Consider the following 113,670-nt stretch of genomic DNA (forward strand, 5'->3'; position numbering starts at 1 on the left):
CCCCGGGCCCGGGCCCGGGGGGCCCACCATCCCGGTGCGCCTTACCATTTCCGGGGTGGCGGCGTTCACCCCGCGGGGCGCCCCCGGGCCCCCGGGGGCCCGCCTCGGTGCTTCAGCGCTACTTGGCCGGGCCGTCCGGCGCCACCGGGTCGGGGCCGATGTGGGGGTCGCCCTCCAGCGGCACCTCCTGGCCGCTCGTCCGGTCCACCACCGTCCGCCCGGTCAGCGGCGAGCGCAGGTCGGCGGAGACCGCCTGCCGCTTGGCCAGCGCGGTGCAGACGTGGCCCGGCTGGACGGTCGGCGGGCCCGGCACGACCTCGACGGCTACCGTGCCCGCCTGCGACTCGTCCGCCTTCAACGCGTACGTGGTGCAGACCCCGCCGAAGAAGTAGACGGTCAGCTTGTTGCCGTCCGCCCGGTAGGCGACCGGCGGCCGCACCGCCGTACCGGCCCCGGTGCCGGCCGGGTTCGGCTCACCCGGGGCGATCCCGTTGGCCGGGGGAGTGGCCGCCCCCGACGGCTGCCCGGGGGGCGAGGCCGGGGTGGGCGCTCCGGTCGGCGGCTGCGCCGGCCCGCCGGACGTGCCCGGTGCCGTCCCGGACGGCGTGCCGGAGGCCGACGGGGCTCCGGGGGAGCCGCTCACGGAGTCCGAGGCGGTCGGGCTCGCGGGGGCGGACGGGCGTGCCGAGTCCGCCGAACCCTTGCCGCCCCCGTCGCACCCGGCCACCGTCACCACCGCCGCCAGCACCACGGCCGCCAGGGCCGCCGTCCGTCGACCACGCCGGGGCATCGTCTCCAGATCCATCTGCACATCCTCCCGAGGACTCAGCGGCGCCGCCCCTCGGCCGCTCCGCGCGGATGTGACGTGCCCCGGTCGGATCCGGTTCCGCTTGCGCCCGGGTCGGATCACATGCCGTACTCGGCCATCGCGGCGACCAGCCGCTGCGCCCCGGACGGGACCCGGACGCCGGCGGGCGCCGGAGCGGCCGGCTCCGGGCCCGCCGCGAGCAGCGGCCAGAACCGGCGCAGCCGCCGGGAGGAGGTCACCAGCGCGTCGAGGGTCTCGGCGTCGGCCTCGGTTCCGAGAGCGGACGGCGGGTAGTGCTCGGACATCATCGGGCATCGCTCCGATCCACAGCCGCGGCGGCACTGCCGCGGTCGACGACGGGGGTCCGCCCGGTCCGGCCGGGCCCCTGAGGCCGACCCTAGGCCCGGTCTCCGCACACCCACCAGTGCTACCCGGAGGTAGTACACCTTCGAGCGCAACGGGTGCCACGCTGGCAGGAGGGCGACAGCTCGAGCGCCACTCTTGCTGGCGCACGGTCCCGGCCCGGTACCGTAGGTGGGTTCGTTCGCCCCCGCCCGCTGGCCTTGCTGCCACCCTGAGGAGACCCCGTGCGTATCGCCGTCGCCGGCTCGATCGCCACCGACCACCTGATGACGTTCCCCGGCCGGTTCGCCGACCAGCTCGTCGCCGAGCAGCTCCACACCGTGTCGCTGTCGTTCCTGGTCGACGCCCTGGACATCCGCCGCGGCGGTGTCGCGCCGAACATCGCGTTCGGCATGGGCGTGCTCGGGCTCCGGCCCATCCTGGTCGGCGCCGCCGGTGCGGACTTCGCCGAGTACCGCAGCTGGCTGGAGCGCAACAACGTGGACTGCGACTCGGTCCACATCTCCGAGACCCGGCACACCGCCCGCTTCATGTGCACCACGGACGAGGACCACAACCAGATCGCCTCGTTCTACACCGGCGCCATGGCCGAGGCCCGCAACATCGAGCTCAAGCCGATCGCCGACCGCGTGGGCGGCCTGGACCTCGTCCTGGTCGGCGCCGACGACCCGCAGGGCATGGTCCGCCACACCCAGGAGTGCCGTACCCGCGGCTACGCCTTCGCCGCCGACCCCTCCCAGCAGCTGGCCCGCCTGGAGGGCGACGACATCCGCGAGCTGGTGGACGGCGCCGCGTACCTGTTCACCAACGAGTACGAGGCCGCGCTGATCGAGAACAAGACCGGCTGGGGCGCCGACGAACTGCTCACCCGGGTCGGCACCCGGATCACCACCCTGGGCAGCAAGGGCGTCCGGATCGACCGCAAGGGCGAGGCCCCGATCACCGTCGGCTGTGCGCGCGAGGAGGCCAAGGTCGACCCGACCGGCGTCGGCGACGCCTTCCGGGCCGGTTTCCTCACCGGCCTGTCCTGGCAGCTCGACCTCGAGCGCTCCGCCCAGCTCGGCTGCATGCTCGCCACCCTGGTGATCGAGACCGTCGGCACCCAGGAGTACGAGCTGCGCCCGGCCGCCTTCACCCGGCGCTTCGAGGAGAACTACGGCGCCGCGGCCGCCGCGGACATCCGCGCCCACCTGGTCAAGTAGTCCGCCCGGTCAGGAGCGGCGCACCACCAGGTAGGCCGAGCCCCGGTCGCCGCCGTACTCGGCGGCCGGGGCCTCGCCCGCGTACTCCTGCCCGCGCATCCCGCACCAGGCGGGGATGTCCAGCCGGGCCGCCTCGTCGTCCGCCAGGACGGCGACCGTCCCGCCCACGGGCACCTCCCCGATGCGCTTCGCCAGCTCGATGACCGGCAGCGGGCACCGCTGTCCCAGGGCGTCGAGGACGAGGGTCTGCGCCGCCGGTTCCGGCCGCGGCTCCCGGTGCGGCGCCGGCAGGTCCAGCCCGAGCGGCGCCCGGACCCCCGCCACCAGGTCCGGCAGCACGGCGAGGAAGCGCTCCACGTCCGCCTCGGCCGTCCCGTACGGCAGGGACACCCGGACGTTGCCCTCGGTGAGCACCCCCATCGCGGCGAGCACATGGCTCGGCGTCAGCGTGGAGGAGGTGCAGGAGGAGCCCGAGGAGACCGCGAAGCCGGCCCGGTCCAGCTCGGTGAGCAGCACTTCGCCGTCCACGTAGAGGCAGGAGAAGGTGACGATGTGCGGCAGCCGCCGCACCGGGTCGCCGACCACCTCGACCTCGGGCACCAGCTGCGGCACCCGGGCCCGGATCCGCTCCACCAGGGCGTGCAGCCGGGCGTTCTCGCCGTCCGCCTCGGCCCGGACGGCGCGCAGCGAGGCGGCGGCGGCCACGATCGCCGGGACGTTGACGTAGCCGGGCACCCGGCCGCCCTCGCGCTCGTCGGCCGGCAGCGGCGAGGAGTACCGGACCCCCTTGCGGACGGCGAGGACCCCGACGCCGGACGGGCCGCCCCACTTGTGGGCGCTCGCGGTGAGCAGCGACCAGCCCGCGGGGACGTCCATCCGGCCGACGCTCTGCGCCGCGTCCACCAGCAGCGGCACCCCGGCGTCGGCGCACAGCGCGGCGACCTCGCCGACCGGTTGGACGGTCCCGACCTCGTGGTTGGCGCTCTGCAGCACGGCCAGCGCGGTGTCCGGGCGCAGCAGGGCGCCGAAGGCCGCCGGGTCGACCCGCCCGGTGCGGTCCACCGGGGCCACCGAGACCTCGCCGCCCTCGGTCTCCCGGCGCTCGGCGACGTGCAGCACGCTGGAGTGCTCCACCGCGGAGTGCACCAGGTGCCCGCCGCGCCGCCGGTTCCCGGTCAGCGCGCCCAGCATCCCGAGCTGCACGGCCTGGGTCCCGCTGGCGGTGAAGGCGATCTCGTCGGTCCGGGCGCCCAGGACGGCGGCCACCGTCTCGCGGGCGGCGTCCAGCAGCATCCGGGCCTGCCGGCCGGAGCGGTACAGCCGGGCCGGATCGGCCCAGCCCTCGTCCAGGGCGGCGGTCAGGGCCTGCCGCGCGACGGGGTGCAGGGGGGCCGTCGAAGCCACGTCGAAGTACACGGTCTCATTTAACGCCACACCCGCGGGCCCGTCCGCGGCCGCCGTACCGCTCACCGGCCGTCAGTCGATCACCCCGAATGTCCGCTTCGTCCGCGACCGACGGGCCGTCAGCCGCGTTGTCCGAAGTCATCCCCCGATCGGGCGTAACGACCTCGAATGCCTACGATGACCTGCGGCGCAGCCACCGCCGGGCCTGATCGGGCGACCGGGCGGCGCGTTACCGGGGGCTGCCCGTCAGGAGCGCATAAGGCTGGAGTAGGGTTTGGCCCGCATAAGCATTCAAACCGTGCCCGTGGACGGGTCGCCGGGGAGGCTCACTGACCTCCTTCGGTGCGACGCGAAGGCGGGCGAGACTTCGGGAAGGCGCTACGTGAGTCCCAACGGCTCCGACCGCTCGCCGCGGCGCACGATGCGGCGGAAGCTGCCTCAGGCGCTGGCACTGGGCCTCGTCATCGCGACCGCCACCGGCTGCTCGGCCAACGACCTCCCCAGGCTTGGCCTCCCGAGCCCCGTCACCAAGGAAGGGCCCATGGTCCTCCAGATGTGGCAGGGCTCCTGGATCGCGGCGCTGGTGGTCGGCGTACTGATGTGGGGTCTGATCATCTGGAGCGTGATCTTCCACCGGCGCAAGCGCACCGGTGTGGAGATCCCTCCGCAGACCCGGTACAACGTGCCCATCGAGGCGCTCTACACCGCGGTCCCCATCATCATCGTCTCGGTCCTCTTCTACTTCGTCGCCCGCGACGAGGCGAAGCTGACGCAGGTCTCCGCGAAGCCGCAGCACTACGTCAACGTGGTGGGCTTCCAGTGGAGCTGGGCGTTCAACTACGAGAACACCGAGACGCCCGACCCGGCCAACAAGGACGCCGCGTACGACGTCGGTACGCCCAAGGACGCTCCGACGCTCTGGCTGCCGGTCAACGAGACGGTGCAGTTCCGGCTCACCTCTCGTGACGTCATCCACGACTTCTGGCCCGTCAACTTCATGATGAAGATGGACGTCGTGCCGGGCGTGGTGAACAAGTTCGAGGTCACCCCCACCGTCAAGGGCGAGTACAGGGGCAAGTGCGCCGAACTCTGCGGCGAGGACCACTCGCGCATGCTGTTCAACGTCAAGGTCGTCGATCGCGCCGACTACGACAAGCACCTGGCCGACCTGCGTGCCAAGGGCCAGAACGGCGCGGTGCCGTCCGGCCTCATCACCATGGGAAGTGAAGCGAAGTGACCATCCTCAACGAGCCCGCCGCGGCCGGCGGGGGCGCCGAGGCCGTCACGGTCGGGGCGCAGCGGACCCGCAAGCCGGGTTCGACCATCATCAAGTGGTTGACCACCACTGACCACAAGACGATCGGCACCCTGTACCTGGGCACGTCGTTCGCCTTCTTCCTGATCGGCGGCATCCTCGCCCTGGTCATGCGTGCCGAGCTGGCTCGTCCCGGGACCCAGATCCTGTCGAACGAGCAGTTCAACCAGGCGTTCACGATGCACGGCACGATCATGCTGCTGATGTTCGCGACGCCGCTGTTCGCGGGCTTCGCGAACTGGATCATGCCGCTGCAGATCGGCTCCCCGGACGTGGCGTTCCCGCGTCTGAACATGTTCGCGTACTGGCTGTACCTCTTCGGTTCGACCATCGCGGTCTGCGGCTTCCTGACCCCGAACGGCGCCGCCGACTTCGGCTGGTTCGCCTACTCCCCGCTGTCGGACGCGGTGCACTCGCCCGGCGTCGGCGGCGACATGTGGATCATGGGTCTGGCCTTCTCCGGCTTCGGCACGATCCTCGGTGCGGTCAACTTCATCACCACGATCATCTGCATGCGCGCTCCGGGCATGACGATGTTCCGGATGTCGATCTTCGTCTGGAACGTCCTGCTGACCTCGGTGCTGGTCCTGCTGGCCTTCCCGGTCCTGGCCGCCGCGCTGTTCGCCCTGGAGGCCGACCGCAAGTTCGGGGCCCACGTCTTCGACCCGGCCAACGGCGGGGCGTTGCTGTGGCAGCACCTGTTCTGGTTCTTCGGCCACCCCGAGGTGTACATCATCGCGCTGCCGTTCTTCGGCATCGTGTCCGAGATCGTCCCGGTCTTCAGCCGCAAGCCGATGTTCGGCTACTCCGGCCTGATCGCGGCCACCATCGCGATCGCCGGTCTGTCCGTGACGGTGTGGGCGCACCACATGTACGTCACCGGGCAAGTGCTGCTGCCGTTCTTCTCGTTCATGACCTTCCTGATCGCGGTCCCGACCGGTGTGAAGTTCTTCAACTGGGTCGGCACCATGTGGAAGGGCTCGCTGAGCTTCGAGACGCCGATGCTGTGGACGGTCGGCTTCCTGGTCACCTTCCTCTTCGGTGGTCTGACCGGTGTCCTGCTGGCCTCGCCGCCGATCGACTTCCACGTCTCGGACTCGTACTTCGTCGTCGCCCACTTCCACTACGTGGTCTTCGGCACCGTCGTCTTCGCGATGTTCGCCGGCTTCCACTTCTGGTGGCCGAAGATGACCGGCAAGATGCTGGACGAGCGCCTCGGAAAGATCACCTTCTGGACGCTGTTCGTCGGCTTCCACACCACCTTCCTGGTGCAGCACTGGCTCGGCGCGGAGGGCATGCCCCGCCGCTACGCCGACTACCTGGCCTCGGACGGCTTCACCACCCTGAACACCGTCTCGACCATCGGCTCCTTCGTGCTCGGCCTGTCGATCCTGCCGTTCCTCTACAACGTCTGGAAGACCGCCAAGTACGGCGAGAAGGTCACCGTGGACGACCCGTGGGGCTTCGGCCGCTCGCTGGAGTGGGCGACCTCCTGCCCGCCGCCGCGGCACAACTTCCTCACCCTGCCCCGGATCCGCTCCGAATCCCCGGCCTTCGACCTCCACCACCCGGAGATCGCCGCGCTGGACTACCTCGAGAACCACGGTGAGGCGGCCAAGCACTTCGCCGGTGTGACCCCGGCGAAGTACGACGCCCCCAAGCTGGGCAAGGGCGAGAAGGAGGGCGACGCCTGATGAAGGAACAGGGAAAGATCTTCCTCGGTCTGGCCGTCTTCGTGCTGGCCATGGCCATCACCTACGGGCTGTGGACCAACAACTCGGGCCCCGGCCTGGAGGCCGCCGGCACCACGGCGCTGTTCCTGGCCTTCGCCCTCTGCGCCTTCATCGGGTACTACCTCGCCTTCACCGCCCGCCGGGTGGACAGCGGCGCGGGTGACAACCCCGAGGCCGAGGTCGCGGACGACTCCGGCGAGCTGGGCTTCTTCGCCCCGCACAGCTGGCAGCCGCTCTCGCTGGCGCTCGGTGGCGCGCTCGCCTTCCTGGGCGTGATCTTCGGCTGGTGGCTGATGTTCTGGGCCGCCCCGATCATCATGATCGGCATCTTCGGATGGGTTTTCGAGTTCTACCGCGGCGAGAACCAGAACCAGTAGGTTCCGCTTCCGCCGACAGGGCCGGTTCCCCGCAAGGGGGGACCGGCCCTGCTGCGTCCGGGGAGTGACGACCTCACTCGCGCGGGCCAACGGTGGATCGCTCGGATGTCGCTCGAACCAGGGTGTTCCTACGATCTGATCAATCGTGCGAATACCTGGGAGGCGGCCATGGCCGACAGGCGCGGAATCGCAGGAATCGGCGGCATCTCGCTGACCCTCGCAGTGCTGGCCCCGCTGGCCGCCTGCTCCTCCGGCGACGAGGAGTCCCGGCCCCACCGGATCGACGCGGCCCGGCTCGTCCGCCTCTCCGCCGAGGACAAGGCCGACCCCTCGAAGCCGGTCACGGTGACGGCGGTCGACGGCAGCCGGCTCACCGACGTGACGGTGGTCGGCCCGGACGGGCGGGTGGTGGCCGGCAAGCTCGCCGACGACCAGCGCAGCTGGCAGACCACCGGCCGGTTGAAGGCCGGCACCACGTACGCCGTGCGGGTCTCCGCCGACGACGGCAGGAACGGCCGCGGCGACGGCACCGTCAACTTCAGCACGCTGGCCGCCCAGCGCCTGCTCACCGCCAAGCTGGGCCCGGACTCCTCCGGCAGCGGCGTCTACGGCGTCGGCCAGCCGCTCACCGTCCAGCTCTCCGAGGCGGTGAAGGACCCGCAGGCCCGCCAGGAGGTCGAGCGGGCCCTGACGGTGACCTCCCAGCCCGCCGTCACCGGCGCCTGGTACTGGGTGGACGACAAGAACCTGCACTTCCGGCCGGAGGACTACTGGCCCGCCGGGACGGCCGTCACCCTGGCCTTCGACGGCACCGGCACCCGGATCTCGGACGGGCTCTACGGCGGCGACCGCAGCTCCCTGCGGCTGCGGATCGGCGAGCGGGTCGAGTCGGTGGTCGACGCGGCCGCCCACGAACTCACCCTCAAGCGTGACGGCCAGGTCGTCCGGAGCATCCCGGTCACCACCGGCAAGCCCGGCTTCGACACCCGCAACGGCATCAAGGTGGTGCTCGGCCAGGAGCGTTCCGTCCGGATGAGCGGCGAGACGATCGGCATAGCCGCCGGCAGCTCGGAGTCCTACGACCTCGACGTCAAGTGGGCCACCCGGGTGACCTGGAGCGGCGAGTACGTGCACGCGGCACCCTGGTCGGTCGGCTCGCAGGGCGTGGAGAACGTCAGCCACGGCTGCACCGGCATGAGCACCGACAACGCCAAGTGGTTCTACGACAACACCCGGGTCGGGGACCTGGTGACGGTGGTGAACAGCCTCGGCTCCACCATGGAGCCCTTCGGCAACGGCTTCGGCGACTGGAACGTGACCTGGACGGACTGGGTCAAGCACAGCGCCCTCGGACAGGCCGTCAGCACCACCCCGCCGGCCGCCCAGGCCCCGGCCTCGGGCATGGTGCGCCCGGAGGTCTAGGCCGCCGGACGCTCCCCGCAGGAGGCCCCCGGCTCAGGCCCCGGGGTAGGCCAGCCCCAGCGCGGTGACCACCGCCGCCAGGGCGTCCTCACGGGACAGGCCCAGCCGGCTCGCCCGCTCGGCGTACTCACCGGCGGCCTCCGCGGCCAGCCGGTGGGCGGCGTCCCCGGTGGCGGCGATCAGGGTCCCGCGCCGGCCGTGGGTCTCCACCACGCCGTCCGCCTCCAGCTCCCGGTAGGCCCGCGCCACCGTCCCGGCGGCGAGCCCCAGCTCCTCGGCCAGCGCCCGGACGGTCGGCAGCCGCAGCCCGGTCGGCAGCTCGCCGGAGCGGGCCCGTTCGGCGATCTGGGCGCGGATCTGCTCGTACGGGGGAGTGGCGGCGGCGGGGTCGACGGACAGCTGCACGGGGGCTCCTGGAGGCGGTGCGGTCGGGGAGAGCGGGACGGGAACGCGGTACGGGAAAGCCCGAGGGCCGCCGACCAGATGAACTCTGGTGGGCGGCCCTCGGGGTGACGCGGGGTGCGTACGGGATCAGTGGTGGCCGTGGCCGCTGGTGATCTCGTGGTGCTCCTCGGCGGTCGGCTTGGGGATCTGGCTGCCCTCGCCGTAGAAGCCGCGGGAGAGCTTGGCCCGGGTCCGGGTGACGACGCCGGCCTTGCGGGCCACGCCGTTCTCGTCCGTCTGGGCCGGCAGCTGGACCGGCTGGTGCTGCTCGTGCGCCGTGAGCTTGTACAGGTCCTTCTGCGGCAGCTGGGCGTGGACCTCGACGAACTCACCGTGCGGCAGGCGCTTGATGACGCCCGTCTCGCGGCCGTGCAGCACCTTGTCCTTGTCACGGCGCTGGAGGCCGAGGCACCAGCGCTTGGTGACGATGAAGGTGAGGACCGGCACGACGAAGAAGCCGACGCGCACGAAGTAGGTGATCGAGTTGATCGACAGGTGCAGGTGGGTGGCGAACAGGTCGTTGCCACCACCGACCAGCAGCACCAGGTACAGGCTGATCCAGGCGGCACCCAGGGCGGTGCGGACCGGGGCGTTGCGCGGGCGGTCCAGGATGTGGTGCTCGCGCTTGTCGCCGGTGATCCAGCCCTCGATGAACGGGTAGACCGCGATCGCGACCAGGACCAGCGGGAAGATCATCAGCGGGACGAAGACACCCAGGTTCAGGGTGTGGCCCCACAGGTTGATCTCCCAGCCCGGCATGACGCGGATCAGGCCCTCGGAGAAGCCCATGTACCAGTCGGGCTGGGCGTCGGTCGACACCTGGTCCGGGCGGTACGGTCCGTAGGCCCAGATCGGGTTGATCGTGGCGATCGCCGAGATGGCCGCGATGAGGCCGAACACCAGGAAGAAGAAGCCACCGGCCTTGGCCATGTAGACCGGCATCAGCGGCATGCCGACGACGTTCTTCTCGGTCTTGCCCGGGCCCGCCCACTGGGTGTGCTTGTGGTAGAAGACCAGGATCAGGTGCGCCACCAGCAGGCCGAGCATGATGCCCGGGATCAGCAGCACGTGGATGGTGAAGAACCGCGGCACGATGTCGTGGCCGGGGAACTCGCCCCCGAACAGGAACATCTGGATGTAGGTGCCGACCAGCGGGACCGCGAGGATCGCGCCTTCCATGAAGCGGATGCCGGTGCCCGACAGCAGGTCGTCCGGCAGCGAGTAGCCGAAGAAGCCGTCGAACATGCCCAGGACCAGCAGCAGGAAGCCGAAGACCCAGTTGATCTCACGCGGCTTGCGGAACGCGCCGGTGAAGAACACGCGCATCATGTGGACGAGCATCGCGGCCACGAAGACCAGGGCGGCCCAGTGGTGGATCTGGCGGATCAGCAGACCGCCGCGCACCTCGAAGCTGATGTCCACCGTGGAGGCGTAGGCCTCCGACATCCCGATGCCCTTGAGCGGCACGTACGAGCCGTTGTAGACGACCTCGGCCATCGACGGCTTGAAGAACAGCGTCAGGTAGACACCGGTCAGGATGATGATGATGAACGTGTAGAGGCAGATCTCGCCCAGCATGAAGGACCAGTGGTCCGGGAAGATCTTGCGCAGGTTGGCCTTGGCGAGGGAGTAGATCCCCAGCCGGCCGTCCGTCCAGTCAGCCGCGGCCTCCCACTTGTTGGCGGGCTTGGCGCGCGTGCTGGAGGGCTTGGCGGCACCGGTCGTGGTGCTGCTCGCGCTACTCATCGAGCACGCTCCCAGTAGCTCGGGCCGACAGGCTTCTCGAAGTCGCCGGTGGCGACCAGGTTGCCCTTTTCGTCAGTGGTGATCTTCAGCTGCGGCAGCGGGTGGCCGGCCGGGCCGAAGATGACGCGCGCGCCGTCCGCCAGGTCGAAGGTCGACTGGTGGCAGGGGCAGAGCGCGTGGTGGGTCTGCTGCTCGTAGAGGCTGATCGGGCAGCCGACGTGGGTGCAGATCTTCGAGTAGGCGAGGATGCCCTCGAAGCCGAGGTCGCGGGACTTGTCGTCCTTGATGTCCTCCGGCGCGATGCGCACCAGCATCAGGGCGTCCTTGGCGATCCGCTGCTGGAAGTCCTCGCTGTGGGTGGTCAGACCCTCCGGCATGGCGAAGGTCAGCGAGCCGACGGCGATGTCCTCGGGCTTCATCGGCTGCATCGTGTTCATGTTGATGAGCGGCAGCGGCTTGGCCGGGGTCGCCTCCTTCCAGCCCGTCTCCTTGAGCTTCTTCTCCGGGAGGGGACCCAGGTCGCGGAGCAGGACCACGCCGGAGAGCGGGACCAGCGCCATCGAACCGATGAGGGTGTTGCGGATCATCTTGCGGCGACCGAAGCCGGACTCGGCGGCACCGGTCTTGAACTGCTCGATGACGTCGGCGCGAACCTCGTCGGAGGCCTCGATCGGGTGGCGCTCGGACGGCATCTCGACGTCCGACATCAGGGTGCGGGCCCAGTGGACCGCGCCCGCGCCGATCATGAAGAGGGCGACGCCCAGGGTCAGGCCGAGCGCGAAGTTCAGCGCGCTGACCGTGCCCAGCGGGAAGATGTAGACGAGCTTGTCCGGGTCGATGGCCACGTACGAGGCGATGAAGCCGATGGTGGCGAGCATCGAGACCACGAACATCAGCGAGACCTGGCGCTCCGCGCGCTTGGCGGCCCGCTCGTCGATGTCGGTACGACGGGGCTCGTGGGCCGGCAGGCCCGGGTCGGCGAAGGGGTTGCCGTGCTCGGCGACCTCGCCGGCGGAGCCGTGGGGCTCCGGGAGCTTCTCTTCTGACATGTCGTGGCTCATGACTTCTTGGCCTTGGTGGTGTGGGCGGCGACCCAGATCGCGACCGCGATGAGCGTGCCGAGGCCGAAGATCCAGCCGAACAGGCCCTCGGTCACCGGACCGAGGCTGCCCAGGGTGAGACCGCCGGGGTTGGGCTCATCGTTGGTGGTGTGGCGGACGAAGGCCACGATCTGCTTCTTCTGCTCCTCGGGCATGGTGGTGTCCGGGAACGACGGCATGTTCTGCGGGCCGGTCTGCATGGCCTCGTAGATGTGCTTGGCGTCCACGCCCTCCAGCGACGGGGCGTACTTGCCCTTGGTCAGGGCACCACCCTGGCCGGCGAAGTTGTGGCACTGGGCGCAGTTGGTGCGGAACAGCTCGCCACCCTTGGAGATGTCCTCGGGGTCGGTCGAGGTGTACTGCTTCTGGTCCGGAGTGACCGGGCCGGGGCCGAGGGAGGCGACGAAGGCGGCGAGCTGGTCGATCTCCGCCTGCGTGTAGATGTTCTTCTTGCGCGGAACCTGGGCGCCGGGCTGCTGGGCCGGCATGCGGCCGGTGCCGACCTGGAAGTCGACGGCGGCGGAGCCCACGCCGACCAGGCTCGGACCGTCGCTGCCGCCCTGGCCGTTCAGGCCGTGGCAGGAGGAGCAGCCCACGGCGAAGAGCTTCTTGCCCTCATCGATCGCGAGCGACTGCGCGGCGACGTCGGCCTGCGCCTTGTCGGCGGGCGCGAACGCGGCGTACAGCCCCCCGGTTGCCGCCAGGGCGAGAAGTAGGACGACCAGCGCCGCCAATGGGTGGCGCCGTCGTGCGGAGAGCTTTTTCACGGAATAACCCCGGTGTCAGGATCTGGTCGACTGGTGGGTGCACCCGGCGGCCGGTCTGGCCGGCACGAGGCTGCCTGTCCAAGGCTGCGCGCGCGGTCGGTCGGTGGGAGCGTCGGCACCGGCAGAAGCGGCCCGTCGCCGGTGAGGGCGGGGGCCGCAGCCGGTGGCCAGCGACCTGATCAGCTGGTTACTTGATCAGGTAGATGGTCGCGAACAGGCCGATCCACACGACGTCGACGAAGTGCCAGTAGTACGACACGACGATCGCGGCGGTGGCCTGCTCGTGCGTGAAGCGCTTGGCTGCGTACGTCCGTCCCAGGACCAGCAGGAAGGCGATCAGACCACCCGTCACGTGCAGCCCGTGGAAGCCGGTGGTCAGGTAGAACACCGTGCCGTACGGGTCGGAGGACAGCGACAGGCCGTCCTTCTTGACCAGCTCGGTGTACTCGTAGACCTGGCCGCCGATGAAGATCGCGCCCATCATGAACGTGATGACGAACCACATGCGGAGCTTCTTCACGTCCCCGCGCTCGGCGGCGAACACGCCGAGCTGGCAGGTGAGCGAGGAGAGCACCAGGATGGTCGTGTTGACCGAGGAGAAGCCCACGTTCAGGGCGTGCGCCTTCTCGGTCCAGAACTCGGCTCCCTTGACGGAGCGGAGCGTGAAGTACATCGCGAAGAGGGCCGCGAAGAACATCAACTCGGAACTGAGCCAGACGATCGTTCCGACGCTGACCATGTTCGGTCGGTTGACCGATCCGTGCGCGTGCCCGGTTTCTACTGCTGTTGCTGTCGCCACGACGGACATTATGTCGGTCCCTTATTCCGTCTTCACGCCGGGGGGTGTCCCTCGGAGTGTCCGGTGCGTGCGGTATGCCCGCTTGGCGGTCGGCCGGGAGTCCGGACGGGGGCCGAGCTGCGGCGTGTCCCTTTTCTGACGGTTCCTCGACGGGCCCGCGACCCCTCTGCGCGGCGGGTCGCTGCACGGTCGGCGGAGCGTCCTGTTGTAGGGGACGGGGGCCGCATCGGCCGTCCGGGTGGTCTGGCCGCGCCAGGGTGACGGGCCGTCCTCCGGGCGGGTGAGCCGCGGGCGCGGCGGCTTGAGCAGGAACGTGCGCGAGGGGGGCCCGGAACCGGGGGGAACGGGGGTAGCATCCGGATCAGGTGAACGTGGTCCGGATCACACTTGAGGGAGCAGGGCCCATGGCGTACACGACCGACGAGACGCTCACCGTCCTCGTCTACAGCGACGACCGCAACACCCGCGAGGAGGTGCTGACGGCGCTCGGCCGCAGGCCCGCCGACGATCTTCCGGAGCTGTCCTACCTGGAGTGCGCGACCACCCCCGCGGTGCTCAAGGCGCTCGAGAAGGGCGGTGTCGACCTCTGCATCCTGGACGGCGAGGCGGTGCCGGCCGGCGGGCTCGGCCTCGGGCGCCAGCTCAAGGACGAGATCTACGGGTGCCCGCCGGTCCTGGTGCTGATCGGCCGGCCGCAGGACTCCTGGCTCGCCGCCTGGAGCCGGGCCGACGCCGCGATCTCCCGCCCGGTGGACCCGGTCGCCCTGGCCGCGGCGGTCGCCACCCTGCTGCGGGCGCGACTGGCCAAGCGGGCACCGGCCGCCCGCTGAGCGGTGCCGTCTCAGTAGTAGAGAAGACACCGCCGTGGGCACCCCGCCGGTCGATAGGCTGGCTCCATCCGTACGGACGTCCCCCGGTGCGGGGGAACCGACAACAGCTGGAGTCAGCCATGGTGAACGTGAACCCTGCGAACGGCGGTAGCGACCCCGCGCAGGTGGTTCGCACCTGGCCGGACCTCCTGGCGGCGCTGTTGAACGGGGAGGACCTCGACCGCTCGTCCACCGCGTGGGCGATGGACCGGATCATGAGCGGCGAGGCGTCCCCCGTCCAGGTGGCGGGGTTCATGGTGGCGCTGCGGGCCAAGGGCGAGTCGGTCGACGAGATCGCCGGGCTGGTCGACGCGATGTACCAGCACGCCGAGCCCCTGGACATCCCCGGGCCCGCGGTGGACATCGTCGGCACCGGCGGCGACCGTGCGAAGACCGTCAACATCTCCACCATGTCGGCGATCGTCGCGGCGGCCGCCGGGGCCAAGGTGGTCAAGCACGGCAACCGGTCGGCCTCCTCCGCCAGCGGCTCCTCCGACGTGCTGGAGAAGCTCGGCGTCGCGCTGGACCTGTCCGCCCGGCGGGTCGCGGAGGTGGCCGAGGAGGTCGGGCTCACCTTCTGCTTCGCGGCGAAGTTCCACCCCTCGATGCGGCACGCCGCCACCGCCCGGCGCGACCTCGGCGTGCCGACGGCCTTCAACATCCTGGGGCCGCTGACCAACCCGGCCAAGGTCACCGCGCACGCGATCGGCTGCTTCGACACCCGGCTGTCCGGGCTGATCGCCGGGGTGCTCGCCCGGCGCGGGGCGACGGCTCTGGTGTTCCGCGGCGACGACGGACTGGACGAACTGACCATCACCACCACCTCGCGGGTGTGGCTGGTGCGCGACGGGGTGGTCACCGAGACCACCTTCGACCCGCGGGACGTCGGCATCGAGCTGGTCGGCATCGAGGCGCTGCGCGGCGCCGACGCCGCCCACAACGCCGAGGTGGCCCGCAGGCTGCTGGCCGGGGAGCGCGGGCCGGTGCGGGACGCCGTGCTGCTGAACACCGCGGCGGCGCTGGTGGCGCTCGACCTGGGCGACGCGCCGCTGGCGGAGCAGCTCGCGGCGGGCATGGCGCGGGCGGCGGAGGCGATCGACTCCGGCGCCGCGCAGGACCTGCTGCGGCGCTGGGCGGACGCCACCAGCCATAGCTGAGGCGCCTCCTGGGCCCGTGCCGGTTCGCCGGTACGGGCCTACCGGTGTTCCCCGGGCCGCCCGGCACGGACGCTCCGGAGGCGGCGGGCGACACCGCTGTCCGGATGCTGGATGCCCGTTTGACCACCCGACGGGCCCGACCTACAGTCTTGGCCAGGTCATGAGCGACAGCGCCAAGCCCCAGCTTGCTGTCCGGCAACCCTCCGTCCGTGGCGGGGTGCCCTGGGTGAGGACCGGGTCGCCGGCGAACCGTCCGTGCGACAAGCGCGGACGCCCGACGACTGGCACTCCCGGGGTCCCCAACCCCGAAGGAGTGCGTCCCCATGTCCCTCTCCACCGAAATCTGCGCCCCGCTCGCCGTCCTCGGCCACGACGTCCAGGTCCCGCTGGCCAGCGGGGAGAAGGTCGGCTACGCGGCGCTCGACTACGCGGCCTCCGCACCCGCGCTCCAGCGGGTCTGGGACGACGTCGCCGCCTACGCGCCGTACTACGGCAGCGTCCACCGCGGCGCCGGGTACCTGTCGCAGCTCTCCACGGACCTCTTCGAGCAGAGCCGCCGGACCGTCGCCGACTTCCTGGACCTGCGCGACGGCGACCAGGTGGTCTTCACCCGGGCCACCACCGACTCGCTGAACCTGCTGGCCTCCGCCGTTCCGGCCGGCACCCGGGTGTTCGCCTTCGAGACCGAGCACCACGCCTCGCTGCTGCCCTGGGCGCACGCCGGGCTGGAGGTCGACTACCTGCGGGCGCCGCGCTCCCGGGCCGAGGCGGTGGTCGCGCTCGACGCCGCGCTGGCCGCCGCGCCGGAGGGGCCGAAGCTGCTGTGCGTCACCGGCGCCTCCAACGTGACCGGCGAGCTGTGGCCGGTCGCCGAGCTGACCGCGACGGCGCACCGGCACGGTGCCCGGGTGGTGCTGGACGCCGCCCAGCTGGCTCCCCACCACCGGGTCTCGGTCCGTGAGCTGGGTGTCGACTGGATCGCCTTCTCCGGCCACAAGCTGTACGCGCCGTTCGGCGCCGGTGTGCTGGCCGGCCGCTCGGACTGGCTGGACGCGGCCGAGCCGTACCTGGCCGGCGGCGGGGCGACCCGGACGGTGGCGCGCGAGGCCGACGGCTCGGTGGTCGTCCAGTGGCACACCGGCCCGGCCCGGCACGAGGCCGGCTCGCCGAACGTCATCGGCGCCTACGCGATCGCCTCGGCCTGCCGGGCGCTGACCGAGGCCGGCTTCGACGCGCTGGAGGCCCGGGAGCGGCTGCTGGTCGAGCGGCTGACGGCGGGGCTGGCGGAGATCCCGCAGGTCAAGGTGCTCAGCCTGTTCGGTCCGGACTCGGCCCGGGTGGGCGTGCTGTCCTTCGTCGTCCAGGGCTGGAACAGCTCGCACTTCTCGGCCGCGCTGTCCGCCGAGTACGGCATCGGGGTGCGCGACGGGCTGTTCTGCGCCCACCCGCTGGTGCGGACCCTGCTCGGGGACGAGGAGGTGGCGCCCTCCGAGTGCGGGGCGCCCGAGCCCTCGCTGCCCGGTGAGCGCAGCCTGAACGCGATCCGGGTGAGCTTCGGCGCCGGGACGCCGGACGAGCACGTCGAGCGCTTCCTGACCGCGGTCCGCGAGCTGGTCACGGACGGCGCCGCCTGGAACTACCGCAACGAGGGCGGCCGTTGCGTCCCCACCGTGGAGGTCGACCGCAGCCGCCGCGAGGGCTGAGCGGGGCGCTACTCGTCCAGGCCGAGGGCGAAGGCCGCTTCCAGGTCGTGCTGGGAGTAGGTGCGGAAGGCGATCTGGGTCTCGGTGTGGGCCACGCCCGGGACCTTGTTGAGCCGGCCCGGGATGACCTCGGCCAGGTCGTCGTGGCGGCGCACCCGGACCATCGCCACCAGGTCGTAGCCGCCCGTCACCGAGTAGACCTCGCTGACGCCCTCGATGGCCGCGATGGCCTCGGCGATCTCCGGGATGCGGTCGACGCTGGTCTTGATCAGGACGATGGCGGTGATCACTGTTCCGGCTCCTTCGTGGGGTGCGGCCAGCGTATCGGGCCCCGGCCGGGGCGTCTCGGGGGGTGGCGGACGACCGTGCAGGCGTAGAGGAATCCGGCGGAGAACCCGATCACGTGCACCAGATAGGCCACCCCGGGCCCGGCCGAGTGCACCGACCACCACTGGAGGGCGAACCAGAGGCCGAGCACCAGCCAGGCCGGGAAGCGCAGCGGAAGGAAGAGGAGCAGCGGAACCAGGGTGGTCACCCGAGCGCGGGGGTGGAGGCGCAGGTAGGCACCGAGCACGGCGGAGATCGCGCCCGAGGCGCCGATCAGGACCCGGGTGGAGTCCGCCGAGTGCGCCTCGGCGAGCGCGAAGCCGTACGAGGCCAGGCTGCCCGCCGCCAGGTAGAAGAGGAGGAACCTGGCGCGGCCGAGCCGGCGCTCGACGGTGGGGCCGAAGACGTAGAGGAAGAGCAGGTTGCCCAGCAGGTGCAGCCAGCCGGCGTGCAGGAAGAGGCCGGTGAGGGCGGACACCGCGGGGTGCTTGCCCGGGGTGGGGGAGGCCGGGCAGCCGGGGACGGGGTCGGGGGCCTCGGCGAGCTGCTCGGCGGTCAGCGGGTGCCCGGTGAGCAGTTCGGCGGGGACGGCGCCCCAGCGCTGCTCGTACCGCTGCTCGGCGCAGACCCGGGCCTGGTCCCGGCCGTACAGCGGGTTGAGCCCGGCGGCCGGGCCGAGCAGGAAGACCAGGGTGTTGACGGCGATCAGGGCATAGGTGACCGCCGGGGCGGGCACCGTCGGGCGGCCGTCCCGCGCGTCGGTGTGGTCGGTGGCCGCGAGCGCCATGGGGCCAAGCATCCCTGGGGACGGCGCCGGTGACACGGCGGTTTACGGCAGGTGGGCTAGCCCCCGTGTTCGAGAACCGGTGGTCCTGGCGGTTGCCCCAGGCAATAGGCTGGGAGCGGGCATTCCCGCCTCCCGCCGCCGACGCCGGGCCCCGGGGGGAGCGCCTAGCCCACCCAGGGACCAGCCGAGAGGATCCCCCGATGACCGTCCCCGCCCTGACCGCCGAGACGCGCTGGCGCTGCACCCTGTGCGGCAACCTCACCCGCTTCGACGTGACCCGCACCGCGCGGGTGACGGAGTTCCTGCACTTCGACCTGGCCGGCGACTCCGAGGTCGAGGAGACCGAGGTGCTCAGCGAGACCGTCGAGTCGGTGCGCTGCCGCTGGTGCAACGCGGTGGACCAGGTCGAACTGGTGGCGCGTCCGGGCGCCGGGGCCGCGGAGGGCGTTGCCGAGCAGGGCTGATTCCCGCCGGTGCGGCGGACGGAGCGCGACGCGCCCGTCCGCCGCACGGGACAATACAGAACAAGACGCACGGAGCGTGACGACCGGGGCGGCCGCGGCCGCCCCCGCTGGACCAGGATCGGAGCCGAGGACGTGGTGGACGCAGCGAGGGAGCCCGCGGACGCGCAGGGACTTCAGCCCGCTGCGCCGGCACCGGGGCGGGGCGCCGGGGCGGTCCCGCCCGAGGCACCTCTGCCGGATGCCGGTTCGCCGGAGCAGGCTTCGGCTGACACCAGCGAGTCCGCCGACCGGTCCGGTGGGTCCGCAGCCGAGACCAGCGGGTCCGGTGCCGGGTCCGGTGCCGCCGCGGAGCGGTCCGTCGAGAAGCTGGACCGGCCGCTGCCCGAGGGAGTGCGCCGGCGTGTGGTCGGCCTGGCCTCGGACGCGCTCGGCGGGCTGCCGCCCGCGGAGCTGCCGCAGAGCCTGCGTCAGTACGTCAAGTTCACCCCCGCCCGGCGGGCCAAGTACGCGGCCACCGCGCTGGCGGCGGCGCTGGAGTCGGAGCCGGCCTTCCGGCTGCGGATAGCGGAGCGGCTGCGGCTGGGCCAGCCGGACCTGGTGAAGGCGCTGGAGTCGGGCACCGTTCCCGGCGCCGCCGATCCGATGGACGTCGCCGCCGCCGCCTACCTGGTGAGGTCGGCCGGTTGGAGCCGGCTGGTCGCCGAGGCCGGCGAGGAGGTCGAGCGGGCCGGGGCCGAGGACGCGGCGGCGGAGGCCGGCCGGCTGGTGGAGAAGCTCCAGGCGGAACTGGCCGAGGTGCGGGCGGCCGCGCGGGCCGACCTGGACCGCCAGCGCGCGGAGTTCGAGGGCGTCCGGCGGGAGGTCGAGTCGCTGCGCAAGAAGGTGCGCTCGCTGGAGAGCGACACCCGCCGGGCGCAGGCCGAGACCCGGCGGGTGACCGGGGAGCTGGAGGCCGCGAAGGCGCAGGCCGCGGCCGAGCGCAGCGCGGCCGAGAGCGAGGCGCGGCGGCTGCGGCACCGGGTGTCCGAGCTGGAGAACGCCGCCGAGCAGGGCCGCCGTTCGGCCCGCGAGGGGCGCAGCGTCGAGGACATGCGGCTGCGGCTGCTGCTGGACACCGTGCTGCAGTCGGCGCAGGGACTGCAGCGGGAGCTGGCGCTGCCGGTCTCCCAGATCCGCCCGGCGGACCTGGTGGAGGCGGTGGTGCCGGGAGCGGCCTCGCCGCACGACGTGGCCCGGCGGGGCCTGGCCGAGGACGATCCGGCGCTGCTGGACCAGCTGCTGGCGATCCCGCAGGTGCACCTGGTGGTGGACGGCTACAACGTGACCAAGACCGGCTATCCGACGCTGCCGCTGGAGCAGCAGCGGATCCGGCTGCTGGGCGGACTGGCGATGCTGGCCCAGCGCACCCAGGCGGAGGTCACCTGTGTGTTCGACGGGCAGGACCTGGACGTTCCGGTGATCATGGCGCCGCCGCGCGGGGTTCGGGTACGGTTCAGCCGGACCGGAGAGACGGCGGACGAGCTGATCCGCCGTCTGGTGCGCGCCGAGCCGCAGGGCCGTCCGGTGGTGGTGGTGTCCACCGACCGGGAGGTTGCGGAGGGCGTGCGGAAGGCGGGCGCGCGCCCGGTGGCTTCGGTCCTGCTGCTGAACCGGCTGGCCCGGCCCTGACCTCGGGCGGTGCCGTTCGGTCCGGCGTGACGCCTGGTCAGTGCCCGTTTTGCGAGGGTGTGCGGATCCCGTGAAGTCAGCGTGGGAACCGGAGTTCACGCCTTCGGGGGAGTGGCAAAACGGATAGATCTTCACTAGGGTCTGGCGTCAAACCTATTTTCCGGAATCTCACTCGATCGGGTGAGTCCCATGGAAGAAGGAGCCGCTCCCTTGGCCTCCCACCGCCGTCCCAAGCAGCCGAGCCGCGCGCGGGTCTCCGTGCTCACCGCTGCCGCTGCGACCGCGGTCGCCCTCTCCGCCCAGGTCGCCGCGCACGCCGCGCCGCAGCCGAACAAGGCCGACGTCAAGGCGCAGATCGACCAGCTCCAGCAGGAGCAGGAGCAGGCGGCGGAGAAGTACAACGGCGCCAAGGAGCGGGCCGACCAGCTCCGCAAGCAGGCCGACCAGCTGCAGGACCAGGTGGCCCGCAGCCAGGACCAGATGACCCAGCTGCAGACCGGCCTGGCCGAGGTGGCGGGCGAGCAGTACCGCACCGGCGGCATCGACCCGTCCGTCCAGCTGATGCTGTCCTCCGACCCGTCCGGGTACCTGGAGAAGGCCTCCAGCGTCCAGCAGGCCAGCACCAGCCAGACCGAGGCGCTCAAGGGCCTGCTCGACCAGCAGCGCCGGCTGGACCAGGAGAAGGCCGAGGCCGCCGCCGTGCTGGCCTCGCTGGACTCCACCACCAAGGACCTCAACCAGGCCAAGGCGGACGTCAACCAGAAGCTGAAGGCCGCCCAGGACCTGCTGAACTCGCTCAGCGCCGCCGACCGCGCCGCGCTGAGGGCCCAGCAGCAGCAGGACGACCGCGCCTCGCGCGGCAGTGCCCGGGTCGACCTCAGCAGCCTGCCGCCGGCCAGCGGCTACGCGGCCGTGGCCGTGGCCAAGGCGATGAGCAAGCAGGGCTCGCCGTACGTCTGGGGCTCCACCGGCCCGAACACCTTCGACTGCTCGGGCCTGATGGTCTGGTCGTACGCCCAGGCCGGCGTCTCGCTGCCGCGCACCTCGCAGGAGCAGGGCAACGTCGGCACCCGGGTGCCCTCGCTGGACCAGGCCCAGCCGGGCGACCTGGTGATCTACGGCAGCGACCGGCACCACGTCGGGATGTACATCGGCAACGGCATGGTGGTCCACGCGCCGCACACCGGTGACGTGGTGAAGGTGATGAAGGCCGACGCGATGCCGATCAACACGATCCGCCGGGTCTGACGGCCCGACACGCCCGAGGGGCCGCGCTCCGGCCCTGTGATCCGCGCCACCCCCGACCGGGGTGGCGCTTCGGGTTCACCCGCCCTTCGGCCGCTTGTTTGAGGTTTGATCAGCTTTCCGTGCGGCGGCGATCACCAACGGTCATTTTCACAAGGGGACATGGGTCATCTTCTGGATTTTTTCTGACAAGGATTTGAACGGATCACGGTTCAGTTACTAGGGTCGTGCCCCGAACCACCGCACTGTCGATCACCCAGCCCGGGTGGCGGCGGTGGTTACCGCCGAGTTCGCGAAGCAGCGGGGCAGCTCGAAACGACTGTCCGACAGGGGAGCCCAGCAGTCCGGGGCGCTGTGGAGCGGAGCCGGGGAACCACGTTCCTCCGGGGTGAATCGGCGCCAGGTCGGCCGGTACCGCGGCCGTGAGGCGTCGTAGGGCATGCTTCCGGCCCGAACCCGTCAGCTCACCCGGTAGGCGGACGTAGGAAGAAGGAGTCCGCCTTCGTGGCGTCCCATCGCCGTCCCAAGCCCGCCAGCCGCGCCCGGGTCTCGATCATGACCGGTGTCGCCGCGGCGGCCGTCGCCCTCTCCGCGCAGTCCGGCGCGCACGCCGACCCGCAGCCGACCAAGGACCAGGTCAAGGAGCAGGTCGACCAGCTCAACGAGCAGGCCGAGCAGGCGACCGAGAAGTACAACGCCGCGCAGGAGAAGCAGCAGGCGCTGGAGAAGCAGGTCTCCGGCCTGCAGGACCAGGTGGCCCGGCAGCAGGCCCAGGTGACCGACCTCCAGGGCGGCCTCGCCGAGATCGCCGGGGAGCAGTACCGCAACGGCGGCATATCCCCGACCGTCCAGCTGATGCTCTCCTCCAGCCCGGACAACTTCCTCAACCAGGCCGGCGCGCTGAACCAGGCCGGGGACACCCAGAAGAACCAGCTGAAGGAACTCCAGGCGCAGCAGCGCAAGCTCGACCAGGACCGCAGCGAGGCCCAGAGCAAGCTCACCGAGCTGGAGTCCACCACCCAGCAGCTGAAGGCCTCCAAGGACGAGGTCCAGAACAAGCTGAAGGCCGCACAGGACCTGCTCAACACCCTGACCGAGCAGGAGCGCCAGGCGATCCGCCAGGCCGAGGAGAAGGCCGCCGCCGACGCCAAGGCCCAGGCCGACGCCGCCGCGAAGGCCGCCCAGCAGCAGGCCGCCTCCGACCGCGCCTCGCGCGACAGCGGCCGCACCGACATCGGCTCCGGGAGTTCCTCCTCGCCGGTCGTCAAGCCGGCCGCGCCCGGTAGCTCGCACGGTGCCGCCGCGCTGTCCGCCGCCGCCTCCAAGGTCGGCAGCCCGTACGTCTGGGGCGCCACCGGCCCGAGCTCCTTCGACTGCTCCGGTCTGATGGTCTGGGCGTTCAACCAGGTCGGCGTGTCGCTGCCGCGCACCTCGCAGGAGCAGGCCGGCGCCGGCACCCGGATCGGCTCCGACATCTCCCAGGCCCAGCCCGGCGACCTGCTGATCTTCTACAGCGACGCCCACCACGTCGGCATCTACGCGGGCAACGGCCAGGTGCTGCACGCGCCGAAGCCGGGCGCCTCGGTCCGCTACGAGGCGGTCTCCAACATGCCGCTGGCCTCCATCGTGCGGGTCTGATCCGTCCGAAGGCCTCCGCAGGCCCGGTCCTCCCACTCGGAGGGCCGGGCCTGCGGCTTTGCGGGCGGCTCGGGCTGATGTCCGATTAGGGGGCGAATATTCGGGTCCGGAGGGGTTTGGACTCGCTTGCCCGGACTCGCTAACGTCTGCCACCGGACTCCCGCTCGACGGCCGCCCACCGGGGTGCGGCCGCGGGGCCGCGCTGCAGATCGGAGCCGCCGCCGCCATGTCCGTGCACCGCCGTTCCCACCTGCTCGCCCGCGCCCTGGTGCTCACCGCGGCCGCCACCACGGCCCTGGGTGTGGCGACCGGCGGCAGCGCCCAGGCTGCTCCCGGTGCGCCGGACGCGCCCGACCGCAAGGACGTCAAGGCCCAGGTCGAGCAGCTGTACGACGAGGCCGAGCAGGCATCCGAGAAGTACAACGCCGCGCAGGAGGCCCAGAAGCGGCTGCAGAGCGAGACCACGGCCCTCCAGGCGGAGGTCGCCGCCGCCCAGGACCAGCTCAACGAGCTGCGCGGGGACCTCGCGACGGTGGCCGGGGCCGAGTACCGCGGCGGCGGGATGAGCCAGACCGCCCAGCTGATGCTCTCCAGCGACCCGGAGTCCTACCTCGCCCGCGCCCGCACCCTCGGCCAGGCCGCCGAGCGGCAGCAGGAGACCCTCCACGAGCTGGTCACCCGTCAGCGCCGGCTCGACCAGCGCCGCGCCGAGACCGCGGGCAAGCTCGCCGAGCTGGACCAGGCCCGGCGCTCCCTGGCCGAGAACAAGCAGCAGATCCAGCAGCGGCTGGCCGCGGCGCAGAAGCTGCTCAACGGCCTCGGCGCCGCCGAGCGGGCCCGGATGGTCGTCCAGGACGCCAAGGACGCCGAGCAGCGCGCCACCCGCGGCACCGACCGGCTGGACCTCGGCGCCACCCCGCCGGCCTCCGAGCGCGGGGCGGCCGCACTGGCCGCCGCGGTGCGGATGATCGGCTCGCCGTACGTCTACGGATCCACCGGGCCCCGCGCCTTCGACTGCTCCGGTCTGATGTACTACAGCTGGCGGCAGGCCGGAGTGACCCTGCCGCGCACCTCGCAGGCCCAGGCGTACGCCGGGCAGCGGATCAGCCTCTCCGAGGCGCGACCGGGAGACCTGGTGATCTTCTACCGGGACATGCACCACGTCGGGATGTACGCCGGCGGCGGGGTGATGGTGCACGCCCCGTACCCGGGGGCCAAGGTGCGGTACGAGAGCGTCACCACGATGCCGGTCTCCGGGGTGGTACGGCTCTGAGCACGACCCCCTCCGGCCCGGACGACCACCCTCCGATAGGCCCGGCCCGCTGCGTCCTGTCCCGGCGCGCTGCGCTGCTGCTGGCGGCCGGCGGGCTGGCCCAGCTGTCGCTGCCGCCCGCCGCGCCGGCGGCCCCGGCCGGGCGGCCGGCGGACCGGGAGGCCGAGGTGGCCGGCCTGCTGGCCGAGCGGGCGGGTTCGCTGCCCGCCCGGTCCGGGCTCGCGGGGGCCGAGGCGGTCTACCGCGACCTGGTCCTCTCCCCGGGCGACGGGCCGGACCGATCGACCGCCACCGCCGAGCTGGCGGTGCGGATCGCCGGGTACGACGAGTACCCGGTGGTGTACCCGCGCCGGATCGAGCTGGTCCGCGCCGCGGGCCGCTGGCGGGTCGAGCGGGAGGAAGCCGCGGGCGGGCCCCCGGCGCCGTGGGACCTCGGCGAGGTCCGCACCGCCCCCGGAGAGCGCTGCCTGGTGCTCGGCCTGGCCGGCGGACCCGATCCGACCGGGCTGGTCGCCGTGGCGGACCGCGCGGTGCCGGCCGTCAGCGCCGTCTGGGGCAGCGCCTGGCCGGGCCGGCTGCTGCTCGAACTGCCCGCCGAGGAAGCCCAGTTCGCCCGGCTGCTGGGCGGCGACCCGGCGGACTGGGCGGGCATGGCGGCCGTCACCGTGGCCGCTCCCGGCGCGCCCCGGCACACTCCGGCGGACCGGGTGGTGGTCAACCCGGAGGCCTTCGGGCGGCTCAGCGCCTTCGGCCGGCAGGTGGTCGTCACCCATGAGGCGACCCACGTCGCGACCAGGGCCGACACCCGGGCCTGGACCCCGCTGTGGCTCTCCGAGGGCGTCGCCGACTGGACCGCCTACCGGGACTCCGGGCGCAGCCCCCGGCAGATCGCCCCCGAGCTGGCCCGGGACGTCGCCGCCGGGAAGCCGCCCACCGCGCTGCCCGCCGACCGGGACTTCACCGCCGGGGCCGCCGGCATCGCCCAGGCCTACGAGCAGGCCTGGCTGGCCTGCGAGCTGATCGCCCGCCGCTGGGGCCCCGACCGGCTGGTCGCCCTCTACCGGGCGGTCGGCGCGGGTGACGGGCAGGGCGAGGACCGGGAGCAGCGGATCGACCGGCTGCTGCGCGCCGGGCTGGGCGTCGGGTCGGCCGGGTTCACCGCGCTCTGGCTGGCCGAGGTCGCGGCGCTGAAGGGCTGACGGCACCCCTGGCGCGAACCCGGACCGGGGCGTGGCCTCAGCGCCCGGCCGGGGTGTTCGACTGGCGCGCCCTCAGCGCCCGGCCGGCGTGTTCGGCTGGTCGATGCCGTCCAGCAGGTCCTGCTCGTACGCGATGCCCGGGCGGACCGGGTAGGCGGACGCGGGCGGCAGCGCCGGGGCCTTGTCCAGCACCACCGTGGCCGGCAGGGCCGCCTGGGCGCGGGTGGAGCGCCAGAGCCGGATGCCGGAGAGCACCGCGGCGGTCAGCAGCAGCAGGTTGCGCAGCGTCAGGACGGCGATCGCCCACGGGTCGCTGGCGAGGACCTGGGTGAACATGGTCGGGAACTCGACCAGGGTCAGCGGGCAGGCGAGCAGGATCAGCAGGGCCACCGGCCGCTGGCTGGTGCCGCGCACGGTCAGGCAGACCGCGGCGACGCCGATCAGCCAGACCAGGTACTGCGGGCTGATCACCCGGCTGGTCACCACGAAGACCAGCAGCGCGCACAGCGCGGCGTCGTACATGGTGGCCGCGTTCCGGCGGCGGGCGGTGAAGCGCCACAGCAGCAGCCAGAGGAAGCCCAGCACGGTGCCGGCCATCATCACCTTGCTGATCACGCTGACCCACGGCCCGAGCATCTCGGGGGAGCCGTAGTTCATGGTGACCCGGCCGCTCCAGCCCCCGGCGATCCGGGCGAAGTGCAGCGGCAGCGCGCCGACCGACTCGACCTCGATGCCGCGGTCCGCCTGGAAGGTCAGGAAGTCGAAGGCACCGTTCATCCCGGCCGCGAGCAGGAAGCCCACCGAGACGGTGGTGGCCGCGGCGAGCGTCCAGGAGCGGCGGGTGCGGCGGCCGGAGGGGGTGCCGATCAGACCGAGCAGCGGCCAGATCTTGACGATGCCGCCCAGGCCCAGCAGCAGCCCGCCGACCGCCGGACGGCGGATCAGTGCCAGCAGACCGGCCAACGCCAGGGCGGTGACCAGGATGTCGAAGCGGTTGTAGATCATCGGGCCGAGCAGCGGGACGCCGACCACCCACATCCAGGCGCCGGTGAGCGCCCGGCCCCGGCGCAGGCCGGTGCGGACCAGCAGCGCCGCCGCGGCGGCGTCGGCGATCCCGCAGATCACCCAGAAGGAGACCAGGTACGACCAGGGCAGCAGCCCCGGCAGCAGGATCACCAGGGCGGCGCCCGGCGGGTACTGCCAGGTCACGTCGTCGAACGGGAAGGTGCCGGTCTGCAGCACCCCGTACCAGGCGTGATAGATCATCCAGACGTCGGCGGTGATGTCACCGCCGGGCGCCCGCAGGACGCCGGTCATCAGCAGCACCAGCACGGTGCGGGTGGCCACCCAGGTCGCCCCGAGGGCGGCGAGCGCCCCGAGCGGGCGGCCGAGTCGGCCGCGTGAAGAACCGGACTCGGTGGCCGGGGCCAATTCCACTGCGCTCCCTCGTTCGTCTCGGACGTCCCCACCGGAGGCGTCGTACTGACGGACGCCCGGGCCGCGATCCGCTGCGGCCTAGGTACTAGGACTGACCCGGGGGTCAAACGGTTGCCGTGAGCGGTTCCGTTCCCGGCGGGTCATGGTGTTGACCTATCGTACGGATCACCCAGCGGTACACCGAGCACCCCCCGACCGAGCGAGCCGTGGCCTGATGCACAGAACCTTGATCGTCACCAATGACTTCCCGCCCCGCCCCGGGGGCATCCAGGCGTTCGTGCACAACATGGCCGTCCGTCAGCCCGCCGGGAGCGTCGTGGTCTACGCCTCCACCTGGCGGGACGGCAGCGAGGTGCGGCGCTTCGACGCCGAGCAGCCGTTCCCGGTGATCCGGGACCGCACGAAGGTGATGGTTCCCACACCGCGGGTCGCCCGGCGGGCCGCCGAGATCCTCCGCGCGGAGAAGTGCGATTCGGTCTGGTTCGGCGCCGCCGCGCCGCTCGGGCTGATGGCGCCCGCGCTTCGCCGGGCCGGGGCGGGGCGGCTGCTGGGCATGACCCACGGCCACGAGGCCGCGTGGGCCCAGCTGCCGGTCTCCCGGCAGCTGCTGGGACGGATCGGCGCCGGCACCGACGTGCTCACCTACCTGGGCGAGTACACCCGCTCGCGGATCGCCGCCGCCGTGGGTCCGCAGGCCGCGGCGCGGATGGTGCAACTGCCGCCCGGCGTGGACGAGACGACGTTCAACCCGGATTCCGGTGGTGCGGAGGTCCGCCGCCGGCTGGGGCTGGCGGACCGTCCGGTGGTGGTGTGCGTCTCCCGGCTGGTGCCGCGCAAGGGGCAGGACACCCTGATCGAGGCGATGCCGCAGATCCTGGCGGACGTGCCGGACGCGGTGCTGCTGATCGTCGGCGGCGGCCCGTACCGGGCGGACCTGGAGAAGCTCGCGGACGCCCGGGGCGTACGGGCCTCGGTGCGGTTCACCGGTTCGGTGCCGTGGGAGGAGCTGCCCGCCCACTACGGGGCCGGGGACGTCTTCGCGATGCCCTGCCGGACCAGGCGGGGCGGGCTGGACGTCGAGGGCCTGGGGATCGTCTACCTGGAGGCCTCGGCGACCGGGCTGCCGGTGGTCGCGGGGGACTCCGGCGGCGCCCCGGACGCGGTGCTGGAGGGCGAGACCGGGTACGTGGTGCCGGGCGGCTCGGCCACGGCGGCCGCGGAGCGGATCGTCCGGCTGCTGCGGGACGAGGAGCTGCGGCGGCGGATGGGCGAGGCCGGGCGGCGCTGGGTGGAGCGCTCCTGGCGCTGGGACCTGCTGGCCGGGCGGCTGACCTCGCTGCTGGCGGTCTAGCGCGTCCGCACGCGTCCGCGCGGGCACAGCCCGTGGCGTGGGCGGGCGCGACGTGGCCCGCGTGACATGAGCGGGCGTGACGCGAGCGGGCGTGACGCGAGCGGGAGCGATGTGAGCGGGAGCGATGTGAGCGGGCCCCGCCTCCGGGGTAGGAGGCGGGGCCCGCTCAGGTCACCGGTCCGGTGCGACTACTTCCGGTAGAGCGCCTCGATCTCGGCGGCGTAGTCCTTCAGCACGACGTTGCGCTTGAGCTTGAGCGAGGGCGTCAGGTGCCCGCTCTCCTCGGAGAACTCGGTGTCCAGCAGGCGGAACTTCTTGACCGCCTCGGCGTGCGAGACGGCCGCGTTGCCGTCGTCCACGGCGGACTGCAGGGCGGCCAGCAGGTCCGGGTCGTCGGCGAGCTCGGTGACGGTGGCGGTGGCCGGCTTGCCGTTGAGCTCCTTCCACTTGGGGAAGAAGTCCGGGTCGACGGTGATCAGGCAGGCGACGAAGGGCTTGCGGTCGCCGACCACCATGACCTCGCCGACCAGGGCGTGCGCCCGGATCCGGTCCTCGATCACGGCCGGGGCGACGTTCTTGCCGCCCGCGGTGACGATGATCTCCTTCTTGCGGCCGGTGATGGTCAGGTAGCCCTCGGAGTCCAGCGAGCCGATGTCGCCGGTGGCGATCCAGCCGTCCTTGAGGGTGTCGGCGGTGGCCTGGGGGTTGTTCCAGTAGCCGGTGAACACGTGCGGGCCCTTGAAGAAGACCTCGCCGTCCTCGGCGATGCGGACGGAGGCACCGGGGACCGGCTGGCCGACCGTGCCGATCTTCGGCTTGTCCCACGGGTTGAAGGCGGTGGCCGCACAGGTCTCCGTCAGGCCGTAGCCCTCCAGGACGGTGAAGCCGATGCCCCGGTAGAAGTGGCCCAGCCGCTCGCCGAGCGGGGCGCCGCCGGAGATGGCGTGGGTGGCCCGGCCGCCGAGGGCGGCCCGCAGCTTGTTGTAGACCAGCTTGTCGAAGACCGCGTGCTTGATCCGCAGCACCAGGCCGGCGCCGCCGGCGTCCAGCGCCCGGCTGTAGGCGATCGCGGTCTCGGCGGCCTTGTCGAAGATCTTGCCCTTGCCGTCGGCCTGGGCCTTGGCGCGGGCGGTGTTGTAGACCTTCTCGAACACTCTGGGGACGCCCAGGATCAGGCTCGGCCTGAACGCGGCCAGCTCGGCGGTGACGTCCTTGATGTCGGAGACGTGGCCCAGCTTGATCGGGGCCATCGCCGGCGCGATCTCGGCGATCCGGCCGAGCACGTGGGCCAGCGGCAGGAAGAGCAGGACGGAGCTGTCACCGGTGCGGAACAGCGGGGCCAGGCGCTCGACCACGTTGCCGCACTCGGCGAGGAAGTTGCCGTGCGTCAGCTGGCAGCCCTTGGGACGGCCGGTGGTGCCCGAGGTGTAGACGATGGTGGCGATCGAGTCGGGGCCGGCGATCGAGCGGCGCTGCTGCACCGTCTCGTCCGGGACGCCCTCGCCGGCCCGGGCGAGCGCCGCGATCGCACCGCCCTCGATCTGCCACAGGTGCTTCAGCCCCGGCAGCCGGTCGCGGACCTCCTCGACCACCTTGAGGTGCTGGTCGGTCTCGGCGAGGACGGCGACCGCGCCGGAGTCGCCGAGGATCCACTCGACCTGCTCGGCGGAGGAGGTCTCGTACACCGGCACGGTGATCGCGCCGGCCGTCCAGATCGCGAAGTCCAGCAGCGTCCACTCGTACCGGGTGCGCGACATGATGCCCACCCGGTCGCCCGGCTCGATGCCCGAGGCGATCAGGCCCTTCGCCGCGGCGTGCACCTCGGCCAGGAACTGGACCGCGGTCAACTCCTGCCAGTGGCCGTCCACCTTCCGGCTGAGCACCGCGACGTCCGGGTGCTCCTCGGCGTTCCGGTGCACAGGGTCGGAGAGGTTACCGCCGCTCGGTACCTGGTAGAGGGCCGGAAGGCTGAAGTCGAGCAAGACTGCTCCTCGTTCGCGACGCTGCGGGACGGCAGGACGTTACTGCCCGGTAGGCAGCTTCGACCAGAGGGGTCGGCCCCGGTGTTCGAAGTGTCACACCCGGCCGGGTCGGACCAGGTGGTGACCGGGTCGTTCGACTGGCACCCTACGGCAGCGCCCAGGTGACCGGCCGGTAGCATGCCCCGCCGCCCGGCTCGCACCGCCCGCCGCCGGTGCCCGCGCGGACGAGTCGTTCGCCGGTCGCGGTAGCCTGCTCCGGGCGAACCCGGGTCGAGCGCGCGTCGATCCGCACCGGCAGGCAGAGCGACGAGGCGGAGGGCCATTCCATGGCGGAGCACACCAGGTCGAGCATCACCATCGACGCGACCCCGGCCACGGTCATGGCCGTGATCGCCGACTTCGCCGCCTACCCGGAGTGGACCGGCGAGGTCAAGGAGGTCGAGGTCCTGGAGACCGGCGAGGACGGCCGCGCCGCACAGGTGCGACTGCTGCTGGACGCCGGCGCGATCCGCGACGAGCACGTCCTCGCCTACACCTGGGACGGCGACCGCGAGGTCGGGTGGACGCTCGTCCGCAGCCAGATGCTCCGCTCGCTGGACGGCTCCTACACCCTCGCCCCGCTGGCCGGCGGCGACCGCACCGAGGTCACCTACCAGCTCGCCGTGGACGTCAAGATCCCGATGCTCGGCATGATCAAGCGCAAGGCCGAGAAGGTCATCATCGACCGCGCCCTCGCCGGACTGAAGAAGCGCGTCGAGGGCTGACGGCGGCGGATCGGGGCTGACGGAATGACGGCGACACGCACCATCCTGGTCAGCGGCGACGCCGGCGCGCCCACCGTGGCCGCCGCCACCGCCCTGCACGCCGCCCGGCGCGGCCACCGCACCTGGCTGCTGGCCGCCGACGACCCCCACCGCACCCTGGACTCCGTCCTCGGCACCCGGCTGGAACCCGAACCGCTCGACCTCGCCCCCGGTCTGACCGTCTCCCGGATCGACGAGCAGGCCGCCTTCCGCTACGCCGCCGGCGAACTGACCGGCCGGCTCAAGCCCGCCCTCGACCTGCTCGGCGCCGAACAGCTCGACCCGGAGGAGCTCACCGCCCTCCCCGGCATCGCCCGGCTCGCCCTGCTGCGCGCCCTGCCCGCCGCCGACCAGGACGTCCTGGTCGTGCTCGCACCGCCGCCCGCCGAGCTGATCGCCACGCTCGCCCTGCCCGAGCAGCTGACCCGCTACCTGGACCGGCTGGTCCCCGAGCAGCGGCAGGCCGCCCGGGCGCTGCGCCCGCTGCTGGCCGGACTGGCCGGGGTCCCGATGCCCGCGGAGTGGCTGTACGAGAGCCGGACCAGGGCCGCCGCGGTGCTCGCCGAGTCCCGCGCCGCGGTCGAGGACCCCGGCACCAGCGTGCGCCTGGTCGTCCCGGCCGACGGCCACCCGTACGAGCAGCTGCGCCGGACCCGGGCCGGGCTCGCGCTGTACGGGCACCGGCCGGACGCCGTGGTGGTGCACGGGGCGCTGCCGCCGGCCGCCCTCGCCTCGCCCGACCCGTGGCTGGCCGCGCTGGCCCGCCGCCGCCAGGAGGAGCTGGACCGGCTGACCGCCGTCACCGACGCCCCGGTGCTGGTCTCCGGGCAGCCCGAGGCCACCCTGGAGGCGGTCGCCGACCACCTCTACGGGGACGGCCCCGGCCCGGAGCGGCTCGCCCCCGAGCCCTGGACGGTCGAGGACCGGCTCGCCGAGGACGGCCTGCTGGTCTGGCACCTCGACCTGCCCGGCGCCGACCGCGCCGAACTGGACCTCGTCCGCCGGGGCGACGACCTGGTGGTCGGCCTGGGCGCCCACCGCCGGGTGCTCGCCCTGCCCGCCGCGCTGCGCCGCTGCACGGTGGCCGGTGCGGGCCTGCACGAGGGCGTGCTCTCGGTGCGCTTCGCACCCGATCCTTCGCTCTGGCCGCAGGGCTGACGGGCCCTCGGGCCCGCCGCGGGCTTTTCCGGCGCCCACGCCCGGTCGGGTAGCGTCGGGCCCCGGGGCCGCGCGGTGCGGCCACGGCTGAGGAGGCGCCCGCGATGACCACCGACGACCGCACCGAGCCCGGGGCCGACCGCACCGAGCCCGAGCCCGGGGCCGACCGCACCGAGCCCGGGGCCGACCGCACCGACGGCCGCACCGGCGGCTTCTCGGCGCCCGGCGCCGACCGGACCGACGACCGTACGGCGCCCGGAGCGGACCGCACCGCCTCGGGCGAGGGGCAGGCCCACCCGTTCGGGCCGGAGCTGGGCCCACTGGTCGAGGAGGTGCGCCGGTTCGCCACCGCCCTCGGCGAGAAGGCGCAGGAGACCAGCGCCACCACCCTGATCACCCTGTCCGGACTGGCCGACCGCCTGCGCACCCAGCAGCCGGAGGTCTACTCCCACCTCTCCGCGGCCGGTTCCGGCCTCGCCGCCGCCGGCGCCGAGCTGCTGGCCGCCTACCGCGCCGCGGTGGCCGGCCACGAGCGGCGCTGGACGGCGGGGGAGGGGGCGTCGGTGGAGAAGATCGACCTCGATGCGCCGGGCGCGGGCGGGGACCGGGGTGACGGGCCGTCCGCCAAGCAGTGAATCCGTAACGTTCGGAGCGTGACCGGACTACTTCCCTACGTCACGAAGAAGGAGATTAGATACGACTTTTGAAGCGTCGCGGCCCGGCTTTCCCAAAAATGTCTTCGGATAATGTATGCGAGGCTGTGTACGGGGGCTGGGTTGGGCGGTAGCGTTCCGTCCAGCGGGAACGAGTGAATAGCTGAGGGACACATGGCTCTGACCATCGGCGTCGATGTCGGCGGGACCAAGATCGCGGCAGGCGTGGTCGACGACGAGGGTGCGATCCTCGCCCGGACCAGGGTGCCCACCCCGGCTGACCCGCAGTGGGCGGTCGACGCCATCGCGCAGGCCGTCCGCGAGCTCAAGGAGCAGCACCCCGACGTCGCCGCCGTCGGCGTCGGAGCCCCCGGCTTCGTCGACAGCAACCGCTCCACGGTGATCTTCGCGCCCAACATCGACTGGGAGAACGAGCCGCTGCGCGGCCGGATCGAGGAGCTCACCGGCCTGCCCACGGTGGTCGAGAACGACGCCAACTGCGCCGCCTGGGCCGAGTTCCGCTTCGGGGCGGCCGCCGACCACCAGGACATGGTGCTGATCACCGTCGGCACCGGCATCGGCGGCGGCATCGTCCTGGACGGCCGGCTGCACCGCGGCCGCTTCGGCGTGGCCGGCGAGATCGGCCACCTCAACATGGTCCCGGACGGCCTCCAGTGCGGCTGCGGCGGCAAGGGCTGCTGGGAGCAGTACGGTTCCGGACGCGCGCTGCGCCGCTACGGCCGGGAGAAGGCGGCGGCCGACCCGGTGCGCGGCAGGCGGATGCTGGAGCTCAACGACGGCGTCGCCGAGACCATCCGCGGCATCCACATCACCGAGGCCGCCGAGGCGGGCGACCCGCTCGCCCTGGAGTGCTACGCCGAGCTGGCCGACTGGCTGGGCCGCGGCATGGCCGACCTCGCCGCGCTGTTCGACCCGGGCGTCTTCGTCCTCGGCGGCGGCGTCTCGGACTCCGGGCGCCTGCTGCTCGACCCGGTCGCCAAGGCCTTCGAGCACTACCTGACCGGCGGCGTGCACCGCCCGCGCGCCGAGGTCGTGCTCGCCTCGATGGGCTCGGCCGCCGGCATCGTCGGCGCCGCGGACCTCGCCCGCACCGCCTGACCGCACCACCGCGGTCCCCCGCCACACCCCCCTCCAGCCCGCCGGCGGCGGTGCGACCGGGCCCCGACCAATCCCGGACGCACCGCCGCCGTCGCACTACGGTCGGACCCGGTGGCACCGCCCGGGTGGCACCGCACCCGGGGAGGACCATGACCGCCGCACACGTCGAACCGCCGCCGTCCGGCCCGCGTCGACTGCGCCTGCTCAGCTACAACATCCGCTCGCTGCGCGACGACCGGCGGGCCCTCGTGCGGGTGATCCGGGCCTGCGCGCCCGACCTGGTGTGCGTCCAGGAGTCGCCGCGCTACTGGCGGCCCGAGGGGCAGGCCGCCTGGCTGGCCCGCAGCACCGGGACGACGGTGCTGGCCGGGGGCGGGCGCACCGCCGCCGGTCCGCTGCTGCTCGGCCGCCCCGGCGCGGTTGAGCTGCTGGCCGTCCACGACCGGCTGCTGCCCAAGACCCGCGGACTGCACGCGCGCGGCTTCGCCACCGCCCTGCTGCGGCTGCCGGGGGCGGCACCGTTCACCGTGACCAGCTGCCACCTCAGCCTGGACGCCACCGAGCGGTACGGGCAGTTCGAGCTCCTGCTCGAACAGCTCGCCCTCGCCGAACAGGGCATCGTGGCCGGGGACTTCAACGAGCACCCGGACGGGCCCGGCTGGCGGATGCTGGCCTCCCGGCTGTCGGACGGACACCCGACCGCGCCCTGGGGAGGGGAGTTCACCTCCGTCCCCGAGAACCCCTACCAGCGGATCGACGCCGTCTTCACCACGCCCGGGATCACCGTCCTCGGCTGCGGAGTGCCGCACGGGCTGCCCGGCGTCACCGAGGCGGACCTGCGGGCCGCGACCGACCACCTGCCGGTGCTGGCCTTCCTGGAGCTGCCCGCGGACCAGCCGTCCGCCGGCCCCACGGCCCCCTAGACGACCGCGCCGTGGTCCGGGTCCTCCGGTTCGTCCTCGTCGCGGTCCTTCATCCGGGCGACCAGGGTGACGAAGCCGCCGAGGAAGGCGGTGATCCCGACCCAGGCGGGCCAGCCGGAGATCTCCCGCCAGACCACCGCGTCGATCAGCAGCAGCGCCGGGCCGCCGAGCACGGCCAGCCAGGCGAACTTGGCGGTCACGTCGGGGGTGGGGAGCGGCGGCGGCTCCGGCGGGACGTAGTGGCCCTCGTCGGTCTCCTCGGCCAGTTCGAAGTCCCGGGGGCCGGCCGCGGAGGCCGGCAGGACGGGCCGGCCGGAGCGCGGGCGGGGCTGCGGGGCGAGGTCGGAGAGGTCGTCCGGATCGGCCTCGGAGCCGGGGGCGTTCTTGTAGCCGCCCTTGAGCTCGTTCTGCGCCCGGAGGTTCTCGACCTCCGGCCAGTTGGGGCTGGTGAGGTCCACCGGGTCGTCGAACTGGGCGACCAGCGCGGCGAAGATCGCGTCCTGCTCGGCCTGGCTGCGCTCCGGGGCGCGCCGCGTCCGCGGCTCCGCCGGGGTGTCCGGCTCGGCGGAGCCGCCGGCTCCCGCGGCTCCCCCGCCTCCCGCGGCTCCTGCGGCGGGAACGGCCGGTGCGACCGTGCCCGCCTCGGTACCGTCCGCCACCGCGCCGCTCAGAGTGCCGTCCCCCTGGACGGTGCTGTCGCTGGGCGTGCCGTCCGCCCGTGCGTCGTCCGCCCGTGCGCCGTCCTCGCGGGGCTTCTCGTCCCCGCCGCCCGCCGTGCTGCTCTCGTGCACTTCCGGCCCTTCAGCCCTGGTGATCGTCGGATTCGGCCCCGCCCGCCCCCGCCGCGTGCGCGGGGGCCAGCCGTCGGATGAAGTCCAGGCTCGCCGAGAATATTTCCGCCGCGTCGTGGTCCAGCGTCGCGACGTGGAAGCTCTGTCGGCACAGCCGCTCCGTCACGTCGGTCGAGGATATCCGGGCCAGCACCAGTTCCGAGTTGGCCGGAGAGACGACGTGGTCCTGCGGGCTGTGCAGCAGCAGCACCGGCTGGGTCACCTGCGGCAGCCGCCGCTGGACGTCCTGCCACAGCCGGGTCAGTGACCACGCGGCGTGCAGCGGGGTGCGGTCGTAGCCGACCTCCCGCGCGCCCGGCTTCCGGATGTCGTTGGCGACACCGGCCAGGCTCGGGACGAGGTGGCGCAGCACCGGAAGCAGCACACTCGCGGGGTTGTCGGAGCGCACCGACGGGTTGACCAGCACCAGTCCGGACACCTTCGGGCCGTGCAGCGCGGCCAGCCGCAGCGCCAGCGCGCCGCCCATCGACAGCGCGCAGACGAAGACCTGCTCGCACCTCTCGGACAGCGCCAGCAGCTCCCGCTCGACCGCGGCGTACCAGTCCTCCCACCGGGTGAGCTGCATGTCCTGCCAGCGCGTGCCGTGCCCCGGCAGCAGCGGCAGCGAGACGGTGCACCCGGCCGCCGCCAGTTCCTCGGCCCACGGCCGCAGCGACTGCGGGGACCCGGTGAAGCCGTGGCAGAGCAGCACTCCCACCGGTCCGCCGTCGTGGCGGTACGGTTCGGCACCGGGCAGCAGCGGCATGGCGGACTCCTTCGCGGGCGGGTGGCGCTGGGGGAGGGACGCTGGAAGGGGAGCTGCGGGAATCCGCATCGTCCCACGCCCCGCGCCGGGACGTACACCCCCTCCGGCGGGGCCGGGCACAGCGGACGGCCGCGGGGCATTAGGATCGACCGGTCCGCATAACGGGAGGCCCGGGTTGTTCTACCGACTGATGAAGATGATCGTCGCGCCACTGCTTCGGATCTTCTTCCGGCCGTGGATCGAGGGCGAGGAGAACATCCCCGCCGAGGGCGCGGCCATCATCGCGAGCAACCACCTGTCCTTCTCGGACTCCTTCTTCTTCCCTGCGCTGATCAAGCGCCGGGTCACCTTCATCGCGAAGGCCGAGTACTTCAACACCCCTGGCCTCAAGGGCCGGTTGACCGCCGCCTTCTTCAAGGGCGTCGGCCAGCTGCCGGTGGACCGCTCGGGCGTGCGCGGCGCCGGCGAGGCCGCGATCCGCAGCGCCATCGCGGTGCTGGACCGCGGCGAGCTGTTCGGGGTCTACCCCGAGGGCACCCGCTCGCCCGACGGCAAGCTGTACCGGGGCAAGGTCGGCGGGCTGGCCCGCGTCGCGCTGGCCACCGGCGCCCCGGTCATCCCGGTCGCCATGATCGACACCGAGAAGGTGCAGCCGCCCGGCCAGGTGATCCCGAACTTCGGCATCCGCCCGGGCATCCGGATCGGCCGCCCGCTGGACTTCTCCCGCTACCACGGCATGGAGAACGACCGCTTCATCCTCCGTTCGGTGACGGACGAGGTGATGTACGAGATCATGCGGCTCTCCGGCCAGGAGTACGTGGACATCTACGCGACCGCCGCCAAGCGGCAGATCGCGGAGGAGAAGAAGAAGGCCGACGCCGAGCGCCGGGCGGCCGCCAAGGCGGAGAAGGCCGCAGAGGCGGAGAAGGCCGAGAAGGCCACCGGGACGGCGCAGGACGCCGGGACGTCGGAGCAGTAGGAGCCCGGGTCGGCCTGACCGGCCCGGCGGGCCAGCGGGCAGGGGAGGGACGGGGGATGGCGGAGGGCGCGAGAGCGGCCGGGGTCGGCGGCACCCTGGCGGCCGCCGGCATGTCCGTCGAACTCCCGCTGTGGAAGGCGATCTCCTACTTCCGGGTGCTGGCCCTGTGCTACGCCCTGCTCCGGTACTTCAACTCCTACCTGCACTTCCTGCACCCGGTCGCCGGCTGGATCTTCCTCGGCGCGCTCACCCTCTGGACGCTCGCCAGCACCCGGGCCTTCGCCAACCCGCAGCGCTGCACCTGGTTCGTCCTCGGCTTCGACCTCACCCTGGCCGTGACCGGCATCGTGCTGAGCGGGATGACCGACGCCCCGGCCCGGATCAGCCACGGCGCGCCCACCCTGCCGACCATCTGGGCGGCGGGCACGGTGCTCGGCTTCGCGGCCAAGGGCGGCTGGCGCCCCGCGGCGGCGTCCGGCTCGGTGATCGGCGTCGCCAACATCCTCGGCCACGGCGGCCCGACCGGCGACAACATCCACAACATCGTGCTGCTGCTGGTCGCCGGGATCGCCATCGGGTACGTGATCGAGCTGGCCCGGGCCAGCGAGGCCACCCTGACCAGGGCGCTCCAGGTCGAGGCGGCCACCCGGGAGCGCGAGCGGCTCTCCCGGGACATCCACGACGGCGTGCTCCAGGTGCTCGCGCTCGTCCAGCGCTGGGGCGCGGAGCTGGGCGGGGCCGCCGCACCGGCCGGCGGCACCGGAACGGGCGGGGCCGCGGAGGGAGCGGACTTCGCGGAACTCGGCCGCCTCGCCGGGGAGCAGGAGCGCGCGCTGCGGGCGCTGATGACCGGCGGCCCGCTGCCGGCCCAGCGCACCGCCGACCTGCCGGAGGCCGCCGCCGGGCCGCGCGACCTGACCGCCCTGCTGCGCCCGTACGCCGACGACCGGATCACGCTCTCCGCCCCCGGCAGCCCGGTGGTGCTGCCGGACCGGGCGGCGGCCGAGCTGGCCGCGGCGGTCGGCGCGGCCGTCGACAACGTCCGCAAGCACGCGGGCGAGGGGGCCCGGGCCTGGATCCTGGTGGAGGACGAGCCGGAGGCCGTCACCGTCAGCATCCGCGACGACGGGCCCGGCTTCGCCCCCGGGCGGCTCGGCGAGGCGGAGCGGGCCGGGCGGCTCGGCGTCTCCCAGTCCATCCGCGGCCGGCTGCTGGACCTCGGCGGCACCGCCGAGCTGTACTCGGCGCCCGGGGAGGGCGTCGAGGTCGAACTGCGCGTCCCGAGGGAGGGGTTCTGATGACCGATCAGCCGACGGCTGAGCGGCCGGTGCGGGTGATGGTGGTGGACGACCACCCGATGTGGCGGGACGCCGTCTCGCGCGACCTGGCCGAGGCGGGGCTGGACGTGGTGGCCACGGCGGGCGACGGCGAGGAGGCCGTGCGCCGGGCCCGCGCCTGCTCGCCGCAGGTCGTCGTGCTGGACCTCAACCTGCCCGGCCTGCCCGGGGCCGAGGTGTGCCGCCAGGTGATCGCGCACGACCCCGCGGTGCGGGTGCTGGTGCTGTCGGCCAGCGGTGAGCACCAGGACGTGCTGGAGGCGGTGAAGTCCGGGGCGACCGGCTACCTGGTGAAGTCCGCCGGGCGGGACGAGCTGCTGGACGCGGTGCGCCGGACGGCCGTCGGCGACGCGGTGTTCACCCCGGGCCTGGCCGGGCTGGTGCTCGGGGAGTTCCGCCGACTGGCCGCCGAGCCGGCCCCGGCCTCGGCGGCCGCCGTGCCCAAGCTGACCGCCCGGGAGACGGAGGTGCTGCGGCTGGTGGCCAAGGGGCTGTCCTACCGGCAGATCGCCGATCGGCTGGTGCTGTCGCACCGGACGGTGCAGAACCACGTCCAGAACACCCTGGGCAAGCTCCAGTTGCACAACCGGGTGGAGCTGGTGCGGTACGCGATCCAGCAGGGGCTGGACGAGGGGCTGTGAGGCGGTCCCGGACGCGCCCGCGCCCGGGACCGCTGCGACGGCGGCCGTGACCGGCCCTAGCGCCGGACGGCCGTCGCCCGCTCCAGGAGGTCCGCCACGATGTCCACGCCGTCCCGGGTGAGCACCGACTCCGGGTGGAACTGCAGCCCGGCGAAGCCGGGGCCGCGCAGGGCGTGGACGTCGCCGGTGGCGGTGTCCCGGGCGACCTCGATGTCCTCGGCGGCCAGCCGGGCCGCGTCGGCGTCCGAGCAGCGCGCGGTGAAGGTGTTGTAGAAGCCGACCGTCCTCTTGCGGCCGAACAGGTCGACGTTCTCCTGCGCCCCCTGGTAAGGGACGGTCTTGCGGCCCAGCGCGAGCCCGAGTTCGGCGCAGAGCAGCTGGTGGCTGAGGCAGACCGCGAGCAGCGGCGCGGTGCGGGCGCCGGAGCGGACCGCGGCCAGCGCGTCCGCGACGACCGGGCGCAGCACCGCCATCTTGGGGTCGTCGGTGAGCGCCGGGTCGCCCGGGCCGGGGCCGAGCACCAGTGGGCCCTGGTGCCCCGCGACCAGTGCGCGCAGGCCGGGCTCGTCGTAGCGGACCACGGTGACCCGGTGGCCGAGCGAGGTCAGCAGGTGGGCGAGCATCGAGGTGAAGGTGTCCTCGCCGTCCACGACCAGGGTCGGCCGGGCCTCGGTCGCCTCGGCCGGCGACTGCATCCGCAGCCAGAACGGCGCGAGGTCGGCGCGGCGGGAGTCGAGCGCGGCCTGGACCCGGTGGTCGTCGGCGAGCCGGGGCCCGGTCGGGCCGGGCAGCCGGGCGGGGGCGGGCCGGGCGCCGATCGCGGTGAGCACGCCGGCGGCCTTGGCGTGGGTCTCGGCCACCTCGGACTCCGGGACGGAGTGGCGCACCAGGGTGGCGCCGACCCGGACGACCAGGCGCCCGGTCGCCGGGTCGATGTCGGCGGTGCGGATGCAGATCGGCGAGTCCAGCAGCTGCCCGCCGCTCGCGGAGCGCCCGATCAGGGCGAGCGCGCCGGAGTAGTAGCCGCGGCCGGCGGGCTCGTAGCGCTTGATCACCCGGGTGGCGTTCTGCACCGGGCTGCCGGTGACGGTGGCGGCGAACATCGTCTCGCGCAGCACCTCGCGGACGTCCATCGAGGTGCGGCCGCGCAGTTCGTACTCGGTGTGGGCGAGGTGGGACATCTCCTTGAGCCGCGGCCCGAGCACCTGGCCGCCGCGGTCGCCGACCGTGCACATCATCTTGAGCTCTTCGTCGACCACCATGGTGAGCTCCTCCAACTCCTTCGGGTCGTGCAGGAACCGGAGCAGCGAGTCGAGGTCGGCGCCGCCGGCCGGGTAGCGGTAGGTGCCGGAGATCGGGTTCATCACGACGGTGCCGCCGCTCTGCCGGACGTGCACCTCGGGGGAGGCGCCGACCAGCACCCGCTCCCCGGTGTGGACCAGGAAGGTCCAGTACGCACCCCGTTCCTGCTCCAGCAGGCGGCGGAAGAGCGCGAGAGCGAGCTCGGGCGAGTAGTCGTCCAGCGTGGCGTGGAAGTCGCGCCGGATCACGAAGTTGGCGCCCTCGCCGTTGCCGATCTCGTCCTCGATCACCCGGCGCACGACCGCCGCGTACGCGTCGTCGTCCACGTCGAAGGCGCCGCCGGTCAGCGAGACCGGTGACTGCGGGAGGGCGGCGGTGAAGGCGGCCAGCGGCAGGGCGTACTGCTCCTTCACCGAGAGGGCCTGCAGCGGGGTGCCGTCGTCGTGCGCCTCGAAGCCGCGCTCGCGGATCTGCTGGTACGGGACGAGCGCCAGCAGGTCGTGGACCGGGCCGGCGGACGGGATGCCGGCGCGGACCGGCAGGTCGGCGAGGCGGTCGTACCTGCCGACGGTGCCGAGCAGCACCTCGACGGTGTCCGGGGCGTGCCGGGGGGTGCGGCGGTGCAGCAGGGCGAAGGCGGGGGCGCCGGGGGCGGTGAGGCGGGCAAGGAGGTCGGCGGGGGTGGTCACGGGTGCGGCTTCCTTCCGGGAGGAGGGGCGGGGGCGGTGCTGGGTTCCGCTCCGGGAGGGGCCGTCTGCTCGAACGACGACGGCCGCCCCGAGGGGCGGCCGTCGTGTTCGTCTAGGAACGCGCGATCGGTGGGCCACCCACGGGGGAGGCCCACCACCAGGACTGGGTGTGGAGCGCGTACACGGGACGAGCGTATCCGATGCCGCCGGGCGGGAGAGGCCGCACGCCGGATCGTCCGTGATGTGTCTCATCCCTCGGGCAATGGTCACGAATCGCTCGTGGCACCCCGTAGCCTTGGCGGTGTGACCGTGACCAATCTCCACTCCTGGCAGTCCCTGCCCGCGGCGCAGCAGCCTGAATGGCCGGACCAAGAGGCTCTGCGCAAGACCCTTGCCGAGCTCGCCTCCTATCCGCCCCTCGTCTTCGCCGGCGAGTGCGACCAGCTGCGCGCCCGGCTCGGTGCCGTGGCTCGTGGGGAGGCCTTCCTCCTCCAGGGCGGCGACTGCGCCGAGGCCTTCGACGGCGTCTCGGCCGAGCACATCCGCAACAAGCTGAAGACGCTGCTGCAGATGGCCGCCGTGCTGACGTACGCGGCCTCGGTGCCGGTCGTGAAGGTCGGCCGGATCGCCGGTCAGTACTCCAAGCCGCGTTCGAAGGCGACCGAGACCCGGGACGGCGTCACCCTGCCGGTCTACCGCGGCGACTCGGTGAACGGCTTCGAGTTCACGCCGGAGTCCCGCATCCCGGACCCGGAGCGGCTGAAGCGGATGTACAACGCCTCCGCCGCGACGCTCAACCTGGTGCGCGCCTTCACCACCGGTGGTTACGCCGACCTGCGCCAGGTGCACGCCTGGAACCAGGACTTCGTGCGCAACTCGCCGGCCGGCCTGCGCTACGAGCAGCTCGCCCGGGAGATCGACAACGCCCTGGCGTTCATGAACGCCTGCGGCGTGGCGCCGGAGGAGTTCAAGACCGTCGAGTTCTTCTCCTCGCACGAGGCGCTGATCCTCGACTACGAGACCGCGCTGACCCGCGTGGACTCGCGCACCGGCGACCTGTACGACGTCTCCGGCCACATGGTGTGGGTCGGTGAGCGCACCCGGCAGCTGGACCACGCGCACATCGAGTTCGCGTCCAAGATCCGCAACCCGATCGGGGTCAAGCTCGGCCCGACCACCTCGGTGGACGAGGCGCTCGCCCTGATCGAGAAGCTGGACCCGGAGCGCGAGGCCGGCCGCCTGACCTTCATCACCCGGATGGGTGCGGGCAAGATCCGCGACCACCTGCCCACGCTGGTGGAGAAGGTCACCGCCTCCGGCGCCCAGCCGGTGTGGATCTGCGACCCGATGCACGGCAACACCTTCGAGGCCTCCAGCGGGCACAAGACCCGCCGCTTCGACGACGTGCTGGACGAGGTCAAGGGCTTCTTCGAGGTGCACCGCGCCCTCGGCACCCACCCGGGCGGCATCCACGTGGAGCTGACCGGCGACGACGTCACCGAGTGCGTCGGCGGCGGCGACGAGGTCCTGGTGGACGACCTGCACCAGCGCTACGAGACGGCCTGCGACCCGCGGCTCAACCGCAGCCAGTCGCTGGACCTGGCGTTCCTGGTGGCGGAGATGTACCGCGGCCAGTAGGCCGGGGCCGGGTGACCGGATGTGACGAAGGCCCCTCCGGATTCGGGATTCCCGAGCCCGGAGGGGCTTTTTCACACCCGGATCGCCGGGTAAGGTGAGGCTTAGTGAGCTAAGGCAAGCCTTAGTCAAGATCCGCTTCGAGCGCTTCACCCCGGGAGAGACCGCGATGTACGTGTGCATGTGCCATGCGGTCACCGAGGACCAGGTGAAGAAGGCCATCGACGCGGGTGCCGACACCCCGCGCCGGATAGCCCAGGGCTGCAAGGCCGGCACCGACTGCGGCTCCTGCGTCCGCCGCATCCAGGCGCTGCTCGGCGAGCACGGCGCCCGGCCCTGCCCCACCGCCCGGCTGGCCGCGAAGCTGGGCCTGGCCGACCCGCAGGCCGAGGCCGACTCCGCGCCGGTCGCCCCGGCAGCCCCGGCCGCTGCTCCCGCCGCGCCCGCCGTCGCGCCCGTGATCGCGCTCCGGGTGGCCTAGCTAGGACTCCGGCTGCTCGATCAGCTGGGCGAGGTAGAGCGGCTCGCCGAGCTTCTCCAGCAGCTCCAGCTGGGTGTCGAGGTAGTCGATGTGGTGCTCCTCGTCGGCCAGGATGTCCTCGAAGATGTTCGCCGAGGTGACGTCGTTCTTGGCCCGCATGACGACGATCCCGCGCTTGAGCCGGTCGATCGCCTCGACCTCGATCTGGCGGTCCGCCTCGAACATCTCCTTGACCGTCTGGCCGATCCGGACGTGGAAGAGGCGCTGGTAGTTGGGCAGCCCCTCCAGGAACAGGATCCGGTCGGTGAGCGTCTCGGCGTGCTTCATCTCGTCGAACGACTCGTGCCGGGTGTACTTGGCGAGCTTCGTCCAGCCGAAGTTCTCCTGCATCTTGGCGTGCAGGAAGTACTGGTTGATCGCGGTGAGCTCGGCCGTGAGCTGCTCGTTGAGGAACTCGATGACCTCCGGGTCGCCCTGCATGGTGCTGCCTCCCTGCGCTACGTCCTGCGGTGAGTCCTGGCGTGAGTCCTGCGCTGGGCATCCTGGCACCGTATCGGGCGAAAATTCCAGTAAGTGCACACTCACTAGGACATGTTTCGGAATATCCGATTTGGGGTGAAGTGGGTGGGAGCCGTGGTCGAGCCCCTGGAAGGTGCGGGGACGTGTGATCGACCGCCGGTCCGTACGGACGGGGCGTGAACGGCGCGTGAAGGGGCGCGCGCCGCTGATCGACCGCCGTCTGTCACCATGGAGCCATGGGTCAGTCCGAACACGAGCAGCTTCCGCCGTCTGACCCGAGGCTCCCCCCGGGGCAGCGCGCGCAGCGCGGCTGGCCCGCCCTGCACTACGGGCCGGTGCCCCGCTTCAAGCCGCTGACCTGGGATCTCCAGGTGTTCGGCGCCACCGCCTCCGCCGAGAAGCACAGCTGGGACTTCGAGGCCTTCAACGCCCTGCCCCGCGCCACCGTGGTGGCCGACCTGCACTGCGTCACCAAGTTCTCGCTGCTCGGCAACGAGTGGACCGGTGTGCCCGCCGCCACCCTGCTCGCCCTGGTGCCCCCGGCGCCCGGCGTCACCCACGTGATGGTCTGGGCCGAGTACGGCTACAGCGCCAACCTGCGGCTGGCCGACTTCGCCGACGAGCACACCCTGCTCGCCACCCACCGCAACGGCGAGGCGCTGACCGCCGAACACGGCTTCCCCGTCCGGCTGGTCGTCCCGCGGCTCTACGCCTGGAAGGGCCCCAAGTGGGTCCGCGCCGTGGAGTACATGCGGGCCGACCGCCGCGGGTTCTGGGAGGAGCGCGGCTACCACAACCTGGCCGACCCCTGGCGCGAGCAGCGCTACACGTACCAGGAGGAGCCGGGCGACGGGCCGCTCCGCTGAGGCCCGGCGCTGTCCGGGAACCCCGGGCGCACGGGCGCCGAAGCCGTACGGGCCCTCCGGAGCCGCACCGACCTGCCTCTGGAAGACGACCTGCCGCTAGAAGAGCGAGAAGCTGACCGTCACCACGGTCTTCTGCGGCCGCCGTTCACCGGCGGCCGGCGACTGGCCGCTCACCTTGCCGATGCCGAGGGTCCAGTCGGTCGCGGCCTTCATCGTGAAGCCCGCCGCCTGCAGCGCCTTCTGCGCGTCCTCCCGGCTCATCCCGGTGACGTCCGGGACCGGCACCATGCCCTTGCTGACCACCAGCGAGACCGCGGCGTTCTCCTGCAGCAGCCGGCCGGCGGCGGGCGAGCTGCTGACCACCGAGCCCGCCGGCACGCCGTCGTCGTACGTCTCGGTCACGGTGCCCCGGGTCAGCCCGGCGGTGGCCAGCGCGGCGGCCGCGTCGTCGGCGCTCTTGCCGGTGACGTCCGGCACCGCGATGCGCTTGGGGCCCTTGGAGACGGTGACGGTCACCGCGTCGCTCTTGCGGGTGCGCGCGCCCACCCCGGGGTCGGTGGAGATCACCAGCCCGGCCGGGACGGACTCGCTGAACGCCTCCACGAACCTGCCGTGCATGCCCTCGTGGTCCAGGATCCGCTGCGCCTCGCCCCGGTCCTTGCCGAGCACGCCCGGTACCGAGCCGTACAGGCCGCCGGAGATCCCGTACGTGGCCCCGCCGACCGCCAGCACCAGGGCGGTCAGGGCGGCGGCCCAGATCAGCGGCTTGCGCGGGAGGCGGCGCAGCCGGCCCGGCCGGGCGGTGCGCACCGGGGTCGGCTCGTCGTACGGGCGGGGCTCGACGAGCAGCTGGTCCATCAGGTCGGCCGGCACGTCCAGCACGCTGGTGCGCTCCGGCGCGGGGGCGTCCGCGGGCCGGACCGGCGACTGGATCACCGAGGTCGGCTCGCTGGTCGGGTAGCGCGGGCTGGGCCGGGTGGAGGCGGGCGGCTCGGCGTCCAGCTCGTCCGGGGTGAGGGTGCGCCGGACCCGCTGGAGCGCGGCGAGCAGCTCGACCGCGTCGTAGGGCCGGGCGTCCGCCGCCCGGGCGCAGGCGCCGGTCACTATGGCGTCCAGCGCGGGGGCGACCTCCGGGGCGACCAGCGAGGGGGCCGGGACGTCCTCGTGCAGGTGCTTGTACATGACCTGGACGGGATTGTCGCCGGTGTGCGGGCGGCGGCCGGTGAGCATCTCGTACAGCAGGATGCCGGCCGCGTAGACGTCCACCCGCTGGTCGGTGGGGGCGTCCGGGAGGATCTGCTCGGGCGCCAGGTAGGAGACGGTGCCCAGCACGGTGCCGCCGGTGGCGGTGCTGGTGGAGGTGGGCGCGCCGTCGGCGGTGCCGAGCACCCGGACCAGGCCGAAGTCGGCGACCTTGACCAGGCCGCTCTCGGTGATCAGCACGTTCTCGGGCTTGACGTCCCGGTGGACCAGCCCGGCCCGGTGGGCGGCGCCGAGCGCGGCGAGCACCGGCTCCAGGACGTCCAGCGCGGCCCGCACCGACAGGGCGCCGCGGTCGCGCAGCAGGTCGCGCAGGGTGCGGCCGGGGACGTACTCCATGGCGAGGAAGACGTTCCCGCCGTCCGCGCCCTGGTCGAAGACGTTGACCACATTGGGGTGGGTGAGCTTGGCGACGGCTTTGGCCTCGCGGATGAAGCGGGCGGTGAAGCCGTCGTCGCCGGCCAGCTGGGGGTGCATCACCTTGAGCGCGACCACCCGGTCCAGCCGGGTGTCCGTCCCCCGGTAGACGGTGGACATCCCGCCGGTGGCGATGCGCTGCTCGACCCGGTACCTGTTGTCGAGGAGGGTGCCGATCAGGGGGTCGTGCAGTGCCATGTCCACCCGGGCGAGTGTAGTGGGGCGGACGGACGCCGGTCCCGGAGGACGCCGTCTCCGGGACCGGCTTGTGACATGCGCGACGGCCTCAGAACGCCGGACGCTCGCGGGTGTCCAGATCGGCCCGGCCGGCCATCGCGGAGGAGGCCTCGGCGTGGAAGCGGCGCGGGATGCGGCCGGCCCGGTGGGCGAGCCGGCCGGCCTCGGCGGCGTGCCGCATCGCCTCGGCCATCAGCACCGGGTCCTGAGCGCGCGTCACCGCGGAGGCGAGCATCACCGCCGCGCAGCCCAGCTCCATGGCCAGCGCGACGTCGGAGGCGGTGCCGGCGCCCGCGTCCAGGATCACCGGGACGCCCGCGCTCTCCACGATCAGCTGGAAGTTGTGCGGGTTGCGGATGCCCAGTCCGGAGCCGATCGGTGAGCCCAGCGGCATGATCGCCGCGCAGCCGACGTCCTCCAGCTTGCGGGCCAGCACCGGATCGTCGTTGGTGTACGGGAGCACGGTGAAGCCGTCGTCGACGAGGGTCTCGGCGGCGTCCAGCAGCTCGATCGGATCGGGCAGCAGGGTGCGCTCGTCCGCGATCACCTCCAGCTTCACCCAGTCGGTGCCGAGCGCCTCGCGGGCCAGCCGGGCGGTCAGCACGGCCTCGCCGGCGGTGTAGCAGCCGGCCGTGTTGGGCAGCACCCGGATGCCGTTGCGGGTGAGCACGTCCAGGACGGAGCCCTGGGTGCCGGCGTCCACCCGGCGCATGGCCACCGTGGTCAGCTCGGTGCCGGAGGCGAGCAGGGCGCGCTCCAGCACCTCCAGGCTCGGTGCGCCGCCGGTGCCCATGATCAGCCGGGAGGAGAAGGCCGTCCCGGCGATGGTGAGAAGGTCGTCGGCCATGGTGTCAGCCTCCCTGGACGGCGGTGAGGATCTCGATCCGGTCGCCGCTGTTCAGCGGCGTGTCGGGCCACGAACTGCGCGGCACCACGGCCTCGTTGAGTGCGGCGGCGACCCCGGCGTTGGCCTTGCTGACGCTGGCCACCAGCTCGGCGAGGGTGGTGGCGGCGGGCAGCCGGCGGGGCTCGCCGTTGACGGTCAGGGCGATCTCGGTCATGCGGGGGCCTTCGCGGTGGAGTGGTCGGGGGAGAACCGGGTGGGCGTGAACGGCCTTGCGAGATCGGGGACTTCGCCGGTCGTCAGGTACTCGGCGACCAGGTCGGCGGTCACCGGGGTGAGCAGCACGCCGTTGCGGTAGTGGCCGGTGGCGGCGACCAGCCCGGGCAGCGCGGTCGGGCCGAGCAGCGGGGCGTTGTCCGGCGAGCCGGGGCGCAGCCCGGCGGAGCTCTCCACGAGCGGGAGTTCGGTGATGCCCGGCACCAACTCGTGTGCGTCGCGCAGGAGTTCGTACACGCCACCGGCGGTGACGGTGGTGTCGTAGCCCTGTTCCTCGGTGGTCGCGCCGATGACCAGCTCGCCGTCCTCGCGCGGCACCAGGTACAGGTGCTGTCCGCGCACCACCGCGCGGACGTTGCGGGACAGGAACGGCCGGTACGCCTCGGGGACGCGCAGCCGGAGCACCTGCCCCTTCACCGGGCGGATCGCCGGCAGCACGCCCTCCGGCAGGCCGGGCAGGCGGTGGCTGTGCGGGCCGGCGGCGAGCACGACCCGGTCGGCGGTCACCGTCCCGTGCGTGCTGAGCCGGGCGCCGACCGCGCGGCCGCCCTCGACCAGCAGCTCGACCGCCTCGGCCCGGTGGATCCCGACGGCCGCGCGCTCGCAGGCGCGCAGCAGCGCCCGGAGCAGCCGCCGGGGGTCCACCTGATGGTCGTCCGCGACGTGCAGGCCGCCGCGCACCCCGGGCGCGAGCATCGGCTCCAGCCTGCGGGCCTCCCGGCCGGTCAGCCAGCTGGAGTCCAGACCCAGCCGCTGGTGGAAGGCGTGCAGGTCGCGCAGTTCCTCGCGGTCGTCGGAGTCCAGTGCGACGGCGATCGTGCCGCAGCGGCGGTAGCCGGTGTCCTCGCCGCCGCTCGCCTCGGCGAGTTCGGCGGCGAACGCCGGGTACCGCTCGTTGGAGGCCATGCCGAGGCGCAGCAGCGGCTCCTCGCCGTACTGGAGCTCGGTGACCGGCGCCAGCATCCCGGCCGCGACCCCGGCCGCCCCGCCACCGGGGGAGGGGTCGACCACGACCACGTTCCGCGACCCGCGCTGTGCGGCGCGCCACGCGACGGCGAGGCCGATGACGCCCCCGCCGATCACCAGCACGTCGGCGTGGACGCCTGAGGGCGAGCGTGACAAGGCTGCTCTTCTCCCTTCGCCGGTATGACCCGGATCAGGTTCGGACGGTCGCGGGCCGTGCCAGCCCGCCTCTCAGCCCGGTACGCCGGGCTCCCGTGTGGTGCACCCACCTTAACGCCGGGGGTCGGCCCGGCCGAAGGCCCTCGGGCGACGCGGGACGGCCGAGCGGGGCGGGCGGCCGAGGGGCGGGCGGGCGCCAAGTGCCCGTTGCGGTGCTGAGTACAGTGACGGGCGTGGCAGAGCTGAGCGGAACGGATCGGGTGGTCGTCGTCGGGGCCGGGCTGGCCGGGGCGCAGTGCGCCCTGAAGCTGCGGCAGGACGGCTGGCGGGGGCGGATCACGCTGGTCGGCGAGGAGACCCACGCGCCGTACGACCGGCCGCCGCTGTCCAAGGACGTGCTGCTCGGCAAGGCCGACGCCACCACCCTGGACATCGACTACGGGCAGCTCGGCATCGAGCTGCTCCTCGGCCGTCGCGCCACCGGCCTGGCCGCCGGCGTGCTGCGCACCGACGGCGGCGACCTCCCGTACGACGCGCTGGTGATCGCCACCGGCGCGACCCCGCGCGCACTGCCCGGCGCCGAGCGGGCGCACCTGCTGCACACCCTGGACGACGCCCTGGCGCTGCGCGCGCTGCTGCGCCCCGGGCTGCGGCTGGTGCTGGTCGGCGCGGGCTGGATCGGTGCCGAGGTGTCCACCGCCGCGCGGCAGGCCGGCTGCGAGGTGACCGTGGTGGAGGCCGGCCCGGCGCCGGTGCCGGGCGCCCTGCCGGCCGCCGTCGGCACGGCGATGGCCGCCTGGTACGCCGAGGCCGGGGTCGAACTGCGCTGCGGGGTCGGGGTGGCCGCCGTCGAGGAGGGCGCGGTGCTGCTGGCGGACGGCTCGCACCTGGCCGCCGACGAGGTGGTGGTCGGCGTCGGCGCCCGGCCCGCGACCGGGTGGCTGGCGGGCTCGGGCGTCGAACTGGACGCGGCGGGCTCGGTGGTGGTGGACGAGCGGCTGCGCACCGGCCTGCCCGGGGTCTTCGCCGCCGGGGACTGCGTGAGCTACCCGTCGGCCCGCTCCGGTGGCCGGCTGGCCGTCCAGCACTGGGACCACGCGCTGCAGTCCGGCGAGGCCGCGGCCGCCGCGGTGCTCGGGGCGGACGCTCCCTACGACCCGGTGCCGTACTTCTGGTCCGAGCAGTTCGGGCGGATGGTCCAGTACGCCGGCCGGCACGCCGAGGGCGACGAGCTGCTGTGGCGCGGCAGCCCCCAGGACGCCGCCTGGTCGGTGCTCTGGCTGCGCGACGGGGTGCCGAGCGCGCTGCTGGCCGTGGACCGGCCGCGCGACCTCACCCAGGGGCGGAAGCTGATCGAGCGCGGCACGGCGGTGGACCGCGCCCTCGCCGCCGACCCCTCGGTGCCACTGAAGTCGGCCGTCGCGGGGTAGCGGCTGGTGCGCGGCGGGCCGCCGAGGTGGCAGTCTGGTGGCGTGAGTGAGATCGAAAGCAAGATTGAAGCCCTGATCCCCGAGTGGATGTACCTGCCCGACATCTCGGAGCTGTGGGGAGTGCGGGTCACCGAGGTGCGTGACCTGGTCCGCAACGGCGGGCTGATCGCCGTCCGGCGAGGCCCGAACAAGTCACTGCAGGTCCCGGCGGCCTTCATCGAGGACAAGGGACTGGTCAAGCACCTGTCCGGAACCCTGACCGTGCTGCGGGACTGCGGGTTCAGCGACGAGGAGATCCTGGAGTGGCTCTTCACCGAGGACCCGTCGCTGCCCGGCAGCCCGATCCAGGCGCTGCGCGAGAACCGCGGCACCGAGGTCAAGCGCCGCGCCCAGGCGATGCTCATCTGATGGCGGCGGACACGCTGCGCGACCGCCTGGCCGACGCCCGGCTGTACCTGTGCACGGACGCCCGCCGCGAGCAGGGCGACCTCGCCGAGTTCCTGGACGCCGCGCTGGCCGGCGGAGTGGACGTCGTCCAGCTCCGCGACAAGGGGCTGGAGGCCAAGCAGGAACTGGCGGCCCTGGAGGTCTTCGCCGACGCCTGCCGCCGCCACGGCAAGCTGCTGGCCGTCAACGACCGGGCCGACGTCGCCCACGCGGCCCGGCCGGACGTGCTGCACCTCGGCCAGGACGACCTGCCGGTGCCGGCCGCCCGGGCGATCCTCGGCGAGGACGTGCTGATCGGGCGCTCCTGCCACGCGGAGTCCGAGGTGGACGCGGCGATCGCGGAGCCGGGCGTGGACTACTTCTGCACCGGTCCGGTCTGGCCGACGCCGACCAAGCCGGGCCGCTTCGCACCGGGCCTCGGCCTGGTCTCGTACGCGGCGAAGCAGCCGACCGACCGGCCGTGGTTCGCGATCGGCGGGATCGACCTCGGCAACCTGGACGAGGTGCTGGCCGCCGGGGCCCGCCGGATCGTGGTGGTCCGGGCCGTCACCGCGGCGGAGGACCCGCGGGCGGCCGCCGCCGAGCTGTCCCGCCGGGTGCGCGCGGCGCTCTGACCGGCCGCCGGTCGAACGGACGGGCCCGCCATCGCCTCGGCGACCGGCGGGCCCGTCCCGTCGTCCGGTGCTGCCCGGGAACGGTCAGTACGTGCGGACGGTGGCGGCCTCGGCCAGCGCCAGCAGCACCGCCCGGGCCCGCTCGTCGGCGAGCGGCGCCGCCTCCAGCGCGCCCAGCGACTGCCGCATCAGCTCCTCGATCCGGCGCTCCACGAGCTCGGGCGCGCCGCTGCGGGCGACCAGGTTGCGCAGCTCGGTGACCTCCTCGGCGGCGAGGTCCGGCGCGCCGAGCCGGGCGTCCAGGTGCCGGGCGTCGGCGGGCGGCAGGGCACGCATCGCGTGGGCGACCAGCAGGGTGCGCTTGCCCTCGCGCAGGTCGTCCCCGGCCGGCTTGCCGGTGACGGCGGGATCGCCGAAGACCCCGAGCAGGTCGTCCCGCAGCTGGAAGGCCTCGCCCAGCGGCAGCCCGAACGCCCCGAGGGCCTCGACCAGCTCCGTCCCGGCCCCGGCGAGCAGGGCGCCGACCTGCAGCGGCCGCTCGATCGTGTACTTCGCCGACTTGTAGTGCAGGACGGTCTGCGCGCGGTCCAGCGCGCCCCCGTCGGCCGAGTCGCCGGCCACCGGCTCCAGCACGTCCAGGTACTGGCCGACCATGACCTCGGTGCGCATCAGGTCGAACACCGGCTTGGCGGCCAGCACGGCGGCCGGGTCCAGTCCGGAGCGCAGGAACAGTTCGTCGCACCAGATCAGCAGCAGGTCGCCGAGCAGCACCGCGGCCGAGGCACCGTACTGCTCGCGGTCGCCGCGCCAGCCGCTGTCCCGGTGGAGGGCCTCGAAGCGGCGGTGGACCGACGGCAGGCCGCGGCGGGTGTCGCTGCGGTCCATCAGGTCGTCGTGCACCAGCGCGCTGGCCTGCAGCAGCTCCAGGGCGGCCGCCGCGGCGGCGATGCCCGCGTCGTCGGCGGGGCCGCCGGCACTGCGCCAGCCCCAGTAGCAGAAGGCGGGGCGCAGCCGCTTGCCGCCGTCCAGCAGGAAGTCGCGCAGCGCGTCGCAGGCGGGGCCCAGCTGGGGCGAGATCTTGCCGAGCAGCGCGGCCTGGCCGTCCATGAACGCGGCGAGGGCGTCGTTGACGCGGGCGCGGACGTCCTCCACGTCAATGGGGTTGGCCGGCCGGTTGCTGGACGAGGTCACGATGCTGCTCCGCTGGTTCGCTGGGGTGCAGCAAGCGTAGCGGGGGAGCCGGGAACGGGCGTGCGAGCGGGACGGCGGGGGCCGCCGGGAGCGGAGCGGAACGGGGTCCACCACGTGTCCCACATGGTGGAACCGGGTTGTCCGGCCCCTTCGAGAGCCGGATAACCTGCCAGCATGGCACTCGGCATCGCCTCCACGAGGTCGGACCGCGCACAGACGGTCCGCGACCTCCTGGCGGCCGGAAAGCGCTCCTTCTCCTTCGAGTTCATGCCGCCGCGCAGCGAGGCCGGCGAGCACAAGCTGTGGGACGCCATCCGTCGGCTCGAACCGCTGGACCCGAACTTCGTCTGCATGACGTACGGCGCCGGCGGCTCCTCGCGCGAGCGCACCGTCAACATGGTCGGCCGGATCGCCACCGAGACCACGCTCACCCCGGTCGCCCATCTGACTGCGGTGGACCACTCGACCGCCGAACTGCGCAACATCATCGGCCAGTACGCCGACCAGGGGGTGCGGAACATCCTCGCGGTCCGCGGCGACCCGCCCGGCGACCCGATGGGCGAGTGGGTCCGCCACCCGGACGGCGTCACCTACGCGTACGAGCTGGTCGAGCTGATCAAGGGGATCGGCGACTTCTGCGTCGGCGTCGCGGCCTCGCCGAACATGCACCCGCGCTCGGACAACTGGGACGACGACATCCGGCACTTCGTCGCCAAGGTCCGCTCCGGCGCCGACTACGCGATCACCCAGATGTTCTTCGAGGTCGACGACTACCTGCGGTTCCGCGACCGGGTGACGGCCGCGGGCTGCGAGACGCCGATCATCCCGGAGATCATGCCGGTGACCAACGCCAAGCAGCTGGAGCGCTTCCCGCAGCTCAGCGGCTCCGCCTTCCCGGTGGAGCTGGAGGCCCGGCTGCGGGCGGCCGTCGACGACCCGGCGGCGCTGCGGGCGATCGGCATGGAGCACGCCACCGCGATGGCCGAGCGCCTGCTCGCCGAGGGCGCGCCCGGCCTGCACTTCATCACGCTCAACCACTCGACGGCGACGCTGGAGATCTACCAGAACCTGGGGCTGCACCGGCGGTAGGGTCTCTTCGGCCGCTGTTCACGGGCCCGTCACCGTTCGGCGGTGGCGGGCCCGGTGACGTGCCCCGTCCGGCTGCGACCGGTGCCGCCGACGGCGGGAACGCGATGCGGTACCCCGGCCGTTGAACCGGTACAGTCGCCGCACACGCGCGGCGCGCGCGGGCACGCGACTGGAGGTAGCGCGCGGATGGGCATCGGATTCCTGCTCCTGTACGTCGCGTTGGCGGTGGTGGCGCTCTGGCTCGTCGCCGAGGTCCTGCTGCAGAACCGGGCCCCGCTGCACTGGCGGGTGGTCGCCCTGGTCGGCTTCCTCGGGGTGGCCGCCGGGATGGCGCTCGGCTCGGTCGTGGTGATCGGTGCCGGAGCCGCGTCCTTCGCCGTCGGCCAGGCCTTCGTCACCCTCTCGGTCAAGCGCGGCTACCGCACCGGCTGGTCCCTGCGCACGCCCGACGGCGGCCTGCCCGGCCCGCTGGCCAAGGTGCCGCTGCTCGGCGCCCTCACCGGCGGCGCGGCGGCGGTCGCGGCGGCCGCGGTGCCCGAGGAGCGGGTCGGCGAGGTCAGCGCGGTCGAGGAGCCGCCGGCCCCGGAGCCGGCCGCCGAGGACGCCCCGGAGGTCGAGCAGACCGCCGCCTTCGAGATGCAGGAACTGGCCCAGGACGGCGTCTACGCCCCCGCCTACTACGAGCAGTCGGCCCAGCAGCAGCCCCAGGAGCCGTACGCCGCGGCCTACCAGTCCGGCTACGACCAGCAGCAGTGGCAGACCCAGCAGCAGCCCGCCTTCGCCTACGACCAGCAGCAGTCCTACGGCTACCCCCAGCAGCAGGACCCGTACGGCGGCTACCAGCAGGCCCACGACCCGTACGCGGGCTACCAGCAGCAACCGCACCAGCAGCAGGCCTGGGACCCGAACGCCCAGCAGCAGTGGCAGCCCCAGCCCGAGCAGCAGCACACCCAGGGCGTTCCGCAGCAGCCGGTGTACGACCAGAGCGGCTACGGCTACCAGCAGCAGCACACCTGGCAGCAGGGCTGACGCCCGGCCGTCGGCGTCACGCCGGACCGATCAGGCCGGCCGCGATGCAGGCGGACATCCCGGCGCGGGAGAGCCCGCCGCCCGGGTGGGCGTTGCCGCCGACCAGGTAGAGCCCGGGGACGGGCGACTCGTTGGCGGCCTTCAGCCACGAGCCCGCCGACCCGGCCAGGGCGGGGCGGGCGACGGCGCCGCCGAGGGCGCCGGTCTCCCGGCGGGTGTCCTCCGGGGTGCGGACCACCCGCCACAGCAGCCGCTCGCGCAGGCCGAGGCCGGCCGCGTCCACGTGGGCGAGCAGCCGGTCGGCGTAGCGGTCGGCGACGCAGGGGGCGGTCCAGTCGGCGTCACCCTGGGCGGGGACGGTCGCGGTCAGCACCACGCTCTCGTGGTCGTCGTCGGGCCGCAGCGCCGGGTCGTCCGGGCGCAGCACCTGCACGGTGGGGCGCTCGCAGGGCGGCCCCGCGAGGCTCAGGGCGCTCTCCTCGGCGGCCGGATCGGCCGCGTGCACCACCGTCCGGTGCGGGGTGCCCTCCGGGCGGCGCCCGCGCAGGGCCAGCAGCACGCTGAACCGGCCGGGCACCCCGTGCGGCCGCCACTCCTCGGGCGGCTCCCCCGGCCACTCGGCGAGGCCGTGCGCGAAGAGGGCGCCGGCGTCCATCGCCGACACCACCAGATCCGCGTCGATCCGGCCGTCCGCCGTCTCGACCCCGCGCGCCCGACCGCCCTCGACCACCACCCGGGTGACGGGGGTGTCGAAGCGGAATCCGACCCGGCGCAGCTCGCAGCGGCGGAACACCGCCTCCGCGAGGGCCCGCAGACCACCCCGGACGTACCAGACGCCGAAGGACTGCTCCATGTACGGCAGCACGGTGGCCCCGGCCGGGGCCCGCCCCGGGACGAAGCCGTGACGCAGCGCCGGCTCGGACAGCAGGGCGGTCAGGCCCGGGTGGCCGCCGAGCTCGCGCCGCGCCACGTCCGCCAGCGTCCACGGGCGCGGGCGGCGCAGCCGGGCCAGGCCGGTCCGGGGCGGCACGGGGTACGGGTCGGTCCCCAGGAAGCCCCGGTCGGCCGGGAGCGGCTCCTCCAGCAGCGGGCGCCGGGTGGCCTCCCAGACCGTCCGGCCGCGGTTCATCACCTCGCTCCAGCGGGCGCCGGAGCCCGCGCCGAAGGCGGCGTCCAGGGCCTGGCTGACGCCGCCGCGCGAGGCGTTGGGCAGGGTGACGGCGGTGCCGTCGGGGAGCAGGTGCCGGCTCTCCGGGTCCACCGGGGCCAGCTCGACCAGCTGTTCCAGCGGCTCCTTGCCGGTCTTCAGCGCCAGGTCGCGGTAGACGGCCGGCAGCGGGAGCAGCCCGGGGCCGGTGTCGAAGGCGAAGCCGTCGCGCTCGTACCGGCCGACCATGCCGCCGTACGTGCCGCCCGCCTCGCAGACCGTCACCCGGTGGCCGAGGGTCGCCAGCCGGGAGGCCGCCGCGAGCCCGCTCATTCCTGCACCGATGACGACGATCTCTGCCATGGCCCGATCCTAGCTAGGGCTTGTCTGACAATTCCCGTCGGGCGCGCGACGCCGGACATCCCGGCTGGACGCACCGGCGAAACGTCCAAGTACGACCCAGTACGAGGACGCTTCGCCCGCACGCCCATCCGGGCGCCCAACGCCGCGCGCTGATCCGACGCGAATTGTCAGACAAGCCCTCGGGGCCCGTGCCCGGACCCCTGCCTGCGGGGCGACGCTCCGCAGGCCCGGCCGGGAGGCCCTGCACGGCGCCCGACTAGGGATGCCCGGCCCGGACGCCCGCCCCGGTCGCCCCGGCCACCCCGGCCACCCCGGTCTTTCCGGCCGCCCGGGCCGCCCGGCGTTCGCGGCGGCGGGCCCGGAAGGCGCGGATCCTGCGGACCGCCAGCCGGACCAGCAGCAGGCCGACGGCCAGGACGGCGGCGGCGAGCGAGGCGGCCAGCCAGGGGTGGAAGATCGCCAGGGTGACCAGACCGGCCACCGAGAGGTCCTCCGCCACGCTGACCACGATGTTGCTGGCCGGCTCCGGCGAGGTGTTCACCGCCATCCGCAGCGAGGCCTTCACCAGGTGGCTGACCAGCGCCGTGGTGCCGCCCACCGCGCCGGCCGCGAGCTCGCCGAGCGAGCCCGGGTCGGCGCTCGCGATCAGCGCGCCCACGACGGCACCCGCGACCGGCCGGATCACGGTGTGCACGGCGTCCCAGACGGTGTCCACGTACGGGATCTTGTCGGCCACGGCCTCCAGCGCGAACAGCACCGCCGCCGCGATCAGCACGTCGGTGCGCTCGAGCGCGTGCGGCACGGACTCCGCGTCGGCGAATCGGCCCAGCAGGCCCAGCAGCAGCACCACCGCGTACGCGTTGACGCCGCTGGCCAGGCCGCTGGTGAAGATCAGCGGCAGGACCGTCATCGTGTCCCCCTCCTCGCACATCCGTCGTCGGCCCGGTCGGCCGTCGCGGTCCCGGTGGGCGACTCCGGGAAAACCCTCGCCGGATCGCCCGGCCCGCCGTACCGTACCGGGAGCCGGGACGCCGCGGACACCGCCGCGGTTCCGGCCCGGGCGGAGGCGGGCGGATCTGAGTACGGATACTCAGGTCCACGGTTGAGTAGTTCAGCGGATGGCCCGCGACCTGCCGGGACGGGAGAGTGGTGGCACCCGGGAGGGCGGCGCGTCGGGCGCCGGCCCGCCCGGGTGGCGGATCCGTCCGTCCCCCCGGCCGGGAGTGCCCGGGGACGGCGGCGGAAGGTCCGCACGAGGGCCGGTCACGGACCCGCACCGCCGACACGGGGCGGCGGAGCGGGCCGGGGGGAGACCGGTCGCCGAGGGGGACAGCGCCCCGCCTCCCGGTGGGGGGACGGCGGGGCGACGGCACACGGCGGCGGCGCGGCACGGGGGAAGGGCCCGCGCCCGCCGCCGGTACGCCGACCGGGCGGGGATTGTCAGTGGTGCCGTTCACGATGGTGGAGCACGGACCACCCGGTCCGCGCGCTGCCTCGGAACGGGGGAGACCATGACCATCAGCCGTCCTGAGCCCGTCACCGCCCGCCTCCACTCCGCTGCCCAGCCGCACGCCCCGGGTCCCTCCGGAGGGCGCCCGGCGGGCCGTGACGTCCATCCGGTGCTGCGCCGGATCACCGCGCCGCCCGCCGCCCTGGACCTGCTCTCCGACGCCCACCGGACGCTCACCCGAGCCCGCGCGCTGGAGGATCCGCTGGAGCGCTACGCCACCGCCCACCTCGCCGCGCTGCGCACGGTGGCCGCCGTGCTGGCCGTGCGCGGCCGGCCGGAGAAGAACCCGCGGCGGCGCAAGGCCATCCGCAGCGCCTGGGAGGTGCTGCCCGAGGTGGCCCCCGAGCTGGCCGAGTGGGCGGGGTACTACGGAGCCGGCGCCCGCCGCCGGGCCGCCGCCGAGGCCGGGATCCGGGGCGCCGCCTCGGCCCGCGACGCCGACGACCTGATCCGCAACTCCGCCCTGTTCCTGCGCCTGGTCGAGCGCCTGCTCGGCCTGCGGCCGACCCCGCCCGCCCCCAGGCTCCCGCTGGACGCCGACGACCCCCGGGCCTGACCGGCGCCCCGACGCCCGAGGCTTAAGGTGGAGGCATCCCGATCGAACCGCACGTGCCGAGGAGCCCCACCTTGTACCCGACGCGTCCCCGCAGCGCCCTGCGTACCGCCGTGGTGTGGGAGGTGGTGCGGGCAGCCCTGGAGAAGCGGGCGGCCGAGCTGGAGCAGCCGGTGCTGGACGTCGTCGACACCGGCGGCGGCACCGGCAACTTCGCCGTGCCGGTGGCCAAGCTCGGCCACCGGGTCACCGTGGTCGACCCGAGCCCCGACGCGCTGTTCGCGCTGGAGCGCCGGGCCGCCGAGGCCGGGGTGACGGACCTGGTGCGGGCCGTCCAGGGCGACACCCAGACGCTGCCCGAGCTGATCGCCCCCGGCACCGTGGACGCGGTGCTCTGCCACGGCGTGCTGGAGGTCGTGGACGACCCGGCCGAGTCGCTCGGCAGCCTGGCCGCCACGCTGCGCAAGGGCGGCCTGGTCAGCCTGCTGGCCGCCAACCGGAACGGCGCGGTCCTGGCCCGCGCGCTGGCCGGCCACTTCAACGAGGCCCGGACGGTGCTCTCCGCCGCCGACGGCCGCTGGGGCGCCCAGGATCCGATGCCGCGCCGCTTCACCGCCGAGGAGCTGGGCCGGCTGGCCGAGGGCGCCGGCCTGCGGGTCGAGTCGGTGCACGGCGTCCGGGTCTTCGCCGACCTGGTGCCCGGCGTCCTGGTGGACACCGAGCCCGGCGCGGTGGAGGCGCTGCTGAAGCTGGAGGAGGCCGCCGCCGAGCAGCCCGCCTTCCACGCCGTGGCCACCCAGCTGCACCTGCTGGCGACCCTGGCCTGACCCCCTGGGACCGCCCGCCGCCGTACGGTTCACCCGCCGTGCGGCGGCGGTTCCTTTCCCGGCCGGGCGCCGGTTCCCCCCGGCCCCACCCCGGTGCGCCCGCGAACCTCCCCAGCTTCCGGCCGATTCCATCGGATCGGGCACTTGTCCGGGCCGTCCCGCGTTCATCCGGGTGCGGCCCCGCCCGGTCGAAGTGGCCCGGCCCACGCGGCGCAGACCACCCCGTAACGGGCCCACGGACCGTATGATCTGGGTAAAGCCGGAAAGCATGACAGCCGGACGCGTGGGGCATATGGACGACACGGGCCGGGTCCCCCGCACAGGCGTCCGACCATGTGCCCCATGGCTGATTGGACTTGCCTCCCCGACCGGGGTGGCGGACCGGTCGCACCCGCGACCGACGAGTAGGAGGACTCCGTGCCGCTCTCGGAGCACGAGCAGCGACTGCTCGACCAGATGGAGCGAGCGCTGTATGCCGAAGATCCCAAATTCGCGTCGGCGCTCGAGGGAACCGGGCTGCGCACCTACACCCGTCGGCGGGTCTATCTGGCCATCGCCGGGTTCGTGGTGGGGGTCGGCCTGCTGATGGGCGGCATGGTCGTTCCGGACCAGATCTGGGTCAGCGTCGTCGGCTTCCTGGTGATGCTCGGCTGCGCGGTGTTCGCCGTCACCGGCTGGCGCCGGGGGCCCGCGGGTCAGGGTCCCGGCCCCCGGCAGGCCGCCGCCCCGCGCCGCAAGGCCGGGATGATGGACCGGGTGGAGCAGCGCTGGCAGCGCCGCAGGGACGAGCAGACCGGCGGGTTCTGAGCCGCGCGCACGCCGGGTGTGCGACGCACTACCAGGACGGAAGCCAAGGGCCGGGGCGGGCAGTCGATCGACTGCCCGCCCCGGCCCTTCCCGTCTCCACGGTCCGGCGCGGTCCGGTACGGCCCCGCCGGGCTCAGGACCCCGGCGTGGACCGCTTGCCCCGGCCCCGGGTGACCAGCCGCCGCACCGGACCGCTGACCGCCGCACCGGCCCGCTCGGCCCGGGTGCCGACGGCCGTCCGGGCCGCCCGCACCGCGTCGGAGATCCGCCACCACAGCTGCGCCGAGGACGGCGGCAGCAGCAGTGCCCTGGTCCGGCCCATCCGGCCGGCACCGGCCAGCAGACCGCGCCGGGCCGTACGGACGTCGGCGGCCAGCGGAGCCGTGGTGACCTGCCCCGCCGGCGCGTAGAGCACCCGCTCGGTGGCCAGCGCCAGGCGCCCGGCGGCCGCCGCCGCGTCCGCGTCCAGCTCAGCCGTCTCGGTGATCCGGCGGGCGGCCGAGCGCGGGGTGCGTGACTCGTCCGGGGGAATTCCCAGGTCCCAGGCGGAGTCGACCAGCTCGTCCCAGGCGGCCAGCACCTGGGCGTCGGTCAGCTCGGCCGGGCCGTCCCCGCCGGGCCGGCGCCGTCCACCGGCGCCGAGCCGGCGACGGCGCAGGGCCGCCCGCCAGGACATCGGCACCAGCAGCAGCGCGATCACCGCCAGCACCCCGGCCAGGGTGCCGAGCACCTGCGGGGAGAGCAGCCAGGACTGTTCGTCCGCCGCGGTGGCGGCCTTGCTCCTGGAACCGCAGTCGCCGAGCTGGCGCTGCTTGGCGGTGCAGTCGCTGCTGCTGGTCGGCGTCGGGACGGCGGCCGCGCTCGACGCGGCGGCGGTCGGCTGCTGGGTGGGCGCGGTGGTCGGGGTGGTCGAGCCCTCCTGGTAGCGGGCCGGGACTCCACGGCTCGGGGTCGGCTCGAAGCGCATCCAGCCGTAGCCGGAGAAGTACAGCTCGGGCCAGGCGTGGTACATCCGGCCGGTGACCGAGTAGACGTCGCCGCCCTTGCTGTCGCCGGGGGTGAAGCCGACCGCGACCCGCGAGGGGATCCTCAGCACCCGCGCCATCGCCGCCATGGTGGAGGCGAAGTGCACGCAGAAGCCCCGGCGGTCGCGCAGGAAGACGGCGATCGCGTCGCTGCCGGTGCCGCCCGCGACGTTGGTGTCGTACCGGAACTGCGGGCCGGTGAACCAGTTCACCAGCGCCGTCGCCCGGTCGTAGTCGTTGCGCGCCCCGGCGGTGACGGCCCTGGCCTGCTCGGCCACCACCGGCGGCAGGTCGGTGGGCAGGACGGTGTAGTGCTCCCGGATGTCCTGCGGGGCGAGCGGGGCGGTGCGCAGCTCGTCGGCGGTGGGCCGCAGGTCCAGTGCGGAGACCTGGTAGTGCAGGCCGCGGATCGCCTTGTCGTCGGCCGGCAGCACCGTGCGGGTCAGCGGGTCGAGCTTCCACTCGCCGCGGTTGGGGAGCTGGACGGAGGCGGCCGGGTACGGCATCGGCAGCCAGCTCTTCTCCAGCCGGTCGCTGATCTGGAAGTCGCCCTCGATCCGGGGGACGTCGGTCGCGCGCAGGCCCTCGGGGGAGGGCAGGGTGGCCGGGAGGTCGCTGACCACGGAGCTGCTGAGCTTCCACTCGGTGCCGTCGAACTGGTCGAGCGAGCCGGTGCGCAGGTAGATCTGGTCGGCCAGGTCGCTGTCCAGGGTGTACGTGAGCAACTCGTTGTCGCTCGGCTTGCTGATCGCCGCCTCCAGGCTGACCAGCGGGTCGAGGCTGGTCGCCACGCCGCCCGCGGTGCCCTTGCCGGAGGTGCCGCCGGGGCCCGAGTCGAGCAGTCCGGAGCCCCAGCGCGGCAGGAAGACCGGCAGCAGCATCGCCAGGGCCAGGGCCAGCACTCCGACCTGTCGGCCGCCGGGGCTGACCCGGCCGGAGCCGATCGTGCCGCGCGCGCCGCCGCGGAAGACCCGGCCCCAGCGGGACACCCGGTCCTCGCCCTCGGCGAAGAGCAGCAGCAGGTAGCCGGCCGCGGCCAGGCCGAACCAGACCCAGCTGCCGTGCTCACCCGCCAGGCCGTTGCCGATCGAGTACAGCGTCAGCAGCGGCAGGCCGGCCAGCGCCGAGCGCCGGTAGGTCACCGCGACGGTGTCCACCAGGACGGAGATGAGGCCGACCGAGGAGACCAGGATCAGCCGCAGCCCGGCGGTCGGCGGCGCCGGGATGGCGTACTGCCTGATGTCGTCGATGCCGGAGGAGAAGACCTGCCCGAGCACCCGCATCGCGTTCGGGCCGGGCAGCACGCCGCCGGTCATCCCGGAGCCGGCGAAGCCGAGCAGCATCAGCAGGAGCAGCACCAGCAGCTGGGCCACCGGCACCGCCCAGCGGAACAGCGGGGAGCGGCGCAGGCCCGCTCCGACCGCGGAGACCACACCGATCACCAGGACGGCGTGGGTGAGCCAGCTGCGGGTGGTGAGCAGCGGGAGCATGCACAGCGCGGCCAACGTGGTGGCCAGCGCCGAGTACACGGTCAGTTTGGCCCGGGTGGTCACGCGCCGGCCTCTTCTCGGTGGGGGGCGGTGGTCTTGGCGCCGTCGACGGCTCGCCAGAGGTCAGGCACGGAGTCCCCGGCGCGCACCGGCAGGACCGTCCAGCCGGCCTCGCGCAGCTGCCGGACCCGAGCGCGGAACTCGTCGCCGCCGGTGTTCGGGGCGAGCATCCGCAGGCCCGCCCAGGTCCCGGTGTCGAGCAGGAAGGCGATCGCCCCGCCGGTACGGCTGCGCAGCCGGGCCAGCCGGGCGGTCTGCGCGGCGTCCAGCTCGCCGAGGACGGCGACCAGCAGGCCCTCGCCGCCGGCCCGCAGCGGTTCCTCGGCGCGGGAGAGCCCGCCGCCGTCGGAGAGGTCGACGACTGCGAGGGCGTCCAGGATCAGGCCGGAGGCGTCGGCGGCGGCGTTCTCGCCGCCGCTGCCGGGGCCGGGCACCCAGCGGCCGGTGTCGGTCAGCAGCCGGGTCTGGTAGCCGCGCTCCAGCAGGTGAACGGCGACGGACGCGGCGCAGCTGACCGACCACTCGAAGGAGGACGCCGGGCCGCTGCCGCGGTGGCCCACCTCGCGGGTGTCCAGCAGGACGGTGGCGCGGGCCTTCTGCGGCTGCTCCTCGCGGCGCACCATCAGCTCGCCGTACTTGGCGGTGGAGCGCCAGTGCACCCGGCGCAGGTCGTCGCCGGGCCGGTACTCGCGCAGGATCACGTCGTCGTCGCCGGCCAGCGCCAGGGTGCGGCTGTGGCTCTCGCCCTGGCCGATCCACTCGCCGCTCAGCCGCACCGCCGGCAGTGCCAGGACCTGCGGGACCACGGTGAGCACGTCGGAGGCGGTGAAGGCGCGGTCGACCTCGCACATCCCGAACGGGTCGGACAGCCGCAGCTGGAGCGGCCCGAGCGGGTAGCGTCCCCGCAGGTCCGAGCGGACCCGGTAGGAGACCTCGCGGTAGCCGCGCGGCTCGATCCTGTCCAGCACGAAGCGCGGGCGCGGCCCGAGCACGTACGGGACCTTGTCCTCGAGCAGCAGCAGGCCGGTGGGCACCCGGGAGACGTTGTCGACCCGCAGGTGGACCCTGGCCTCCTGGCCGGCGATCGCCCGGTGCGGGCTGAGCCGGCGGCCGCTGGCCACCCGGTAACGGGTGTTGGCGACCACCACGGCGGCGGCCAGCGGCAGTGCGGCGAGCAGCACGCCGACCCGCAGCAGGGCGTCCTGGCCGAGCAGGTAGGCGCAGGCCACCGCGGTCAGTCCGGCCGCGAGGAAGGAGCGGCCGCGGGTGGTGAGGCCGCGCAGTCCGGCCCGCAGTCCCCCCGGCTCGTCGGATGGGGCCACCTCAGCCCCTCCGGACGGCCGGGCCGCCCTGCGGACGCGGCAGCGGCAGCCGGGCCACGAGGTCGGCCACGATCTGCTCGGAGGTGCGGCGGCTCAGCTGGGTCTCGGCGGTCGGCATCAGCCGGTGCGCGAGGACCGGGACGGCCAGGCGCTGGATGTCGTCCGGGGTGACGTAGTCGCGACCGTCCAGCGCCGCGGCGGCCCGGGCGGCCCTGACCAGGTGCAGGGTGGCGCGCGGCGAGGCGCCCAGCCGCAGTTCGGGGCTGGTGCGGGTGGCGGCGACCAGGTCGACGGCGTAGCGACGGACGGGGTCGGCGATGTGCACGGTGCGGACCAGGTCGATGAGCTTGAGGATGTCGGCGGCGTGGGCGACGGGCTGCAGGTCGGCCAGCGGGTTGGCGCCGGCGTGCACGTCGAGCATCGCGAACTCGGCCTCGGCGCTGGGGTAGCCGATCGAGATGCGGGCCATGAAGCGGTCCCGCTGGGCCTCGGGGAGGGGGTAGGTGCCCTCCATCTCGACCGGGTTCTGGGTGGCCACGACCATGAACGGCGAGGGCAGCTCGTAGCTGGTGCCGTCGATGGTGACCTGGCGCTCCTCCATGGACTCCAGCAGTGCGGACTGGGTCTTGGGCGAGGCGCGGTTGATCTCGTCGCCCACCACGATCTGGGCGAAGATCGCGCCCGGGCGGAACTCGAAGTCGTGCTGCTGCTGGTCGTAGATGTTGGTGCCGGTGACGTCCGAGGGCAGCAGGTCCGGGGTGAACTGGATGCGGCGCACGGTGCAGTCGACCGAGCGGGCGAGCGCCTTGGCCAGCATGGTCTTGCCGACGCCGGGGACGTCCTCCAACAGCAGGTGGCCCTCGGCGAGCAGGACGGTCAGGGCGATCCGGACGGCCTCCGGCTTACCCTCGATCACGCTCTCGATGTTGCCGCGGACCCGGTCCACGACGGCGGCGAGCTCGGGGAGCCCGACCTGGCGGTACCCGTTCGCCCTCTGGTCGCCCCCCGCAGGACTGCCGAGACCGGCCTGATCGTTGTAGCTCGTCACCCGTTTACGCTCCCTGGCACGCTGCGCCCGCCTCACCGAGGCCGGACCCCACCCCATGCTTGACGCGGCCGTCCCGGGGGCGGTTCCGACGGCGGATCCGGTGCCGGGGTGGCGGCCTGCGGCCCGGCCGCCCCAGGTGGTTCGGGGTCCGACCGGCAGGCGCATTCTCCCCCGGGGGACGGGCGGAAGTCACCATTCGGCCGGCCCCGAATGCCGCACGGCGGTGACCGGGCGGGGCGCCGGGGCCCGGGCGAGCCGGCTAGTGGATCTCGCGCAGCAGGCCGGTGTGGACGTCGAAGACGAAGCCGCGGACGTCGTCGGTGTGCGGCAGGAACGGCGAGGTGCGCACCCGCTGCATGGACTGGCGGACGTCGCCGTCCAGGTCGACGAAGGACTCGACCGCCCACTGCGGGCGCTGGCCGACCTCGAGCTCCAGCTCGCGGCGGAAGTCCTCGGTGAGGCCGAGCAGGCCGCAGCCGGTGTGGTGGATCAGGGCGATCGAGCGGGTACCGAGGGCCCGCTGGCTGATGGTCAGGGACCGGATGGTGTCGTCGGTGACCACGCCGCCCGCGTTGCGGATGACGTGGGCGTCGCCCAGCTCGAGGCCGAGCGCCGCGAACAGGTCGAGGCGGGCGTCCATGCAGGCCACCACGGCGATCCTCTGCACCGGGCGGGCGTCCATGCCGCCGTCCCGGAAGGTCACCGCGTACGCGCGGTTGGCCGTCACGAAACGGTCGATGATGTCGGGTCGGGTGGTGTCGGCAGCGTCGTTCGCCGTGGGCCGGTCGGGAGTCACTGTCATGCCGGCGACGTTAGTGCCGTCCGCGGCCGGCCGGTGGGGTCGGGAGCTACAGAACCGGCGGCTGTGATCGAGCGCATAGCGACAACGGGAGGGTTTGTCCCGGCTGGTCCCGGAGCGGGGCCGGACCCGGCCGCTCGAAGGGGCGCGCGACGGCCGGCGAGGGCCCCCGCCGGCGCCCGCACCGGACCGTCTCCACGGCCGCGACCTGCGGTGATCCGTACCGCCGCCCGGGTGGTGCGCCGGAGCGGACCATTGACTGAGGGGGCCCGCGCGATAGAGTTGCGGCGCAGTGGAGCACACCCGCCGGAGTCCGTCAACCGGGCCCAACCGGCCGGTGCGGCCCGGCCGATGCGGCTCGTGGCCTCCACCCGCTCCGTGCCCACCTGGCGCACCTTCCCCGGCGCCGGGCGGTCACGACCTTCCCCCTGAGCGGGCGGGGACCACGGGCCGCGTCGTCGTGCCGGGGGACGGTGGGCGAGAATGGCCGGAGCTCCCGGACGTCGGGCTGCTCCGCACCGAGGAAGGGCGCCACCGCGCATGACCACCAACGAACCGGGCCCCAAGCACGTACCGGTGATGCTGCAGCGGTGCATGGACGCGCTCGCCCCGGCGATCTCGCGCCCCGGTGCCGTGGTGGTGGACGCGACCCTCGGGCTCGGCGGCCACAGCGAGGCGCTGCTCACCCAGTTCCCGGAGGTCCGGCTGATCGCGGTGGACCGCGACCCGCAGGCGCTGAAGCTGTCCGGCGAGCGGCTGGCCCCCTTCGGCGACCGGGCCACCCTGGTGCACGCCGTGTACGACGAGATCCCCGAGGTGCTGGAACGCCTGGGCATCGACCGGGTCGACGGCATCCTCTTCGACCTCGGCGTCTCCTCCATGCAGCTGGACGAGGCCGACCGCGGCTTCGCCTACGCCCAGGACGCGCCGCTGGACATGCGGATGGACCAGTCCCGGGGGATCAGCGCGGCGGAGGTGCTGAACACCTACAGCCACGGCGACCTCGCACGCATCCTCAAGGTCTACGGCGAGGAGCGGTTCGCCGGGAAGATCGCCTCGGTGATCGTCCGGGAACGCGCGAAGGAACCGTTCACCAACAGCGCGCGTCTGGTCGAGTTGGTGCGGGGCGCCATCCCGGCGGCGACCCGTCGCACCGGCGGGAACCCGGCGAAGCGGACCTTCCAGGCGCTGCGGATCGAGGTCAACGGCGAACTGGAGGTCCTGGACCGGGCGATCCCCGGGGCGCTGGACGCCCTGGCGGTCGGCGGCCGGATCGTGGTGATGTCCTACCAGTCGCTGGAGGACCGGCTGGTGAAGCAGTACTTCGCCGCCGGGGCGACCAGCACCGCCCCGCCGGGGCTCCCGTTCGTGCCGGAGGAGCACCAGCCCTGGCTCAAACTGATCACCCGCGGTGCCGAACTGGCCACCGACGAGGAGATCGAGGAGAACCGGCGCGCCGCGCCCGTGCGGCTGCGGGTGGCGGAGAGGATCAGGGACCGAGGCAGGCGGGGCTGAGGCCCGGCGGGGTCCGAAGGGCGGAGGAGAACAGTGGGGCCGGTGGCCGGTGAGGTCCGGGCGGGGCGGGGAGGACTCCCCGGGCAGGGCAGGGCACGGATCACGGTCCGGCCGGGGCGGCGCCCCGTGCGGGGGCGCACGCCGTTCGCCGTGCTCGTGGTGGTGCTGCTGGCCGGCGGCCTGTTCGGGCTGCTGGCACTGAACACCGCGCTCAACGAGGGCTCCTTCGAGCTGTCCAGGCTGCAGAAGCAGACCACCAAGGCGACCGACGAGCAGCAGAGCCTCCAACTGGAGATCGACCAGAGCTCGGCCCCGGACGCACTGGCCAAGCGGGCCGCCGAGCTGGGCATGGTCCCGGCCGGCGGGATGGCCTTCCTGGACGTACCGGGCGGCGGCAAGGTGGTCGGCACGCCCGGGCCGGCGCAGGACAGCCCGCCGGTGCGCAAGTCGACGGTCGACCCGTGGCCGACCAAGGCCTCCCCGGGCGCACCGGCCGCACCGACGCCCTCCGCCCAGCCGTCGGCGCCGTCCGCCCCCCAGACCTCGCCGCAGCCCGGCGCCCAGCCCGCCACCCCGGCGGCCCCGGCGCCGTCGCCGACCCCGGCGGCCTCGGCCGGTGACTCGGTGATCCAGCTCAACCCGGTCTCGCCGCCGCCGGGAGGTGCCAAGCGATGACCGCACCCCGTCAGCCGTCCGGCTCGGGCTCGGGCCGCCGTCAGCCTCCGCGCCCGGCTGCGCCCCGGCCTGCCGCGCCCGCGAAGGGGCAGCCCGCCAAGGGACAGGGCGCCAAACAGCCCGCCAAGGGCCAGGGAGCACGTGGGCAGTCGGCCAAGGCCCAGCCCGCCAGGGCCGCCGCCCGGACGCCCCGTGCGCCGCAGCAGCGCCGCCCCGAGGGCCGTCCGCCGGTCCGCAGCCAGGCGGCGGTGCGGCCGAAGCCGCGCCCGCCGCACCGCCCCAAGGCGCTGAAACTGGCGGAGCCGAGGCGCCGGCTGCGGGTGATCACCGTGGTGCTGTCCCTGGTGTTCTCCGTCTTCGCCGGGCGCCTGGTGCAGCTCCAGCTGGTCGACGCCGACGCGTTGGCCGCCGACGCCAACACCAACCGCTACCTGAACATCCCGATCACCGCCGAGCGCGGCTCGATAACGTCGTCCGACGGGGTCGCCCTGGCGGCCACCGTCGACGCGTACGACATCACCGCGGACCCGGCGATGTTCACCCCGGCGGCGACCGGCATCCCGGACGCGCCGGAGCAGGCGGCCGCCCTGCTGTCGCCGATCCTCGGCGTGCCCAAGGAGCGGATCGCGGCCGACCTGCACACCCCGAAGAGCCGCTACAAGCGGCTCGCCGCCCAGCAGACCCCGGCCGCCCGGAACCAGATCAGCGACCTGAAGTCCACCCTGGAGAAGCAGGCCGGCTCCCGGGCCTGCCAGGCCCAGCGGAAGCTGCTCGGCAAGCCCGCCGACCAGGGCGGCCGCACCCGGGTGGACAACGAGTGCGCCAACCCGCTGGCCGGGGTGTTCAACCAGGAGACCCAGAAGCGGATCTACCCCGCCGACGGGCTGGCCGCCAACCTGGTCGGCTTCGTCAACGGGGACGGCGCCGGCGCCGGGGGGCTGGAGCTGCAGTACCAGAAGCTGCTGGCCGGCAAGGACGGCCACAGCAGCTACGCCCAGGCGGGCGGCCGGCTGGTGCCCACCGCCGGGGGCTCGACCGACGAGGCCGTGCCGGGCAGCGACGTCAAGCTCACCATCAACCGGGACATCCAGTGGGCCGCCCAGAAGGCGATCACCGACCAGGTGGCCAACTCGGGCGCGGAGAAGGGCTACGTCGTGGTCCAGGACGTGAAGACCGGTCAGGTCCTCGCGATGGCCACCGCCCCCGGCTTCAACCCCAACGACCTGGGCCTGTCCAAGCAGCCCCAGCTCGGCAACCCCGCCCTCCAGGACGCCTACGAGCCGGGCAGCACCGCCAAGCTGATGAGCCTGGCGGCCGTCCTGGACTCCGGCAAGGCGAACTGGGACACCAAGGTCACCGTGCCGAACCGGCTGGTCCGGGCCGGCCAGCAGTTCAAGGACGACGTGGAGCACGGGGACTGGTACCTGACCCTGGCCGGAGTGCTCGCCAAGTCCTCCAACATCGGCACCATCGAGGCCGTGGAGACCCTCGGCGACGGCGACCAGCTGAAGGCCAACCAGGTGCTGGACGGCTACCTGCGCAAGTTCGGCGTGGCCCAGCCGACCGGCCTGAACTTCCCCGGGGAGACCTCCGGGATGCTCAAGAAGCCCGAGGACCTGGTCGCCTCGGAGAAGTACAACATCTCCTTCGGCCAGGGCCCGCTGCAGATGAACGCGCTGCAGGCCACCTCGGTGTACTCGACCATCGCCAACGGCGGGGTGCGGGTCGCGCCCAGCATCGTCCAGGGGGTCACCGGGCCGGACGGCAAGTTCACCCCGACCCCGCCGGGCGAGCAGACCCGGGTGGTCAGCGAGCAGACCGCGAAGACGCTCACCTCGATGCTGGAGTCGGTCGTCGACGACGAGCAGGGCACCGGCGGCAAGGCCGCCATCCCCGGCTACCGGGTCGCCGGCAAGACCGGTACCGCCAACCGGGGGGCCGCCAACGGGGTCGGCTACGACGGCTACACCGCCTCCTTCATCGGCTTCGCCCCGGCCGACGCCCCCCGCTACACCGTCTCCTGCACCCTCCAGGGCCCGGTCAACGGCCACTTCGGCGGCCAGCTGTGCGGGCCGGTGTTCAAGCAGGTGATGGAGTTCACCCTGAAGACCATGCAGGTGCCGCCGAGCGGCAGCCAGGCGCCCAACCTGCCCGTCGAGTGGAAGCCGTGAGCCGAGCATGACCGATCAGCGGGCCGGTGGGGCCGACGACGCCGCGAAGGCCCGGTTTGGCCCTGGGCACCCTTCGGCGGATAGCCTTCCCGCCGTGCCGAAACCCGATCAAACCACCGTGAGTCCGCCCCGCCCGACCGGGACCGCCGCCCTGCCGCTCGCCGAGCTGGCCGCACGGCTGGGCCTGCCGCCCGTCGAGGGCGGCGCCGTCACCGGTGTCACCCACGACTCCCGCGCGGTGCGCCCGGGTGACGTGTACGTGGCCTTCCCCGGTGCCAACCACCACGGCGCGGCCTTCGCGGCCAAGGCCGCCGACGCCGGCGCGGTGGCCGTGCTCACCGACGCCGCGGGCGCCGAGCTGGCCGCGTCCACCGGTCTGCCGCTGCTGGTCGTCGACCGGCCGCGGGCCCGGATGGGCGAGCTGGCCGCGATCGTCTACGGCCACCCGTCCGAGCGGCTGCTGATGGTCGGGCTGACCGGCACCAACGGCAAGACCACCACCTCGTACCTGGTCGAGGGCGGTCTGCGCGGGGCCGGGCGCAACCCCGGCGTGATCGGCACCGTGGAGATGCGGGTCGGCGACGAGCGGATCAAGAGCGAGCGCACCACCCCCGAGGCCACCGACCTGCACGCGATCCTCGGCGTGATGGCCGAGCGCGGTGCCGACGCCGTGACCATGGAGGTCTCCAGCCACGCCCTGGTCTTCGGCCGCACCGACGGGGTGGTGTACGACGTCGCGCTGTTCAACAACCTCACCCCCGAGCACCTCGACTTCCACCCGGACATGGAGGACTACTTCCAGGCGAAGGCCCGGCTGTTCGAGCCCGGCAAGTCCCGCCACGGCGTGGTCAACCTGGACGACGAGTACGGCCGCCGGCTCGCCGCCGAGGCCAAGATCCCGGTGACCACCTTCTCCGCCACCGGCGCCGCCGAGGCCGACTGGCGGGCCGTGGACGTCCAGCTCGGCCCGGTCGGCTCGACCTTCCGGGTGCTCGGGCCGGACGGCGCCGAGGCCGACGCCTCGGTCCCGCTGCCGGGGCCGTTCAACGTCGCCAACGCGCTGGCCGCGATCACCCTGCTGGTCGCCGCCGGGCTGCCGCTGGACCGGGCGGTGGCCGGCGTCGCCGCCGTCCCCGGCGTGCCGGGCCGGCTGGAGCGGGTGGACGCCGGGCAGCCGTTCGTCGCGGTCGTGGACTACGCGCACAAGCCGGACGCCCTGCGGGCCGTCCTCGCCTCGCTGCGCGAGGTCACCAAGGGCCGGCTGCACGTGGTCGTCGGCTGCGGCGGCGACCGCGACCCGCACAAGCGCGGCCCGATGGGCGACATCGCCGCCCGGCTCGCCGACACCGCCCTGCTGACCAGTGACAACCCGCGCAGCGAGGATCCGTTGGCGATCCTCGCCAGCATGCTGACCGGCGCCGCCGCGGTGCCCGAGGCCGAGCGCGGTGCCGTCCTGGTCGTCCCCGACCGGGCCGAGGCGATCCAGCTCGCGATCGCCCGAGCCCGGGCGGGGGACACCGTGCTGGTGGCCGGCAAGGGCCACGAGCTCGGCCAGTACGTACGAGACGAGATCCGCCCCTTCGACGACCGGGAGGTGCTGCGCGAATCCATCGCGCGGACCACGGCCGCCCGGGGCGACCGAGGAGTAGAGCAGCAGTGATCGCACTGACCCTCGCCGAGGTGGCCGCCGCAGTCGGAGGCACCCTGGACGGCGCGGACCCGGACGTCCTGGTCACCGGCCCGGTCGAGGTCGACTCGCGGAAGGTGAGCCCCGGCGGCCTGTTCGCGGCCTTCGTCGGCGAGCGCGTGGACGGCCACGACTACGCCGCCACGGCGATCGAGGCCGGCGCCGTCGCGGTGCTGGCCTCCCGCCCGGTCGGCGTGCCCGCCGTCCTGGTCGACAGCGTGGTGGAGGCCCTCGGCAAGCTGGCCCGCGCCGTGGTCGCGCGCGCCGAGGGCACCGCCGTGGTGGCACTGACCGGCTCGGCCGGCAAGACCAGCACCAAGGACCTGATCGCCCAGCTGCTGCAGCGCCACGGCGAGACGGTCTACCCGCCCGGGTCGCTCAACAACGAGATCGGCCACCCGATGACGGCGCTGCGGATCGAGGCCGGCACCCGGCACCTGGTCATGGAGATGGGCGCGCGGCACAAGGGGGACATCCAGTACCTCACCACGATCACCCCGCCCCGGATCGGCCTGGTGCTCAACGTCGGCACCGCCCACGTCGGCGAGTTCGGCTCCAAGGAGGCGATCGCCGAGGCCAAGGGCGAGCTGGTCGAGGCGCTGCCCGCCGAGGGCACCGCGATCCTCAACGCGGACGACCGGCTGGTGCGCGCGATGGCCTCCCGGACGAAGGCGAAGGTGGTCTACTTCGGCGAGTCCCCGGACGCCGACGTCCGGGCGACCGACGTTCGCCTGGACGCCACCGGACGGCCATCGTTCACGCTCACCACCCCGGCCGGTTCCGCGCCCGTGCAACTGCGCCTGTACGGTGAGCACCACGTCTCGAACGCCCTCGCCGCCGCCGCGGTGGCGACGGAGCTCGGGATGTCCGTCGACGACACCGCGGCAGCCCTGGGCGAGGCGGGTGCGCTGTCCCGCTGGCGCATGGAGGTCGTCGACCGGGCCGATGGTGTCACCGTCGTCAACGACGCCTACAACGCGAACCCCGACTCGATGCGGGCCGCGCTGCGGGCGCTGGTCTCGATCGGCGGCCGCGGTCCGGAGCGCCGCCGTACCTGGGCGGTGCTCGGCGAGATGCGGGAGCTCGGCGAGGACAGCCTGGCCGAGCACGACGCCATCGGGCGGCTCGTCGTCCGGCTGGACATCACCAAGCTGGTGGCGGTCGGCGGACGCGAGGCGGCCTGCATGGAACTCGGCGCGAGGAACGAAGGTTCGTGGGGTGAGGAGTCGGTGCTGGTGTCCGACGCGGACGCGGCGGTCGAGCTGCTGCGCAGTCAGCTGCGGCCGGGGGATGTGGTGCTGGTGAAGGCGTCCCGTTCGGTGGGGCTGGAGAAGGTGGCCGAGGCCCTCCTGGCGGACGGTGCCGCCTGATGATGAAGCAGATCCTCTTCTCCGGGATGATCGGCCTGATCCTCTCGCTGGTCGGCACGCCCGCCCTGATCAAGCTGCTCGCCCGGCAGGGCTACGGCCAGTACATCCGCGACGACGGGCCCAAGGCGCACCACAGCAAGAAGGGCACGCCCACCATGGGCGGCATCGCCTTCATCCTGGCGACCCTGATCGCGTACTTCGGCACGAAGGCGATAACGGGCGAGAGCCCGACCGCCTCCGGGCTGTTGGTGCTCTTCCTGACCGCGGGCCTCGGCCTGGTCGGCTTCCTGGACGACTACATCAAGGTGGTCAAGCGCCGCTCGCTGGGCTTGCGGGCCAAGGCGAAGCTGGCCGGCCAGTCCATCGTCGGCCTGGTGTTCGCCATCCTCGCGCTGCAGTTCCACGACGACCGCGGGCTCAGCCCGGCCTCCCAGTCGCTGTCCTTCGTGCGCGACTTCAAGTGGTCGATCGGCCCGGTGCTGTTCGTCATCTTCGCCTACTTCATGATCGCCGCCACCTCCAACGGCGTGAACCTGACGGACGGTCTGGACGGCCTCGCCACCGGCGCCTCGGTGATGGCCTTCGGCGCCTACACCTTCATCGGCGTCTGGGAGTACGGGCAGAGCTGCGCCTACTTCTTCTCCGCCACCAACGCCTGCTACGACGTCCGCGACCCGCTGGACCTCGCGGTGGTGGCCGCCGCCCTGATGGGCTCCTGCTTCGGCTTCCTGTGGTGGAACACCTCGCCCGCCAAGATCTTCATGGGGGACACCGGCTCGCTCGCCCTCGGCGGCGCCCTGGCCGGTCTGGCGATCTGCTCCCGCACCGAGCTGCTGCTGATCCTGCTCGGCGGCCTCTTCATGATCATCACCCTGTCGGTGATCATCCAGGTCGGCTCCTTCCGGATGACCGGCAAGCGCGTCTTCAAGATGGCGCCACTGCAGCACCACTTCGAACTCAAGGGCTGGAGCGAGGTCCTGGTCGTGGTCCGGTTCTGGATCATCCAGGGCCTCTGCGTGGCCGTCGGCCTCGGCCTCTTCTACGCGGGATACCGGACCGGATGACCAACACCGACTTCACAGACCTGCCCGTCGTCGTCGCCGGACTCGGCGTCTCGGGCGTCAGCGCCGCGCGCGTCCTGCACGGCCTCGGCGCCCGCGTCACCGTCGTGGACGGCGGAAGCGGGCCGGGCCTGGCCGCCCGCGCCGCCGAGCTGGAGGCGCTGGGCGTCACCGTGCGCCTGGGCGACGGCGCGAGCCTGCCCGAGGGCACCGAGCTGATCGTGACCTCGCCCGGCTGGGCCCCCGACAGCCCGCTGTTCGTCGCCGCCGAGGCGGCCGGCGTACCCGTCTGGGGCGACGTCGAGCTGGCCTGGCGGCTGCGCAAGCCCCTGCCGGGCACCGGGGAGCCCGCGCCCTGGCTGGCCGTCACCGGCACCAACGGCAAGACCACCACCGTCCAGATGCTCGCCTCGATCCTCACCGCGGCGGGCAAGCGCACCGCCGCCGTCGGCAACGTCGGGGTCTCGGTGCTGGACGCGGTGCTCGCCGAGGAGCCGTACGACGTGCTCGCCGTCGAGCTGTCCAGCTACCAGCTGCACTGGGCGCCCTCACTGCGCCCGTACTCCGCGGCGGTGCTCAACCTGGCGCCCGACCACCTCGACTGGCACGGCTCGATGGAGGCGTACGCCGCCGACAAGGGCCGGATCTACGAGGGCAACGTCGTCGCCTGCGTGTACAACCTGGCCGACCCGGCCACCGAGGCGCTGGTCCGCGAGGCCGACGTCGAGGAGGGCTGCCGGGCGATCGGCTTCGGGCTCGGCGCGCCGAGCCCGTCGAACTTCGGCGTGGTGGACGGCCTGCTGGTGGACCGCGCCTTCGTCCAGGACCGGGCGAAGAACGCGGCCGAACTGGGCGCCGTCGAGGACGTGAACCCCCCGGCCCCGCACAACATCGCCAACGCGCTCGCCGCGGCGGCGCTGGCCCGGGCCTACGGGGTCGAACCGAAGGCCGTCCGGGAGGGCCTGCGCGCCTTCCGCCCGGACGCGCACCGGATCGCCGAGGTCGGCGTCGTCCGCGAGGTCAGCTACGTCGACGACTCCAAGGCCACCAACACCCACGCCGCGGCGGCCTCGCTGGCGGCCTACCGGCCGATCGTCTGGATCGCCGGCGGTCTGGCCAAGGGCGCGACCTTCGACGACCTGGTCCAGGGCGCGGCCGAGCGGCTGCGCGCGGTCGTGCTGATGGGCCAGGACCGGGCGCTGATCCGCGAGGCGCTGGAGCGACACGCTCCGGATGTGCCGGTGATCGAGGCGGCCGAGGGCCAGACTGGCGCGGTGGCGATGACCGAGGTGGTTCGCGCGGCCGCGTCGCTCGCCCGATCGGGTGACACGGTGCTGCTGGCCCCGGCCTGCGCCTCGATGGACATGTTCACCGACTACGGCGAGCGCGGCGACCTGTTCGCGGCGGCCGTCCGGGAGCTGGCGAACCCCCTCGGGGAGTGAGCCGAAGGGCCGCGCCGACGGCGGGCGGGAGCTGGCGGACCGCCTCGGGGAGTGAGTCGAAGGGCCGCGCCGACGCCGAAAGGGAGAAGCGAGGAGGCCCCGAGGAACGAGGGGCGTCGGAGCGACGACCGTCGGCGTCGGGTCGGAGCGGCCCGGAGGCGAACGAGCCGCAATGAAAAGGAGCGGGGAGCGGTGGCGGGGCAGGGCAGGGCGGATTCCGGCGTAGCGAAGCAGGACGCCGCCGAGCCGTGGCGAGTGATCTCCGCCACCACGACCAAGTACAAGTCGGCCGGTCCGCTGGGCCGCCTGCGGGCCTTCCGGGCCCGGGTGCGGTACTGGCTGGACCGGCCGCTCACGCCGTACCTGCTGGTCGTCGGCACCACCCTGCTGCTGGTGGTGCTGGGGCTGATGATGGTCTTCTCGGCCTCGCAGATCCTGGCGCTGAACCAGCACCACACGGCGCAGTACTACTTCCTGAAGCAGTTGATCGCGGCCATCCTCGGACTGGTCCTGCTGATCGGCTTCGCCTCCGTGCCGGTGGCGGTGCTGCGGGTGATCGTCTACCCGGTGATGTTCGGGGTGATCGGCGCCCTCGCGCTGGTCGCCGTGCCCGGCGTCGGGGTGCGGATCAACGGCAACCAGAACTGGCTGGACTTCGGGTTCTTCCAGTTCCAGCCCTCCGAGTTCGCCAAGCTCGCGCTGGTGCTCTGGGGCGCCGACCTGCTCGCCCGCAAGCAGCGGACGGGCACCCTCAACTCCTGGAAGCACCTGCTGGTGCCGCTGGTCCCGGGCGCCCTGCTGCTGCTCGCGCTGATCATGATCGGCGGCGACATGGGCACCTCGATGATCCTGGTGGCGATGGTGTTCGCGCTGCTCTGGATGGTCGGCGCGCCGCTGCGGCTGTTCGTGGCCACCCTCGGGGTGGCGGTCGTGGTCTGCACCGCCCTGGTGATCACCGTCCCGCACCGCGCCGAGCGCCTCGGCTGCATCGGCGTCACCAAGCTCGACCCGGCGGGCGCCTGCTTCCAGGCCCTGCACGGCGTGTACTCCTTCGCGCTCGGCGGCGGCTTCGGCACCGGCCTGGGCGCGGGCGTGGAGAAGTGGGGCCAGCTGCCCGAGGCGCACACCGACTTCATCTTCGCCGCGACCGGCGAGGAACTGGGCCTGGTGGGGACGCTGTCGGTGATCGGTCTCTTCGCGGCACTAGGCTACGCGGGTATCCGTGTGGCCATCGGCACGAAGGACCCCTTCGTCAGGTACGCCGCGGGAGCCGCCACCACCTGGATCATGGCGCAGGCCATGATCAACCTGGGGTCGGCGCTGGGACTGCTGCCCATCGCGGGCGTCCCGCTCCCGCTGTTCTCCTACGGGGGATCCGCCATGCTGTCGGCCATGTCCGCGATCGGGGTGCTGCTGTGCCTGGCACGCAGTTCCTCGGGCGCGAAGGCGGCCCTGGCCGCCCGGAGCAAGAACTCCCGGATCAGGAAGCGACTGGCCCGGGTGCTGCCACGACGACGAACCACAGCGCGCCCGGTCCCCGGGCCGGCACGCAGGGAGCGGTGAATTTCGGTGCATGTCGTACTCGCCGGCGGGGGGACCGCCGGTCACATCGAGCCGGCCATGGCCCTCGCGGACGCCCTCCGCAGGCACGACCCCTCCATCGGGATCACCGCCCTGGGCACCGAACGCGGTCTGGAGACCAGGCTGGTGCCCGAGCGCGGCTACCAGCTGGAGCTCATCCCGGCCGTCCCGCTGCCCCGCAAGCCCACCCCCGAGCTGATCACCGTCCCCGGCCGGCTGCGCGGCACCGTCCGGGCCGCCCAGGAGATCATCGAGCGGGTCAACGCGGACGCCGTGGTGGGCTTCGGCGGGTACGTCGCGATGCCGGCCTACCTGGCCGCCAAGCGGGCCGGCGTGCCGATCGTGGTGCACGAGGCCAACGCCCGGCCCGGCCTGGCCAACAAGATCGGCGCGCGCTACAGCGACTTCGTGGCCGTCTCCACCCCGGACAGCAAGCTGCGCGACTCCCGGTACATCGGCATCCCGCTGCGCCGGACCATCGCCACCCTGGACCGCAACGCCACCCGGCCGGAGGCCCGCCAGTACTTCGGCCTCGACCAGCGGCTGCCCACCCTGCTGGTCTCCGGCGGCTCCCAGGGCGCGCGCCGGCTGAACGAGACGATCACCGCGATCGCCCCGCGGCTGCAGCAGTACGGCGTGCAGATCCTGCACGCCGTCGGCCCGAAGAACGAGCTGCCGCAGGTCGCGGACGTCCCCGGGATGCCGCCGTACCGCCCGGTGCCGTACATCGACCGGATGGACCTCGCCTACGCGGCCGCCGACCTGATGCTCTGCCGGGCCGGCGCCATGACGGTGGCCGAGCTGGCCGCCGTCGGCCTGCCCGCCGCCTTCGTGCCGCTGCCGATCGGCAACGGCGAGCAGCGGCTGAACGCCCAGCCGATGGTCAAGGCCGGCGGCGGCCTGCTGGTGGACGATGCCGAGCTGACCCCGGACTGGGTGCTCCAGAACGTGCTGCCGGTGCTCACCGACCCGCAGCGGCTCTGGGACATGAGCCGGGCCGCGGCCGAGTTCGGCCGCCGGGACGCCGACGACCTGCTGGTCGGCATGGTGTACGAGGCGATCCAGGCGCACCGGGGCGGCCTCCGCCGTGGCTGACGGCCGGCTCGCCGACCCTCTGGAGGAGGAGCTGGAGGAGGAGTCCGCTCCCCGTCTGCGACTCTCCCGGCGGGGCATCGTGGTGCTGGGCGCGTTCGCCGCCGCGGTGCTCGGCGGGCTGGCCTGGCTGGTGTTCTACTCCTCGGTGCTGGACGTGCGCGACGTCGCCGTCCAGGGGGCGGGGGACGGGAGGCTGACGGCGGACCAGGTCCGCGAAGCGGTGGGCGGGCTGGCCGACGGGCCGCTGGCGCGGGTGGACCTGGACCAGGTCACGCGCCGGGTGGAGGCGATCCCCCGGGTGGCCAAGGCCGAGGTCTGGCGGGGCTGGCCGCACACCCTGCAGGTCAAGGTGGTGCAGCGGACCGCGGTGGCCGCCGTCAAGGGGGAGGACGGCCAGTTCACCCAGGTGGATGCCGTCGGCGTGAGCTTCGCCACCGAGGCGGCCGCGCCGGAGGGCGTGCCGGTCGTGGAGCTGCGGCTCAGTCAGCAGGCGAAGGACGCGTCCGGGGTGATCACCCGGACGCAGCTGGTGCAGGGCGCGGTGGCGGTGGCCGCCGCGCTCCCGCCGGAGATCGCCAAGCGGACCGGAGCGGTCCTCGTGCACTCCTACGACGCCATCGAACTGCAGCTCAGCGGGGGTGTGACGGTGCGCTGGGGGAGCCCCGAGCAGAACGACCGCAAGGCCAGGGTGCTCCAGGCGCTGATGGCACAGAAGGGCGCGAATTTCGACGTGAGTGCGCCGGAGGCGCCGGCGGTGTCCGGGTGATCCGCTAGATTCATTGCCGGGGGGAGGGGTTGACGCCTCGAAGTGTCGGCCCGACCCTTGGTGGTCACCCCGGTTTCCATTGCCGGCCGATGATCACATAGGCTCAAAAGAAAAAGGGAAGCTCGGCGTGTTCGTTGAAACGCGTGCCCGGAGCCACCTAGTGTCCTGTGTCACCAGACTGTGTCCCTTGGTGATGTGACGGAGGCACAGGACTAACCCTAAAGGTCAAGTTTAGGGTTGGGGTCGGCGGTCGGCATTTCGGACATTCAGTCAGAAACCAGGCTCCCTACCCATCGACATCCGTCGGTACGGCCCCTCGTCCGGGCCGGGCCGACCCGGAAATTCGAGGCGAGAGGCCTTCGACGTGGCAGCACCGCAGAACTACCTCGCAGTCATCAAGGTCGTCGGTATCGGCGGCGGTGGTGTCAACGCCATCAACCGGATGATCGAGGTCGGTCTCAAGGGCGTCGAGTTCATCGCGATCAATACCGATGCGCAGGCCCTCCTCATGAGCGACGCCGACGTCAAGCTCGATGTGGGCCGTGAACTCACCCGGGGCCTCGGCGCCGGCGCCAATCCCGAGGTCGGCCGCAAGGCGGCCGAGGACCACCGCGAGGAGATCGAGGAGGTCCTCAAGGGGGCCGACATGGTCTTCGTGACCGCCGGCGAGGGAGGTGGCACGGGCACGGGCGGCGCGCCCGTCGTCGCCAACATCGCCCGCTCGCTGGGCGCCCTGACCATCGGCGTGGTCACCCGCCCCTTCACCTTCGAGGGCCGTCGCCGGGCCAACCAGGCCGAGGACGGCATCGCCGCCCTGCGCGAGGAGGTCGACACCCTCATCGTGATCCCCAACGACCGGCTGCTGTCCATCTCGGACCGCCAGGTCAGCGTGCTCGACGCGTTCCGCTCCGCGGACCAGGTCCTGCTCTCGGGTGTCCAGGGCATCACCGACCTGATCACCACCCCGGGCCTGATCAACCTCGACTTCGCCGACGTCAAGTCCGTCATGTCGGACGCCGGTTCGGCGCTCATGGGCATCGGCTCGGCCCGCGGTGAGGACCGCGCCAAGGCCGCGGCCGTGATGGCGATCTCCTCGCCCCTGCTGGAGGCCTCGATCGACGGCGCCCGCGGCGTGCTGCTGTCCATCTCGGGCGGCTCCGACCTCGGTCTGTTCGAGATCAACGAGTCGGCCCAGCTGGTCAGCGAGGCCGCGCACCCCGAGGCCAACATCATCTTCGGTGCGGTCATCGACGACGCCCTCGGCGACGAGGTGCGGGTCACCGTCATCGCGGCCGGCTTCGACGGCGGCCAGCCGCCGGCCATCGTGCGCGACCCGGTGGTGAAGTCCACCACCCCGGCCACCCCGCCGGCCGCCCCGGACCGCCCGGCCGGCCGCCCCTCGTACGGGAGCATCGGTTCGGTGACCTCCCGCTCCGAGGGCGAGACCTCGGGCGCGTCGCGTCCGGCCGAGACCCCGGCCACCACGGCCTCCGCCGCCCCGGTGCCGCCGCAGGTGCAGCCGACGACCCGGCAGCCGTTCGTGGAGAGCCCGGCCGAGGAGCTCGACGTCCCGGACTTCCTTAAGTGATCGATCACGCGGTACGCGCGGGTGCTCACTTCGCCTTCACCGACCGGTGGGGCGGGGTGAGCACTTCGCCGTACGGGGAGCTCAACCTCGGCGGCGCGGTGGGGGACGATCCGGAGGCCGTCCGGGAGAACCGGGCGATCGCCGCCCGGGAGCTGGGGCTGGACCCGGCCGACGTGGTGTGGATGAACCAGGTGCACGGCGCCGAGGTCGCGGTGGTGACCGGGCGCCAGCCGCCGGGGGAGGCCCCGGCGGTGGACGCGGTGGTCACGGACCGGCCGCTCGCACTCGCGGTGCTGACCGCGGACTGCACCCCGGTGCTGCTGGCCGACCCGGTGGCGGGCGTCGTGGGCGCGGCCCACGCGGGCCGGCCCGGACTGGCGGCCGGAGTGGTGCCCGCGGTCGTCGAGGCGATGGCCGCACTGGGGGCCGAGCCGGCGCGGATCACCGCCGCCACCGGCCCCGCGGTCTGCGGCCGATGCTACGAGGTGCCGGCGGCGCTGCGCGCCGAGGTCACCGAAGCCGTCCCGGCAGCGTACGCCGAGACCTCGTGGGGGACCCCGGCCCTGGACGTGCCGGCGGGGGTCGCGGCCCAACTGGCCGCGGCCGGGGTCACCGAGCTGGTGCGGTCACCGGTCTGCACTCTCGAATCCGTCGACCACTTCTCCTATCGCCGCGAGCAGCGCACCGGCCGGCTCGCGAGCTACGTCTGGTTGGGCTCTGATCACTGATGACGAACGACATCTACGGACCGTTCCCGGCGGGCCCCGGTCCGTTCTCGCCCGACCGCAGCTGGCTGGAGTCGCTGACGGAGGGCCAGCGAGCCCGGTACGAGGAGCTGGGCACCAACCTCGACGTGGTCGAACGCCGGATCGCGGACGCCTGCGCGGCCGCCGGGCGCCGGCGCGGGGACGTCACCCTGATCGTCGTCACCAAGACCTACCCCGCCGAGGACACCGCACTGCTGGCCGGGCTGGGGGTCACGGACGTCGCGGAGAACCGCGACCAGGACGCCGCGCCCAAGGCGGAGCAGTGCAGAAACCTTCCTCTCAACTGGCACTTCGTCGGACAGCTGCAGACCAACAAGGCCCGATCGGTCGTCCGGTACGCGAACCACGTGCACTCGGTGGACCGGCTGCGGCTGGTCGAGTCGCTCTCGGCGGCGGTGCTGAAGGCCGGGCGCCCGGAGCTGGGCTGCCTGGTGCAGGTGGCGCTGGACAAGGAGCACGGCGAGGGCGGGCACCGGGCCGGGGTCGCTCCCGAGGAGGTCGCGGTGCTCGCCGACGCGATCGCGGACGCGCCCGGGCTGCGCCTGGACGGTGTGATGACCGTCGCTCCACTGGCCGGTCCGCTGGCCGGGGACCCGGCCCGCGCCTTCGACCGGCTGGCGGAAATCGCAACCGGCGTACGGGCGGCCCATCCGGCTGCCACCATGGTCTCCGCAGGCATGAGCGGTGACCTTGAGCAGGCGATTGCCGCCGGGGCGACACATGTGCGCGTCGGAACGGCGGTACTCGGAGTGAGGTCACCCCTCGGGTAACGTCACCGGGTAAGTAGATCAGACTGCAGGACAAAATAGGACAGAATCTAGCAGCTCTCCGGAGCGCTAGCGACCGTGGATCGCAGTTCCGCGGCCCCCACTCACGAACTCTGACGGCGCGTCGCCTTGACGGGCCGTCGTGGGCGGACCGCGGAATCCGCAGGCGGGGCCATGGCCCGGCCGCCGGGACGGAACCGGTCCGCACTGAGCGAGCGAAGCGAGCGACCGTCAAGAAGGTGTGCGCTTCGCGAATCAGCCACCGAGCGCCAGCGAGGTGGCCATGAGCGGAGGAGACAGGAGCATGGCCGGCGCGATGCGCAAGATGGCGGTCTACCTCGGCCTCGTGGAGGACGAGACGTACGACGGCCAGGGGTACGACCCCGACGACGACTACGACGCGGACCCCGAGCCGATCCGTACGGGGCAGCGGACCGAGGACATCCCCCGGCCGGCCGCCGCGGCAGCAGCACCCGCTCCGGTCTCCCCGATCACGCCGCAGCCGGTCCCGGCGGCGGTGCCGATCCGGCAGGAGTCCCCGAGGATGGCCCCCGTGTCGTCCATCACACCCGAACGCCGCCACAACCTGGAGAAGAGCTCCCCGGTGATCATGCCCAAGGTAGTGAACGAACGAGAGCCCTACCGCATCACCACGCTGCACCCCCGAACCTACAACGAGGCCCGTACCATCGGGGAACAGTTCCGCGGCGGGACCCCCGTGATCATGAATCTGACCGAGATGGACGACACCGACGCGAAGCGGCTCGTAGACTTCGCCGCTGGACTCGTCTTCGGTCTGCACGGCAGTATCGAGCGCGTGACACAGAAGGTGTTCCTGCTGTCGCCTGCTAACGTCGATGTCACGGCGGAGGACAAGGCTCGGATCGCCGAGGGTGGGTTCTTCAACCAGAGCTGACCCGGCCACGACTTTACGTGTGGATCTGATCGACAGTGGTTGGCGACAGGTGTGAGCGGAAGGCCCTAGGGCCGGGGACCGGGGAGAGGGAAACGCGATGGACATCGTGTGGGCGGTGCTCTACTACGCCCTGACCGTCTTCCTGGTGTTCCTGCTCGTGCGACTGGTCATGGACTGGGTCTTCCAGTTCGCGCGTTCGTGGCGGCCCGGCAAGGCCATGGTCCTGGTCCTGGAGGCCACGTACACTGTCACGGATCCGCCGCTCAAGCTTCTTCGGCGGTTCATTCCGCCGTTGCGTTTCGGGGGCGTGGCGCTCGACCTGTCCTTCTTCGTACTGATGATCATTGTGTATGTCCTGATCTCGCTTGTGCACCCCTAGTCGTAGGTGAGCGATGCGACAGGATGCCGGTGTGCCGACGATCACGTTGAGGTGAAGAGATGCCATTGACCCCCGAGGACGTTCGGAACAAGCAGTTCACGACCGTCCGCCTGCGTGAAGGCTATGACGAGGACGAGGTCGATGCCTTCCTCGACGAGGTCGAGGCGGAGCTGACCCGCCTCCTCCGGGAGAACGAGGACCTGCGGGCCAAGCTGGCCGCCGCCACTCGCGCCGCCGCGCAGAACCAGGCCAACATGCGCAAGGAGCCTCCGCAGGAGGCCTCGCGTCCGGCCGCGCCCGTCCCGGCCGCCATATCCGGCCCGCCGGTCCCCGGCCAGCAGGGCCCTGGCGGCCCGCAGCAGATGGGCCCCGGTGGTCCGCAGCAGATGGGCCCGGGCGGTCCCCAGCAGCAGCAGATGGGCAACCAGCCCCTCGGCCTGCCCTCCGGCGCCCCGCAGCTCCCGGCCGGTCCGGGTGGCCCCCAGCAGATGGGCGGCCCGCAGCAGCAGATGAACCAGACCATGGGCGGCCAGCAGCAGCTGGTCCAGCCGATGGGCGGTCAGATGCTCCAGCCCATGGGCGGTCCCGGTGGCCCGCAGCAGATGGGCAACCCGATGGGCCAGGGCATGGGCCAGCAGCAGATGCAGCCGATGGGCGGCCCGATGGGCGGTCCGCAGCAGATGGGCGGCCCCATGGGCGGCCCGATGCAGCAGCAGGGCCCCGGCGGCGACAGCGCCGCGCGGGTGCTGGCGCTCGCCCAGCAGACCGCCGACCAGGCGATCTCCGAGGCCCGCTCCGAGGCCAACAAGATCGTCGGCGAGGCGCGCAGCCGGGCCGAGGGCCTCGAGCGCGACGCCCGTGCCAAGGCCGACGCCCTGGAGCGGGACGCGCAGGAGAAGCACCGCGTCGCGATGGGCTCCCTGGAGTCCGCGCGGGCCACGCTGGAGCGCAAGGTCGAGGACCTGCGGGCGTTCGAGCGTGAGTACCGCACGCGCCTGAAGTCGTACCTGGAGACCCAGCTGCGCCAGCTGGAGTCGCAGGCCGACGACTCGCTCGCCCCGCCGCGGATCCCGGCCACCGCGTCGCTGCCGCCGGCGGCCTCGTCGATGGCTCCGGCCGGGGCCGGCGCGATGAGCTCCGGTGCACCGTCCTTCGGTGGGAACCAGCCGTCGTTCGGTGGCAACTCGCCGTCCTTCGGCGGGCAGAGCTCCTTCGGCGGGAACGGCTCGGCTCCGAGCTTCGGCGGCCAGACCGCCGGCGGCAACAGCGGCGCTCCGCAGATGCAGCCGGCCGGGATGACCCAGCCGATGGCGGCCGTCCGGCCGCAGCCGCCGCAGCCGATGCAGCAGGCTCCGGCGCCGATGCGGGGCTTCCTGATCGACGAGGACGGCGACAACTGAGGTTGTAGCAGGGCCTTTCGAGGGCGTCTCCTTTCCGACTTCCGGGTCGGTGAGGGGGCGCCCTTTCGTGTGCCCGGGGGCAGGCGGCGAGGGGCGGGGAAACGCGGAACCGCCGCCGGGCTCCCAGGAGCCCGGCGGCGGTCCGGTCGGTCGGGTCAGGCCTTGCGGAGCTGGAAGGCCAGGCCGAGGGACTCGTCGCTGAAGGTCTCGGAGTCCCAGTCGGCCGCGCCGGCGGCGAAGTCGGTGGCGAGGACCTCCTCGGCGACGAGGGGGCCGTGCTCGGCGATGGCTTCGGCGGTCTCCTCGGAGGTGGCCCGCCAGCGCAGGACGATCCGGTCGGCGACGTCCAGGCCGGAGTTCTTGCGCGCCTCCTGGATCTGGCGGATGGCGTCGCGGGCGATGCCGAGGCGCCTGAGCTCCGGGGTGATGGCCAGGTCGAGGGCGACGGTGGCGCCGGACTCGTTGGCGACGGCCCAGCCCTCGCGCGGGGTCTCGGTGATGATCACCTCATCGGGGGAGAGGGTGATCGTCTCGCCGTCGAGCTCGACCGAGGTCCGGCCGTCGGCGCGCAGCTCGGCGGCCAGGCGGGCGGCGTCGGTGGCGGCGACCGCCTTGGCGACGTCCTGCACGCCCTTGCCGAAACGCTTGCCCAGGGCGCGGAAGTTGGCCTTGGCGCTGGTGTCGACGAGCGAGCCGCCGACCTCGGCGAGGGACTCCAGGGCGGAGACGTTGAGCTCCTCGGCGATCTGCGCGCGCAGGTCGGCCGGCAGCTCCTCCCACCCCTGGGCGGCGACCAGCGCGCGGGAGAGCGGCTGGCGGGTCTTCACGCCGGACTCGGCGCGGGTGGCCCGGCCCAGCTCGACCAGGCGGCGCACCAGCGCCATGTGCCGGGAGAGTTCGGCGTCGATCAGGGCCTCGTCGGCGACCGGCCAGGAGGCCAGGTGCACCGAGGCCGGGGCGTCCGGGGCGACCGGGACGACCAGGTCCTGCCAGACCCGCTCGGTGATGAACGGGGTGAGCGGGGCCATCAGGCGGGTGACCGTCTCCAGCGCCTCGTGCAGGGTGGCGAGCGCGGCCGCGTCGCCCTGCCAGAAGCGGCGGCGGCCGCGGCGGACGTACCAGTTGGAGAGGTCGTCGACGAAGCCGGAGAGCAGCTTGCCGGCGCGCTGGGTGTCGTACGCCTCGAAGGCCGCGTCGACCTCGCGGACCAGGGTGTTCAGCTCGGAGAGCACCCAGCGGTCCAGCTGCGGGCGGTCGGCCGGGGCCGGGTCGCCGGCCGAGGGGGCCCAGTTCGCGGTGCGGGCGTAGAGGGCCTGGAAGGCGACGGTGTTCCAGTAGGTGAGGAGGGTCTTGCGGACCACCTCCTGGATGGTGCCGTGGCCGACCCGGCGGGCCGACCAGGGCGAGCCGCCGGCCGCCATGAACCAGCGCACGGCGTCGGCGCCGTGCTGGTCCATCAGCGGGATCGGCTGCAGGATGTTGCCCAGGTGCTTGGACATCTTGCGGCCGTCCTCGGCCAGGATGTGGCCGAGGCACACGACGTTCTCGTAGCTGTTCCTGTCGAACACCAGGGTGCCGACGGCCATCAGCGTGTAGAACCAGCCGCGGGTCTGGTCGATCGCCTCGGAGATGAACTGCGCCGGGTAGCGCTTCTCGAACAGCTCCTTGTTCTGGTACGGGTAGCCGTACTGGGCGAAGGGCATCGAGCCCGAGTCGTACCAGGCGTCGATCACCTCGGGCACGCGGGTGGCGGTGCCGCCGCAGTCGCGGCAGGCGAAGGTGACCTCGTCGATGAACGGGCGGTGCGGGTCGAGGCCGCTCTGGTCGGTGCCGGTCAGCTCGGTCAGCTCGGCCAGCGAGCCGACGCAGGTCAGGTGGCCCTCCTCGCAGCGCCAGATCGGCAGCGGGGTGCCCCAGTAGCGGTTGCGGCTGAGCGCCCAGTCGATGTTGTTGTTCAGCCAGTCGCCGAAGCGGCCGTGCTTGACCGTCTCGGGGAACCAGTTGGTGGCCTCGTTCTCGCGGATCAGCGCGTCCTTGACGGCGGTGGTCCGGATGTACCAGGACGGCTGCGCGTAGTAGAGCAGCGCGGTGTGGCAGCGCCAGCAGTGCGGGTAGCTGTGCTCGTACGGCACGTGGCGGAAGAGCAGGCCGCGCTCCTTGAGGTCCGCGACCAGGGCCTCGTCGGCCTTCTTGAAGAACTGGCCGCCGACCAGCGGGACCTCGGGGGCGAAGGTGCCGTCGGCGAGCACCGGGTTGACCACTGGCAGGCCGTACTTGCGGCAGGTCGCGAGGTCGTCCGCGCCGAAGGCGGGGGACTGGTGGACGATGCCGGTGCCGTCCTCGGTGGTGACGTAGTCGGCGTTGAGGACGAAGTGGGCGTCCTCGATCTCGACCAACTCGAACGGGCGCTGGTAGGTCCAGTGCTCCATCTCGGCGCCGGTGAAGGACTCGCCGGTGGTCTCCCAGCCTTCGCCGAGGGCCTTGGCCAGCAGCGGCTCGGCGACGACCAGCTGCTCCTCGCCGTCGGTGGCCACCACGTAGGTGACCGCCGGGTTGACCGCGAGGGCGGTGTTGGAGACCAGGGTCCACGGGGTGGTGGTCCAGGCGAGCAGGGCCGCCCGGCCGGCCAGCGGGCCGCCGGTGAGCGGGAAGCGGACGTAGACCGAGGGGTCGACGACCGTCTCGTAGCCCTGGGCCAGCTCGTGGTCGGACAGCCCGGTGCCGCAGCGCGGGCACCAGGGGGCGACCCGGTGGTCCTGGACAAGCAGGCCCTTGTCGAAGATCTGCTTGAGCGACCACCAGACGGACTGGACGTACGACGGGTCCATCGTCCGGTAGGCCTCGTCCAGGTCGACCCAGTACCCCATGCGGGTGGTCAGCTCGGAGAAGGCGTCGGTGTGGCGGGTCACCGACTCGCGGCACTTGGCGTTGAACTCGGCGATGCCGTACGCCTCGATGTCCTGCTTGCCGGAGAAGCCCAGCTCCTTCTCGACGGCCAGCTCGACGGGCAGGCCGTGGCAGTCCCAGCCGGCCTTGCGGGCGACGTGGTAGCCCTTCATCGTGCGGTAGCGCGGGAAGACGTCCTTGAAGACGCGGGCCTCGATGTGGTGGGCGCCGGGCATGCCGTTGGCGGTCGGCGGGCCCTCGTAGAAGACCCACTCGGGGCGGCCCTCGGACTGCTCCAGACTGCGCTGGAAGATCTTGTTGTCCTGCCAGAACGACAGGATCTGGTGCTCCAGGGCAGGCAGGTCCACCTGCGCCGGGACGGGGTGGTACAGCGGAGCCGCGCGCAGCGCGTCGTCGGAAGGGTGGTGGTGGGTGACGGGTTGGGAGCTCATCGCGGGCGTCTACCTCCGGCGGATGCTGGGACTGGATCCTCCGGAGGGACGAGACGGACCGGCCGTCCCGCGGTACCACCCTCCTTGGCCGCGGTGGTGCGTTGCGGCCCTCTTGTTTGGGCTTGCAGCCGGTTCTACTGGGCCGCCGCGGCTGGGCGGTGGCCGTTCTTCCGGCGGCTCCGGGGTGATCTTCCCGCCGTGCACACCCCCGGGCTCGCACCGTCCCCGGGTCGCTGGTGGCTGCGTACGTCGGTACTCGTCCCATCTGCGCCTTGCAGGGCCAGTGTATCGGCCGGGCGAGCCGGTTTGTCCAAAGCGTTTCCGGCGGGGGCCGCGGGTGCGCGGACGGGGGTGGTTAGGCGGGGGTGAGGTGGGCACAAGTCTCTCGTCGCGCGAGGCGTGGCGGCTGGGGCGGCTGCCTGGGTGGGATCATCGTGAGGCGTCGGTATGTCATGTTGTGACCGGTTTTGATCGGGATTATCGTTCCGGCACTGGAGGCCGCCGGGAACCGGCGGCTCGATTCGTTCGTAGATGGGGTCGAAGCCATGGCTGATAAGGCAACCGGCGCGGGTACCGCCACCAAGCGGGCACGCAAGGCCGTGGCGGCCGATCCAGGGGAGGGGACCGTGACCACTACCGCACCTCAGAGCAGCACCGACACCGTCACCGCGTCGCGCGGAGCCGAGGCCGTCGACCCGGCCACGCTGCCGGTCCGGCCGGGCGAGGACCCGTGGACGGCCGACGAGGTCCACGAGCTGCACGACGAGCTGATCAACGACCTGGAGCGGCTGCGCGGCGAGATCGACGCCGCCGACGCCGCCATCGCCGGCCTGATGCGTGACTCCAACGACGGAGCCGGCGACGACCAGGTGGACGCCGGTACGAAGAACATCTCGCGGGAGAGCGAGCTGGCGCTCGCCAACAACGCGCGCGACAGCCTCGCCCAGACGGAGCGCGCCCTGGAGCGGCTCGAGGGCGTCGGCTTCGGCACCTGCGAGTCCTGCGGGCAGGCCATCGGCAAGGCCCGGATGCAGGCCTTCCCCCGGGCCACGCTCTGCGTGCAGTGCAAGGCCAAGCAGGAACGCCGCTGAACCGGGCCACCGGGGCGACGCGGGGGGTCGGGCTTGCCGTACGCTCGACCCCGTAACGTCGCCCGACACGTCCGAAGCGGTTCCCCGGCGGATTCCAGGGCGGCAACCGGCCCAACACCCTCCCCCACCTCCTGCGGGGGGAGCTCCATCGGCAGCGGAGCGGATCATCAGTACGCAAGGTTCCCCTCAGACCCGGGACGGCGCCGTCCCGACCCCCGCCGATGCCGTGGAGGTGGCCGTGGCCGATCCCACCGAGCCCGCGCGCGCGGCCGCGGCCGACGGCGAGGCGGCGGCCGGTGCGACGGCCGTGGAGAAGCCCCGGGGGCCGCGGCGGATCGGGGTGCTGCTGGTCGTCGCGGTGCTCGCCTTCCTGATCGACCTGGGCAGCAAGCTGCTGGTCGTCGCCAGGCTGGAGAACCACGCCGCGATCAAGGTCGTCGGCGATGTCGTCACCCTCCAGGTGATCCGCAACTCCGGCGCGGCCTTCGGCATGGGGCAGGCGCTGACCGTCGTCTTCACGATGATCGCCTCCGCCGTCATCGTGGTGATCTGGCGGATCGCCCGCCGGCTGTACAGCCTGCCCTGGGCGCTCGCCCTCGGGCTGCTGCTCGGCGGCGCGCTCGGCAACCTCACCGACCGGCTGTTCCGCGCGCCGGGCGTCTTCCGCGGACACGTCGTGGACTTCATCTCCGTCCAGCACTTCGCGGTCTTCAACCTCGCCGACTCGGCGATCGTGTGCGGCGGGATCCTCGTGGTGCTGCTCTCCTTCAAGGGCAGCAACCCGGACGGGACCGTGCACCACCAGGCCGACAAGGGCGACGGCGGCGACCGGGCCGGCAAGGGCGACCGGGACGACAGGGGTGACCAGGGCGGCGAGACCGGGAAGTAGGGCCCCGGCCGCCTCCGGACCGCCGGCGGGAAGGGCGGGGCCGCCTTTCCGGCATACTCGTACGGGTGAGTACCGCAGCGCAGATCCGCAGCCTCCCCGTACCCGACGGCCTGGAGGGCGAGCGCCTCGACGCAGCCCTCGCCCGGATGTTCGGCTTCTCCCGGACGAAGGCCGCCGAGTTGGCCGCCGAGGGCAAGGTGACGCTCGACGGCGCCCTGGCCGGCAAGTCGGACCGGGTGACCGCCGGTTCCTGGCTGGAGGTCGAGATCCCGGCCCCCGCCGCCCCCGTGCAGATCGTCGCGGAGCCGGTCGAGGGCATGCGGATCGTCCACGACGACGACGACATCGTGCTCGTCGACAAGCCGATCGGCGTCGCCGCGCACCCGAGCCCCGGGTGGACCGGCCCCACCGTCATCGGCGGCCTCGCCGCGGCCGGGTACCGGATCTCCACCTCGGGGGCGGCCGAGCGGCAGGGCATCGTGCACCGGCTCGACGTCGGCACCTCCGGGCTGATGGTGGTCGCCAAGTCCGAGCGGGCGTACACCGACCTCAAGCGGCAGTTCCACGACCGGATCACCGAGAAGCGGTACCACACGCTGGTCCAGGGGCACCCGGACCCGCTGAGCGGCACGGTGGACGCGCCGATCGGGCGCCACCCCAGCTCGGACTGGAAGTGGGCGGTGACGCGGGACGGCAAGCCGTCGATCACCCACTACGACCTGATCGAGGCGTACCGGGCGGCCTCCCTGATGGCCATCAAGCTGGAGACCGGCCGGACCCACCAGATCCGCGTCCACATGTCCGCGCTGCGCCACCCCTGCGTCGGGGACCTCACCTACGGCGCCGACCCGACGCTCGCCAAGCGGCTCGGGCTGACCCGGCAGTGGCTGCACGCCGTCTCGCTCGGCTTCGAGCACCCGGCGGACGGGCAGTGGGTCGAGTTCAGCAGCGAGTACCCGGCGGACCTCCAGCGGGCGCTGGACGTCATCGCGGCGGAGAGCTGACGTGCGGGCGGCGGTACGGGTCGCCGAGGGGGAGGCGGACCTTGCGCTGGCCCGCGAGGTCCGGCGGCAGGTGTTCGTCGTCGAGCAGAACGTGCCGGAGGAGCTGGAGTACGACGAGTACGACCGCACCTCGCTGCACCTGCTGGCCGTCGGCGCCGACGGCGCGGCGCTCGGGACCGCGCGGCTGATCTTCGGGGAGCAGGCGCTGAAGCTGACCGGAGGCGTCGAGGGGCGGGTGCTGCTCGGGCGGCTCGCGGTCGTCGCCGCCGCGCGGGGCACCGGGCTCGGGGCCGAACTGGTCCGGGCGGTCGAGGCGGCGGGGCGCGAACACGGCGCCACCGAGGTCGAGCTGCACGCCCAGGTGCAGGCGCTCGGGTTCTACGAGCGGCTGGGCTACCTGGCCGAGGGGCCGGTGTACGACGATGCGGGGATACCGCACCGGACGATGACCCGGGTGCTGTAGCCGGGCCCGGCTCCGTCGGCTGCGGGCCCCGGCCCTGCGCCGTGCGCGGTCCCCGCGCCCCTCCGGGGGCGCGGGGACCTTCGCTTCGCGGGGGAGGTGCGGCGGGCCGGCGGGGTCAGGAGTCGGTGGTGCGCAGGCGGGGCAGGGCGCGGGGGTGCTCGTCGCGCAGGTGGGCGAGGAGGTGCTCGCGGACGTCGAAGCGGAGTTGGGCGGCGTCGTCGGGGGTGCGGGCGGTCATGGTGGCGCGCACGACGATGGTGCTGGGGGTGGTGTCGGTGACGTTGAGGGCCCACTCCGCGCCGTCCCAGAGCGGGTGCTGCTCCAGGTGGGCGTGGAGGGCGGCGCGCAGCTCGTCGACCGGGGCGGTGGGGTCGAGGTGGAGCAGGACGGCGGCGAGCAGGCCCGGGTCGCGGCGGGTCCAGTTCTCGAAGGGCTTGCTGACGAAGTAGGAGACCGGGACGATCAGCCGGCGGTGGTCCCAGAGCCGGACCACCAGGTAGGAGAGGGTGATCTCCTCGACGGTGCCCTGCTGGCCCTCCACCACGACGGTGTCGCCGATCCGGACGGTGTCGCCGAAGGCGATCTGCAGGCCGGCGAAGAAGTTGCCCAGGGTGCTCTGGGCGGCGATGCCCGCCACGATGCCGATGATGCCGGCGGAGGCGAGCAGGCTGGCGCCGACGCTGCGCATGGCGGTGAAGGTCAGCAGCATCACCGCGATGGTGACGACGACGATCACCGCGCTGACCACCCGGCGCAGCATGCCGATCTGGGTGCGGACCCGCTGCACCCGGGCCGGGTCCTCGGTGACCGTCTCGTAGCGGCGGAGCACGGCGTCCAGGAGGGCGGCCACCACCCGGACGGTGAGCCAGCCGAGCGCGGCGAGCAGGAGCAGCAGCACCAGGTGGTGCGCGCCGGCGTCGTCCTTCAGGTGGAGGATCCGCTTCGGCGGGTCGGCGACGAGCAGCAGGGCCGTGACGACGGTGAGCTGGAGCGGGAGCCGGCAGCGGCGGAGCAGTGACCAGACCGGGGCTTCGGGGTGGCTGGCGCTGATCCGCTGGAGGACCTGGTCGACGATCCAGCCGATCGCCAGGGTGGCGGCGACGACGGCGAGCAGGGTGATCAGCGGCCAGATCACGGGACCTTCTCGGGGTGGGGAGCCGGGTGAGCCGTACGATACCGGCGCATAGCCGTATGAAACGGGCAAAAGGGGCGGCGGCTTTATCGGACGCCTACCCGGGCGGCGGATACGATCAGCCCCCATGGAGTTCGGTGGGGCATGGCGTCGCTGGCGGGGCCGCGGCAGATCGGTGCGGCGCAGGGTGCTGGCCGGGGCGGTGGCCCTGGTGGCGGTCGCCGGGATCGGCACCGCGGCGGTGGCCTCGAGCGGTGAGCAGGCGGTCCATCAGGAGGATCGTTTCCTCGCCATGCCGGAGACGCCGGGCAGCGCCCAGCAGGTCCAGCTGGACACCTCCTTCTTCACCACCGGCACCACCCCGCGCCCGGCGGTCCTGCTCGCGCACGGCTTCGGCGGCTCCAAGGAGGGCGAGCGGGACCGCGCCCAGCAGCTCGCCCGACAGGGGTACGCGGTGCTGACCTGGTCGGCGCGCGGCTTCGGCCACTCGGGCGGGAAGATCGGGCTGAACGCGCCCGACCGCGAGGTCGAGGACGTGAAGCACCTGGTGGACTGGCTGGCCCAGCGGCCCGAGGTCCGGCTCGACGGGCCCGGCGACCCCCGGGTCGGCATCACCGGCGCCTCGTACGGCGGGGCCGTCTCCCTGCTGGCCTCCGCCTACGACCACCGGATCGACGCGGTGGCCAGCCAGATCACCTGGTGGAACCTGGCCGACGCGCTGTTCCCGCAGGGCGTGCAGGGCTCGGGTGCGGCGGACGGCGTGTTCAAGAAGCTGTGGGCCGGGATCTTCTTCACCACCGGCTCGGCGGGGGACCTCGGGCCCTCCGGCGGGGCGCCGCGCGGCGGCACCGGCCCGCAGCCCGACGCGGCGGACGGGCCGGTGGGCTGCGGGCGGTTCCTGGAGTCGCTCTGCGGGATGTACGACCGGATCGCCACCGCCGGGCACGCCGACCCGGAGGCCGTCGCGCTGCTGGAGAAGTCCAGCCCGTCCTCGGTCGCGTCGCAGCTCAAGGCGCCCACCCTGGTCGTGCAGGGCCAGCAGGACTCGCTGTTCCCGCTGGACCAGGGGGACCGGATCGCGCGGGCGGTGGCGGCCAACGGCGCACCGGTCGCGGTGGACTGGTTCGCCGGCGGGCACGACGGCGGGACGGACACCAGCGCCCGGGTCGACGACCGGGTGACCGCCTGGTTCGACCACTACCTGCGCGGGCGCGGCAACGACACCGGCCCGGCCTTCCGGGTGACCCGGACCGGCGGCGTGGACTCCACCGGCTTCCAGGCCGTACTGCGCGGCGCCTCCGCCGACCGCTACCCCGGCCTGGCCGGGACCGGCAGCCGCACGGTCGAGCTGGCCGGCGGCGAGAAGCCGCTCGCCAACCCGCCCGGCGGGGCGCCGCCGAACATCTCGGCGCTGCCGGGCATCGGCGCCCTGAGCCAGGCCGCCTCGCTCGGGGCGGGCCTCTCGCTGGACTTCCCGGGGCAGAGCGCCGCCTTCGACTCGGCGCCGCTGGACACCCCGCTCGACCTCAGCGGGCAGCCGACCGTACCGGTGAAGGTGACGGCGGACCGGCCGGACGCGGTGCTGTTCGCCAAGCTGTACGACGTCGGGCCGGACGGCAAGGCGGTGCTGCCGCAGCAGCTCGCGGCCCCGCTGCGGGTGACCGGCGCGGACGCGGGCGCCACCGTGACCGTCAAGCTGCCGGCCGTCGACCACACCTTCCCCGCCGGACACCGGCTGCGGCTGGTGCTGGCCTCCACCGACCTGGCGTACGCCTCGCCCGCCGAGCCGGCCGCCTACCAGGTCGCCCCGGCCGGGCCGCTCACCGCGCCGACCGACGCGCAGCTGGTCACCGAGTCGGCGCCGCTGCCCGCGCGGACCTGGCTGCTGCCGGTGGCGGCCGTGCTGGTGGCCGCCGTCCTGGTGCTGCTGCCGCTGGTGCGGCGGCGGCGTACGGCGGCCGCCGGGCCGGAGTTCGACCCGGAGCTGGCCGCGGTGCCGCTGCTGATCAGCGGCCTCAGCAAGCGCTACAAGGGCGCCCACGACCGCTACGCCGTACGGGACGTGGGCTTCCGGGTGGAGCAGGGCCAGGTGCTCGGCCTGCTCGGGCCGAACGGCGCGGGCAAGACCACCACGCTGCGGATGCTGATGGGCCTGATCCGGCCGGACGCCGGGGAGATCCGGATCTTCGGGCACCTGGTGCGCCCCGGGGCGCCGGTGCTCTCGCGGGTCGGGGCCTTCGTCGAGGGCGCGGGCTTCCTGCCGCACCTGACCGGGCGGGCCAACCTGCGGCTGTACTGGCAGGCCACCGGGCGGCCCGAGGAGGACGCCCGCTTCGACGAGGCCCTGGCCATCGCCGGGCTCGGGGAGGCGCTGGACCGCGCGGTGCGGACCTACTCGCAGGGCATGCGGCAGCGGCTGGCCATCGCGCAGGCCATGCTCGGCATGCCGGACCTGCTGATCCTGGACGAGCCGACCAACGGGCTCGACCCGCCGCAGATCCGCGAGATGCGCGAGGTGATGATCCGGTACGCGGCCGGCGGACGGACCGTCATCGTCTCCAGCCACCTGCTGTCCGAGGTCGAGCAGAGCTGTACGGACCTGGTGGTGATGCACCGCGGGCAGCTGGTGACGGCCGGGCCGGTCGGCGGGATCGTCGGCGCCGGCGAGCTGCTGATGATCGGCGTCGCCGACAGCTGCGACCCGGAGTCGGTGGTCGCCAAGGTCGGGGCGCTGGCCGGGGTCGGCTCGGCGGAGGCCGTCGAGGGCGGACTGCTGGTCCGGCTGGACGGCCTGGCGGCGAGTGAGCTGCTCGCGGAGCTGGTGCGGCTGGGGGTGCCGGTGGAGAGCGCCGGGCCGCAGCGGCGGTTGGAGGACGCGTTCCTGTCGTTGATCGGAGGTGCGGCGTGAGCGACGTCGCGACGGACCACGCCCCGGGGTACCGGGCGAGCCGGACCCTGCCGCTGCGGGTGGAGGCGATCCGGCAGTTGCGCCGGCGCCGCACCCTGGTGATCGGTGCGGTGCTGGCCGCGATGCCCTTCGTCATCCTGGCCGCGTTCCAGATCGGCGGGACCCCGGGACGCCCGGACCGGACCACCTTCATCGACCTGGCCACGTACTCCGGGGCGAACTTCGCCGTCACCATGCTGTTCGTGGGCACCGGCTTCATGCTGGTGATCCCGGTCGCGCTGTTCTGCGGGGACACCGTCGCCTCGGAGGCCAGCTGGTCCTCGCTGCGCTACCTGCTGGCCGCGCCGGTGCCGAGGGCCCGGCTGCTGGCCCGCAAGTTCCTGGTCGGGCTGGCGTTCTCGGCGGCGGCCGTGGTGATGCTGCCGGCGATCGGGCTGGTGGTCGGCACGGCCGCGTACGGCTGGGGGGACCTGAAACTGCCCACCGGGGTCACGCTGCCGGCCGGTGAGGCGCTGCCCCGGATCGCGCTGGCGGTGGCGTTCGTCTTCCTCAGCGAACTGGTGATCGCCGCACTGGCCTTCTGGCTGTCGACGGCGACGGACGCGCCGCTGGGAGCGGTCGGCGGGGCGGTGTTCGTGTCCATCATCACCGGGGTGCTGGACGCCGTCACCGCGCTGGGCGGCCTGCGGGAGTGGCTGCCGGCGCACTGGCAGTACGCGTGGGCGGACGCCCTGCAGCCGCAGTTGGAGTGGGGCGGCATGCTGCAGGGCGTCTCGCTGTCGTTCTCGTACGCGGTGGTGCTGCTGGCGCTGGCGTTCCGCGGGTTCGGGCGCAAGGACGTGGTGTCCTGACGAGCGGTGTCCCGTCGGGGGTGCGGGGACGAGGGGCGTCCTGACGGGGACTACGGCAGCCGGATCGGGGCGGGCAGCAGGGCACGGGCGGGCACCGGGTGCCAGCGGCCGTCGTCCCCGACCCGGCCGAAGGCCTGGTCGCCGAAGTGGAACGCGAAGCCGTAGGTGTGCGGCCGGCGCAGCTCGGCGAGCAGCGTCCGGCGGGCCCTGAGCACCTTGTCGACGTCGGTGTCCGGTCCGGACGGCCACTCCGGGTGGGCCACCTGCGCCGGGGTGTGGAAGGCGTCGCCGAACACCAGGATCCGCCGCCCGCCACCGGCCGAGACGACGAAGGTGGTGTGGCCCGGGCTGTGGCCGGGCGTGATCAGCGCGGTGACGCCGGGCCAGACCCGCGTGCCGTCGTCGAAGCGGCGCAGCACCTTCGACATCGGCAGCATGAAGTCGTCCCAGGACGGCGCCCCGACCTTGATCCGGTGCTCCCAGAACGGCTCCCACTCGGCGCCGGCCACCAGGTAGCCGGCGCGCGGGAACGCCTTGCGCGGTGCCCGGCCCGGGGTGGTGGTGAAGCCCATGCCGGTGTGGTCGGTGTGGAGGTGGGTGAAGGCCACCGTGTCGACGGTCTCCGGCCGTACCCGCAGGGCCCGGAGGGTGCGCAGCAGCGCTCCGCCCCGGGAGACGCCGAGCGAGGGCGGGAGCAGGTTGGCGCCGAGGCCCACGTCGATCAGCAGCCGGCGGTGGCCCCGCTCGACCAGGAGACCGCCCGCCGAGGCGGCGATCCGGCCGGAGGGTGCCACCTCCTCGGGGTGCTGCTCCCAGTAGGAGGACGGGACGGCGGGCAGGAAGCCGGTGCGGTCCAGCTCCATGGCGGCGTCGACGACGTAGGTGAGCCGGACGTCGCCCAGGGTGAGGCTGCGGACGGCGGACTGGTCGCCGAGCGAGCCGGTCGAGGGGTGGCCGGGCGGGTTCTCGCCCCGGGCTTCGGCCTGGGGGAGTCCGCCGGCGAGCGGGACGGCCAGGGCGGCGCCGGCGACGACGGCGGTGCGCAGCACGCCGCGCCGGGAGGGGGCGTTCTGCTGGTCGGGTGGCTCTGTCATGGGGGGCCTTCTCGTGTGGGGGCCGCTGGGGCTGTGGGGCCGGTGGGGGGCTGACGGGGTTCGCGGACCGGGGTTCAGCCGGTGTTGCGCAGGCCGGCGGCGATGCCGTTGACGGTCAGCAGCAGGGCCCGGCAGAGCGTGCGGTCGGGCTCCTCGCCCGCGGCGGCGGCCTCCCGCTGGCGCTTCAGCAGGGCGACCTGGAGGTAGGAGATCGGGTCGAGGTAGGCGTCGCGGACCGCGAAGGTCTGCTTCAACACCGGCTGGGCGTCCAGGAGTTCGCGCTCGCCGGTGATCCGCAGCAGCTCGCCGACGGTCAGGTCGTGCTCGGCCTCGATCGCGGCGAAGACGTGGTGCAGTTCGGCGGGCACCAGGGTCTCGACGTAGTGCCGGGCGATCCGCAGGTCCGTCTTGGCGAGGGTCATCTCCACGTTGGAGACGAAGTTGCGGAAGAAGTGCCACTGGTCGTGCATCTCGTCCAGCACCTCGCCGAGGCCCGCCTCGCGCAGCGCCCTCAGCCCGGAGCCGACGCCATACCAGCCCGGCACGATCTGGCGGGACTGCGTCCAGCCGAACACCCAGGGGATCGCCCGCAGGCCGTCCAGTCCGCCGCCGGAGTCGGGGCGGCGCGAAGGCCGGGACCCGAGGTGGAGGTCGGCGAGCTGGTCGACCGGGGTGGACGCGAGGAAGTAGGCGGGCAGGTCCGGGTCCGCGACGAGGGCGCGGTAGGCCTCGTGCGCGGCGTCGGAGACGACGTCCATCGCGGCGTCCCAGCGGGCCCGGGCCTCGTCCGACTGGCGGGGCGCGGTGTGCAGCGCGGAGGCCTGGAGGGTGGCCGCGACCGTCAGCTCCAGGTTCTCCCGGGCCAGCGACGGCACCAGGTACTTGTCGCTGATCACCTCGCCCTGCTCGGTGACCTTGATCTCGCCCTCCAGGGTGCCCCAGGGCTGGGCGAGGATCGCGTCGTGCGAGGGGCCGCCGCCGCGGCCGACGGTGCCGCCGCGGCCGTGGAAGAGCCGCAGCCGCACCCCGTGGCGGTGGGCGACGTCGCGCAGTCGGCGCTGGGCGCGGTGGATCTCCCACTGGGAGGTGGTGATGCCGCCGAACTTGGAGGAGTCGGAGTAGCCGAGCATGACCTCCTGGACGTCCCCGCGCAGGGCGACCAGGGCCCGGTAGGACGGGTCGGAGAGCATGTCCTCCAGGATGGTGTCGGCGGCCTTCAGCTCGTCGGTGGTCTCCAGCAGCGGCACGATGCCGATCCTGGCGGTGCCGGCGTGGAGGTCGATCAGGCCGGCCTCGCGGGCCAGCACCGCGGCGGCGAAGACGTCGTCGGCGCCCTGGCACATCGAGATGATGTACGACTCGATGACCTCGGGGCCGAAGGTGTCCAGGGCCAGGCGGACGGTGTGGAAGACGCCGAGGGTCCGCTCCCCGGCGCCGTCCAGCTGCGCCGGGCCGAGCAGCCGGCGGGAGGTGAGCTCCTTGGCGAGCAGCCGCTGCCGGTAGTCGCGGGGCATCTCGGCGTAGCGCCAGGACTCCTCGCCGAGCCGGTCGACGAACTGGCCGAGCACGTGGTGGTGGGCGTCGGCGTGCTCGCGCACGTCCATGGTGGCCAGTTGCAGGCCGAAGGCGGCGAGGGTGCGGATCGTCCGGTCCAGCCGGCCCTCGGCGAACAGGCCGCCGCGGTGTTCGCGCAGCGAGGTCTGCACCAGGGTGAGGTCGCGCAGCAGTTCGGCGGTGCCGAGGTAGTCCCGGCCCTCCTCGTGCGGGCCGCCCCCGGCGAGCCGGCGCCTGGTGTTCAGCAGCTTCTGGCGGATCGCGGTGACCTTGAGGCGGTAGGGCTCCTCGGAGTTGAGCCGCTTGTAGCGGGGGCTGATCTCGGGCAGGCGGGCGAGGTCGTGATCCAGCGAGCCGAGCAGTTCGGCGGTGGCCCCGGTGTAGCGGATGGAGTTGGACAGCAGGCCGCGCAGTTCGTCGACCGTCGCGAGGGCGTCGTTGATGCCGTGCTCGTGCTGGAGGATCAGGACGTCCCAGGTGACCTCGGGGGTGACGTTGGGGTTGCCGTCGCGGTCGCCACCGATCCAGGTGCCGAAGGTCAGCGGCCGGGCGCCGTCCGGGAGCCGGACGCCGACCCGGCCCAGTTCGGCGGTCAGGTCCTCCAGGACGTCGCCGACCGCGCTGGCGTGCAGCTCGTCCAGGTAGTAGATCGCGTTGCGGGCCTCGTCGGCGGGTTCGGGGCGGACCACCCGCAGCTCGTCGGTCTGCCACATCAGGTCGATGGTCTCGGCGAGCCGGGCGTCGTGCCGCCGGCGGTCGGCCTCGGGGACCGGGGCCTCCAGCAGCTCGGCGATCCGGCGCAGTTTGGTGAGGACGGAGCGGCGGGCGGCCTCGGTGGGGTGGGCGGTGAAGACCGGGCGGACGTTCAGGCGCTCGACGGCGCGGGCCAGGGCCTCCGGCGCCTCGCTCGCCGCCTGCTGGACGACGCGGGCGAGGGCGGCGCCGGCCCGTTCCCTGGCGGCGCGCAGTTCGCGGCCGCGGTGCACCTGTTCGGTGACGTTGGCCAGGTGGAAATAGGTGGCGAGGGCGCGGACCAGTCTGGCCGCGGTCGCCGGTTCGACGCCGCGCAGCAGTTCGGCGGTGGCCTCGCCGTCGGTGCGGCTGAGCAGGCGGACCTGCTCGACCAGGCCGAGCAGTTCGGGGCCCTCCTGGCGGACCAGGGTCTCGTCGAGCAGGTCCGCGAGGTGGCGCAGGTCCGCGTGCAGGGCGGCGTGCGGGTCGGTACGGGCGTTCATGACTGCTCCTGGTCGGGGAGTGGTGAAGGTCCGTTCACGGCGTCAGCAGGTCCACCGGGTTGGCCCAGGTGATGGCCCTGACCTCCCGGCTCGTCAGGCCGGCGGCCCGGAACCACTGCGCGCTCAGGTCCAGCCATTCCTTCACGTCCGGCTGGTCGGGCTGTCCGAGGTCGGAGCTGAACAGCACCCGGGGGTGGGCGTGCACCAGCTCGCCGAGGTGCCCGGCGTCGCGGTGCCCCAGCAGCAGGGTCAGCGCGGTGATTTCGACGTACAGGCCGGGCACCTGGGACAGGTCGGAGAGGTCGTCGGGGGTGAAGCCCGACATGGGGTGGGTGGCGTGGGTGAGGAGCAGGCGCGGCAGGTCGAGCCGGACCGCCTCGTCCACGACGCGCAGCACCGCCTCGCGGTCGCTGTGCCCGGTGGCCACCGCGACCGGCAGGTCGCGGGCCGCCCGGAGCACCTCGCGCACGTCCCGGCGCAGCCGGCCGTCGTCGTCGAGGACGGGACGGGTCCGCCACCGCTCGGGGTCGAGCAGGGGGTGGAACGGGGTGCGGCGCAGCGGCGAGGCGTGGGTGTGGCCGACCAGCGTCGGCAGGTGGACGACCAGGCGGGCCGGGCTGTCCGGGCCGTGGGCGTAGACCGCCTGTTCCACGGCCCGGGGCCGGACGCCGCCGGCCAGCTCGTTGAGGACGAGCGTCCCGGAGACCGGCAGCCCCTCCTGGCGGGCCTCCCAGGCCCGGGCGGCGGTGGAGCTGAGGTGGCTCTTGAGCACCACCCAGCCGCCGACGTCCCGGTAGGCCCGGCCCGCGTCGTGGGAGGTGAGGCGGCGGCGGTAGAGGTCGGGGCCGGCGTGGTAGTGGAGGTCCACCACCACGCTCCCCGCCGGGTCAGGCACGGGACCGCTGGGCGCCGCCGTCCCAGGGCTTGGCGTAGCCGTACGTGCGGCGGGCCTCGTCGAGCCGCAGGCCGGCGTCGACGGCCCCGGCGATGGCGCTCTCCGTCCGTTCGACGCGTTCGGCCCGGTCGGCGACCTCGGCGGCGTGTTCGGCGGGGACCACCAGGGCTCCGTTGTCGTCGGCGACGACGATGTCGCCGGGCCGTACGGTGACCGCGCCGATGACGACGTCCCGGCCGGTGGCGGCGAGCTGCACCCGGTTCTTGCCGCTGACCATGGTGGCGCCGGTGCTGAACAGCGGGTACCCGGCGGCGCGGATCTCGGCGATGTCGCGGGCCGAGCCGTGCAGGGCGGTGCCGCGCACGCCGCGGCGCTGGGCCAGCCTGGTCAGCAGCGAGCCCCAGTTGGTGCAGCTGGTGCTGCCGGCGTTGTCGACGACCACGAAGGAGCCCTCGGGCACGTCGTCCAGGTAGTCGGCGGCGTTGCGGAAGCCGTCGGCGGTGCTGTCGACGCTCTGGTAGGTGACGGTGAAGGCGCGGCCGGCGGCGCGGGCACCGGGCACCCGGGGGGCGATGCCGGCCAGGACGCCGCCGACGCCGAGGCTGTCCAGTGCGTCGGAGACGGAGGCGGTGTCGAGGCGGGCGAGCCGGTCGACCACGTCCTCGGGGGCGCGGTCGGCGGCGGCCTGCTCGGCCGAACGGGGCTCGGCCGAGCTGCCTTCGGCGGGCCGGTCCGCGGCGAGCTGTTCGGCGACCGCCCGGGCGACCTCGCGGGTGCCGCTGCTGCCGCCCATGTCGTAGGTGACGGTGGTGCGCCGCCTGGCGACCGCGCGGACCGCCGCCCGGAGTTCGCCGCCGGGGACGGGCAGGCCCAGGTGGTCGAGCATCTGCGCCACGGTGAGCACCATCGCCATCGGGTTGGCGCGGTCCTGGCCGGCCATGCCGGGGGCGCTGCCGTGCACCGGCTCGAAGTAGCTGCCGTGGTCGCCGATGTTGCCGCTGGGAGCGAGGCCGAGGCCGCCCATGACGCCCGCGCCGAGGTCGGAGAGGATGTCGCCGAACATGTTCTCGGCGACCAGCACTCCGAAGCGCTCGGGCCGGCGGACCAGCCACAGGGCGACGGCGTCGACGTTGAGGATCTCGGTGCCGATCTCCGGGTACTCGCCGGCGATCAGTTCCAGGCGCTCGCGCAGGTGGTTGCCGCTGTGGCGCAGCACGTTGGGCTTGTCGACCAGGGTGAGCCGGTCGTAGCCGTGCGAGCGGGCGTACTCGAAGCCGTGGCGCAGCAGCCGGTCCATGCCGGAGCGGGTCTGCAGCCGCAGCGTGACGCTGGTCGAAGCGGGGCCGGAGGCCTGGGCGTTGGGGTGGTCGCGGACCAGCGCCCAGAGCGCGTCGTCCAGCCCGTGGAAGTCGTAACCGGCGTACAGGCCCTCGGTGTTCTCGCGGATCACCGTGAAGTCGAAGCGGCCGTCGACCAGGTCGGCGACCGGGCGGATGTTGGCGTACAGGCTGAGCCGCTGGCGCAGCTGGATGACCGGGGAGACGAAGGTGCGCCCGGTGCCGCGCAGGCCGTCGGGCAGTTCGGCCTCGGCCTCGCGCAGCGGCTTGCTGGTGATGGCGCCCAGCAGGCAGGTGTCCGTCTCCTCCAGGAGCTTCCAGGTCCGCTGGGGGACCGGATCGCCCTCCTGGCGCCAGCACTCCCAGCCGATCTCGCCGAAGCGCAGGTCGAGCGGGAGGCCGAGCCTGTCCACGACGTCGAGGGCCGCGGAGGTGACCTCCGGTCCGATGCCGTCGCCGGGGAGGACCGCGACGCTCTTCATGTGGTGAGTCCCTTCTCCCGCAGGAAGGCGCCGACCAGGTCGGACACCTCTGCGGTGCGTTCGAAGTGGGGGCGCATGCCGGCCCCCGCGATGACGTGCACCCGGTGGTGGCCGGCCGCCGCGGTGTGGCGGCGGCCGACCAGCTGGGAGTGACCGCCGACGATCTGCAGCAGCGGGCCCGGGTGGGCGCGCACCGCGTCGGTCAGGTCGAAGCCGCGGAGCATCCGCATCCCGGCGGCGAGGCGGCGCCCGGCCTCCGGGTCGTGCGGTGCGGGGGTGTCGGCCCCCGGTGCGGGGCGGCGGCCGTGCGGCTGGACGCGCCGGTCGAGCAGGGCCAGGGCCTCGCCGGAGCGGCCGCCGGCGGCCAGGTCGGCGATCTCGCCGAGCCTGGTCTCGAGGACGGCGTCGCTGCGGGCGGGGCCCGAGACCAGCAGCGCCGCGGTGTGCGGGGCGAGGTCGGGCAGCAGCGCCTGGGCGACCGCTCCGCCGAGGGCGTTGCCGCAGAGCAGGTCCACCGGGCCGTAGCGGCCGAGGAGTTCGCGCCAGCGGGCGGCGAGGGCGGCCAGCGAGCCGGTCCCCTCGTCCACGACGGACAGGGTGTCCACCACCGTCACCCGCAGGCCGGCCCCGGTGAGGGCCCGGGTGACGGGGGCGAAGAAGGCTCCGCCGTCCCAACCGGGGGTGACGGGGGCGAGGACGAGGGCGTGTGCCGCGCCGGCGGCGGTCTCCGGTCCGAAGACCGCCGCCGGTACGGTCCGTCCGGTGGTCGTCACCGGACGGTGGCGAGGGTGCGCGCGGTGGCGATGCCCTCGTGGTGGCTGCCGCCCGTCACGTCCTTGCGGTGCTCGACCGGCAGGTCGTAGCGGCCCAGGACGAGGTCCGGCAGCGGGAGGGAGGGGGTGCCCTCCGGGACGGTGGCGAGCAGCAGCTCGGCCAACTCCAGGGCGTGGCCCAGGTGGAGGCGGGCGGAGGCCTCGGCGTCGGTGCGGTCGAGGTGCGCCAGCCACTGTTCGGCGATCAGGTTGCCCGGGCCCTTGCCCATGCCCTGGATCGAGGAGTCCATCCAGGTGGCGCCGGCGGCGACCGCGCTGATCGCGTTGGACAGCGCGAGGCCAAGGTTGTTGTGGGCGTGCAGGCCGACCGGGCCGCCGGTGACCGACTTGGTCAGGGTGGTGAGGTCGGTGGTGTCCACCGGGGACAGGCTCCCGTTGGAGTCGGCCAGGTAGACGAACTCCGCGCCCGCGTCGGTGGCGGCGGTGGCCACCTCGACGATGCCGCGGCCCGACCACTGGCTTATTCGGGCGAAGTTGACGCCGACGGTGTACCCGATCTCCTTGGCCTGGCGGATGTACTCCAGGCCGAGCTGGTAGCCCTTGGACGGCAGGATGATGCGGACCAGGCGGGCCCCGGCGGCGTACATCGCGGGCAGGTCGTGCTCGGTGATGTTCTTCGGGTGCAGGATCATCGCGACCCGCTCGGGGCCGATCTCCCGGGCGACGGCGGCGATGAAGTCGTCGTCGCCGCGGCCGGTGAGCCCGAGGTTCGGGATCGGCACGAGCGAGCCCTTGCGGTAGGCGATCTCGATCCAGTCGAAGCCCGCCTCGACACTGAGCTTGGCGTGCTTCAGCGCGTAGTCCAGGGGGAAGTTGAAGCCGTTGCGGTAACCGCCGTCACGGAGGGTGACGTCGATGTTGACGATGCTCACGGTTCCTCCAGGTGCTGTGGGTTGGGGTGGCTCAGGCCTGGTGCTGGGCCGCCGCGTGGTGCGCGGCGAGCCGGCCGAAGATCAGCGAGCGCAGGACCGAGGTGGCCGGCGGGTAGGCGTGGTAGAAGAGGCCGGTGGCCTCGCCCGCCGCGTACAGGCCGGGGATGGCGGTGCCGGACGGGGTGACCACCCGGCCGTGCAGGTCGGTGCGGACGCCGCCGTAGGTGAAGCAGATCGCGGAGGTCACCGGGACGCCGATGAACGGCGCGGTGTCCAGCGGGGTGGCCCAGTTGGACTTCTTCGGCTCGATGCCGACGGTGGCCTTGCCGTCCAGCCGGGTCGGGTCGAACTCGCCGGGGCCGACGGCCGCGTTGAACTCGGCGACGGTCTTCTCCAGCGCCTCGGCGTCGATGCCGAGCTTGCCGGCCAGCTCCTCCAGGGTGTCGGCCTGCTCCGGCGGCACGTCGCTGAGCAGCGAGGTCATGATGCCGGGGATGGCGAGGGTCTTGGCGTCGGCGATCCAGTACGCCTCCTGGTCCTGGTTCTTCCAGATCTCGTAGCCGACGTGCTCGAAGGTGTTGTCCCAGGTGTCGCGGCCCTCGTCGAAGAAGCGCTCCATCCGGCGGTTGACGAAGATGCCGGTGGCGAAGCCGTAGAGCACCGAGTCGGCCTTGTTCGTCCGGGTGTCGACGGGCTCGGCGTGGATGCCGTCGAACTGGCCGGCGGTGTCGGCGCCCAGCTCCAGGGCCATCCGCAGCGCGTCGCCGCGGTTGTTGGTGATGCCGGGGGCGATCAGCGGCAGGTCGCAGGCCTTCTCGCCGACGTAGCGGGCGAGCATCTCCGGGTTGCCCTGGAAGCCGCCGCAGGCCAGCACGACGGCCCGGCCGGTCAGGCGCCGGGTGCGGCCGTCGGAGCCGCGGACCAGCACGCCGTCGACGGTGCCGTCCTCGGTGGTGGTCAGGCGCAGTGCCTCGGTCCGGTAGTGGATGTCGACGCGCGGGTCCCGCTCCAGGGCGGAGCCGAGGTGCTCGACGATGGAGGCGCCGCCGCCGCGGGGGCTGGCCGGCTTGGCCATCGACGGACGGCCGGCGGCGAAGGTGTGCGGCAGCGGGAAGTGCTCGAAGGCGATCTCGACGCCGTGCTTCTCGACGAACTCCAGGGTCTGCTTGGTCTCGCGCTCGACGGTGCGGCAGTACTCGATGTCGGCGAGGCCGCCGGAGACCCGGCTGACGTGCTCGGCCCAGTCGGTGTCCAGCTGCTTGTCCTCGTCGATCCGCAGGAAGGCGCCGGTCCAGCGGGTGGCGCCGCCGCGGTCCTCCTCGCTGGAGCGCTCCAGGATTGCGATCCTGGCCGGGGTCTCGCGGCCCTCGGTGGCCTCGGCGTAGGTCAGCGCGGCGGACAGGCCGGCGGCGCCGAAACCGACGACGATGAGGTCGTACCGGGGCTGGGTGGTCGCGTCGGACATCTGCTTCTCCTCGGGTGGGGCTGAAGGGTGTGTGCGGGTGGGGGCTCGGTGGGTTCAGCGGTTGGGTGTGATGACCCGGCTGGTGCGGTAGAGGCGGAACTTGGCGCCCGTGGTGGTCTCGGCGAAGGCCTGGTAGCGGCGCATGAACTCCGGGTCCTGGAAGATCGCGTCGAACTCCGCCCGGCTGGACCAGGCCGCGAAGTTGACCATGGCGTCGCCGTCGACGCTGGTCAGCAGGCGGGAGCCGCGGAAGCCGTCGGCGGTGGCGGCGACGTGGTCGACGGCCGAGGCGAGCGCGTCCACGCTGGCGGGTGCGTCGTCGGTGGTGGCCACGTTGATCAGCAGGACGCCGTCGTCCGGCACCGGGGAGGTGATCACGCCGGGGCTGGCGTTGCGGCCCTCGAAGGAGAGCTGGGCGTACGAGGCGATGCCCAGCTTGTGCCACGGGTCGCTCTCGATCAGCTCGCGCACCTGGATGTCGTCGAGGTCGGCGGTGATGACGACGGCGCCGCCGTCGGGCCGCGGGCCGCTGAGCAGGATGCGGCCCTGGTCGGCGTGTTCGCGCAGCCAGGCCTTGTGCTCGGCCATGTGGGCGAGGACGGTCTCACGCGGGGTCAGGTACGTGAGGGTCAGGACGTGGATCAACGGGTCCTCCGGGTGGGTGTGGACGGAACGGAACAGGACGGAGTGGGACGGAACGGAGCAGGGCGGAACGGAGCGGACACCGGGCCGCGGGAGCCGGGCAGGGGGTCGGCAGCAGGAAGGGGCGGGCTCAGGCGGTGGGGACGCCGAGGCGCCGGGAGAGCCCGGAGAGGATCCGCTCCGCGTCGGCGACGACGCCGTGGACGACCTGGGCGGCGGGCTGGATGTCCTGGATCTGGTCGAGGTTCTCGCCGACGAGCATGGCGCGCTGGGTGGTGTCGTCGCGGGCGACGGCGGCGTTCCACGCGGGCTCGATCTCGCCCCGGCGGGCGGCCAGTTCGGCGTCCCGGCCGGTCCAGGTGCGGGTGAAGTCGTTGGCCACGGCGCGGGCGGTGTAGACCTCGTCCCACGGGATGCCGCGCACGACGTCGAAGGAGCGGGTGTTGACGGTGTCCGCGGTGCGGGCGGAGAGCAGGTGGGACCTGAATCCGGCGGAGGCCAGCGACTCCTCGGTGGCGGCGAACCGGGTGCCCATCATCACGCCGTCGGCGCCGAGGGCGAGCGCCGCCGCGAGGCCGCGGCCGTCCGCGAAGCCGCCGGCGGCGACCACCGGAACCCGGCCCCGGGTGACGTCCAGGACGGCGGGGATCAGGGGCAGGGTGGCGCGGGAGGCGTGGTGCCCGCCGGCCTCGGCGCCCTGGGCGACGATCACGTGGGCCCCGGCCCGCAGGGCGACGGCGGCCTGGTCGGGGTCGTGCACCTGGACGACGACCTTGGAGCCAGCCTCGGTCGCGGAGGCCACGTACTTCTGCACCTGCGTCGCGCTGCCGAAGGAGAGCTCGACCACCGGCGGGGCGTAGCCGAGCACCTTCTCCCACAGTCCGGGCCGCTCGTCGAAGGTGAACATGACGCATCCGACGCCCCAGACACCGCCGGTGCCGGCGGCCTGCGGCAGGTGCTCGTCGATGAACGCCGGGTCGCCGTAGCTGACGCCGACGAGGCCGAGGCCGCCCGCGGCCGTCACGGCGCCGGCCAGCCGACCTCCGGTCACCCCGCCCATCGGGGCGCAGACGACCGGGTGGTCGATGCCGAGCAGTTCCGTCAGCTTGGTCGAGATCACGATGCTCCCTTGGTCCGGTTCGATGGCATGGCGCGGTCCGGCCCGGCGGGCCGAGAGGACGGGGTGGCGCGGCGAATTCGACGGTGAATTCCGCGCGGTGGGGGCGGGGCGTTCCCACGGATTCGGAACCGTTTCCGGAAAGGAGCCCGCGTGGTGCTGAGCCGTGCGGCGCCGTGTCGTGCGCGCCGTGTCGGCGTCGTGTCGTGCGGTTCGGTGCCGCGCTCTGGTGAAGACATTAGCCGCGGCATTCGAACGGCGTCCAAGACGTAAACCGTGTGACTGCCATAAGGGGGCGCTATACCGGCTGGGTGCCGGGTGGGTGGGGAAACGAAAAGGCGTGCGATCCGGGTTCGGGGGAGGCCCGGATCGCACGCCCGTCAGGGGGTCCCGGCGCAGGGAGGCGCAGGAACAGCGGGGGGGGGATTAGTCGGAGAGGAAGAGCCAGCCGCGCTCGGCGGCCACCTCCTGGAGGACGCGCGCGGTGTGGCCGTCGCGCAGCGCGGTGACGGCGAGGCGCTCGCGGGGCGGGCGGGCGGCCGGCAGTGGCCGCCAGACCAGGTGCGGCTCCCCCTCCACGGCGCGGCGCGGGCGCAGGGCCACCAGGTCGGGGGTGGTCCGCAGGGCGTGCAGGAACAGGGCGTGCTGGTCCTGGTCGACCGGGTGCAGCACCGAGTTCCAGCCGAGCCGGGCCAGGTGGGCGGGGACGGACTGGGCGAACCCGGGCGCGCAGCCCTCGTCGTACCAGAGCAGGCGCTGGCGGGTGAGGTCCCGCAGGGTCAGTTCGGTTCTGGCGGCGAGCGGGTGCTCGCGCGCCATCACGACGCCGAGCGGTTCGTCCCGCACCACCGCGCGCACCAGGTGCGGCATCGGGACGGGCAGTCGCACGATGCCGAAGGCGATCTCGCCGTGCTGCAGCAGCTCGCCCTGGTCCGCCACGTCCACCGAGCGCATCCGCAGTTTCGCGCCGTGCTGGTGGCCGCCGTGGGTGCGGCGGCCGGAGAGCCCGTGCTGCACTTCGATGAGGACGTCCGCGGGGACTCCTCCGCACACGCCGACCTGCCACACCTGGGGTGCCGGGGCGACGGCGGCGATGGCCGATCGGAGCTGGCCGGGAATTCCCTGGATCTCCCGGAGGAATGCCCGGCCGCCGGCCGTCAGTTCAACGCCGCGGGAACTCCGGATGAACAGTGCGGCGCCGATTCTCTGTTCCAGTCGTCGGATTTGCTGGCTGAGACTCGGCTGGGAAATCCGGAGTTCCTGGGCGGCGGCCGAAACGGTGCCGGCACGGACCACGGTCAGGAAATACCGGAGGTGTCGCATGTCGAAATCGTCGACCTCCCGGGCGTCGGTCATCGCGCGGAGCAGGGCGCCGTCGTCCGGGTCCGGTCCGGGGGCGGCGAGGCCCGTGCGTGTCGGGGTGCGTCGACCCGTCCACTCGTCCAGCACGCTCATCGGCTTCCTCCAAGCGTCGTTGCCCTGCCGAGCAGGGATGCGCCCTGCCGACCCCGCGCCCCGTCGAGGCCCGGAGTCAGCATGACACAAGAATTCGTTCCAGAAGGTATGTTTTACGGGCCCGAAACGGCGCCGTTGCCTCCGGCGGCGGAATCCGGCCGTCCGCCGGCCGAAAGGGCCGAGAACAGCAGTCGCCACAGCGGCTCCCCGCCGGGCGCGCCCACACTCTCGGCGAACCCGTCGGGCGCGCTCAACAGCCCGTACATCACGATCATCAGCAACTCGGCGACGAGCCGCGGCGAGTGGCCGGGGAAGCCGCAGTCGCGCTGGGCCCGGCGGACCAGGTCCGTCAGGGTGCTGCGCATGTCCGCCAGGACGCCGGAGAGCGCCCGGGCCAGGTGCGGGCAGTCCGCGGCGAGCCGGAGCGCGGCCCGCAGCCGCACGTCCGACCGCAGCCGGTCGGCGAAGCCCACGACGACGCCCTCCAGGACGCGCCGGGCGTCGGCGCCCGGCGCGTCGTACTCGGCCCGCAGGCTCGTCCAGGTCTGCCGGGACTCGGCGATCAGCGCACCGGCGAGCGACTTCTTCGAGGGGAAGTGCCCGTAGAGCGCGCCCTTCGTCATGCCGATCCGGTCCGCCACCGCGTTGAGCGTGGCGCTGCTGTAGCCCTGCGAGGCGAAGACCTCCGCCGCGGCCGTCAGCACCTTCTCCCGTGTGCGCAGCGCCCGTTCCTGCTTGGCCATGTTCGTACCCTCCGTCATCAACGAGAGCACATACATACCATCGGGACGGAATGGTGTCGCAGCCTTCGGGTCCGCCGGACTGATCATGCGTGCTCCGCCTCCAGCGGGCCCCGGCCGGCCGGGATCACCGGCCAGCCGAGACGTCCCGCGTGCTCGTTCAGCAGCGGGGAACCCCCCACCACCACCGGTCGCCCCACCGCGCGCAGCAGGGCGAGGTCGCTCTCGTGGTCCCCGTACGCGAAGCAGTCGGCCGGGTCCGCGCCGTGCTCGCGCATCAGCCGGACGGCGGCCTCGGCCTTGGCCCGTCCGATCATCGGACGGCGCACCTCGCCGGACAGCACGCCCGCGGCGTCCACCAGCAGCTCGGTGCAGACCAGCACCGAAGCGCCCAACTCCTCGGCCAGCACGGCGAGGAGGGGACGCATCGAGCCCGAGACGAGCACGACCGCGCGGCCCGCGGCCCGGTGCTCGGCGACGGCGGCGAGGGCGGGCAGCACGAACGCCTCGGCGCCGCGGCGGTACTCCTCGTACCAGCCGCGGCCGGCCGCCTCCAGCTCCTCGAGCGGCACGCCCGCGTACCGCCGGTAGTACCGGCGGTTGAGCGCCTCGCGGTCCGGGGCGACCGCGGCCTCGGCGGCCAGGTCCGGGAGGTCGGCGGCGACCCGGCCGGGGTGACGGTCCCGCCAGTACCGCCAGAAGGCGAGCGGGCTCTTCTCGGCGATCACGGTCTCGTCCACGTCGAAGAAGGCCAGCGCGGGGCGCACCCGCGGCGGCGCCGCCGTCATCGGTCGCCCCGGTCGGCCAGCGCCGCCTCCAGGTACGCCCCGGCGGCCGTCTCGACGTCCAGGGCGCCGTGCCCGGCCGCGGTGGTGACGTCCCGCCAGGCGCGCTGCACCCGGCTGTGCGCGGACTGGCCGCGCAGGCCCGAGGCGTGGAAGAGCTCGTCCACCGCGTCCCGGCACAGGGCGGCGGCGGTGGCCGCGTCCCGGCGGTTCTCGGCCACCGAGAGCGGGGTGACGGCGCCCCGGTCCGCGCGGTCGGCGGCGCACTCCAGCAGCAGGCCCGCCGCGTGGATCCGGGCGGACGTCCCGGCCAGCAGCAGGCTCCGGCCGGGTCTGCCCGACGCGCCCGCCCCGCACTCGTCCGTCCAGGCCGCGAGCGCCGCCCGGGCCGCCCCCAGCACCGGCATCGCGAAGATCAGCCCGGCGACCATCGGGTACGGCACCCGGTGGCAGCGGGCCGCGTCCGGCAGCGGGCTCAGCAGGGCGCTCAGCGGGAACGAGCGGTGCGCGGGGACGACGATCCCCTCGCCCGTCACGCTGTTGCTGCCGCTGCCCCGCAGGCCGACCGGGTCCCAGGTGTCGCGGACGGTCAGCTCGGCGCGCGGCACGGCGAAGATCCGGTGCTCCCGGTCGCCGTCCGGCCCCCGCGTCCAGGAGGCCAGCAGCACCCACTCGGCGTGGTCGACCCCGCTGGCCGTGCGCCACTCGCCGTCCAGCCGCCAGCCGCCGGCCACCTCGCTGGCCCGGCCCTGCGGCGGGACGACCGACGCGGCGATCCGCACGTCCGGGCCGTCCGCCCACAGCTCGCGCCGGCCCTGTTCGGGCAGGTAGGCGGCGAGCCGGCCGTGCGCCGCGAACAGGGCCGCGCACCAGCCGGTGGCGGCGCAGGCCTCGGCGACGGCGGAGGCCTCGGCGAGCAGCCCGGCGAAGGTGCCGGCCCTGCCGCCCCAGCGGGCCGGGACGAAGTGGCGCGGGAAGCCCGCGTCGACCAGGGCGGCGGCGACCTCGGGCGTGAGCCTGCGCTGCTCCTCGGCGGCGGGGGAGTCGCGGCGGGCCAGTTCGGTGAGCAGGGTCAACGCCTCCTGGGCGCCGGTGGTGTTCGGCCGGTCCGGTGCGCGGCCGGCGGCCGGAAGGCCGGTGGTCGGGGTGGTGAGGCCGGTGGCCGGCGGGGTGGTGACGGTGCCGGTCGGGGGAGTGCCCCCGGGAGAAGTGGTCAGCACGCCGTCCCCAGCAGGGCCCGGGCCGGCTCCGCCGCGCCGCAGCGGACGGTGGCGCCGGCGAGTTCCCGCTCGCCCTGGTGGGCGCGGAGGGCGAAGGTGCCGCGGCCGCGCCCGGCCGGCTCGGCGGTGATCGACACCGGGGCGTCCAGCTCGCCGAAGGCCGTGAACCTGACCGTGAGCAGCGTGACGCCGCCCGCACCCGGTCGGCGGTCCGCCGCGGCCACCCGTCCGGCCTGCCGGAACGCCTCCACCAGCGCCATGCCCGGGATGTGGTCGGACTCGTGGTCGAACAGCACCGGGTGGTCCGGGTCGAGCCGCAGCCACCAGGCGTTCCACCGTGCCGGATCGGCGGCGATCAGCACGTCCCGTTCGGCGCGCTGGCCGACGGCGGCCGGCGGCAGCGGGGTGCCGGGCGGCTCGGGCAGCGGCGCGGTGGTGGGCTCGCCGCCGCCGCGGCGGCGCAGCATGGCGTAGCGGCCGGGCTCCATCGGCTCCCAGCACAGCCGGGTTCTCCCGATCAGGCGGTGCCGGACCAGCACGTCGGCGTCCAGTTCGAGGCGCAGGCGGCGCGAGCCCGCGGCGGGGCGGCGGCAGATGACGTCGAGCCCGACGGCGAGGCCCTGCGGACCGACCGGTGGAAGCTCCTCGGAGAGGTCGACGGAGGCCTCGCTCAGGACGAACGGCAGCCCGTGGGGGACGTCGAGGAAGCGGTGGGACAGGTGGATGGCGGTCTGCCGGGTGGTCTCCGCCAGCAGCACCGGATCGGAGACGGAGCCGCCCTGGTGGGAGAGGTAGTGGTCGCGGTCCCAGCGGGCCGCGACCGCGAAGCGGTCGTCGCCGAGCCGTTGCGAGTCCGTCAGCAGCACCTCCGCGTCCGCTGCCTTGTGGACGGACGCGCGG

The 113,670-nt window shown here is 73.5% G+C and carries 99 protein-coding genes and 3 riboswitches (1 of these 102 cut by a window edge); of the genes, 56 read left to right on the forward strand and 43 right to left on the reverse strand.

Annotation, left to right across the window (positions count from 1 at the left end):
• Window positions 1-118 precede the first annotated feature (118 nt).
• Together ACGF07_RS08875 and ACGF07_RS08880 are read right to left on the reverse strand one after the other, a co-directional pair.
• Window positions 119-805 carry a hypothetical protein gene (locus tag ACGF07_RS08875; protein ID WP_392896760.1) on the reverse strand — a complete coding sequence of 229 codons (687 nt, stop codon included), beginning with the start codon at window positions 803-805 and terminating at the stop codon, window positions 119-121.
• A 101-nt stretch (window positions 806-906) separates the two neighbouring features.
• A complete protein-coding gene (locus ACGF07_RS08880) occupies window positions 907-1,113 on the reverse strand; it encodes a hypothetical protein (protein ID WP_392896762.1) in 207 nt (68 codons plus the stop codon).
• A 282-nt stretch (window positions 1,114-1,395) separates the two neighbouring features.
• On the opposite strand from ACGF07_RS08880, the gene ACGF07_RS08885 reads away from it, so the two are divergent.
• Window positions 1,396-2,373 (forward strand): carbohydrate kinase family protein, encoded by a 978-nt coding sequence (locus ACGF07_RS08885; protein ID WP_392896764.1) that lies wholly within the window; start codon window positions 1,396-1,398, stop codon window positions 2,371-2,373.
• Window positions 2,374-2,382: 9 nt separating this feature from the next.
• Here ACGF07_RS08885 and ACGF07_RS08890 read toward each other — a convergent pair whose 3' ends face one another.
• Entirely contained in the window at window positions 2,383-3,789 is a 1,407-nt protein-coding gene (locus ACGF07_RS08890; protein WP_392896766.1) for a cysteine desulfurase/sulfurtransferase TusA family protein, read from the reverse strand.
• A 370-nt stretch (window positions 3,790-4,159) separates the two neighbouring features.
• Here ACGF07_RS08890 and coxB point away from each other — a divergent pair, with 370 nt between their 5' ends.
• The 4 genes from coxB to ACGF07_RS08910 all read left to right on the forward strand — a co-directional run bounded on the left by coxB (window position 4,160) and on the right by ACGF07_RS08910 (window position 8,624).
• Complete coding sequence (gene coxB / locus ACGF07_RS08895) at window positions 4,160-5,014, forward strand: cytochrome c oxidase subunit II (protein ID WP_350744483.1); 855 nt, start codon at window positions 4,160-4,162, stop codon at window positions 5,012-5,014.
• Window positions 5,011-6,786 carry a cytochrome c oxidase subunit I gene (gene ctaD / locus ACGF07_RS08900; protein WP_350744485.1) on the forward strand — a complete coding sequence of 592 codons (1,776 nt, stop codon included), beginning with the start codon at window positions 5,011-5,013 and terminating at the stop codon, window positions 6,784-6,786. The genes coxB and ctaD overlap by 4 nt, the downstream gene beginning before the upstream one ends.
• Complete coding sequence (locus tag ACGF07_RS08905; RefSeq protein WP_350744487.1) at window positions 6,786-7,202, forward strand: cytochrome c oxidase subunit 4; 417 nt, start codon at window positions 6,786-6,788, stop codon at window positions 7,200-7,202. The genes ctaD and ACGF07_RS08905 overlap by 1 nt, the downstream gene beginning before the upstream one ends.
• Window positions 7,203-7,370: 168 nt before the next feature.
• Window positions 7,371-8,624, forward strand: coding sequence for an Ig-like domain-containing protein (locus ACGF07_RS08910; protein ID WP_350744489.1), 1,254 nt, complete (start codon window positions 7,371-7,373; stop codon window positions 8,622-8,624).
• A 33-nt stretch (window positions 8,625-8,657) separates the two neighbouring features.
• On the opposite strand, the gene ACGF07_RS08915 is transcribed toward ACGF07_RS08910, so the two are convergent.
• The 5 genes from ACGF07_RS08915 to ACGF07_RS08935 all read right to left on the reverse strand — a co-directional run bounded on the left by ACGF07_RS08915 (window position 8,658) and on the right by ACGF07_RS08935 (window position 13,489).
• A complete protein-coding gene (locus tag ACGF07_RS08915) occupies window positions 8,658-9,029 on the reverse strand; it encodes a GntR family transcriptional regulator (RefSeq protein ID WP_350744491.1) in 372 nt (123 codons plus the stop codon).
• Window positions 9,030-9,155: 126 nt separating this feature from the next.
• On the reverse strand, window positions 9,156-10,814 hold the full coding sequence (locus ACGF07_RS08920; protein WP_350744493.1) for a ubiquinol-cytochrome c reductase cytochrome b subunit: 1,659 nt from the start codon (window positions 10,812-10,814) through the stop codon (window positions 9,156-9,158).
• The gene (locus ACGF07_RS08925) at window positions 10,811-11,863 is read right to left on the reverse strand and encodes a Rieske 2Fe-2S domain-containing protein (RefSeq protein ID WP_350744495.1); all 1,053 of its coding nucleotides are present in this window, start codon (window positions 11,861-11,863) and stop codon (window positions 10,811-10,813) included. Before ACGF07_RS08925 ends, ACGF07_RS08920 begins: the two co-directional genes overlap by 4 nt.
• A gap of 8 nt (window positions 11,864-11,871) precedes the next feature.
• Window positions 11,872-12,681 carry a c-type cytochrome gene (locus tag ACGF07_RS08930; protein WP_350744497.1) on the reverse strand — a complete coding sequence of 270 codons (810 nt, stop codon included), beginning with the start codon at window positions 12,679-12,681 and terminating at the stop codon, window positions 11,872-11,874.
• 187 nt (window positions 12,682-12,868) lie between these two features.
• Window positions 12,869-13,489 (reverse strand): heme-copper oxidase subunit III, encoded by a 621-nt coding sequence (locus ACGF07_RS08935; RefSeq protein ID WP_350744499.1) that lies wholly within the window; start codon window positions 13,487-13,489, stop codon window positions 12,869-12,871.
• A 395-nt stretch (window positions 13,490-13,884) separates the two neighbouring features.
• On the opposite strand from ACGF07_RS08935, the gene ACGF07_RS08940 reads away from it, so the two are divergent.
• From ACGF07_RS08940 to ACGF07_RS08950, 3 genes are all read left to right on the forward strand, one after another.
• The gene (locus tag ACGF07_RS08940; RefSeq protein ID WP_392896771.1) at window positions 13,885-14,310 is read left to right on the forward strand and encodes a hypothetical protein; all 426 of its coding nucleotides are present in this window, start codon (window positions 13,885-13,887) and stop codon (window positions 14,308-14,310) included.
• Window positions 14,311-14,429: 119 nt separating this feature from the next.
• Window positions 14,430-15,506 (forward strand): anthranilate phosphoribosyltransferase, encoded by a 1,077-nt coding sequence (gene trpD, locus ACGF07_RS08945; RefSeq protein WP_392896772.1) that lies wholly within the window; start codon window positions 14,430-14,432, stop codon window positions 15,504-15,506.
• 156 nt (window positions 15,507-15,662) lie between these two features.
• Window positions 15,663-15,779, forward strand: a riboswitch (SAM riboswitch).
• A 50-nt stretch (window positions 15,780-15,829) separates the two neighbouring features.
• Window positions 15,830-17,209: an aminotransferase class V-fold PLP-dependent enzyme gene (locus tag ACGF07_RS08950; protein WP_392896774.1), complete on the forward strand. Its 1,380-nt coding sequence runs from the start codon at window positions 15,830-15,832 to the stop codon at window positions 17,207-17,209.
• 8 nt (window positions 17,210-17,217) lie between these two features.
• On the opposite strand, the gene ACGF07_RS08955 is transcribed toward ACGF07_RS08950, so the two are convergent.
• Complete coding sequence (locus ACGF07_RS08955; RefSeq protein WP_030240061.1) at window positions 17,218-17,499, reverse strand: Lrp/AsnC ligand binding domain-containing protein; 282 nt, start codon at window positions 17,497-17,499, stop codon at window positions 17,218-17,220.
• Window positions 17,496-18,323 (reverse strand): rhomboid family intramembrane serine protease, encoded by an 828-nt coding sequence (locus tag ACGF07_RS08960; RefSeq protein WP_350744507.1) that lies wholly within the window; start codon window positions 18,321-18,323, stop codon window positions 17,496-17,498. Before ACGF07_RS08960 ends, ACGF07_RS08955 begins: the two co-directional genes overlap by 4 nt.
• A gap of 200 nt (window positions 18,324-18,523) precedes the next feature.
• Between ACGF07_RS08960 and ACGF07_RS08965 the strand changes: the two genes are divergently transcribed.
• The 6 genes from ACGF07_RS08965 to ACGF07_RS08990 all read left to right on the forward strand — a co-directional run bounded on the left by ACGF07_RS08965 (window position 18,524) and on the right by ACGF07_RS08990 (window position 25,810).
• Window positions 18,524-18,787: a hypothetical protein gene (locus ACGF07_RS08965; protein WP_350744509.1), complete on the forward strand. Its 264-nt coding sequence runs from the start codon at window positions 18,524-18,526 to the stop codon at window positions 18,785-18,787.
• 366 nt (window positions 18,788-19,153) lie between these two features.
• Complete coding sequence (locus ACGF07_RS08970; protein WP_350744091.1) at window positions 19,154-20,455, forward strand: NYN domain-containing protein; 1,302 nt, start codon at window positions 19,154-19,156, stop codon at window positions 20,453-20,455.
• Between the two features lie 210 nt (window positions 20,456-20,665).
• A complete protein-coding gene (locus ACGF07_RS08975) occupies window positions 20,666-21,703 on the forward strand; it encodes an NlpC/P60 family protein (RefSeq protein ID WP_350744074.1) in 1,038 nt (345 codons plus the stop codon).
• Window positions 21,704-22,040: 337 nt separating this feature from the next.
• Window positions 22,041-22,194, forward strand: a riboswitch (cyclic di-AMP (ydaO/yuaA leader).
• Window positions 22,195-22,204: 10 nt separating this feature from the next.
• A complete protein-coding gene (locus tag ACGF07_RS08980; RefSeq protein WP_350744075.1) occupies window positions 22,205-23,338 on the forward strand; it encodes an NlpC/P60 family protein in 1,134 nt (377 codons plus the stop codon).
• A gap of 226 nt (window positions 23,339-23,564) precedes the next feature.
• Window positions 23,565-24,611, forward strand: a complete 1,047-nt coding sequence (locus tag ACGF07_RS08985) for an NlpC/P60 family protein (RefSeq protein ID WP_350744076.1) — start codon at window positions 23,565-23,567, stop codon at window positions 24,609-24,611.
• Window positions 24,612-24,778: 167 nt separating this feature from the next.
• Window positions 24,779-25,810 carry a hypothetical protein gene (locus tag ACGF07_RS08990; protein WP_392896777.1) on the forward strand — a complete coding sequence of 344 codons (1,032 nt, stop codon included), beginning with the start codon at window positions 24,779-24,781 and terminating at the stop codon, window positions 25,808-25,810.
• 72 nt (window positions 25,811-25,882) lie between these two features.
• Here ACGF07_RS08990 and ACGF07_RS08995 read toward each other — a convergent pair whose 3' ends face one another.
• A complete protein-coding gene (locus ACGF07_RS08995; protein WP_350744078.1) occupies window positions 25,883-27,247 on the reverse strand; it encodes a glycosyltransferase 87 family protein in 1,365 nt (454 codons plus the stop codon).
• Window positions 27,248-27,461: 214 nt separating this feature from the next.
• On the opposite strand from ACGF07_RS08995, the gene ACGF07_RS09000 reads away from it, so the two are divergent.
• Window positions 27,462-28,598 (forward strand): glycosyltransferase family 4 protein, encoded by a 1,137-nt coding sequence (locus ACGF07_RS09000; RefSeq protein WP_392896780.1) that lies wholly within the window; start codon window positions 27,462-27,464, stop codon window positions 28,596-28,598.
• Between the two features lie 188 nt (window positions 28,599-28,786).
• Here ACGF07_RS09000 and ACGF07_RS09005 read toward each other — a convergent pair whose 3' ends face one another.
• On the reverse strand, window positions 28,787-30,580 hold the full coding sequence (locus ACGF07_RS09005; protein WP_392896782.1) for an AMP-dependent synthetase/ligase: 1,794 nt from the start codon (window positions 30,578-30,580) through the stop codon (window positions 28,787-28,789).
• Window positions 30,581-30,906: 326 nt separating this feature from the next.
• On the opposite strand from ACGF07_RS09005, the gene ACGF07_RS09010 reads away from it, so the two are divergent.
• From ACGF07_RS09010 to ACGF07_RS09030, 5 genes are all read left to right on the forward strand, one after another.
• A complete protein-coding gene (locus ACGF07_RS09010; protein ID WP_350744081.1) occupies window positions 30,907-31,344 on the forward strand; it encodes an SRPBCC family protein in 438 nt (145 codons plus the stop codon).
• 24 nt (window positions 31,345-31,368) lie between these two features.
• On the forward strand, window positions 31,369-32,541 hold the full coding sequence (locus ACGF07_RS09015) for an ArsA family ATPase (RefSeq protein WP_392896784.1): 1,173 nt from the start codon (window positions 31,369-31,371) through the stop codon (window positions 32,539-32,541).
• A 104-nt stretch (window positions 32,542-32,645) separates the two neighbouring features.
• Window positions 32,646-33,176: a DUF5304 family protein gene (locus ACGF07_RS09020; protein ID WP_392896786.1), complete on the forward strand. Its 531-nt coding sequence runs from the start codon at window positions 32,646-32,648 to the stop codon at window positions 33,174-33,176.
• A 192-nt stretch (window positions 33,177-33,368) separates the two neighbouring features.
• Window positions 33,369-34,313: an ROK family glucokinase gene (locus ACGF07_RS09025; protein WP_350744084.1), complete on the forward strand. Its 945-nt coding sequence runs from the start codon at window positions 33,369-33,371 to the stop codon at window positions 34,311-34,313.
• A 149-nt stretch (window positions 34,314-34,462) separates the two neighbouring features.
• Window positions 34,463-35,236: an endonuclease/exonuclease/phosphatase family protein gene (locus tag ACGF07_RS09030; protein WP_392896787.1), complete on the forward strand. Its 774-nt coding sequence runs from the start codon at window positions 34,463-34,465 to the stop codon at window positions 35,234-35,236.
• Here the strand turns inward: ACGF07_RS09030 and ACGF07_RS09035 are convergent.
• Together ACGF07_RS09035 and ACGF07_RS09040 are read right to left on the reverse strand one after the other, a co-directional pair.
• Entirely contained in the window at window positions 35,233-36,027 is a 795-nt protein-coding gene (locus ACGF07_RS09035) for a hypothetical protein (protein WP_392896789.1), read from the reverse strand. The two genes, ACGF07_RS09030 and ACGF07_RS09035, sit on opposite strands and share 4 nt — an antisense overlap.
• 10 nt (window positions 36,028-36,037) lie before the next feature.
• Entirely contained in the window at window positions 36,038-36,832 is a 795-nt protein-coding gene (locus tag ACGF07_RS09040) for an alpha/beta hydrolase (RefSeq protein WP_392896791.1), read from the reverse strand.
• A 175-nt stretch (window positions 36,833-37,007) separates the two neighbouring features.
• On the opposite strand from ACGF07_RS09040, the gene ACGF07_RS09045 reads away from it, so the two are divergent.
• From ACGF07_RS09045 to ACGF07_RS09055, 3 genes are read left to right on the forward strand one after another with little or no spacing between them, the layout of a single operon-like run.
• Window positions 37,008-37,811, forward strand: a complete 804-nt coding sequence (locus tag ACGF07_RS09045) for a lysophospholipid acyltransferase family protein (RefSeq protein ID WP_392896793.1) — start codon at window positions 37,008-37,010, stop codon at window positions 37,809-37,811.
• A 56-nt stretch (window positions 37,812-37,867) separates the two neighbouring features.
• Window positions 37,868-39,109 (forward strand): DUF5931 domain-containing protein, encoded by a 1,242-nt coding sequence (locus tag ACGF07_RS09050; protein ID WP_392896795.1) that lies wholly within the window; start codon window positions 37,868-37,870, stop codon window positions 39,107-39,109.
• Window positions 39,109-39,789, forward strand: coding sequence for a response regulator (locus tag ACGF07_RS09055; RefSeq protein WP_392896796.1), 681 nt, complete (start codon window positions 39,109-39,111; stop codon window positions 39,787-39,789). The genes ACGF07_RS09050 and ACGF07_RS09055 overlap by 1 nt, the downstream gene beginning before the upstream one ends.
• A gap of 56 nt (window positions 39,790-39,845) precedes the next feature.
• Here ACGF07_RS09055 and ACGF07_RS09060 read toward each other — a convergent pair whose 3' ends face one another.
• Window positions 39,846-41,780, reverse strand: a complete 1,935-nt coding sequence (locus ACGF07_RS09060; RefSeq protein ID WP_392896798.1) for an anthranilate synthase family protein — start codon at window positions 41,778-41,780, stop codon at window positions 39,846-39,848.
• 303 nt (window positions 41,781-42,083) lie between these two features.
• Between ACGF07_RS09060 and ACGF07_RS09065 the strand changes: the two genes are divergently transcribed.
• Together ACGF07_RS09065 and ACGF07_RS09070 are read left to right on the forward strand one after the other, a co-directional pair.
• The gene (locus tag ACGF07_RS09065) at window positions 42,084-43,418 is read left to right on the forward strand and encodes a class II 3-deoxy-7-phosphoheptulonate synthase (protein ID WP_350747923.1); all 1,335 of its coding nucleotides are present in this window, start codon (window positions 42,084-42,086) and stop codon (window positions 43,416-43,418) included.
• A 166-nt stretch (window positions 43,419-43,584) separates the two neighbouring features.
• Window positions 43,585-43,896, forward strand: a complete 312-nt coding sequence (locus tag ACGF07_RS09070; protein WP_392896800.1) for a bacterioferritin-associated ferredoxin — start codon at window positions 43,585-43,587, stop codon at window positions 43,894-43,896.
• On the opposite strand, the gene bfr is transcribed toward ACGF07_RS09070, so the two are convergent.
• A complete protein-coding gene (gene bfr / locus ACGF07_RS09075; protein WP_350747917.1) occupies window positions 43,897-44,376 on the reverse strand; it encodes a bacterioferritin in 480 nt (159 codons plus the stop codon).
• A gap of 275 nt (window positions 44,377-44,651) precedes the next feature.
• Between bfr and ACGF07_RS09080 the strand changes: the two genes are divergently transcribed.
• Entirely contained in the window at window positions 44,652-45,281 is a 630-nt protein-coding gene (locus ACGF07_RS09080) for a sulfite oxidase-like oxidoreductase (protein ID WP_350747915.1), read from the forward strand.
• A gap of 96 nt (window positions 45,282-45,377) precedes the next feature.
• Here the strand turns inward: ACGF07_RS09080 and pknB are convergent, their stop codons facing one another.
• From pknB to thiO, 4 genes are all read right to left on the reverse strand, one after another.
• Window positions 45,378-47,156 (reverse strand): Stk1 family PASTA domain-containing Ser/Thr kinase, encoded by a 1,779-nt coding sequence (gene pknB / locus ACGF07_RS09085; RefSeq protein ID WP_392897058.1) that lies wholly within the window; start codon window positions 47,154-47,156, stop codon window positions 45,378-45,380.
• 88 nt (window positions 47,157-47,244) lie between these two features.
• Window positions 47,245-48,042, reverse strand: a complete 798-nt coding sequence (locus ACGF07_RS09090) for a thiazole synthase (RefSeq protein WP_350747913.1) — start codon at window positions 48,040-48,042, stop codon at window positions 47,245-47,247.
• A gap of 4 nt (window positions 48,043-48,046) precedes the next feature.
• Entirely contained in the window at window positions 48,047-48,256 is a 210-nt protein-coding gene (thiS, locus tag ACGF07_RS09095) for a sulfur carrier protein ThiS (protein WP_350747910.1), read from the reverse strand.
• Window positions 48,253-49,437, reverse strand: coding sequence for a glycine oxidase ThiO (gene thiO, locus ACGF07_RS09100; protein WP_392896803.1), 1,185 nt, complete (start codon window positions 49,435-49,437; stop codon window positions 48,253-48,255). Before thiO ends, thiS begins: the two co-directional genes overlap by 4 nt.
• Window positions 49,432-49,544: riboswitch (TPP riboswitch) on the reverse strand. It overlaps the preceding gene by 6 nt.
• 117 nt (window positions 49,545-49,661) lie before the next feature.
• Between thiO and ACGF07_RS09105 the strand changes: the two genes are divergently transcribed.
• The 3 genes from ACGF07_RS09105 to thiE are packed head-to-tail and all read left to right on the forward strand — an operon-like array spanning window position 49,662 to window position 51,928.
• A complete protein-coding gene (locus tag ACGF07_RS09105) occupies window positions 49,662-50,867 on the forward strand; it encodes an NAD(P)/FAD-dependent oxidoreductase (RefSeq protein WP_392896805.1) in 1,206 nt (401 codons plus the stop codon).
• 42 nt (window positions 50,868-50,909) lie between these two features.
• Entirely contained in the window at window positions 50,910-51,275 is a 366-nt protein-coding gene (locus ACGF07_RS09110) for an Rv2175c family DNA-binding protein (RefSeq protein WP_392896807.1), read from the forward strand.
• A complete protein-coding gene (gene thiE, locus ACGF07_RS09115; protein ID WP_350747028.1) occupies window positions 51,275-51,928 on the forward strand; it encodes a thiamine phosphate synthase in 654 nt (217 codons plus the stop codon). Before ACGF07_RS09110 ends, thiE begins: the two co-directional genes overlap by 1 nt.
• A gap of 84 nt (window positions 51,929-52,012) precedes the next feature.
• Here thiE and ACGF07_RS09120 read toward each other — a convergent pair whose 3' ends face one another.
• Complete coding sequence (locus ACGF07_RS09120; RefSeq protein ID WP_392896809.1) at window positions 52,013-53,119, reverse strand: polyprenyl synthetase family protein; 1,107 nt, start codon at window positions 53,117-53,119, stop codon at window positions 52,013-52,015.
• A gap of 174 nt (window positions 53,120-53,293) precedes the next feature.
• On the opposite strand from ACGF07_RS09120, the gene metF reads away from it, so the two are divergent.
• Window positions 53,294-54,208, forward strand: coding sequence for a methylenetetrahydrofolate reductase [NAD(P)H] (gene metF / locus ACGF07_RS09125; protein ID WP_392896811.1), 915 nt, complete (start codon window positions 53,294-53,296; stop codon window positions 54,206-54,208).
• A 186-nt stretch (window positions 54,209-54,394) separates the two neighbouring features.
• Window positions 54,395-55,237, forward strand: coding sequence for a hypothetical protein (locus tag ACGF07_RS09130; protein ID WP_392896813.1), 843 nt, complete (start codon window positions 54,395-54,397; stop codon window positions 55,235-55,237).
• 16 nt (window positions 55,238-55,253) lie between these two features.
• Here ACGF07_RS09130 and ACGF07_RS09135 read toward each other — a convergent pair whose 3' ends face one another.
• Complete coding sequence (locus tag ACGF07_RS09135; protein ID WP_392896815.1) at window positions 55,254-56,747, reverse strand: phytoene desaturase family protein; 1,494 nt, start codon at window positions 56,745-56,747, stop codon at window positions 55,254-55,256.
• A 256-nt stretch (window positions 56,748-57,003) separates the two neighbouring features.
• On the reverse strand, window positions 57,004-57,657 hold the full coding sequence (locus ACGF07_RS09140; RefSeq protein WP_392896817.1) for a DUF4126 domain-containing protein: 654 nt from the start codon (window positions 57,655-57,657) through the stop codon (window positions 57,004-57,006).
• A gap of 601 nt (window positions 57,658-58,258) precedes the next feature.
• Between ACGF07_RS09140 and ACGF07_RS09145 the strand changes: the two genes are divergently transcribed.
• From ACGF07_RS09145 to ACGF07_RS09155, 3 genes are all read left to right on the forward strand, one after another.
• The gene (locus ACGF07_RS09145) at window positions 58,259-58,813 is read left to right on the forward strand and encodes an SAV_6107 family HEPN domain-containing protein (RefSeq protein WP_350747043.1); all 555 of its coding nucleotides are present in this window, start codon (window positions 58,259-58,261) and stop codon (window positions 58,811-58,813) included.
• Window positions 58,814-58,884: 71 nt separating this feature from the next.
• A complete protein-coding gene (locus tag ACGF07_RS09150; protein WP_392896819.1) occupies window positions 58,885-59,637 on the forward strand; it encodes a methyltransferase domain-containing protein in 753 nt (250 codons plus the stop codon).
• Between the two features lie 417 nt (window positions 59,638-60,054).
• On the forward strand, window positions 60,055-60,444 hold the full coding sequence (locus tag ACGF07_RS09155) for a DUF3040 domain-containing protein (protein WP_350747049.1): 390 nt from the start codon (window positions 60,055-60,057) through the stop codon (window positions 60,442-60,444).
• 133 nt (window positions 60,445-60,577) lie between these two features.
• On the opposite strand, the gene ACGF07_RS09160 is transcribed toward ACGF07_RS09155, so the two are convergent.
• From ACGF07_RS09160 to ACGF07_RS09175, 4 genes are all read right to left on the reverse strand, one after another.
• On the reverse strand, window positions 60,578-63,022 hold the full coding sequence (locus ACGF07_RS09160; protein ID WP_392896821.1) for a transglutaminaseTgpA domain-containing protein: 2,445 nt from the start codon (window positions 63,020-63,022) through the stop codon (window positions 60,578-60,580).
• On the reverse strand, window positions 63,019-64,341 hold the full coding sequence (locus ACGF07_RS09165; RefSeq protein ID WP_392896823.1) for a DUF58 domain-containing protein: 1,323 nt from the start codon (window positions 64,339-64,341) through the stop codon (window positions 63,019-63,021). The genes ACGF07_RS09160 and ACGF07_RS09165 overlap by 4 nt, the downstream gene beginning before the upstream one ends.
• Before the next feature lies 1 nt (window position 64,342).
• Window positions 64,343-65,389 (reverse strand): AAA family ATPase, encoded by a 1,047-nt coding sequence (locus tag ACGF07_RS09170; protein WP_392896825.1) that lies wholly within the window; start codon window positions 65,387-65,389, stop codon window positions 64,343-64,345.
• A 259-nt stretch (window positions 65,390-65,648) separates the two neighbouring features.
• A complete protein-coding gene (locus ACGF07_RS09175) occupies window positions 65,649-66,191 on the reverse strand; it encodes a carbonic anhydrase (RefSeq protein WP_350743459.1) in 543 nt (180 codons plus the stop codon).
• Window positions 66,192-66,728: 537 nt separating this feature from the next.
• Between ACGF07_RS09175 and rsmH the strand changes: the two genes are divergently transcribed.
• From rsmH to ACGF07_RS09255, 16 genes are all read left to right on the forward strand, one after another.
• Complete coding sequence (rsmH, locus tag ACGF07_RS09180; protein WP_392896827.1) at window positions 66,729-67,703, forward strand: 16S rRNA (cytosine(1402)-N(4))-methyltransferase RsmH; 975 nt, start codon at window positions 66,729-66,731, stop codon at window positions 67,701-67,703.
• Window positions 67,704-67,829: 126 nt separating this feature from the next.
• The gene (locus ACGF07_RS09185; protein WP_350743455.1) at window positions 67,830-68,378 is read left to right on the forward strand and encodes a cell division protein FtsL; all 549 of its coding nucleotides are present in this window, start codon (window positions 67,830-67,832) and stop codon (window positions 68,376-68,378) included.
• Complete coding sequence (locus ACGF07_RS09190; RefSeq protein WP_392896829.1) at window positions 68,375-70,549, forward strand: peptidoglycan D,D-transpeptidase FtsI family protein; 2,175 nt, start codon at window positions 68,375-68,377, stop codon at window positions 70,547-70,549. The genes ACGF07_RS09185 and ACGF07_RS09190 overlap by 4 nt, the downstream gene beginning before the upstream one ends.
• Window positions 70,550-70,643: 94 nt before the next feature.
• Window positions 70,644-72,209, forward strand: coding sequence for a UDP-N-acetylmuramoyl-L-alanyl-D-glutamate--2,6-diaminopimelate ligase (locus ACGF07_RS09195; protein ID WP_392896831.1), 1,566 nt, complete (start codon window positions 70,644-70,646; stop codon window positions 72,207-72,209).
• Entirely contained in the window at window positions 72,206-73,606 is a 1,401-nt protein-coding gene (gene murF / locus ACGF07_RS09200) for a UDP-N-acetylmuramoyl-tripeptide--D-alanyl-D-alanine ligase (protein ID WP_350743449.1), read from the forward strand. Before ACGF07_RS09195 ends, murF begins: the two co-directional genes overlap by 4 nt.
• Before the next feature lie 2 nt (window positions 73,607-73,608).
• The gene (mraY, locus tag ACGF07_RS09205) at window positions 73,609-74,670 is read left to right on the forward strand and encodes a phospho-N-acetylmuramoyl-pentapeptide-transferase (RefSeq protein WP_350743470.1); all 1,062 of its coding nucleotides are present in this window, start codon (window positions 73,609-73,611) and stop codon (window positions 74,668-74,670) included.
• Window positions 74,667-76,109: a UDP-N-acetylmuramoyl-L-alanine--D-glutamate ligase gene (gene murD, locus ACGF07_RS09210; protein ID WP_392896833.1), complete on the forward strand. Its 1,443-nt coding sequence runs from the start codon at window positions 74,667-74,669 to the stop codon at window positions 76,107-76,109. The genes mraY and murD overlap by 4 nt, the downstream gene beginning before the upstream one ends.
• 192 nt (window positions 76,110-76,301) lie before the next feature.
• The gene (gene ftsW, locus ACGF07_RS09215) at window positions 76,302-77,672 is read left to right on the forward strand and encodes a putative lipid II flippase FtsW (RefSeq protein WP_392896835.1); all 1,371 of its coding nucleotides are present in this window, start codon (window positions 76,302-76,304) and stop codon (window positions 77,670-77,672) included.
• Window positions 77,673-77,678: 6 nt separating this feature from the next.
• The gene (gene murG / locus ACGF07_RS09220; RefSeq protein WP_392896837.1) at window positions 77,679-78,785 is read left to right on the forward strand and encodes an undecaprenyldiphospho-muramoylpentapeptide beta-N-acetylglucosaminyltransferase; all 1,107 of its coding nucleotides are present in this window, start codon (window positions 77,679-77,681) and stop codon (window positions 78,783-78,785) included.
• Complete coding sequence (locus ACGF07_RS09225) at window positions 78,778-79,551, forward strand: cell division protein FtsQ/DivIB (protein WP_392896839.1); 774 nt, start codon at window positions 78,778-78,780, stop codon at window positions 79,549-79,551. Before murG ends, ACGF07_RS09225 begins: the two co-directional genes overlap by 8 nt.
• 364 nt (window positions 79,552-79,915) lie before the next feature.
• Window positions 79,916-81,139: a cell division protein FtsZ gene (gene ftsZ, locus ACGF07_RS09230; RefSeq protein ID WP_392896840.1), complete on the forward strand. Its 1,224-nt coding sequence runs from the start codon at window positions 79,916-79,918 to the stop codon at window positions 81,137-81,139.
• The gene (gene pgeF / locus ACGF07_RS09235; RefSeq protein WP_392896842.1) at window positions 81,136-81,867 is read left to right on the forward strand and encodes a peptidoglycan editing factor PgeF; all 732 of its coding nucleotides are present in this window, start codon (window positions 81,136-81,138) and stop codon (window positions 81,865-81,867) included. The genes ftsZ and pgeF overlap by 4 nt, the downstream gene beginning before the upstream one ends.
• Window positions 81,867-82,676, forward strand: coding sequence for a YggS family pyridoxal phosphate-dependent enzyme (locus ACGF07_RS09240; protein ID WP_392896844.1), 810 nt, complete (start codon window positions 81,867-81,869; stop codon window positions 82,674-82,676). The genes pgeF and ACGF07_RS09240 overlap by 1 nt, the downstream gene beginning before the upstream one ends.
• A gap of 301 nt (window positions 82,677-82,977) precedes the next feature.
• Window positions 82,978-83,589: a cell division protein SepF gene (locus ACGF07_RS09245; RefSeq protein ID WP_350743435.1), complete on the forward strand. Its 612-nt coding sequence runs from the start codon at window positions 82,978-82,980 to the stop codon at window positions 83,587-83,589.
• 97 nt (window positions 83,590-83,686) lie between these two features.
• A complete protein-coding gene (locus ACGF07_RS09250) occupies window positions 83,687-83,968 on the forward strand; it encodes a YggT family protein (protein ID WP_030282903.1) in 282 nt (93 codons plus the stop codon).
• Window positions 83,969-84,027: 59 nt separating this feature from the next.
• On the forward strand, window positions 84,028-85,368 hold the full coding sequence (locus ACGF07_RS09255) for a DivIVA domain-containing protein (protein ID WP_392896846.1): 1,341 nt from the start codon (window positions 84,028-84,030) through the stop codon (window positions 85,366-85,368).
• Between the two features lie 155 nt (window positions 85,369-85,523).
• Here the strand turns inward: ACGF07_RS09255 and ileS are convergent, their stop codons facing one another.
• Window positions 85,524-88,706, reverse strand: a complete 3,183-nt coding sequence (gene ileS / locus ACGF07_RS09260; RefSeq protein ID WP_392896848.1) for an isoleucine--tRNA ligase — start codon at window positions 88,704-88,706, stop codon at window positions 85,524-85,526.
• Between the two features lie 626 nt (window positions 88,707-89,332).
• Here ileS and ACGF07_RS09265 point away from each other — a divergent pair.
• From ACGF07_RS09265 to ACGF07_RS09280, 4 genes are all read left to right on the forward strand, one after another.
• Entirely contained in the window at window positions 89,333-89,797 is a 465-nt protein-coding gene (locus ACGF07_RS09265) for a TraR/DksA family transcriptional regulator (RefSeq protein ID WP_350748941.1), read from the forward strand.
• A gap of 163 nt (window positions 89,798-89,960) precedes the next feature.
• Entirely contained in the window at window positions 89,961-90,686 is a 726-nt protein-coding gene (gene lspA / locus ACGF07_RS09270; protein ID WP_392897060.1) for a signal peptidase II, read from the forward strand.
• 65 nt (window positions 90,687-90,751) lie between these two features.
• Window positions 90,752-91,690, forward strand: a complete 939-nt coding sequence (locus ACGF07_RS09275) for an RluA family pseudouridine synthase (protein ID WP_350748946.1) — start codon at window positions 90,752-90,754, stop codon at window positions 91,688-91,690.
• A gap of 1 nt (window position 91,691) precedes the next feature.
• On the forward strand, window positions 91,692-92,153 hold the full coding sequence (locus ACGF07_RS09280; protein WP_350748949.1) for a GNAT family N-acetyltransferase: 462 nt from the start codon (window positions 91,692-91,694) through the stop codon (window positions 92,151-92,153).
• Window positions 92,154-92,268: 115 nt separating this feature from the next.
• On the opposite strand, the gene ACGF07_RS09285 is transcribed toward ACGF07_RS09280, so the two are convergent.
• Entirely contained in the window at window positions 92,269-93,288 is a 1,020-nt protein-coding gene (locus tag ACGF07_RS09285) for a mechanosensitive ion channel family protein (RefSeq protein WP_392896851.1), read from the reverse strand.
• A gap of 124 nt (window positions 93,289-93,412) precedes the next feature.
• On the opposite strand from ACGF07_RS09285, the gene ACGF07_RS09290 reads away from it, so the two are divergent.
• Both ACGF07_RS09290 and ACGF07_RS09295 read left to right on the forward strand, forming a co-directional pair.
• Window positions 93,413-96,193 carry an alpha/beta fold hydrolase gene (locus ACGF07_RS09290; RefSeq protein ID WP_392896853.1) on the forward strand — a complete coding sequence of 927 codons (2,781 nt, stop codon included), beginning with the start codon at window positions 93,413-93,415 and terminating at the stop codon, window positions 96,191-96,193.
• Entirely contained in the window at window positions 96,190-97,044 is an 855-nt protein-coding gene (locus ACGF07_RS09295; protein ID WP_350743560.1) for an ABC transporter permease subunit, read from the forward strand. The genes ACGF07_RS09290 and ACGF07_RS09295 overlap by 4 nt, the downstream gene beginning before the upstream one ends.
• Before the next feature lie 50 nt (window positions 97,045-97,094).
• On the opposite strand, the gene ACGF07_RS09300 is transcribed toward ACGF07_RS09295, so the two are convergent.
• From ACGF07_RS09300 to ACGF07_RS09365, 14 genes are all read right to left on the reverse strand, one after another.
• Entirely contained in the window at window positions 97,095-98,138 is a 1,044-nt protein-coding gene (locus ACGF07_RS09300) for an MBL fold metallo-hydrolase (RefSeq protein WP_392896855.1), read from the reverse strand.
• Window positions 98,139-98,212: 74 nt separating this feature from the next.
• Complete coding sequence (gene ppc / locus ACGF07_RS09305) at window positions 98,213-100,927, reverse strand: phosphoenolpyruvate carboxylase (RefSeq protein WP_392896856.1); 2,715 nt, start codon at window positions 100,925-100,927, stop codon at window positions 98,213-98,215.
• 34 nt (window positions 100,928-100,961) lie between these two features.
• Window positions 100,962-101,795 carry a DUF6282 family protein gene (locus tag ACGF07_RS09310; RefSeq protein ID WP_392896858.1) on the reverse strand — a complete coding sequence of 278 codons (834 nt, stop codon included), beginning with the start codon at window positions 101,793-101,795 and terminating at the stop codon, window positions 100,962-100,964.
• 19 nt (window positions 101,796-101,814) lie between these two features.
• Complete coding sequence (locus tag ACGF07_RS09315) at window positions 101,815-103,641, reverse strand: isocitrate/isopropylmalate family dehydrogenase (protein WP_392896860.1); 1,827 nt, start codon at window positions 103,639-103,641, stop codon at window positions 101,815-101,817.
• On the reverse strand, window positions 103,638-104,414 hold the full coding sequence (locus tag ACGF07_RS09320; protein WP_392896862.1) for an alpha/beta fold hydrolase: 777 nt from the start codon (window positions 104,412-104,414) through the stop codon (window positions 103,638-103,640). Before ACGF07_RS09320 ends, ACGF07_RS09315 begins: the two co-directional genes overlap by 4 nt.
• Window positions 104,411-105,346, reverse strand: a complete 936-nt coding sequence (locus tag ACGF07_RS09325) for a hypothetical protein (RefSeq protein WP_392896864.1) — start codon at window positions 105,344-105,346, stop codon at window positions 104,411-104,413. The genes ACGF07_RS09320 and ACGF07_RS09325 overlap by 4 nt, the downstream gene beginning before the upstream one ends.
• Before the next feature lie 31 nt (window positions 105,347-105,377).
• The gene (locus ACGF07_RS09330; RefSeq protein WP_392896865.1) at window positions 105,378-106,811 is read right to left on the reverse strand and encodes an FAD-binding protein; all 1,434 of its coding nucleotides are present in this window, start codon (window positions 106,809-106,811) and stop codon (window positions 105,378-105,380) included.
• Between the two features lie 54 nt (window positions 106,812-106,865).
• Window positions 106,866-107,456, reverse strand: a complete 591-nt coding sequence (locus tag ACGF07_RS09335) for a YciI family protein (RefSeq protein ID WP_350743579.1) — start codon at window positions 107,454-107,456, stop codon at window positions 106,866-106,868.
• Window positions 107,457-107,583: 127 nt separating this feature from the next.
• Window positions 107,584-108,573 (reverse strand): NAD(P)H-dependent flavin oxidoreductase, encoded by a 990-nt coding sequence (locus tag ACGF07_RS09340; protein WP_392896867.1) that lies wholly within the window; start codon window positions 108,571-108,573, stop codon window positions 107,584-107,586.
• A gap of 423 nt (window positions 108,574-108,996) precedes the next feature.
• A complete protein-coding gene (locus ACGF07_RS09345; RefSeq protein WP_392896869.1) occupies window positions 108,997-110,025 on the reverse strand; it encodes a LysR family transcriptional regulator in 1,029 nt (342 codons plus the stop codon).
• 113 nt (window positions 110,026-110,138) lie between these two features.
• The gene (locus tag ACGF07_RS09350) at window positions 110,139-110,786 is read right to left on the reverse strand and encodes a TetR family transcriptional regulator (RefSeq protein ID WP_392896871.1); all 648 of its coding nucleotides are present in this window, start codon (window positions 110,784-110,786) and stop codon (window positions 110,139-110,141) included.
• 65 nt (window positions 110,787-110,851) lie between these two features.
• Complete coding sequence (locus ACGF07_RS09355) at window positions 110,852-111,553, reverse strand: HAD family hydrolase (RefSeq protein WP_392896873.1); 702 nt, start codon at window positions 111,551-111,553, stop codon at window positions 110,852-110,854.
• The gene (locus ACGF07_RS09360; protein ID WP_392896875.1) at window positions 111,550-112,770 is read right to left on the reverse strand and encodes an oxidoreductase; all 1,221 of its coding nucleotides are present in this window, start codon (window positions 112,768-112,770) and stop codon (window positions 111,550-111,552) included. Before ACGF07_RS09360 ends, ACGF07_RS09355 begins: the two co-directional genes overlap by 4 nt.
• Window positions 112,764-113,670: the 3' portion of a ScbA/BarX family gamma-butyrolactone biosynthesis protein gene (locus ACGF07_RS09365; protein WP_392896877.1), read on the reverse strand. The gene runs 80 nt beyond the window's last position; the window shows 907 of its 987 coding nt (coding positions 81-987); its start codon lies off the right edge, out of view; its stop codon occupies window positions 112,764-112,766. The genes ACGF07_RS09360 and ACGF07_RS09365 overlap by 7 nt, the downstream gene beginning before the upstream one ends.

The sequence above is a fragment of the Kitasatospora sp. NPDC048194 genome, assembly GCF_043202455.1.
Taxonomy (GTDB): Bacteria; Actinomycetota; Actinomycetes; order Streptomycetales; family Streptomycetaceae; genus Kitasatospora.

What these genes read in the sequence shown, in the direction of transcription:
- murD (WP_392896833.1), top strand. Translation starts at nt 74,667, where the DNA reads ATGACCAACACCGACTTCACAGACCTGCCCGTCGTCGTCGCCGGACTC.
- ACGF07_RS09245 (WP_350743435.1), top strand. Translation starts at nt 82,978, where the DNA reads ATGGCCGGCGCGATGCGCAAGATGGCGGTCTACCTCGGCCTCGTGGAG.
- ACGF07_RS09070 (WP_392896800.1), top strand. Translation starts at nt 43,585, where the DNA reads ATGTACGTGTGCATGTGCCATGCGGTCACCGAGGACCAGGTGAAGAAG.
- ACGF07_RS08940 (WP_392896771.1), top strand. Translation starts at nt 13,885, where the DNA reads ATGGCGTACACGACCGACGAGACGCTCACCGTCCTCGTCTACAGCGAC.
- rsmH (WP_392896827.1), top strand. Translation starts at nt 66,729, where the DNA reads ATGACCACCAACGAACCGGGCCCCAAGCACGTACCGGTGATGCTGCAG.
- ACGF07_RS09030 (WP_392896787.1), top strand. Translation starts at nt 34,463, where the DNA reads ATGACCGCCGCACACGTCGAACCGCCGCCGTCCGGCCCGCGTCGACTG.
- ACGF07_RS09300 (WP_392896855.1), bottom strand. Translation starts at nt 98,138, where the DNA reads ATGACAGAGCCACCCGACCAGCAGAACGCCCCCTCCCGGCGCGGCGTG.
- ACGF07_RS09350 (WP_392896871.1), bottom strand. Translation starts at nt 110,786, where the DNA reads ATGACGGAGGGTACGAACATGGCCAAGCAGGAACGGGCGCTGCGCACA.
- pknB (WP_392897058.1), bottom strand. Translation starts at nt 47,156, where the DNA reads ATGGCACTGCACGACCCCCTGATCGGCACCCTCCTCGACAACAGGTAC.
- ppc (WP_392896856.1), bottom strand. Translation starts at nt 100,927, where the DNA reads ATGAACGCCCGTACCGACCCGCACGCCGCCCTGCACGCGGACCTGCGC.
- ACGF07_RS09290 (WP_392896853.1), top strand. Translation starts at nt 93,413, where the DNA reads ATGGAGTTCGGTGGGGCATGGCGTCGCTGGCGGGGCCGCGGCAGATCG.
- ACGF07_RS09015 (WP_392896784.1), top strand. Translation starts at nt 31,369, where the DNA reads ATGACGGCGACACGCACCATCCTGGTCAGCGGCGACGCCGGCGCGCCC.
- ACGF07_RS09140 (WP_392896817.1), bottom strand. Translation starts at nt 57,657, where the DNA reads ATGACGGTCCTGCCGCTGATCTTCACCAGCGGCCTGGCCAGCGGCGTC.
- ACGF07_RS09190 (WP_392896829.1), top strand. Translation starts at nt 68,375, where the DNA reads ATGACCGCACCCCGTCAGCCGTCCGGCTCGGGCTCGGGCCGCCGTCAG.
- ACGF07_RS08880 (WP_392896762.1), bottom strand. Translation starts at nt 1,113, where the DNA reads ATGTCCGAGCACTACCCGCCGTCCGCTCTCGGAACCGAGGCCGACGCC.
- ACGF07_RS09080 (WP_350747915.1), top strand. Translation starts at nt 44,652, where the DNA reads ATGGGTCAGTCCGAACACGAGCAGCTTCCGCCGTCTGACCCGAGGCTC.
- thiE (WP_350747028.1), top strand. Translation starts at nt 51,275, where the DNA reads ATGGCGGCGGACACGCTGCGCGACCGCCTGGCCGACGCCCGGCTGTAC.
- ACGF07_RS09240 (WP_392896844.1), top strand. Translation starts at nt 81,867, where the DNA reads ATGACGAACGACATCTACGGACCGTTCCCGGCGGGCCCCGGTCCGTTC.
- ACGF07_RS09040 (WP_392896791.1), bottom strand. Translation starts at nt 36,832, where the DNA reads ATGCCGCTGCTGCCCGGTGCCGAACCGTACCGCCACGACGGCGGACCG.
- ACGF07_RS09025 (WP_350744084.1), top strand. Translation starts at nt 33,369, where the DNA reads ATGGCTCTGACCATCGGCGTCGATGTCGGCGGGACCAAGATCGCGGCA.
- ACGF07_RS08960 (WP_350744507.1), bottom strand. Translation starts at nt 18,323, where the DNA reads ATGGCGCTCGCGGCCACCGACCACACCGACGCGCGGGACGGCCGCCCG.
- metF (WP_392896811.1), top strand. Translation starts at nt 53,294, where the DNA reads ATGGCACTCGGCATCGCCTCCACGAGGTCGGACCGCGCACAGACGGTC.
- ACGF07_RS09315 (WP_392896860.1), bottom strand. Translation starts at nt 103,641, where the DNA reads ATGAAGAGCGTCGCGGTCCTCCCCGGCGACGGCATCGGACCGGAGGTC.
- ACGF07_RS08925 (WP_350744495.1), bottom strand. Translation starts at nt 11,863, where the DNA reads ATGTCAGAAGAGAAGCTCCCGGAGCCCCACGGCTCCGCCGGCGAGGTC.
- ACGF07_RS08985 (WP_350744076.1), top strand. Translation starts at nt 23,565, where the DNA reads ATGTCCGTGCACCGCCGTTCCCACCTGCTCGCCCGCGCCCTGGTGCTC.
- ACGF07_RS09135 (WP_392896815.1), bottom strand. Translation starts at nt 56,747, where the DNA reads ATGGCAGAGATCGTCGTCATCGGTGCAGGAATGAGCGGGCTCGCGGCG.
- ACGF07_RS09050 (WP_392896795.1), top strand. Translation starts at nt 37,868, where the DNA reads ATGGCGGAGGGCGCGAGAGCGGCCGGGGTCGGCGGCACCCTGGCGGCC.
- ACGF07_RS09330 (WP_392896865.1), bottom strand. Translation starts at nt 106,811, where the DNA reads ATGTCCGACGCGACCACCCAGCCCCGGTACGACCTCATCGTCGTCGGT.
- ACGF07_RS09010 (WP_350744081.1), top strand. Translation starts at nt 30,907, where the DNA reads ATGGCGGAGCACACCAGGTCGAGCATCACCATCGACGCGACCCCGGCC.
- ACGF07_RS08910 (WP_350744489.1), top strand. Translation starts at nt 7,371, where the DNA reads ATGGCCGACAGGCGCGGAATCGCAGGAATCGGCGGCATCTCGCTGACC.
- ACGF07_RS08935 (WP_350744499.1), bottom strand. Translation starts at nt 13,489, where the DNA reads ATGTCCGTCGTGGCGACAGCAACAGCAGTAGAAACCGGGCACGCGCAC.
- ACGF07_RS08905 (WP_350744487.1), top strand. Translation starts at nt 6,786, where the DNA reads ATGAAGGAACAGGGAAAGATCTTCCTCGGTCTGGCCGTCTTCGTGCTG.
- bfr (WP_350747917.1), bottom strand. Translation starts at nt 44,376, where the DNA reads ATGCAGGGCGACCCGGAGGTCATCGAGTTCCTCAACGAGCAGCTCACG.
- mraY (WP_350743470.1), top strand. Translation starts at nt 73,609, where the DNA reads ATGAAGCAGATCCTCTTCTCCGGGATGATCGGCCTGATCCTCTCGCTG.
- ACGF07_RS09355 (WP_392896873.1), bottom strand. Translation starts at nt 111,553, where the DNA reads ATGACGGCGGCGCCGCCGCGGGTGCGCCCCGCGCTGGCCTTCTTCGAC.
- ACGF07_RS09250 (WP_030282903.1), top strand. Translation starts at nt 83,687, where the DNA reads ATGGACATCGTGTGGGCGGTGCTCTACTACGCCCTGACCGTCTTCCTG.
- thiS (WP_350747910.1), bottom strand. Translation starts at nt 48,256, where the DNA reads ATGACCGAGATCGCCCTGACCGTCAACGGCGAGCCCCGCCGGCTGCCC.
- ACGF07_RS09130 (WP_392896813.1), top strand. Translation starts at nt 54,395, where the DNA reads ATGGGCATCGGATTCCTGCTCCTGTACGTCGCGTTGGCGGTGGTGGCG.
- ACGF07_RS09055 (WP_392896796.1), top strand. Translation starts at nt 39,109, where the DNA reads ATGACCGATCAGCCGACGGCTGAGCGGCCGGTGCGGGTGATGGTGGTG.
- ACGF07_RS09145 (WP_350747043.1), top strand. Translation starts at nt 58,259, where the DNA reads ATGACCATCAGCCGTCCTGAGCCCGTCACCGCCCGCCTCCACTCCGCT.
- ACGF07_RS09090 (WP_350747913.1), bottom strand. Translation starts at nt 48,042, where the DNA reads ATGGCCGACGACCTTCTCACCATCGCCGGGACGGCCTTCTCCTCCCGG.
- ACGF07_RS09255 (WP_392896846.1), top strand. Translation starts at nt 84,028, where the DNA reads ATGCCATTGACCCCCGAGGACGTTCGGAACAAGCAGTTCACGACCGTC.
- ACGF07_RS08950 (WP_392896774.1), top strand. Translation starts at nt 15,830, where the DNA reads ATGTCCCTCTCCACCGAAATCTGCGCCCCGCTCGCCGTCCTCGGCCAC.
- ACGF07_RS09020 (WP_392896786.1), top strand. Translation starts at nt 32,646, where the DNA reads ATGACCACCGACGACCGCACCGAGCCCGGGGCCGACCGCACCGAGCCC.
- ACGF07_RS09175 (WP_350743459.1), bottom strand. Translation starts at nt 66,191, where the DNA reads ATGACAGTGACTCCCGACCGGCCCACGGCGAACGACGCTGCCGACACC.
- ACGF07_RS08875 (WP_392896760.1), bottom strand. Translation starts at nt 805, where the DNA reads ATGGATCTGGAGACGATGCCCCGGCGTGGTCGACGGACGGCGGCCCTG.
- ileS (WP_392896848.1), bottom strand. Translation starts at nt 88,706, where the DNA reads ATGAGCTCCCAACCCGTCACCCACCACCACCCTTCCGACGACGCGCTG.
- trpD (WP_392896772.1), top strand. Translation starts at nt 14,430, where the DNA reads ATGGTGAACGTGAACCCTGCGAACGGCGGTAGCGACCCCGCGCAGGTG.
- ACGF07_RS09345 (WP_392896869.1), bottom strand. Translation starts at nt 110,025, where the DNA reads ATGAGCGTGCTGGACGAGTGGACGGGTCGACGCACCCCGACACGCACG.
- ACGF07_RS08920 (WP_350744493.1), bottom strand. Translation starts at nt 10,814, where the DNA reads ATGAGTAGCGCGAGCAGCACCACGACCGGTGCCGCCAAGCCCTCCAGC.
- ACGF07_RS08965 (WP_350744509.1), top strand. Translation starts at nt 18,524, where the DNA reads ATGACCGTCCCCGCCCTGACCGCCGAGACGCGCTGGCGCTGCACCCTG.
- ACGF07_RS09000 (WP_392896780.1), top strand. Translation starts at nt 27,462, where the DNA reads ATGCACAGAACCTTGATCGTCACCAATGACTTCCCGCCCCGCCCCGGG.